Annotated in this window: 76 protein-coding genes and 1 tRNA gene (2 of these 77 only partly in view); 14 read left to right on the top strand and 63 right to left on the bottom strand. The window is 34.1% G+C overall.

What is annotated here, in order from left to right; translation table 11 throughout:
* The 3 genes in view from EYD46_RS01365 to EYD46_RS01355 are tightly spaced (at most 9 nt apart) and all read right to left on the bottom strand, a layout consistent with a single transcriptional unit that may run on beyond the window.
* Positions 1-235: the 5' end (the start) of an ABC transporter ATP-binding protein gene (locus EYD46_RS01365; RefSeq protein WP_109403607.1), read on the bottom strand. 440 nt of this gene lie to the left of the window's left edge; the window shows 235 of its 675 coding nt (coding positions 1-235); it begins with the start codon at positions 233-235; its stop codon lies beyond the left edge, outside the window.
* Between the two features lie 5 nt (positions 236-240).
* Positions 241-1,491: an efflux RND transporter periplasmic adaptor subunit gene (locus EYD46_RS01360; RefSeq protein ID WP_130935258.1), complete on the bottom strand. Its 1,251-nt coding sequence runs from the start codon at positions 1,489-1,491 to the stop codon at positions 241-243.
* Between the two features lie 9 nt (positions 1,492-1,500).
* A complete protein-coding gene (locus EYD46_RS01355; protein ID WP_130935257.1) occupies positions 1,501-2,832 on the bottom strand; it encodes a TolC family protein in 1,332 nt (443 codons plus the stop codon).
* A 185-nt stretch (positions 2,833-3,017) separates the two neighbouring features.
* Here EYD46_RS01355 and EYD46_RS01350 point away from each other — a divergent pair, with 185 nt between their 5' ends.
* A complete protein-coding gene (locus tag EYD46_RS01350; RefSeq protein WP_229731250.1) occupies positions 3,018-4,385 on the top strand; it encodes a sigma-54-dependent transcriptional regulator in 1,368 nt (455 codons plus the stop codon).
* Between the two features lie 9 nt (positions 4,386-4,394).
* Positions 4,395-5,744: a sensor histidine kinase gene (locus tag EYD46_RS01345; protein WP_130935256.1), complete on the top strand. Its 1,350-nt coding sequence runs from the start codon at positions 4,395-4,397 to the stop codon at positions 5,742-5,744.
* Positions 5,745-5,754: 10 nt separating this feature from the next.
* Here the strand turns inward: EYD46_RS01345 and EYD46_RS01340 are convergent, their stop codons facing one another.
* From EYD46_RS01340 to EYD46_RS01235, 23 genes are all read right to left on the bottom strand, one after another.
* Positions 5,755-6,858, bottom strand: a complete 1,104-nt coding sequence (locus EYD46_RS01340) for a 6-bladed beta-propeller (protein ID WP_229731249.1) — start codon at positions 6,856-6,858, stop codon at positions 5,755-5,757.
* A 14-nt stretch (positions 6,859-6,872) separates the two neighbouring features.
* Positions 6,873-8,336 carry a DUF1501 domain-containing protein gene (locus EYD46_RS01335; protein WP_130935255.1) on the bottom strand — a complete coding sequence of 488 codons (1,464 nt, stop codon included), beginning with the start codon at positions 8,334-8,336 and terminating at the stop codon, positions 6,873-6,875.
* A 10-nt stretch (positions 8,337-8,346) separates the two neighbouring features.
* Positions 8,347-11,181: a DUF1549 domain-containing protein gene (locus tag EYD46_RS01330; RefSeq protein WP_130935254.1), complete on the bottom strand. Its 2,835-nt coding sequence runs from the start codon at positions 11,179-11,181 to the stop codon at positions 8,347-8,349.
* A gap of 78 nt (positions 11,182-11,259) precedes the next feature.
* Positions 11,260-12,312, bottom strand: a complete 1,053-nt coding sequence (gene rhaT / locus EYD46_RS01325; protein ID WP_130935253.1) for an L-rhamnose/proton symporter RhaT — start codon at positions 12,310-12,312, stop codon at positions 11,260-11,262.
* A 101-nt stretch (positions 12,313-12,413) separates the two neighbouring features.
* Positions 12,414-15,170, bottom strand: coding sequence for a family 78 glycoside hydrolase catalytic domain (locus tag EYD46_RS01320; RefSeq protein WP_130935252.1), 2,757 nt, complete (start codon positions 15,168-15,170; stop codon positions 12,414-12,416).
* Between the two features lie 87 nt (positions 15,171-15,257).
* Entirely contained in the window at positions 15,258-16,643 is a 1,386-nt protein-coding gene (locus EYD46_RS01315) for a sulfatase (RefSeq protein ID WP_130935251.1), read from the bottom strand.
* A gap of 55 nt (positions 16,644-16,698) precedes the next feature.
* Positions 16,699-20,211 carry a glycosyl hydrolase gene (locus EYD46_RS01310; RefSeq protein WP_130935250.1) on the bottom strand — a complete coding sequence of 1,171 codons (3,513 nt, stop codon included), beginning with the start codon at positions 20,209-20,211 and terminating at the stop codon, positions 16,699-16,701.
* Between the two features lie 19 nt (positions 20,212-20,230).
* Positions 20,231-21,658, bottom strand: coding sequence for an arylsulfatase (locus tag EYD46_RS01305; RefSeq protein ID WP_206662880.1), 1,428 nt, complete (start codon positions 21,656-21,658; stop codon positions 20,231-20,233).
* A gap of 196 nt (positions 21,659-21,854) precedes the next feature.
* Positions 21,855-22,925, bottom strand: coding sequence for an FG-GAP repeat domain-containing protein (locus tag EYD46_RS01300; protein WP_130935249.1), 1,071 nt, complete (start codon positions 22,923-22,925; stop codon positions 21,855-21,857).
* A 16-nt stretch (positions 22,926-22,941) separates the two neighbouring features.
* Positions 22,942-25,776 (bottom strand): glycoside hydrolase family 2 protein, encoded by a 2,835-nt coding sequence (locus EYD46_RS01295; RefSeq protein WP_130935248.1) that lies wholly within the window; start codon positions 25,774-25,776, stop codon positions 22,942-22,944.
* Positions 25,777-25,866: 90 nt separating this feature from the next.
* Entirely contained in the window at positions 25,867-27,279 is a 1,413-nt protein-coding gene (locus EYD46_RS01290; protein WP_130935247.1) for an L-fucose/L-arabinose isomerase family protein, read from the bottom strand.
* 303 nt (positions 27,280-27,582) lie between these two features.
* A complete protein-coding gene (locus EYD46_RS01285) occupies positions 27,583-28,434 on the bottom strand; it encodes a hypothetical protein (RefSeq protein ID WP_130935246.1) in 852 nt (283 codons plus the stop codon).
* 23 nt (positions 28,435-28,457) lie between these two features.
* Positions 28,458-29,699: a hypothetical protein gene (locus EYD46_RS01280; protein ID WP_130935245.1), complete on the bottom strand. Its 1,242-nt coding sequence runs from the start codon at positions 29,697-29,699 to the stop codon at positions 28,458-28,460.
* Positions 29,700-29,809: 110 nt separating this feature from the next.
* Positions 29,810-31,048 carry a mandelate racemase/muconate lactonizing enzyme family protein gene (locus EYD46_RS01275; protein WP_165454314.1) on the bottom strand — a complete coding sequence of 413 codons (1,239 nt, stop codon included), beginning with the start codon at positions 31,046-31,048 and terminating at the stop codon, positions 29,810-29,812.
* 1 nt (position 31,049) lies between these two features.
* Entirely contained in the window at positions 31,050-32,489 is a 1,440-nt protein-coding gene (locus EYD46_RS01270; protein ID WP_165454313.1) for a sulfatase family protein, read from the bottom strand.
* Positions 32,490-32,558: 69 nt separating this feature from the next.
* Positions 32,559-32,699 (bottom strand): hypothetical protein, encoded by a 141-nt coding sequence (locus EYD46_RS17655; RefSeq protein WP_165454312.1) that lies wholly within the window; start codon positions 32,697-32,699, stop codon positions 32,559-32,561.
* 71 nt (positions 32,700-32,770) lie between these two features.
* A complete protein-coding gene (locus tag EYD46_RS01265; RefSeq protein WP_130935242.1) occupies positions 32,771-35,536 on the bottom strand; it encodes a glycoside hydrolase family 78 protein in 2,766 nt (921 codons plus the stop codon).
* Positions 35,537-35,564: 28 nt separating this feature from the next.
* Complete coding sequence (locus EYD46_RS01260) at positions 35,565-38,801, bottom strand: glycosyl hydrolase (RefSeq protein WP_130935241.1); 3,237 nt, start codon at positions 38,799-38,801, stop codon at positions 35,565-35,567.
* A 15-nt stretch (positions 38,802-38,816) separates the two neighbouring features.
* Entirely contained in the window at positions 38,817-41,177 is a 2,361-nt protein-coding gene (locus EYD46_RS01255) for an alpha-L-rhamnosidase-related protein (RefSeq protein ID WP_130935240.1), read from the bottom strand.
* 26 nt (positions 41,178-41,203) lie between these two features.
* The gene (locus EYD46_RS01250) at positions 41,204-43,579 is read right to left on the bottom strand and encodes an alpha-L-rhamnosidase-related protein (RefSeq protein WP_130935239.1); all 2,376 of its coding nucleotides are present in this window, start codon (positions 43,577-43,579) and stop codon (positions 41,204-41,206) included.
* A 14-nt stretch (positions 43,580-43,593) separates the two neighbouring features.
* Positions 43,594-46,881 (bottom strand): family 78 glycoside hydrolase catalytic domain, encoded by a 3,288-nt coding sequence (locus tag EYD46_RS01245; protein ID WP_130935238.1) that lies wholly within the window; start codon positions 46,879-46,881, stop codon positions 43,594-43,596.
* A gap of 1 nt (position 46,882) precedes the next feature.
* Complete coding sequence (locus tag EYD46_RS01240; RefSeq protein WP_130935237.1) at positions 46,883-49,351, bottom strand: family 78 glycoside hydrolase catalytic domain; 2,469 nt, start codon at positions 49,349-49,351, stop codon at positions 46,883-46,885.
* 27 nt (positions 49,352-49,378) lie between these two features.
* A complete protein-coding gene (locus EYD46_RS01235) occupies positions 49,379-52,648 on the bottom strand; it encodes a family 78 glycoside hydrolase catalytic domain (protein WP_130935236.1) in 3,270 nt (1,089 codons plus the stop codon).
* Positions 52,649-52,835: 187 nt separating this feature from the next.
* Here EYD46_RS01235 and EYD46_RS01230 point away from each other — a divergent pair, with 187 nt between their 5' ends.
* Complete coding sequence (locus EYD46_RS01230; RefSeq protein WP_130935235.1) at positions 52,836-53,717, top strand: AraC family transcriptional regulator; 882 nt, start codon at positions 52,836-52,838, stop codon at positions 53,715-53,717.
* On the opposite strand, the gene EYD46_RS01225 is transcribed toward EYD46_RS01230, so the two are convergent.
* From EYD46_RS01225 to EYD46_RS01180, 10 genes are all read right to left on the bottom strand, one after another.
* Positions 53,714-55,630: a hypothetical protein gene (locus EYD46_RS01225; RefSeq protein WP_130935234.1), complete on the bottom strand. Its 1,917-nt coding sequence runs from the start codon at positions 55,628-55,630 to the stop codon at positions 53,714-53,716. The two genes, EYD46_RS01230 and EYD46_RS01225, sit on opposite strands and share 4 nt — an antisense overlap.
* Before the next feature lie 128 nt (positions 55,631-55,758).
* Positions 55,759-58,224: a T9SS type A sorting domain-containing protein gene (locus EYD46_RS17650; protein WP_165454311.1), complete on the bottom strand. Its 2,466-nt coding sequence runs from the start codon at positions 58,222-58,224 to the stop codon at positions 55,759-55,761.
* Positions 58,225-58,451: 227 nt separating this feature from the next.
* Positions 58,452-60,461: a T9SS type A sorting domain-containing protein gene (locus tag EYD46_RS01215; RefSeq protein ID WP_130935233.1), complete on the bottom strand. Its 2,010-nt coding sequence runs from the start codon at positions 60,459-60,461 to the stop codon at positions 58,452-58,454.
* A 160-nt stretch (positions 60,462-60,621) separates the two neighbouring features.
* Positions 60,622-62,184: a T9SS type A sorting domain-containing protein gene (locus tag EYD46_RS01210; protein ID WP_130935232.1), complete on the bottom strand. Its 1,563-nt coding sequence runs from the start codon at positions 62,182-62,184 to the stop codon at positions 60,622-60,624.
* Between the two features lie 161 nt (positions 62,185-62,345).
* Positions 62,346-65,816 (bottom strand): glycosyl hydrolase, encoded by a 3,471-nt coding sequence (locus EYD46_RS01205; protein ID WP_130935231.1) that lies wholly within the window; start codon positions 65,814-65,816, stop codon positions 62,346-62,348.
* 182 nt (positions 65,817-65,998) lie between these two features.
* Positions 65,999-67,189, bottom strand: coding sequence for a hypothetical protein (locus tag EYD46_RS01200; RefSeq protein WP_130935230.1), 1,191 nt, complete (start codon positions 67,187-67,189; stop codon positions 65,999-66,001).
* Positions 67,190-67,265: 76 nt separating this feature from the next.
* On the bottom strand, positions 67,266-68,039 hold the full coding sequence (locus EYD46_RS01195; protein WP_130935229.1) for an outer membrane lipoprotein-sorting protein: 774 nt from the start codon (positions 68,037-68,039) through the stop codon (positions 67,266-67,268).
* Between the two features lie 43 nt (positions 68,040-68,082).
* The gene (locus EYD46_RS01190) at positions 68,083-68,676 is read right to left on the bottom strand and encodes a hypothetical protein (RefSeq protein WP_130935228.1); all 594 of its coding nucleotides are present in this window, start codon (positions 68,674-68,676) and stop codon (positions 68,083-68,085) included.
* A 15-nt stretch (positions 68,677-68,691) separates the two neighbouring features.
* Positions 68,692-71,046, bottom strand: a complete 2,355-nt coding sequence (locus tag EYD46_RS01185) for an efflux RND transporter permease subunit (RefSeq protein ID WP_130935227.1) — start codon at positions 71,044-71,046, stop codon at positions 68,692-68,694.
* A gap of 25 nt (positions 71,047-71,071) precedes the next feature.
* Positions 71,072-71,854 (bottom strand): SDR family NAD(P)-dependent oxidoreductase, encoded by a 783-nt coding sequence (locus EYD46_RS01180; RefSeq protein WP_130935226.1) that lies wholly within the window; start codon positions 71,852-71,854, stop codon positions 71,072-71,074.
* Between the two features lie 285 nt (positions 71,855-72,139).
* On the opposite strand from EYD46_RS01180, the gene EYD46_RS01175 reads away from it, so the two are divergent.
* A complete protein-coding gene (locus tag EYD46_RS01175) occupies positions 72,140-72,565 on the top strand; it encodes a winged helix-turn-helix transcriptional regulator (protein WP_130935225.1) in 426 nt (141 codons plus the stop codon).
* Positions 72,566-72,649: 84 nt separating this feature from the next.
* Here the strand turns inward: EYD46_RS01175 and EYD46_RS01170 are convergent, their stop codons facing one another.
* Positions 72,650-73,603: an AraC family transcriptional regulator ligand-binding domain-containing protein gene (locus EYD46_RS01170; protein ID WP_130935224.1), complete on the bottom strand. Its 954-nt coding sequence runs from the start codon at positions 73,601-73,603 to the stop codon at positions 72,650-72,652.
* Between the two features lie 86 nt (positions 73,604-73,689).
* On the opposite strand from EYD46_RS01170, the gene EYD46_RS01165 reads away from it, so the two are divergent.
* The 3 genes from EYD46_RS01165 (at position 73,690) to EYD46_RS01155 (ending at position 75,851) form a co-directional block, all read left to right on the top strand.
* A complete protein-coding gene (locus EYD46_RS01165) occupies positions 73,690-74,517 on the top strand; it encodes a type II toxin-antitoxin system RatA family toxin (protein WP_130935223.1) in 828 nt (275 codons plus the stop codon).
* 106 nt (positions 74,518-74,623) lie between these two features.
* Entirely contained in the window at positions 74,624-75,196 is a 573-nt protein-coding gene (locus EYD46_RS01160; RefSeq protein ID WP_130935222.1) for a hypothetical protein, read from the top strand.
* A 64-nt stretch (positions 75,197-75,260) separates the two neighbouring features.
* Entirely contained in the window at positions 75,261-75,851 is a 591-nt protein-coding gene (locus EYD46_RS01155; protein WP_130935221.1) for a hypothetical protein, read from the top strand.
* Between the two features lie 255 nt (positions 75,852-76,106).
* On the opposite strand, the gene EYD46_RS01150 is transcribed toward EYD46_RS01155, so the two are convergent.
* Together EYD46_RS01150 and trxB are read right to left on the bottom strand one after the other, a co-directional pair.
* Positions 76,107-76,181: transfer RNA gene (locus EYD46_RS01150), tRNA-Pro, on the bottom strand.
* Between the two features lie 267 nt (positions 76,182-76,448).
* The gene (gene trxB, locus EYD46_RS01145) at positions 76,449-77,429 is read right to left on the bottom strand and encodes a thioredoxin-disulfide reductase (protein ID WP_130935220.1); all 981 of its coding nucleotides are present in this window, start codon (positions 77,427-77,429) and stop codon (positions 76,449-76,451) included.
* Between the two features lie 202 nt (positions 77,430-77,631).
* On the opposite strand from trxB, the gene EYD46_RS01140 reads away from it, so the two are divergent.
* The 3 genes from EYD46_RS01140 to EYD46_RS01130 all read left to right on the top strand — a co-directional run bounded on the left by EYD46_RS01140 (position 77,632) and on the right by EYD46_RS01130 (position 80,697).
* Positions 77,632-78,894: a putative DNA modification/repair radical SAM protein gene (locus tag EYD46_RS01140; RefSeq protein ID WP_130935219.1), complete on the top strand. Its 1,263-nt coding sequence runs from the start codon at positions 77,632-77,634 to the stop codon at positions 78,892-78,894.
* Positions 78,894-79,652 carry a TIGR03915 family putative DNA repair protein gene (locus EYD46_RS01135; RefSeq protein WP_130935218.1) on the top strand — a complete coding sequence of 253 codons (759 nt, stop codon included), beginning with the start codon at positions 78,894-78,896 and terminating at the stop codon, positions 79,650-79,652. Before EYD46_RS01140 ends, EYD46_RS01135 begins: the two co-directional genes overlap by 1 nt.
* 82 nt (positions 79,653-79,734) lie before the next feature.
* Positions 79,735-80,697 carry a D-2-hydroxyacid dehydrogenase gene (locus EYD46_RS01130; protein WP_130935217.1) on the top strand — a complete coding sequence of 321 codons (963 nt, stop codon included), beginning with the start codon at positions 79,735-79,737 and terminating at the stop codon, positions 80,695-80,697.
* A 135-nt stretch (positions 80,698-80,832) separates the two neighbouring features.
* Here the strand turns inward: EYD46_RS01130 and EYD46_RS01125 are convergent, their stop codons facing one another.
* From EYD46_RS01125 to EYD46_RS01100, 6 genes are all read right to left on the bottom strand, one after another.
* Entirely contained in the window at positions 80,833-82,095 is a 1,263-nt protein-coding gene (locus EYD46_RS01125; protein ID WP_130935216.1) for an alginate export family protein, read from the bottom strand.
* Positions 82,096-82,241: 146 nt separating this feature from the next.
* Entirely contained in the window at positions 82,242-83,066 is an 825-nt protein-coding gene (locus tag EYD46_RS01120; protein ID WP_130935215.1) for an ABC transporter ATP-binding protein, read from the bottom strand.
* A 9-nt stretch (positions 83,067-83,075) separates the two neighbouring features.
* The gene (locus tag EYD46_RS01115) at positions 83,076-83,924 is read right to left on the bottom strand and encodes an ABC transporter ATP-binding protein (RefSeq protein WP_130935214.1); all 849 of its coding nucleotides are present in this window, start codon (positions 83,922-83,924) and stop codon (positions 83,076-83,078) included.
* A 74-nt stretch (positions 83,925-83,998) separates the two neighbouring features.
* Positions 83,999-85,102 carry an ABC transporter permease gene (locus EYD46_RS01110; RefSeq protein WP_174719877.1) on the bottom strand — a complete coding sequence of 368 codons (1,104 nt, stop codon included), beginning with the start codon at positions 85,100-85,102 and terminating at the stop codon, positions 83,999-84,001.
* 109 nt (positions 85,103-85,211) lie between these two features.
* Entirely contained in the window at positions 85,212-86,600 is a 1,389-nt protein-coding gene (locus EYD46_RS01105; protein ID WP_130935213.1) for a CmpA/NrtA family ABC transporter substrate-binding protein, read from the bottom strand.
* A 525-nt stretch (positions 86,601-87,125) separates the two neighbouring features.
* Entirely contained in the window at positions 87,126-88,433 is a 1,308-nt protein-coding gene (locus tag EYD46_RS01100; protein WP_130935212.1) for a tyrosine-type recombinase/integrase, read from the bottom strand.
* Between the two features lie 540 nt (positions 88,434-88,973).
* Between EYD46_RS01100 and EYD46_RS01095 the strand changes: the two genes are divergently transcribed.
* The 4 genes from EYD46_RS01095 (at position 88,974) to EYD46_RS01080 (ending at position 94,713) form a co-directional block, all read left to right on the top strand.
* Entirely contained in the window at positions 88,974-89,237 is a 264-nt protein-coding gene (locus tag EYD46_RS01095; RefSeq protein ID WP_130935211.1) for a hypothetical protein, read from the top strand.
* A gap of 46 nt (positions 89,238-89,283) precedes the next feature.
* A complete protein-coding gene (gene rhuM, locus EYD46_RS01090) occupies positions 89,284-90,300 on the top strand; it encodes a RhuM family protein (RefSeq protein ID WP_229731248.1) in 1,017 nt (338 codons plus the stop codon).
* Between the two features lie 337 nt (positions 90,301-90,637).
* Positions 90,638-91,642: a PorP/SprF family type IX secretion system membrane protein gene (locus EYD46_RS01085; protein WP_165454310.1), complete on the top strand. Its 1,005-nt coding sequence runs from the start codon at positions 90,638-90,640 to the stop codon at positions 91,640-91,642.
* Positions 91,639-94,713, top strand: a complete 3,075-nt coding sequence (locus EYD46_RS01080) for a gliding motility-associated C-terminal domain-containing protein (protein ID WP_130935209.1) — start codon at positions 91,639-91,641, stop codon at positions 94,711-94,713. Before EYD46_RS01085 ends, EYD46_RS01080 begins: the two co-directional genes overlap by 4 nt.
* 98 nt (positions 94,714-94,811) lie before the next feature.
* Here EYD46_RS01080 and EYD46_RS01075 read toward each other — a convergent pair whose 3' ends face one another.
* From EYD46_RS01075 to EYD46_RS00990, 18 genes are all read right to left on the bottom strand, one after another.
* Entirely contained in the window at positions 94,812-95,519 is a 708-nt protein-coding gene (locus EYD46_RS01075) for a cytochrome c3 family protein (RefSeq protein WP_130935208.1), read from the bottom strand.
* A gap of 8 nt (positions 95,520-95,527) precedes the next feature.
* Positions 95,528-96,556: a ferredoxin--NADP reductase gene (locus tag EYD46_RS01070; protein WP_130935207.1), complete on the bottom strand. Its 1,029-nt coding sequence runs from the start codon at positions 96,554-96,556 to the stop codon at positions 95,528-95,530.
* Between the two features lie 7 nt (positions 96,557-96,563).
* Positions 96,564-97,046 carry a hypothetical protein gene (locus EYD46_RS01065; protein WP_130935206.1) on the bottom strand — a complete coding sequence of 161 codons (483 nt, stop codon included), beginning with the start codon at positions 97,044-97,046 and terminating at the stop codon, positions 96,564-96,566.
* Positions 97,047-97,135: 89 nt separating this feature from the next.
* Positions 97,136-97,948 carry a c-type heme family protein gene (locus tag EYD46_RS01060; RefSeq protein ID WP_130935205.1) on the bottom strand — a complete coding sequence of 271 codons (813 nt, stop codon included), beginning with the start codon at positions 97,946-97,948 and terminating at the stop codon, positions 97,136-97,138.
* Positions 97,949-97,967: 19 nt separating this feature from the next.
* Complete coding sequence (locus EYD46_RS01055) at positions 97,968-98,381, bottom strand: globin family protein (protein WP_130935204.1); 414 nt, start codon at positions 98,379-98,381, stop codon at positions 97,968-97,970.
* A gap of 189 nt (positions 98,382-98,570) precedes the next feature.
* Positions 98,571-99,236 (bottom strand): Crp/Fnr family transcriptional regulator, encoded by a 666-nt coding sequence (locus tag EYD46_RS01050; protein ID WP_229731247.1) that lies wholly within the window; start codon positions 99,234-99,236, stop codon positions 98,571-98,573.
* Positions 99,237-99,333: 97 nt separating this feature from the next.
* Positions 99,334-100,773: a rubredoxin gene (locus EYD46_RS01045; protein ID WP_165454309.1), complete on the bottom strand. Its 1,440-nt coding sequence runs from the start codon at positions 100,771-100,773 to the stop codon at positions 99,334-99,336.
* A complete protein-coding gene (locus tag EYD46_RS01040; RefSeq protein ID WP_130935202.1) occupies positions 100,773-104,294 on the bottom strand; it encodes a nitrate reductase in 3,522 nt (1,173 codons plus the stop codon). The genes EYD46_RS01045 and EYD46_RS01040 overlap by 1 nt, the downstream gene beginning before the upstream one ends.
* A 556-nt stretch (positions 104,295-104,850) precedes the next feature.
* A complete protein-coding gene (locus tag EYD46_RS01035) occupies positions 104,851-105,516 on the bottom strand; it encodes a response regulator transcription factor (protein WP_130935201.1) in 666 nt (221 codons plus the stop codon).
* Between the two features lie 42 nt (positions 105,517-105,558).
* Entirely contained in the window at positions 105,559-105,948 is a 390-nt protein-coding gene (locus tag EYD46_RS01030) for a RidA family protein (RefSeq protein WP_130935200.1), read from the bottom strand.
* A 57-nt stretch (positions 105,949-106,005) separates the two neighbouring features.
* On the bottom strand, positions 106,006-107,820 hold the full coding sequence (locus EYD46_RS01025) for a sensor histidine kinase (protein ID WP_130935199.1): 1,815 nt from the start codon (positions 107,818-107,820) through the stop codon (positions 106,006-106,008).
* Between the two features lie 12 nt (positions 107,821-107,832).
* On the bottom strand, positions 107,833-108,417 hold the full coding sequence (locus tag EYD46_RS01020) for a DUF4202 domain-containing protein (RefSeq protein WP_130935198.1): 585 nt from the start codon (positions 108,415-108,417) through the stop codon (positions 107,833-107,835).
* 289 nt (positions 108,418-108,706) lie between these two features.
* A complete protein-coding gene (nirD, locus tag EYD46_RS01015) occupies positions 108,707-109,084 on the bottom strand; it encodes a nitrite reductase small subunit NirD (RefSeq protein ID WP_130935197.1) in 378 nt (125 codons plus the stop codon).
* 246 nt (positions 109,085-109,330) lie between these two features.
* Positions 109,331-111,847 (bottom strand): nitrite reductase large subunit NirB, encoded by a 2,517-nt coding sequence (nirB, locus tag EYD46_RS01010; RefSeq protein WP_130935196.1) that lies wholly within the window; start codon positions 111,845-111,847, stop codon positions 109,331-109,333.
* Between the two features lie 338 nt (positions 111,848-112,185).
* Complete coding sequence (locus tag EYD46_RS01005; RefSeq protein ID WP_130935195.1) at positions 112,186-113,037, bottom strand: T9SS type A sorting domain-containing protein; 852 nt, start codon at positions 113,035-113,037, stop codon at positions 112,186-112,188.
* 272 nt (positions 113,038-113,309) lie between these two features.
* Positions 113,310-114,185 (bottom strand): glycoside hydrolase family 16 protein, encoded by an 876-nt coding sequence (locus EYD46_RS01000; RefSeq protein ID WP_130935194.1) that lies wholly within the window; start codon positions 114,183-114,185, stop codon positions 113,310-113,312.
* Between the two features lie 23 nt (positions 114,186-114,208).
* Positions 114,209-114,913: a fibronectin type III domain-containing protein gene (locus EYD46_RS00995; RefSeq protein WP_130935193.1), complete on the bottom strand. Its 705-nt coding sequence runs from the start codon at positions 114,911-114,913 to the stop codon at positions 114,209-114,211.
* Positions 114,914-114,923: 10 nt separating this feature from the next.
* Positions 114,924-115,343: the 3' end of a T9SS type A sorting domain-containing protein gene (locus EYD46_RS00990; protein ID WP_130935192.1), read on the bottom strand. 2,673 nt of this gene lie beyond the right edge of the window; 420 of the gene's 3,093 nt are visible here — the last part of the coding sequence; the start codon falls outside the window, past its right edge; its stop codon occupies positions 114,924-114,926.

Raw genomic sequence — 115,343 nt, 5'->3', positions numbered from 1 at the left:
TAGTTAACTCCTTTTCTTTTAAGTTACCTATTTCTTTTCCATGAAACATATAACTACCATCGGATGGAATATCAATAAGTCCAAGTATATTTAAAAGGGTAGATTTTCCACAACCAGAAGGTCCCATTATGGCAATAAATTCTCCGTCTTTTACATGTAGATTTATATCGTTTAATGCCTTAGTTTGTATATCTTCTGTAATAAATATTTTAGTTAGGTTTTTTGTCTGTATCATGGTTATTAATTTAAAATAAGTTTATCGCTGTTTTCAAAATTTTTATAGCTAGATGTTATTACACGTTCGTTAGGTTGTAGGCCTTCAAGAATTTCATAATATTGAGGGTTTTGTTTGCCTATTTTTATTTGGCGTTTAGTTGCAAAATTACCAGAAGCATCTACAACGTAAATCCAATTTCCGCCAGTAGTATTAGAGAATGCTCCTCTGCTAACAAGTATCGCATTTGTAGGTGTCCCCAATTCTAATTTTATAAAATAACTTTGCCCTGTTCTAATATTGTTTGGTTTTTCGTTTATAAAACTTAGGTCTATTTGAAATTCTCCATCTCTTACCTCCGGATATATTTTTTTAGTTTTTAAGGCATAGGTTTCTCCATCGCGTTCTAAAGATGCAGAAACATGTCTCGTAACTCTATCAATATAATGCTCATCTATATTAGACTGTACTTTAAAATTGGTTAACACGTGTATCTGCCCTATACGTTGTCCTTGGGAAATGCTTTGCCCAATTTCGGCATCTAGCATTCCTAATTGGCCATCTATAGTTGCTCTAACATTTAAGTGTTCAATTCTTTCATAAACCATGGCTAAGGTTTTTTTCATTCGTATTAAATCGTTGTCCAATTCTTTTATACCTGTAGCACTTAATAACGAATCTTGCTTTGCTTTAAACTTGATAACATCATACTGTTTAGATGCCAATTCTTTTTCTTCTTTGGCTCTTATATAATTTTCTTTAGCTATTAATTCTTCTTCAAATAACGATTTGTTTTGCTCAAAAGACCTGTTTGCTTTTATAACTCTGTATTCTGCTTCAAGTAAACTTTTTTGATTAAAAACACGTTGCGACTCAAAATTTATTTTTGTTTCTCTTAAATTGTTTTGTTTAATAGCTAGGTTGTTTTCGCTTGCTAAAATTTGCTCATATAACTGCCTGTTTTCTAGCTTTAATATAATATCTCCTTTTTTTACAATACTGCCTTCTTCTATATATTTTTCAACAATTCTTCCGTTTTCATAGGCATCAAGATATACTGTAGTAATGGGTTTTACAACGCCATTAATTGTAATGTAATCATTAAAATTAGAGCGCTTAACCTCTGTTATCGTAACTTCATTTTTTTTAACTTCTGATGATGTACTAGGTGTGCCTAAACTATTGTATAGAAATATAACGATTAAAATAATTACAAGTAATCCTATGCCAATATGTTTGGGTTGTAGTGTTCTTTTCTTCTCTATTTTAGTATCCATTCTTTGTTATTATTTAAAAGGAAAAACAGCAATACCGCAATAAAAATCTATTGCCTTTTTTTGATATTGTAATTGTAAATTAATTCTGGTTCTTTCAATTTTAGCTTGTGCTAAATTATTTTTGGCAACCTCTAATTCGTAAATCGTAGCCAGCCCTTTGTTAAACTTTTTTTGAGCAAAATTAAAAGCGAGTTCTTTAGATTTTAGGTTAGACTCATTCTCCTCTTTTTCCGCTAAAAGCGCAGTGTTTTTTTGAATTGTTTTTTGTATTTCTTTATAAAGTTCTTGCTTCTTTTGCTCCAGAATATTCTTTTCTTTTAAGATATTTATTTTAGCAATTTTTACATTAGAATGTTTTGACCATTTATTGGTAATCGGAATTCTTAAAGACAAACCAATGGATTTGGCTGCATTATTAGACAACTGGTCTAAAAAAGGAGTTATCAATCCATTTTCATCAATACTCGTTTCAAAATAACCTGTTCTATACGCAGCATTTAATGCTAATGATGGATAAAAATCACTCCTTCTAATAGCCAAGTTTTTTTCTGAAGCATTTACCTGTAATTCTTGTTGTTTAATAGACGGAAGAAATGCAATTGCTTTAGAAAAAACAGTTTCTAGTGTTAAACTATCAAGAGATTTTAATGCAACTAAATCGGGTTTTAGCTTTATACTCGTACCATTAAAATTCATGATTTGAATAAGATTTAAAGTCGCTTCATTTAAGGCATTTTGGGCTTGAGCTATTTCTAATTTATTAGTACCTAATTCAGATTCAATATCGTATAAATTAGATTTCGCTAGCAGTCCTAGTTCTATTTTTGAAGTTACCAACTCGTAGTTTAAATGAGTGATTTCTAATTTTTCTTTTGTGATTTGCAATAAATCTTCTCTAAATTTTACAAGATAGAAAGCGTTCATCACATCAAAAGAAAGGTTGTATTTTGCTTGCAAAACAGCTTCTAAGCTTGCATGATATAGTAGCTTTTTTTGCGACCTTTGGTGCCACTTTTTAAAATTATTAAACAGATTTAAAGACGATGTTACTCCGTAGGTGTTTGATGATGTTGCAGTATTGATAACGTTGTTATTATTTGGGTCTACATACCTACCAAATCGTCTGTTTAAATTTGATACAGCATTAAAATCTGGCAAAAAATCTCGTTTAGATTGTTGAAACGATTCCTTATCAATCTCCGAATTGTAAATTTTTGTTTTTTGGTCTAAGTTATTTTCACAAGCATAAACAATGCATTCCTCTAAAGTCCATAATTTTTGTGCATTACCATTTAAAGAAAAGGCAATGTAGGTTACAAAAATTAGGAAAGTGTTTTTCATTTTTTATTGTTTTGTATTTTATATAACGATATGCGTGCCAAAAAAACAATACACTACAATTCAACAGGTTACAAACGTCATCAATATCTAATCATCCTTTTTATGTAAAATATTTTTATACAAAGTGTAAAAATATTTTACACTTTGTAGTTGAGTATTGTTCTTATTTGTAGCTTTGGATTATTATGTTGCAATCTGGAAAAATACTTATCGTAGACGACAATAAAGGGGTGCTAAGCGCCTTAGAATTGTTGTTGCAAGATGTTTACAAAACTGTAACTACGCTTCAAAACCCAAACGGAATATCTTCGGTTACCGATTTAAAAAGCTACGATGTTATTCTTTTGGATATGAATTTTTCATCCAGAATAAATACAGGAAATGAAGGTTTTTATTGGCTAAGAAAGTTAAAAGAAATAGTCCCAGATGCTTCTGTAATAATGATGACTGCTTTTGGCGATGTAGAATTAGCTGTAAATACCTTAAAAGAAGGCGCTATAGATTTTGTATTAAAACCATGGGATAACGAAAAGATTTTAGCCACCATTCATGCAGCTTTTCAATTAGGAAAATCTAAGAAAGAAGTAAATTTACTAAAACAAAGCGAAAAAAAATTAAAGCACCTTATCAACGAAACAGAGCAGCAAATTATTGGAACTTCTTCAGCAATAAATGCAGTTTTAAAAATTACTGAAAAAGTTGCAAAAACCTCTGCAAATGTTTTAATAACTGGCGAAAATGGTACTGGTAAAGAGTTAATTGCGCGAGCCATTCACAACCAATCTGCACAGCATCAAGAAATTTTAGTAAATGTAGATGTAAGTGCCATACCCGAAAGCCTTTTTGAAAGTGAACTTTTTGGACATGTAAAAGGCGCCTTTACCGATGCTAAAAATGATAGAGCAGGTAAGTTTGAGGTTGCACATAATGGTACGCTTTTTTTAGATGAAATAGGCAATTTGCCATTACAGTTACAGTCTAAATTATTAAAAGTGATTCAACAAAAAGAAATCGTTCGTATTGGGTCTAACAAAGTTATTCCTGTAAATGTTAGATTGGTTTGCGCTACCAATTGTGATTTGAATAAAATGGTTGATGAAGGACTTTTTAGAGAAGATTTGTTGTACCGAATAAATACCATACATATTGAAGTACCTTCACTTAGAGAACGTAGCAATGATATTATAGAATTGGCAGAATTTTTCTTAAATAAATATGCAAATAAATATGATAAAAAAGGATTAAAATTGAGTAGTGCCATCAAGAAAAAACTACTTAAATATACTTGGCCCGGAAATATTAGAGAGCTACAGCATACTATGGAACGCTGTGTTATTTTAAGTGAAAATAATCTATTAACGGTAAATGATTTTATGTTTAATCAGCGGCAAACAAAAGCATTAAACACGGCAGATATAACCATTGACGAAATGGAAAAAAACATGATTATTACTGCGCTAAAAAAACACGATGGTAATTATAGTACTGCTGCCAAACAGTTAGGCATCACGCGTCAAACCTTATACAATAAAACAAAGCGTTATAAAATTTAATATTCTAAAATGCTATCTAAAAATTTATATCTAAAAATAATTTTAAGAGTACTATTGCTAGTATTGGTATGTGCTAGCGTAGTGTATTTTATTTTAAATGATATAAAAGGCGTTGCTGTATTATTAGGAGTTGTATTAATTTTACAAATAATTTCACTTGTCAATTTTCTAAACAGCACCAACCGTAAGCTCATGTTTTTTTTTAATGCTATAGAAAACTCAGATTCTACTATTAGCTTTTCAGAAAACACAAATAACTCGGTAACAAATCAATTAAATGCGCATTTAAATAAGGTTAATAGAATTATTCAAGATGAGAAATTGCATACCCAAGCCCAAGAACAATACTACCAAACTTTATTAGCATATACCAATGTTGGCTTATTATCTATTAATGCCAAAGGGCATATTTTGTTTGCCAACGAAAGTGCAAAAAAATTGTTGAATTGCGATGTGCTTACACATATTCAACAGCTTAAAAAAATAGATAACAGCGTCTACAATTTAGTTAGTAAACTACAACCTTTTAAGCAACAGGTAATTTCTATAACGAACGAACGTGCAACAGTTGAATTAAAAATTGAGTCTAAACCTATAGAAGTTAACAACGTGTCTCTTTTATTAGTTAGTATTCAAAATATTTATAGCGAATTAGACACCAAACAAGTCGATTCTTGGATGGGATTAATAAAGGTAATGAGCCATGAAATTATGAATGCTTTGGCACCAATAACTTCTATTTCAGATAGTTTATCTAAGGTCATTAAAACTGATAATGGTAAAATTCAATTGGACCAATTAAAAGAAAGTGATTTAGAAAAAATAAAAAAAGGATTGGCCGTAATACAAGAACAAAGTTTAGGTTTAACCGATTTTGTAACAGGATATCGTTCTTTAACAAAAATTCCTAAACCCGATAAAACACTTATAAAAATGTCTGCATTATTTGAAAAAATAATCACGTTAGTAAGTAACGAAAAGGCACATAAAAACATATCTCTCGAAACTCAAATTACACCAACTAATTTAGAGCTTTTCGCAGACGAAAATCAGATAATGCAGGTCTTAGTCAACTTGATTAAGAATTCGATAGATGCTTTAATTCATCATGCTAACGGAATAATTAAACTACAAGCTATAAAAGCAACTTCTGGAAATATAGAAATACAAGTTATAGATAATGGAACTGGAATATCAGAAAACAATCTTAAGCAAATTTTTATTCCGTTTTTTACAACCAAAGAAAAAGGTACAGGTATTGGTTTAAGTCTTTCTAAACATATTATGCAGCTTCATCAAGGGCATTTAATGGTAAAATCTACACCTGATGTAGAAACTGTTTTTACATTGCTGTTTTAAAACAAGCCTTTTAGACTCTTTCAAGTTTAATAGGATACGCTTTATTTGCGTTCCATTGACACACGTATAAATTTTCATCATCATCAACACACACATCGTGGCAATGACGAAAAATAGGTTGCTCTTGTTCCATGCGTTGCAATTTTCCTTTTTTATATTTTGGTTTTGTACCACCAGGGTTGGAAACTACTTTACCTTTATCATCCAAAATAGTAACGAAACCAGAACCTGGGCTTGTTTTTGTAGGGTGTGTTTCCATACGCCTTGAAGCATCATAGTCAATTTCTGAAGACCAACATACTCCTGAATATAAATTATCATTATGAATAACAGGACGACAAACAAATGCTCCCGGTAAGTTTATTTGCTCTATATACACGCCATCTAATGTAAAACGCTTAAAACAATTACTAGCTCTAGAGGTTATTAGCAATGTAGGCTCTCCTTTTCCTCTGTAATCTATACAAATGCCATGAGCTGTTTGAAATTGGTTTTGCCCTGTCCCATTTCCTTCTCCAATTTTTCTAATAAACTCTCCGTCTTTTGTAAATTGAAGTATGTATTGCGACCCATAACCATCGGCTATGTAAATATCTCCATTAGGTCCAATGGCACTTTCGGTAGGTTTAAATTTATCCTTTTTATCGTAAGCTCCATATAGAGATGGGTGCCCTATAATCATTAATTCTTTTCCATCTGTTGTGGTTTTAATAAGTTCACCACCTTTTGTATCTGCTATAAATAAAAAATCATCAGAGCCATCATTCCATAAAGATAATCCATGACCTCCTTTGTAACGCACTCCCCAAGCATCTAACAATTTACCAGATTTATCATAGATTAAAACATTATTATGTGTTTCGTCACCCACCATTATAAGTCTGCCTTTAGAATCCATTACCATTTCATGACAATTCTTTACAGGGGTAATATCCCTATCTAAATCTCCCCAAGATTTATGCACTTTATACTTAAAATCGCCATGACCAATAATATCGTCATACATCTCCGGTTTAGATTTTAATATGTTAAAATGAGGCACAACAGCCAAACCTAAACTTGCTTTTGCTGTTGTATTTATAAACGTTCTACGATTCATATTAGACTTTGTCATAACGGAATTAAATTTTAAGCGATGTTTTCTTTTGATGATTTCATAGGATTCCCAAATAAATCTAATATTGGTTTCCCTTTACCATCTGGCGTTGTATAAAATGGTCTACCTTCTATTTCATAATGGGTTTCTGGATGAATACCTAAAGCATGATAAACAGATTGATGTACTTCGTCTATTACTACTGGGTTCTCTATTGATGAACAAGGTCTTTCGTCTGCAGTTTTACCATAAACTAATCCTTTTTTTACACCACCGCCCCACATTAAAATAGAACTACCGTCTGTGAAATGACGATGCATTCCATAGTGTTTTTCGTGTTCTATAATATCTGGTTGATTCACTTGGTCTTTTACTTTTTTACCTGGTCTCCCTTCCATAATAGCATCTCGACTAAACTCACTTGCTAAAATTATTAATGTTCTATCTAAATGTCCTGTTTCATCTAAATCCTTAACAAGTTGAGCTATAGGTCTATCAATAAGCGCTTTCATTTTTTTAAGTCTCGTATGTCCATTTTCATGCGTATCCCAACCCAAAAACGGTTCGTATTCTGTTGACACACTAATAAATCGACCTCCATTCATGGCTAGTCGTTTTGCCAACAAACAACCTAAACCAAAACGTCCTGTATTATAAGTATCATAAACTTCTTTTGGTTCTTCTGATAAATCAAAAACTTTGGCTTCTGGCGAATTCAATAAGCGATACGACTGTTCCATAGAACGCATTAAAGACTCACGCTGATAATCACTACCCTGCTCCATGACCTCGCTTTTATTGGCAAGTTCTTTATACAATTTATAACGTGCTTCAAAACGTTTAAGCGACATACCCTTTGGTGGACGTACACTTTCCAAACCACTTGAAGGGTCTGGAATTAAAAATGGACCATATTCTGTACCTAAAAATCCTGCGGAATGAAATGCCTTGAGCTCTTCAGATTCCCCCATTGTAAAACGTTGCCCCATAGCAATAAAAGGAGGAATAACAGGATTCGCAGGCCCTAACTCCTTGGCTATCCACGACCCTATATGAGGCGCTTGTACAGACTGTGGTGGTTCATAACAAGTATGCCAATGATATTGATGACGTGTATGCAAAATATGTCCTAAATCTGCAGATTTATATGAACGGATTATAGCTCCTTTATCCATTACACTTCCAATACCTTCTAATCCTTCAGAAAAATATAAATCATCAACTATAGTGGGTTTCTTAGGAAAAGTACTTAACACTCGCTTGCTTTCCACGCCTTTTTCAAAAGGTACATAAGCTTTAGGGTCAAATGTCTCGGTATGTGCCATGCCTCCTGCCATCCAAAGTAAAATAACGGTATCTGCTGTAGATGCCATTTTTTGTACTTCTGGCGAACAGGAACTTAAAAAACTAAAACCTGGAATGGTAGTTGCTGCCGCCGACAAACTGGCAGCTCCCATTTTTTTTAAAAAGTCTCTACGTGATCTATTTATATCCATGTCTTATTTTTTAATTTATAAACTGAAACTCTGGCGACATTAGAATTGCCCAAAATACGTCTTGTAATTGTTGCTGTTTGGGAGTTTCTCCCAAAACATTTAGCATAATCTTCTTTTCTTCTTCCATAGGGTTCCTACTTAATGCTTTTTGGTACAAATTTTCAACCATCATATTGCTGTCCTCTCCATATTTCTTTAACCAAGATTGTGCGCCTTCTTCTAAAATACTATTAAAAAATTCGCCATTTGTAAGTTCTAAAGCTTGTAATAACGTAGCTTGATCTTCTCTTGATGTCGTAACAATTTCTCTACTAGGTCTGCCTAAAGCTTTCATAAACGGATGCTGTTTTACCAAACTAGCTCGCGCAAATTTTTCGTTATGTGGTTTAAATGTAAAATCTAGTAACTGCCCCCAGTTTTTAAAATTTCTTGTACTATAATCTCTAACCTTAAGCCAGGAACTATCGTTATAATTTAAAGCAGTCCAATCTCCTTTTGGTAATTCACGAGAACTTACCCATGACTTATCTGATTTTAAAATGGTACTTTTTCCTGATTCATATTCTAATTTTAGTGCAAATAGTATCCCTGCAGGATTTGCAATAGTCCCTTCATTTTTACCAATAATAGCTATGGTGTTTTTAACTTTATTCAAATCATTAGTAATGTCTATTTTGTCTACTACTTTCGAATTATTATTCTCTAATATTTTTTTCCCATTAAGATAAAGTACATAAGAATTATCAACTGAAATTAAAATTTTGGCTTTTTTAACGGACTCTCTTAATACTTGAAACGATTTTCTAAAGTACCTTTTACCTGGTTCTGGTAAAACAACTCTTCCCAAATCCTCTTCTAAATGCCATATACGTATGGCTTTAATATCATCTCCATTGGGGTTAAATGCTACCTGAGGATATAAAGGCGCAATAATCTGACTTACAGCGTCAGAAAATTGCTCTGCACTCAAGCGCCTTGTTACTGGTCCTTTAAATACATATTTAGTCTTTAAGTCCTCAGCCTTTTTATAGTTTACCATTGGTAATTGGTAAACCCTAGATGTCATAATTTGTTTAATTAGATGTTTTAAATCTGAGCCTGAATCAATAAAATCTGCAGATAACCAATCCAATACATCGGCATCCCAAGGTACGTTATCCATTTCATCTAAAGGCTCGACAATACCACGTCCCATTAATCGATCCCAAAACCTATTCGCAATGGTTCGGTAGAGTCTCCCATTATCTCTCTGCACCATCACCTCTGATAGTTTTAACAATCTATCCTTAACGGTTTCTCCTTCAACATTCCCTAATTCTGGATATAAAAAATTAGCCTTCGCCATTTTTCCTATGGGTTTATCACAGCGATTCAATTCCAATATGGAATCAGAAAAAATAGTTGCAAAGCCATAGGCTTGATCTAAAGTTAAATTACTGATAAAACTGTTATGACACGACGCACATTTCACGTTAACACCCATTAAAGATTGCCCAATATTTTGTGCTGCTTGCATTTCTGTTCTCTGACTAGCATTAACAACACCACGCCATTTTACACCTTGTATAAAACCTTCTGAACCTTTTACAGGATTTACCAACTCAGTTACTATTTGGTCGTAAGATTTATTTTTTATTAGCGAATTATATAGCCAATCTGTAATCTGTTTTTTTCCTCCTACGCTGTAATAATCATTTCGTAACAAATCATTCCAAAAACTTAACCAATGTTGTGTGTAATTTTGATTATCATTTAGTAAAGCATCAACTAACGCTTCTCTTTTATTTGGATTATTATCATTTACAAAATCTTTAACTACACTTGGTTCTGGTAATAATCCAACTGCATCCAAGTAGGCACGTCTTATAAAAGCTCTATCGTCAATTACTTCTTGCCAATCAAGATTATTTTTATCAAAATAAATAGCTATTAATTTATCTATAGGATGTGTAATATCTTCAACCTTTGGTAACTCTGGCTTCAACAGGGACAATTTTGCTTCTGGAAACACCTTAACTGCTTTGTCTGACCAATGTGCGCCTTCTGTTATCCAAAGTTTTACCAATGCTATTTCATCTGCAGTTAACAATTTCCCTTTCGTTGGCATTACCTTTTTATTATCTGATGGAAGAATAATGCGCTTGTAAATTTCACTTTCTTCTGGATTACCTGGTACAATTGCTAATCCACTTTTACCTCCTTTAAAAACACCTTGTTTAGTTTCAAGCACTAACTCGCCTTTTTGTTTATTTTCACTATGACATTGGTAACATTTATGAGCAAAAAGACCCCTTACCTCTAGGTTTAATTTATCTTTTTGTAATCCTGATAAAGAATCTGCTCCTTTAAGTTCAGATAGTAGTGCTCCTGATTCTTTATTACTATATCCCTCTTTACTACCCGGAAAAACGGCTGTTAAATAATCTTCGCCATGAGTTAGGTTGGCACCTAAATGTCCTGCTATGGTAAGTAAAACTACTGTAGCAAAGAGCATAAACCTATATGCTTTTAAATTTACAATGGTTTTTTTTAGACTATTTTTTAAAATTATGGCTGTAACTATAGCTAATACTGATGTTGCTATACCCGTGTACTGATGATTATCTACTAAATCGCCAGTATACGCTTCTTGAGTTTTTAAGAACCAACCAAAGAGTGCTGAAAATACTGCAAATCCTGCACCTATATAAATCATCCAATTAATACCTTCTCTAAGTCCTTTTCGTTTACCTCCTATAGTTAATATCTCTAGTAGTAATGCAACTACCAAAAGACCTATTGGAAAGTGTACCAATAGTGGATGTAAGCGTCCTAAAAATTGTAGTACCCAATTTGAAGTATCCATAAACAATTTAAATAAAAATTATTTTTAAAATTAATTTTTATTTTGCTTTATATTATCCTGTAGTATCAGGTTTAACTTCTATACAGAATTTCCTATTCCCACCAAAACAACAGATAATATAATCACTATAATTCCTGATGTTATTGTCCATTTGGTTTTTTTAGCAACACCATGCCACTCCCTGCGATATACACCCCAAAGGTTTGCGGTTAAAATAATGGTAGACATATGTAAAATCCAAGAACTGGCACCATTACCTAATTTGCTTTCGCCCATACCGTAAAAGAAAAACTGCAAAAACCAAACGGTACCTGCCAAAGTAGAAAACAGTACGTTTTTAGAAATAGGTGTTTGCTTATTTGTAAAGTCTTTATACGCCTTATTTTTTAAACTCAAATAGGTGGTCCAGACAAAATTGGTAGCTAAACCTCCCCATAGAATGACAACAAACGTCACATTATTCGCAAATAAATGATCATAACCTGCGGCCACAGCAGCATCAGCCAACGGCTTTCCTGCTTCAATACCAAAACTAAAAAAGGAACTTAAAATACCTGAAAGTACTGCAACAATTAACCCTTTTACTAGATTGAATTCTGCAACACTTTTCTTTTTTTCTTCTTCTGAAAGTTCGCCCTCTTTTAACATTCCTGCTTTTCCGCAAATTGCAATACCTATTAAACATACCAAAACACCTAACAGAACAACGCGACCACCTGTTGAACTTATCATGTCTGTAAAAGATGTTTTCCCTTCTTGGGGACTAAAATTGTAATAAATAGAAGGCACAATAGCCCCGAATGCAGCACAAAACCCTAAGACTACAGAGTTTCCTAAGGACATACCTAAATATCGAACACCCAATCCATAGGATAAACCACCAACACCCCAAAGTAAACCCATTAAAAAGGTAAATCCTAAAATAGTACTAGAACTTCCTGCAATAATTTCTACAAACCCCGGAACGGTTAAATATGCTGCAATTGGAGGCACAATTAACCAAGACATAACGCCACCTACCATCCAATAGGTTTCCCAAGACCAGCCTTTTACTTTATTGTATGGCATGTAAAAACTTCCTGCGGCTACGCCTCCCAATGAATGAAATATGATTCCTAATAGTGCTTGCATAATGTTTTAGTTTTTTGTGTAATATTTAATTATTTTCTTGATTGTATTTTGGCACTTAAGCTTAACACGTTTTTATGATTTGCAAAGCCCCTAGTTATTACCTAAATCTTTACCTTAAAATTGAATTTTCCTGAGGGTAGGGTTACATTTTTATGAGGTAAAACCACAGTAGCTGAGCAATTTACTGGAATAAACCCAGAATACTCATAAGTGTTCTTATCTAGTTTCTTCCACGCCGCTTTTATCTCTCCATGAATAGAGTTGTAACTTGCTTTGGCAAAATTCATAGTTTTAATAAAATTAGGTTTTAAAACGATATTTTGATAACCTGGTTTGGATTCATCAACGTTAATACCCACTAAATGGCGATAAAAGAAATTATCTACCGCTCCCATAAAATGATGGATATTAGAAGCAGTAAATTTATAGCCCTCTGGCAATGTTGTTGCTCCATTCTTAATCATCCAACCAAAAGAAGGCCATTCTTCGTTAATTACCACTTTATGCATAAGGTCTGCATAACCATTTTTAGGCAAATACTCGTAGGCAGAATGTACTGTAAACACGCCTCCCCATAGGTGGTAATTTTTATCTTTAACAATATTATCTACCACTTTTTTTTCGAGTTGAGCTCTGTATTTATCTGGAACAATACCGTAATTGAGTGCTAAAATATTAACCACAGGTAAAAATTCATTAAATGGTTTTAAACCTACATACTCTAATTTCTTGTCGTCAAATGCATATTTTTGTATGCCTTTATACATCCGTTCAACTTGTACATTTAACCTTTTTTCATCTTTGTTTTTTCCTAATTTTTTAGCGATGTGTGACAAACGTTTAAGAGCTAAATAAAAATTCATTGAAGCAATGACCTCATTCCCTCCAGGTTTACCACCGCCTTTATACGTTGCATCATAGGGTGTTACCCAGTCGTTAAAACGCTCTTTAAACATGCCGTCTTTTTCTGCAATGTTGTTGTATTCCCAAGAACGTTTTACCCAAAGCATCATGTTTTTCCAATAGTTTTCAAACAACCTTATATCTCCATAATATTGATACATATACCAAGGGATATGAACACCAGCAGACGACCATAATGTGGATTTTCCTGAGCCGTATTTATTCGCTGGAGCAATGGCAGGTATGCCTCCTAATTTATCTTGTGTATCAAAAATATCTCTTGTAAACTTAGTCATTAAAGCAGCCAAATCATAATTCGCCATACCAAACTCCATTCCTGTAACAGCATCGCCTAACCAACCATTTTTCTCACGATGTGGACAATCAGTAGGAATGCTATGTAAATTGAATATTAGTGATTTACGACAAATATCATGAACTGCATTTACTGTCTCATCCGATGATTCAAAGTGACCTACTCGTGGCACATCAGAATGTACATACTTTACCTCAACATCGTCTAGACTAAACTTGAGCTTTCTAAAACTTTTTATCTTAATATAACGGAACCCTTTGTATGAGAAACGACTTTCAGCATACTCTACACCATCACCTTTACAAACATAGGCCATTTGCTGAAGCCCTCCGGGTTGACTCACTGTAATAGGGTCTTTGCTTTCACCAAAATAAATAATTACACGTTGTCCTTTTGTAGCATTTTTTATTCGTAATCGTACCCAACCAGACATATTGGTACCTACATCAAACCATTGTCCTCTACTCGAATTTTTTGTAGCTACTGGATGAAACGTTTTGGTCACACGAATGGGCTCACACATTTGTGACACAAGTTCTCCTCCTGGATGGGGTGCTGGTTTTACGTTATCCCAAGTGGCATCGTCTAACGCTGCATCACTCCAACCTTCAATTTCTTTTGTAGCATCATAAATTTCGCCCATATGTGGTCCATCATACACCACCGGCCCGCCTGTAACTTTCCAACTTAAATCGCTCACAATTTCTTTTGTAGTGCCATCTTCATATTCTACCTTTATGCGACATATTAATTTTGGCTGACCAATCCATCCATTTTTTTTATAAAACCCCCAGTGATCGTAAGCCATCATACCGTAAAAACCACGGCCTAACATTACTCCTGCTGCGTTAGTGCCATTTTTTACTTCATTGGTAATATCGTGTGTGGCATATAAAATGGTTTTTCTATAGTCTGTCCAACCAGGATCTAAAACGGAATTCCCTATCTTTTTCCCATTGATGTATAGCTCGTAATACCCAATGCCACTTATGTATGCTTTGGCTCGTTTTATCCTTTTTTGCACATTAAAACTTTTTCTTAAAAGTGGTGCTGGATCGTGTTTTTTGTCATCAAAAAAATGATACCGTTCAAACATGTTTAAATGTGCACCAAAATAACTTGGCAATTGAAATTCTGTTGCTCCAGACTCCACCTTTTTTTTACGCCACCATTCTGCTTCCCATTCTTCTTGATTTCTCCAAGCAATCCATTGTGCGCCTTTCCAATCGTCTATCGAAAATATACCCGTTGAAAATGTTGATGTTTTACTCCAACTTGAGATGTTATTTTTATCCCAAACCCTTACTTTCCAGTAATACTGAGTTGTTGATTCTAAAGGCTTTCCCTCATATACTATTTGTGTGGTTTCGGCACTTCTTACCTTTTTGGAATTGTAAACGTCCCCAATATTTTTTTCGATATTTTCTTTTGAAGTAGATACAATCAGTTGGTAACTTTTTTGATACTGCCCAGCTTCCTCCGATTGTAATTTCCAGAAAAAACGTGGTTTTTTAACATCTACGCCTTCTGGATTTTCTCTGTACTCTAATTTTAAATCGTAAGGCACTACCTGCGAAAACAGCGCATAAGGAACTATTGATATGAAAAAAAAGAGTAAAGATATATTTAGATGTTTCAAAATTGTGTTGTTATTAATTTGAATGAAATGCTGGTTTTCCAATAAATGGTTTAAGCTTAAATATTCACTCTAAAAAGGGTCTTTATATTACTCTTTATATTCAGGATTTAACTCCGTTGGAATTGGCGCATTGGTATTTTTCCACCAAGCCTTTAAAAGTGTTAATAATTCATCTGCTCTTTCAGGGTTTACTTTTGCTAGATTATTGCGTTCTCCAATATCTTCGGATAAATTATATAACTCTACGCCATTATCTTCAAAGTAATAATGCAATTTCCAATTGCCTTTACGTATAACAGAACCTGGTCTTGTACGAAATAAAGGATCTCTATTTTCATTATCATTTACATTGTAAGCTTGTAAATAAATTGGGAAATGCCAATATAAAGGACGTTCAAAAACTTCTACTTCTTTTTCTAAAACAGGTGTCAAATTATTTCCATCTAACCGAAGTGTATTCGCACTTATTCCAGCATATTGTAGTACTGTTGGGAAAATATCTAAATTCGTTATAGGAACTTCACTCTTTGTATTTGGTTGAATCTTACCATTTAATACAAAGAAAAAAGGCTCTCTAATGCCGCCTTCATAATAGCTTCCTTTTCCTGCTCTTAATGGTTTTTGTTTCGTAATTCCATACAAACCGCCATTATCTGATGTGAAAACAATTAGTGTATTCTTAAAAAGATTTTTGTCTTTTAATTTATTGATAAGTAACCCTATATTTCTATCCAAATTATCTACCATAGAAGCATACTCAGCATTACCTTGACCTTTCCATGGTGATTTTTTTTCATATTTAGGCACAATACTATCTACTGCCATTATAGGTACATGAACTGCATAAGGCGAATAGTTCAAACAAAATGGTTTTTGAACTGTATCTATAAACTTTAAAGCATTTTCCATAACCAAGTCAGTCAAATATTGGCTATTGCCTTTTTCTATTTTTACATTTTTATACGGTGGATAATAACTTCTAGGTAACCCATTGTGTCCCCCTCCAATATTCACATCAAAACCATACTCCAAAGGGTTATCACTTAAATGCCACTTTCCCGCATGGCAGGTTAGGTATCCGTTTTCATGCAAAACCTTTGGTAAAATGAGGTGTTTTGGGGATAAGGTATGGGTGTTTTTTATGGGAATTATTTTTCTGTCTTCAGATTTACCTCGTGTTGAAGGGCTAACAGTGTAAACGCCGTGTCGTGGTGTCCACTGCCCCGTCATTAAACTGGCTCTACTAGGGGCGCAGTTAGAGGCCGATGCATAGCCGTTTGTAAATACCATTCCTAAACTGGAGAGGTGATCTATATTAGGGGTTTCATAGTATTTGCTTCCCATAAAACCAACATCTTTCCAGCCCATGTCATCCACATTTATAATGATGATATTAGGTCGGGGTGGTGTATCTTGTTTGCTTTTACAAGCTGCACACAGTAGTAACATTAAGCATAAAGCTATTATTCTCATTGTTTTTTAATTTTGTGAGCTAATTTAAAATTTAAATAAACTTTGTTTTAATTTTCTATAATTTCTTTACTCTATAAACATTAATTTTAACAGGACCTATTAAACCAGATGGTAAAAGTTCTGAGTTTTTATTATAATGTTTAAATGCCGCTAAAGTAACACGTTCTGTTGGTCTATTAGTACTGTTTAAAAGCCACTTGGGCCATTCTTTTATATGTGGCCCTCTTCGTTTGTAATCTAGCTCCAACTGTTCGTCGCCAATTAATCGGTTTGGCCAAAGGTTTGTAATTTTTACTTCAAGTGCGTTGGTGCCTTTTACCACAGCGTCATCAATATTAATGCTGTACGGGGCTTTCCATAATACTCCAAGGTTTTTTCCATTAAGGATGACTTCTGCAATTACCTTTACATTGCCTAAATCTAATTGTAAAGCGTTGCTAGGCTTAAGTAGCTCTGCGCTTATATTGAATTCTTTTTTATAGCTTGCTGTACCTGAAAAATAGCGAATTTCCTTTTCTGTAGCATCTGCCCATGACATGAGTTGCTGAAATGTGGTCTGTAAAGTATCTTTGTTTATTAATGGAAAACTCACGTTCCACGCATTAGAAAGCGCAATAGGTTTAGGTATTGCTTTTACTGTTAAGGTTTTGGTTTTTCCCTTAGAAGTACTATAAGTAATTTCACCAGTATATGGAGTGACCCAAGCCACCGTATTATTAGTGTTAATTAATTTAGACTTAGGACTTTCCTGTGTTAACTTTAGAGTGCTTCCTTCGGCAACTAAAGCTGTTTTCTTTTCATTACTAATGGTATAACTAACACGTAACGCATTTTTAGTGTTATTGTTTTTATTTAGTAAGCCATCGTTTACAGAAATTTCATAGGTACCAGAATCTACGATTGCTTTTATTTTTTCTGTAACATCGTAAATAGGTTTATTTGGCGGGATGCTGTGTGTTCCTCTCGCAAATTTCCCAAAAACAGCTTTTAAAATCACTAATTGTCCTTTGTTAGCCGCATCTATCTCTAGCCATTCTTTTTCCATGGCATTTTTTTCGTGAAGCACTTCTCCAACTTTATATTGAATACGCAACTCTTTTTTATAGCCAGGGGCTGGATCGCCAGAACAAAGACTGCGAGTCGCCTGCACAGACAATTTGTTATTAGCAACGTTTTTAGCTACTTTTTCTGTTACGTCAACCAAACCATCAGGTAAAAATGTTCCGTATTCTGCTTTTATTATTTGTAATTCTGAAGGCAAAATGGGTTCGGGTTTTTGAGTTGTGATAGTGGCTCTTACGATATGCCTTTTAGTAGTTACAGGAGTTTTAAAAACAACAAATACAGCGCCTTGAGATTCAAAAGGAATTGCTACTGTTGTGGTGCCATCTCCATTGTTTCGCCATACCGAAGCATTAGTAATTTCTCCTGTTTCTGCATTCCAAAGTTCTGGTTGTTTTCCTGTTACTCGAAAACGACAGGCCAATTCTCGACTTTCTTTTTTGGCATTTACTATAAAATAAATATCGCTGTTTTCGGTTTTTCTGTGAATAAAATCGATAGCGGCATTGGTTTCGTTTTCAATTGAAAAATCGGGAAGCCATGTTCCTTTTTTTAAAATATCTAAAATAGAAGTGTCTTTTATACGGCCTGTATCCCATAAACTGTTAGCCAACTCGGTAACCTTAGCATCACAAATAGGATATTTTTCGAGGCTTGGCGATTTTTTGGGTTTTGGCCCACTAATTTGTGCCCCTAAGCGGGCTAGTTCTTCAATCTTGGTAAGTGTTTTTGGGGTCATCCATTCGATTGAAGGCAATACCAAAGCCTTGTATGTTTCTCCAACTGTAGTGTAAATAAGGCCATCTTTTACCGTTAATGATTGTATTTTGTTCGATCCAATAACATCATAATCATAGCCTAATGCTTTTAATTCTGGCATTAAAAGCGCATCATTTGGAGATGCCTCTCCTGTAAACACTAAAACATCGGCTACCGAGGTGCCTTGTTGTAATAAAAACTGACCTCTACTAATATAATCTACAAAAGGTTTGCTTTGGTTCCACCATGTATTTAAACGGTTAAAATCTGTTCCAAAAACCTGTAGTGTTAACCCTGGTCCTACATTCCAAGGTTGGTGTACATAGCAGTGAAAAACAAAGCGATTGATACCTTGCGCCCAAGCTAAATCTCCCATAGCTTTTAGTGTGCCTGGGTGCTGATTCCAGCCGCCCATACCTGTAAAAGATTCTGCTTCGGCAATTGGGCTTCCATTTAATTTGGCAATGGAAGCGACAAATTTAGGCGAGTCAAAAAAGGCCAAACTACCACTCCAAAATTCAGACATTACCACATCGGCAGTTGCTCCTACCTGCATGCTATCAAACGGGCCCCAATAGGGTTCTGTAGAAAATTGCATTCCGCTTTTACGACAAAGCGCTCCAAAATGCCCATAGTAATTCTTAGCAATTAAATCTCCAACGGTGCGTCTAAAATCCCAGAGAAACCGTTCTGTTTCTTCGCCACTTTCTACGTAATACCCCGCTAAGGCAGGCAAATAGGCTTTACAGTTGTAAGCGCGGAGGTTTTCGAATGCTTCAGCAAAGTTAGGGGTCCAATTTGTGGTGCCTACTTCGTAGCTATCTATATGGCATCTTGTTACGGCTGTACCAATTAGTGTATCCAATTTTTTAATAATGGGTTGGATACCGCCTTCCCAAAAAACATCAACAGCCTTTTTGCTCATTTTATCACATTCTAAACCGCCCCCACCATCACTAGGAAAACGATTTTTTTCGCCCGTAGGTGTGTGTCCAATTCGCAAAATAACCCATTCGCCTTTAGGGGCTTCCCATTTTAAAACCCCATCTTTGGTAAGTTTTGATGTCAAATCAATAATTTCTGATGTTTTAACTACAGCTAGATTAGAAATTTTCTTGCTATCTGGACTTAAGTGATTTCTAACTTTATGCGAAAGCATTTTTGTGTCTAAATCATTGATGCGTTGATCGCTTTTAGGTTTTGGAAAAGCAAGAATGGCGATGTCCTTATAATAATTTAAATGTGTTTTAGGCTGGGGCAGTTTAGTATTAAATGTGTTATTCCCACTATGAATTGTTTCAGAAAAAACCAGTTCTTGCATGGCATTTTCTGGTGTAATTGATGGGCCACCTGTCGACGACCAACCTGCGCCATTATGAAAACTCAACTCGAGTTCTAGTCGTTTGGCCTCCAAGGCTGCAAAATGAAATAAATCTAGCCAAGCGGTACTTAAATAATCGGCAAAACCTTTTGGATTTCCTAAGTTGACATTAAAAATTAACGCGCCTTGAATGCCTACGTTTTTCATGGCTTCCAAATCGGCTGTTATGCCTTCTTTTGTAACGTTCCCATTTATCCAAAACCACATTGCTCGGGGTTTCGCAGATGCTGGCGGATTTTTGAAGTTTTGTTGAAGAAACAGATTTTCTGTGTTAGCTGAACTTGAATTTGCCAAACATGATGTAAAAAACATCATCACTACAAAGTAAATACTCATCACTATTAAAATAAAATATTTAGTTCTCATAAAAAACTTTAAATAGTAATTATTTCTGTCTCTTTCTTACCAAAGGAAACTCTGGATGTTCTGTTCTAGAATTGTTTATAAAATACAGAAGCTCCTTCGCCTTTTCTGGATATTGTTCTGCTATATTTTTTTGCTCTCCAATATCATTACTTAAATCATATAACTCTAAAGGTTTTTTATCGAATTTAACTGCTTTCCAATTGTTTTGTCTAACTGCTTGAATTGGCCCTTGTCTTTCATTAAATTCCCAATACAAATAATTGTGTTTTTGTTGTTCAGCGTTATTTCCTAAAAGTGTTGGCAAATAGGAAATACCATCGATTTCATTTGTGGGTTTTATACCTGCCAATTCACATACTGTGGGTAAGAAATCCCAAAACGCAGAAATATGATTTGTGGTTGAACCTGCTTTAATTTGATTAGGCCAATAAACTACAAATGGAGTGCGGATACCGCCTTCGTATAAATCACGCTTATGCCCTTTAAAATGACCATTACTATTGAAAAATTCATTTTTTAAATCGTCATATTCATGTCCATTATCACTAGTAAAAACGATTAAAGTATTATCGGCTACACCTAGTGTTTCTAATTGTTTTACAAGGTTTCCAATATCTCTATCCATTGTAGAAACCATAGCAGCATAAGTAATATGTCCATCTTCATCGTGACGATAATGCCCTGGAGTCATTTTTCGTTTTGGCCAACCTAAGTTCTTGTATTGTTCTTTTTCTTTTTCAAGAATGGTTAATTCGAAATGAGGAATGGTATACGTTAAATATAAAAAGAAAGGTGCTTCATGGTTTTTATTGATAAACTCTGTAGCCTTTTCTGTAATTTTATAGTGAATATGTTGTCCTTCTTTTGTTTGAGGATTATTACCATCTAAGGTAATTCTCTTCTCGTTTTCAAAAATACTTTCAGGATAATAATGATGTGCTGGCGAATGCTGATTGAATCCGTAGAAATAATCAAAACCTTGTTTATTTGGTCTACCATCGGTTAAGTTTTCAGCTAATCCCCATTTCCCTACAATCCCTGTCGTATAACCTGCTCGTTTTAATTCTTCTGCAACAGTAATGTCTTTGGCATTTATATCTACAGGTGTTCCACTTGCTGTCCACCTAGGATTTCCTCTTACAGTACTATGCCCTGTGTGTTTACCTGTCATCAATACCGCACGTGATGGCCCACATACTGTAGAACCTGTGTAGTGATTGGTAAAAATCATTCCGTTTTCTGCTAGTTTGTCAATGTTTGGGGTTTTGATTTTATCCTGACCGTTAAAGCCCACATCTCCATAACCTAAATCGTCAGCTAGGATAAAAATGATATTTGGTTTTGTAACTGCTTCTTCCTCAGTATTACTTTTTTTGACTTTACAGCTTACTACGAATGAAACAAAAGTCATTAGAAGAATTAAATAAGCTATCTTAATTATTTTCATTCTAGGTTTTCTTTTAAAACTGCCTGATAACATTTTACCTCTGTGAAAGTTGATTTTCATACCATATAACACCCAATCCTTTGCTATTAGTTCCATAATTCTCTTCGCAGGTAAGTATATCTAAATCGCCATCTCCATCTATATCTATCAATTCAAGTCTGTCATATTTAATTCCTTTAGGGCCACTAACTTTATGTCATTCCCATTTGACATCTGTTGGTAGATTTTTATAAGACAACCAATATATGCCTTCAAGATTCCCTTCCGCTTTTTCAAAAGAATGAACCAAATCTGATTTTCCATCTCCGTTAACATCTCCAGCAACAACAGATTTTGGTTTGCTTGTATATTTTGGAATATCTATAGGGTAACTTTTCCAACTTAAATCACTTTTATCTAAACGTTTGATAAACCATATTTTTCTCTTATTAGCTTCTGTAACAATAACATCTTCTAAACCATCGCCATCAAGGTCTGCCAAATCTAAAAACATAACCTCTAGTCCTTGATTTTCAATATTATGATTTTTCCATTCTTTTTTTTGTTTTCTAATTGTCTCTGGATTTTCTAGCCAACGTACACCACTTAATGCGCCTTTTCTGTCTGATATAAGAATATCTAAATCGCCATCATTGTCCATATCACTCATCATAATAGACATTAGCCACGAAACAGCAGATATAGAATGCCATTTCCATTTGTTTAAACATCTAGCATCTTTTGGTATTTCGAACCACCCAATTTGAGCATTTTCATGCTTACCTCCTGCTATAATATCTAAACCATTTTTACCATCTATCTGTGCAGGATAGGCATACATCCATTGCATCAACCCATCAGAAGTTGGAATAGACTGAGTTTTCCATTTTGTTTTATCTAGATAGTCTTTGGATTTTACTGGAGCCCAATTCACATAGATTTTTTTATGCTTCCACTCGGTACTACTTATCACATCTACTGCTCCATCGTCATCTAAATCAGCAAAGACGGCATCTTCTACATAAGGCGTTTTACCAACGATTACTGACGGCCATTTTTCTTGTACTAATTTAAAACCCGGATGCAAATAAACTTTTGTATAACCACTTTCCTCCCAACCTGTGGTAATATCCATTAACCCATCATTATTTACATCAGCAAGACGCACACCATCTGCCCCATTATAGGAGCTATCCACAACATGTCTGTTCCAAACTTTATCTTGACCATTAGCTTTATCTAAAATAAAAACAAGAAACACAAATACACTTAATAATATTTTTATCATTCCATTTCACTTAGCACTATTCCAATTCTACATCTACTCTTTTTGCTTTTATATCTGATTTATTCCAATTAATAAACATTGACACTGAACCCGTTATTTGATTTTCTATTTGTACTGGTTGCGCATCTGGCCCAAAAACTTTTGCATTTTTCCACTTGGAGCCTACAGCTGAAATGACGTCAAAAAAGTAAAAGCCTTCTTGTTTTGGATAATACCATGATGCAAATTTCGGATTATAACCATTAACTGGATTTAGTACACCTAATGTAACATCTGTACTATTTTTAAAACCAACATTAACATGGTCTTTTAAATAAAATACAGCCCAATCCCAAGGAGCAAAACAACCTTCAAACTCAGGTCCATTGTATACCTGTCCTGGTACGTTTATTTTTTTGTCTGAAGCATACACATCTAAAATACCTCCTTCTGGTCTATTTTGCCAAATTCGCCATGGGCCTTCCCCTTTCCATCTTTTTCTATATACATCATTTGCATCTACTTTAATACCAATACCTGCGTAATGGTATTTACTTGATTTTGGTGTATAGGCATAGTCTAATATTATTTCTCCATTCGGTTTTAAAGTCCATTTTAAAAAGTCAAAACCTTTGGTATTTCTAGCTTCAATGATAAATGTACTATCTTGCTTTGCAATTTTAGCTTTTGAAGTACTTGTTGTTTCATTTGTTATGGCTTTGTCATCTGACTGTAAAACTAGAAAAGGGAAATCACTTAAACTTGTTTTCTTACGTCCTTCTGAAATCGATTTTAATATGCCATTACTTTTATCAAATTGAAAGATTGTGTTACCTCTATAAAAAGTAAAAGCATCGTTTTTATCTTGCTGAAATACCTCTTTTGAAGATGCTCTAAAGGTATTTTTCACTTCTGTTATTGGCATACGCTTATCATACACCAATCTCCCATGGTTATCAATTACTTCTATAATTAATGCATCATTTTTTATATAAGATTTTGGTAAAATAATGGTTAATTCACTTTTTGCTCCAGGGGCAATATTTTTTACTGAAACATTTCCAGAAGACACTACTCTGTGACCGTTTGAAGAAGCATCTGGATTTGCAAAATTTACGAGTTTCCAAACAATTTTACATTGATTCAAGTTTGTAAAAATAAACTTGTTATGCACATTGAGCTTACCATCAAAATTAGCATCTATTTTGTTGTTTGAAATTACTACTGGCGACCAAATTTCACGAATAGCATCTGAACTCCCTTTCTTTTCGCCATGTGGTCCAACAACACCATCAGCGGCCTTATTATATTGATTGTCTACAGTATACCCCATATCGGTTCGCATTAAACCCTCATCAAACAAAGCCCAAATAGTCATACCTCCCGCCACTTTAGACTTTTCAAACATATCCCAATAGGTTTTTAAATTTGCACCGCCACCGCCATCATAAAGTGCATGTAGAATTTCATTAGGTAAATAAACGTGGTTTTCTTCAAATAAATTTTTCTTGACCGCAGCATAATCTGGATAGTAGGTTGTATTTACGATATCCCAATTAGGATTGTAATTGGCAAAAATATCATTAGACTTGGCTTCGTTTTTTAAAGGTCTTCTATTTTGAATGTCCCATTTTGCAAATTCGATATCAAACTCTGGCGTATGTGCTAAATGATTACCATTTCCCCATAATATTATTGAGGGATGATTCACATCTCTTACCACTAATTCTTTCAAAATTTTTGGACCAACTTCTTTGTCCAAAGGTTTCCACCAGCCGGATAATTCACTTAAAACCAAAAAACCATAAGTATCACATAAATCATAAAAATGAGAATCTGCAGGATAACAAGAGGAGCGTACAAAGTTAAAATTCATGTCCTTCATTAGGTTTAAGTTATCTTCCATATCTTTTTTTGAAAGCGCTCTACCTGTTTCCGGTCTAAAACTATGCATACTGGCACCCTTTAATAAAATTCGTTCCCCATTTAAATAAAAGCCATCGTGGTCGCGTACCTCAAAAGTTCTGAACCCAAATTTTTGTTTGTAAGTGTGCTCAACATTTTTTTTATCTTTTAATCGTACCTCAACACTGTAAAGGTTTGGAAATTCGTGAGACCACAGCGCAACATCGTTAAAGTGAGCTTTTAAAATTGTGCAAGCTCCTGTAGATTTTGTTTTAAGTGGTTTTCCTATTTTCTTAAAATTTGAATCATATAACTGTGCTTCAATAATTTTCGATTCTAACAAACCATTAGTAAATACTTTCATTGTAAAATCTCCTGTCATTTGAGCATCAATAGCTACACGCTCTATATATTGGCTAGGCACTTCTTCTATAAACACTGGACGATAAATTCCACTAAACATCCAATAATCAGCAAAGCGTTCTGCATTTACAATAGAAGTGTTTGAGGATGAATTATCAACTTCTACTTCAAGTATATTTTTACCTTTTGTAAGTGCTTTGGTAATTTCAAACTTAAATTCTGTGTGACCTCCTTGATGTACTCCTATTTCAACATCGTTTAAAAAGACTTTTGTATCTGTCATAGCTCCCTGAAAAGTAAGAATATATCTTTTTCCTGAAAGCTTGTTATATTCGAATTCGTGCTTATAACTGGCTATACTCGAACTTCTATTCTCCATTTTATCCATACCATACATATAGTATCCAAAACCTTCTGTCTCCCAATTGGATGGTACAGGAATTTTAGTCCAAAAACCGCTATTACGTCCATTATTTATTTTGAAATCCCAACGCACAGCCGATGCAGCGTCTTCTCCGGAAAGGTATGTTCTTTGTTGTGCATTTACATTTGAATAGTACGTTAATAAGATAAATAATAATACAATTCTTTTTAGGCTACTCATTATCACGAGAATTTTAAATTTTACTTATCAAAATTAAGACTAAATTTTGCTTAAATCATCCTGACGTATCATGATTAAAACTACCATTAATTAACAGATACGTACAACTCTAAGATTTAATAAATTCCCTAATTTTTCAATTTTATTAGCAATATGACCTATGCCGATAGCACAATGATGGGAAGGTCCTTGTTTAGACCACTCGTTCATAAAAGCTTTTGAGCCAATTGAAAAACGATAACGGCTATTCGTGTTACCAATATGTAGCACAGGTCCTTCTACAGATGCGCCTTCTGCAACTAATAAAAACACATCGTCTTTACCTTCTACTACTGATAACAAAGTAACAGGACCATGTTTTACCGTCATTTGAATAGATAATCCTTTTCCAGGTTTCCCATGATATACAGGTAGTGGCACCAATTGCACATTTCCTTCCGCAATAGCAAAATGGGCTGGTCCATCATGCCCCAACATTACGATATCATCATTGAAATCCATCGCATAGAATTCTGAAAACGACCCACCAACCCCAAAAGCATCCATAATCTTCATGGCTTGGGCATTCTTTACTTCATATTCGCCTGCTACAGGTACATTTTTCCCTGTTAACAACGTGTTTCCTGCAATTACAGAGGTAACGATATTTTCATATTCGTTTGCCGTTTCGCCTTCATAATAATATGCCAAAGACCCTAAATCGTGATTATCAACTAATTTATCTAGGGCTATTGATGTTTTTGCAGCACGCACTAACTCTTCATCTTCACATGCAGTAATGACTTCAAAAGTAGTTTTGAACTCTTCAATTTTATTATCTATTTCTATTGAAGTTACTGCGTCTCGATACTTTTTCACTTCACACATTTCAACAATTTCTATGTGTGTGCCAAATGCTGACGATTGCTTGGTTAAATCAGAATATACATCTAACATGCCTGCATAATAATGTCCTAAAACTCCTAGTCTATTATTTCGCATTACGGCTGCTACTTTTGCAGCGTCAATCCAATCTTGAATTTCTGTCCAAACAGATGCTTCATCAAGATAACCTGTAACGAATTCATAATCTATTCCAGAGCGATTAAATACATTGGCCAATTCTGGTACAGAGCAAGCTTGACAATGTGTCAACCATTCTCCTGTCATTTTACCACGATCGCCTAAGGCATTAAAACTTTCGTAATCTATGGCTGCAACGGGTTGTATATTTAAAATAACCACAGGACATTTTACTTTTTGCACAACAGGCAATACTGTAGAGGATAAAGCGTAAGTAGACACATATAAAAATAAGATCTCTACATCTTCTGTTTTTAATACATCTGCTTTTTCTCGAGCAACCACGGGAGAATCTACCAAGCCCACATTTATTACTTCTGCTCCAAAACTTTCCATTTTGCTAGCAATTTGTTGTTGATAACCTTCTAATCGTTCTAATAAGCCTTCAAACTGCGGCCAATAGGTATCTAAACCAATACCAAATAATCCTACTTTTACCATTCTTACATTTAATTTATTTTAGTTTAAACATCAACGAAGCTTATAACACATCTTTGAAGAAACTGATTTTTGTAACAGTTAATTTCTAATCGTAAAAAGCATTTTTTGATGTAGTTTTATACACTTGTCATTTGTTTTTTCTAATCATCCTAAACAACAGCTAAAGCCTATGTTACAAACAAATAGAAATGTAAAATACGATGATAGCATTCAAAACAGCAATTGCTGTTTTGATATATTTATTACACAAAATGATATCAAATTACTTGTTTTTCAAATAATGCAATAGCTGTATTTAGTTGATTATTTGGAATTTTTTGAGATATAATCCAATAGTAAATCTTTTACTTGATAAACTGCAGGTTGAATTTCTCCATCATTAACATTAGCACCAGTTATCCAGTAGTATATCATTCCTGCATCAGAACAATCCCATTTGCCTTTTTGAAACTTTACAACATTATCAACCTCAGCTATCTTACCCATTAACCAAACCCAATTTAAACGACTATCTGGATGATTTTTAGCCCAGTCCCATTGTTCTTCATCAACTTTAAGTAAAATGTTTTGATCCGGAATACGAACTTCTTCTATATTAAATTCTAATATTTCTTCCCAAGTATAAAACTCTCCTGTTTGATCGTTTGCTGGATGATGTGTAATAACTTTTACAAACTTATGCTTAGATTTTAAAGAAACATCTAAAGCCATACCTATTAAATCTGGCTCGCCTGCTTCTACTATCCATAGCGGATTTTCTTTTGTTGAAGCATTAATAGCTTTTGCTAAATCTTCTATAGCCTTATCTAAGTTCCATTTTACATCAATAAACGTTAAATGTTCAAAACCACCCCAACGCCTTGCTGTACCATCACAAGTAGTTTGCATTAATGCATGACGCTCTTTCTCAGCTTCTTTAGATATTCTATCTGAAGGGGATATATCACAACTATGAGAATAATGTACCAATCTATCCGCCAAACCAGCAGCACGAATCAATGCAAGGGAAACTGCTGTTCCTCCTAAATCATCAGGGTCAGGAGAATTACCGTCTGCTACTATGGCAATACGACCAGCCGGTGGATTTACTTGTTGTGAAAAAACGGTAGATGTAATTGAGAAAACCGTTAGTATTATAAAAAGTTTTTTAGTCATTTTAGTTCTGTTTTAATTTAGTTTTAGTCTTGAGTGTAGCTAGATGGCGCATTTATTATTTTTTTCCCTTTACCTGCTGGAGCAAATACTATACCTGCCCATCTTCCTCTAGTATACTCTTTACCATCAGTACCTACTTGAGCCTTTACAGTAATTTTATCGCCTTTATTTAGCTTTACTTTTTTCCATATTTTGGTGTACTCTCTCCCTTCTTCAAACATGTGTTCTGATTTTGGTGGTTGAAAAGTTCCTAGTTCATTTCCGTTTATAAATATTTTAAACGTAGAACTTCCGTCATTCTCTCCTACACCAACGAATACAAGATCATAAATAGCACTTTTAAATTTAAATGCTGTACTTGCAATAGCATCTTTATGTGTTTTAGGGTTTATTGCCATCCAATTTTTACCATTCGAATAGAAATTAGTTCCTATGGATGGAAATTGTTGAGCTGCAATCCATTTATTGTTAGTTAATGATTCTGCAATAGTTTTAAAGTAATTCTTCTTTATAATAGGAGCTGGTACACTTGGGTAAGGTTTAGGCAGGTTAACAGTAGATTCAACTTTTTTACCTTTTCCTTTTGGTTTATAAATTTTATCTTTTGTTAAAATAAACTTATCAAATTCAAAACCATCTTCACGCATACTAAATTGAACATCATGTACGCCAGCTTCTTTAATATCTAAATATATTTTATGTGGTATACCACAATGAATTTCTTTTGTACGTTGCTTGCTTGCCCAAGTCCATTGGGTTTTCCCTTCACACCATTGCATACGTTGCCCACTTTCTGGCCAATTACCATTTAACCCAACATGTATACCGTTGTCTTCTCCTCCAGTACTCATGGCACGAGCCCAAATATAGTAACGTCCTGGGTTATTAAATTTAACTTTGTAATGTACAATAGCTATAATACCAGGTACATCACTAAAATTCTCTCCTCTTACCAATTCATCATCATGAGTAACTCTAGTGTCTGGTAAAATTTCTATATAAGCATTATTGCTAGACCCATAAACGTGTAAGGTATCTGCATCTGGTCCTACTTTAGCTTCTTCAAATTTTGATGAACGATACCACCCTCTAACCTTAGCCTTAGTTTGTTTGTAAAAAAATTCTGCCTCCACAGACACAATACCCAACTTTTCTTCAAATATTACACTTTCACTAATAATAGGTTCCATCAATTTTTCAGACTGGGCCTTAGAAGTATAACATAAACTAGTTAGTATTAATATTAATATCAGTTTTGTTTTCATTAGTTCAAATTGTTTTAATTGTGATGGCAATTTATTCATTCTTTTAGTTTATTATTTTTTTACAGCCTGTAATACTCAAAAAGCAGTACTTTTTACATTTATCAAACTTATTAAGTTCTTGTAATATCTGTATAAGACGTTACAATATTTTTTAAACGGTCAGTATCTATTTCTAAACCAAAACCAGGTTTTGGAGTAAATGAATAATAACCATTAGCCTCTTTTTTAGTGGCCGAACTTTGCAAACACTCTAAGTAGATTTTAGAGTCTTCTTTTTTCTCTATAGCTTCTACCCAAGTTGCACCTACACCAATGGCTATTTGTTGCCATGCTGAACATGCTGGCCCTACTAAACTATCATCGCCTATCATTACTTTTGCACCTATCTCTTTTACTTTATGCGCCAATTTTGCAGTATGTGTTAAACTACCCATTGTAGAAGGATGTAAATTAAAAATACGTCCCATTCCTGTTTCCATAGTTTTTATACCTTTCCAAGCCGGACGCATGGGTGCATCCGGAATTAACGTTAAATCACCAACCATTTTTTGTAATGCTATCCATTGCTTTGTTTTTAAGTGTGCTGGATCTTCAATAGCATTTAGTCCATTAGCTTTAAAACGGTCTAGAATGGTTTTTAATTCGTTTAGTGATTTCCACTTTTTATAGCCTTTGTTAACATCAGAAATTACCACAGCTTCATCGCCCAAAACATCTCTTATAGTATGTAAAAGCTTCAAATCAACTTTTTCATTACCATACATTTTAAATTTCATGTGATGACCGAGGTTTTGTTCAATACTTTTTTCGGCTTCTTCGCGTACTTTTTTATCGTCTTTATCTAGAATACAGTAGAGACCTGGCACTGGTTTATTTCCTGATAAACCTAATAGATCTACAGCAGATTTATTCTGAAGTCGTCCCGACAAATCCAAAAGTCCCATATCTAGAGACTCTAGCATTTTTAAAGAGCGTTTTGACCCTAAAACTTGCTCAGATGCTAATCTTTTTTGCGCTTCTCCTAGGGTTAATCCTTTGAATTGCTTTAAATAATTAACCCAAGCCGTTGGTTTAAAGTCTGGGTTATTTTTTGAAGCTGGGGTTTCTGTCCACCCATAAAAATCTCCTGACGAAATCTTTATAAATAAATGTTGACGGTTATGCCATGTGCCCCATGAAAAATAGCGAGGTATATTGATATCGTATCGAAATATTTCGATTTTTGTAATTTTCTCATTTAAATATTCAGTACCATTTTTACCAGCACAAGCTGAAAATAATGGATATGTAGCACCAACTATACCTAGTGCTGACATGCTTTTTATAAAATCACGTCTGTTTGTTTTCATTTTACCAAGGATCATTCATAGAAGTTAATAACTCCATCAATTGGCTTTCCATTTGAGCATCTAAAGTAGCGTCTTCTCCCCAAATATTTTTCATTTGATAAGGATCTTTAGCATCGTAATAGAGGTAATGGAACTTTTCACCACTTTCATGCTTAACCACAGCATAGGTGTAATCTTTAGTTCTAAATCCTCGAGCATCTCCTTTGGAGGCAAAGCTTTTTCCTCCAAAGTATAATTGCTTTTCTGGACGATTTACAGGCTTATCAAAAAATAAATCTGCATAATTTTTACCATCAACCGCATCTGGTATTTTATCTTCCATCCCCATTAATCCTAATAAAGTAGGCATATAATCAGGCACACTTAATAAAATATCATCAGTTTTTGGTTTTACAGTTTTTGGATAATGCACTATTAAAGGAATTTTATAGGCTTCTTTAAACCATACATTTTTATGCATTAAGCCTTGACTTCCTAACATTTCGCCATGATCTGCAGAAAACACGATGATGGTATTGTCATATAATCCTTCTTCTTTTAGTTTTGAAATAACGCGTCCTATTTGGTCATCAACACCATTCACAGAGGCAAAATAATCTGTAGCTTGGTCTAAACGTTTTGCTACACCATGATCTCCTCTTTTTAAATCATAATTGTCATTAAATTGAACATTTGGTCGGTTTAGAACCTCTTTATAACTCATCCCTTCGTAACGTTTTTGGTAACGTTCTGGCACTTGTTTAAAAGGTGTATGTGGTGGATTTATAGACCAAAACAATGCAAAAGGTTCATTTGATTTTCTTTGCTTTTCATTATTATTTAGATAGTCAATAATAACATCTGCTTCATGCTCTGCCGACCATTTTTTTATATAAACTTTTTCGTCTTCTTTTGCATTGGTTGTCCAATAATAAGGTACGTTATGCCTATTGTGCGTTCCGTAAGCGTACCAAAATGAAAATCCGTGTCTTCTATCTGGTGGACACCATGTATCCCAAACTCGCTTTACATCTGGTGGTGTAGGTTCTGGACCATCTAAATGCCATTTCCCAACGTAACCTGCACTGTATCCATTATCAACCAAAACATCAGAAAAACAGATTTCATTTTTCTTTAAATAATTTCCTAATGCTGTTCTTTGGGAATTACAATTTTCTACAACACCTGTTGACAGTGAGTAACGCCCTGTCATTAACATGGCTCTGTATGGGCTACACAAAGGGTTGTTGGCTACGGCTTCACTAAAAAAAACACCTTCTTTTGCCAGTTGATTTAAGTTAGGTGTATGTACAGGATCTTCTTTTAAAAACCCTAGTGAGGCTTGACGGTACTGATCTGCAAAAATGAATAGTAAATTGGGTTTGCTTTTTACAGTTTCTTTCTCCTGTTTTTGTTGATTTTTACACGAATAAATACTACATAAAATCAGTGCAGAAATCATCCAGTTTCTCAGTAATTTTAGTCTTAGGTTCTTGTTTAATTTGAATATCTTCATCTAAATTTACTATTATTAATAATTTACTGACTCAATAATTACTGGTCCAATTAATCTAAAAACTTGTAGTTTTGATTTTGGTTTAATATCATCGACAACTAACCAAGGATATTTTTCTTCTTCTTCTTCTTCTGATCTTTGCTTGTCTTTTATCAACTGATTTCACCATAAATTAACCACTTCTATTTCCAATTTATTTTCTCCTTTCTTTTGCAATACATATTCGCTTAATAATTAGTTTCAAATGAATATATTCCTGGGTTTACCTGAAAAACAAAAGCTTTATTTGTTTTGCTTAGTAATTTTATATCTGAATTACTCTCAAATTCTACTCCGTTTACCTTAATGGTTTCTTGTGCATTTCCTGGCACAAAAACTTGAGCAGTTGTATTTGGAGGTACTATTATATCTAAATTAAATTGCTTATTGACTATTTTCCAACTTGAACTTACTTTGCCATAAGGCGAATTGTAAGTAGCTGACGCAGACGTTAAAGGACCACCCGGTATAGGAGCAATTTCAATTTCTTTGTAACCTACTTTAACAGGTTTAATACCCGCAATGCGTTCGTACATCCAACGACCAATAGCTCCGTAGGCATAATGGTTGAAAGAATTCATACCACCTTTGTTAAAACCATCTTTATGGGTATAACTATTCCAACGTTCCCACATAGTGGTTGCCCCTTGATTTATGGAGTAGAACCAAGATGGGTAGGTTTCTTTAAACAAAATTTCATACATCAAGTCGGTCTCGCCTATTTTATCAAGTACCAAAGGCAATAAAGGTGTACCTATAAAACCAGTACGCAAATGGTTATCGGTTAGTTTTATTTGTTCCAATAAATGAGGTACTGCTTTTTGCGCTAATTCATCATCCAACAAATCGAACGCTAAGGCTAATAAATAAGCGGTTTGAGTTTCAGGACCTTCAATAATGCGTCCTTGGGTATCGAAAAAACTATCTTGAAATACATCACGAATAGCATGGAATAAGAGCTCATATTCTTTGGCTTCAGACTCAAATCCTAACACTCTTGCTGCTTGAGCTGTTAGGTTAACAGAATGTGCATAGTGGGCAGTAATAATTAGCTTGTTGGAAGTGATACCAAATCGCTCATCTCTTTTGTGTGTTGAATAGGGTTGCAACCAATCGCCGTGGGTAAACATTTTAACAATATGATCTTTGGCATTTGACTGATAAAATCCTACCCATTTTTTCATACTTGCATAGTTTTCCTCCAAAACACCTACATCACCAGTACGTTGGTAAGTTTCCCAAGGGACAATAGTGATTACATCGCTCCAACCAGCTCCAGCTTTAAGCTTACCACCTAAAGAAGGCACCATTACAGGCACCGCCCCATCTTCATCTTGATCGTCGCGTACACTTTGCAACCAACTCATCCAAAAGGAATGCACATCTCCTAAGAAAAATGAGGTGGGTGCAATAACCTGAGCATCTCCTGTCCAGCCTGCTCTTTCATCGCGCTGCGGACAATCGGTTGGTATATCGAGTGTGTTGCCTCTTAAACCCCAAATAATATTACTTTGCAGTTGATTTAGTTTTTCGTGTGACGAGTTGAACTCAACATTCAAATTATAATTAGAATGTTGCACAACACCTGTTACCCACGATTTATCTAGTGTGGCATTTGCATCAAAACCACTTAACTCTACATATCTAAAACCGTGAAACGTAAATGTTGGTTGATACTCAATTTTCCCATCTTCTTTAGCGGTATAATAGTCAGTTGAAACTGCACCTCGGTAATTTTTAGTATACATACGCCCATCTTGCTGAAGCATTTCGGCAAAGCGTATTTTTAAAGTTCCATCTTTTTTCATTGGTACTTTAATACGCGGTACACCCACCATATTTTGCCCCATATCAAAAATTACCACACCTTTATCAATCTGTGTAATAGCAATTGGAGTTAACTCTTCTACAGACTTAACTGTATTGTGTCGCTTAGGTGTCAAACTAATTTGTGTATCTCTATCTTCAGCAACCACCTTTTGCCAATTTGTAGGATCAAATGATGTTAACGACCAAGATTTTTGTTCTTTCCGTTCATCATATTGCTCTCCATCATAAATTCCAGCATAAACAATTGGCCCCTCTTGGGTAGCTTTCCAACTTTCATCAGTAATAAAGGTTTTAACATCGCCATTGGTATATTTTACTTCAAGTTGACACATTACTTTGGGCGAAACTTTTGGATAGCCTCTAAGCATTAATCGACCAGCATACCAACCCTCTGCCAGAGCAATCCCAATGGCATTAGAACCATCTTGCAAATGGTCTGTTACATCATATGTTAAGGTTTCAATGCGCTTATTGTAGGGCGTCCAACCTGGAGCCATTACATCGTCGCCAACCTTTTTGCCATTGATTTCAGCTTCAAAAAGCCCCTTTGCCGTAATGTACAATCTAGCAGATTCAATTTTAGAGTCAAGAGTAAACTCATTCCGCAAATACTGGACTTTATAAGAGGTTTTATTCGTTTTTGGCGACTTTGCTTTATCAACTTTTGGCAAGCTAATCCATTTGGCTTGCCAATCGGAGTTATGGAGTAGTCCTAACTCAAAGTTGGCTACCTCACTCCAAGCAGAAGCCTTTTTATCTTGATCCCAAAACTTTAACTGCCAATACACTTTTTGTCGCGAAGAGAGTTTTTTTCCTTTGTATTTTACAAATAGAGTTTGCTCACTTTCCACTTTTTCGCTTTCCCATAAATCAGCATTATTTGGCAGTAGTTCAGGTTTAGAGGCCACTACAATGGAATAAGCTGTTTGCTTTTTGATGTTTTTATCTTGGGGTAGTTTCCAAGAAAAAGAAGGTGTAGCATCGTAAAAACCTATTGGATTTTTAAATTGCTCACTTACTACCAACTCATGTGGTGGAATAGTATTTTGAACTGAAGAACACGAAACCAAAAATAGTATTGCCAGTATGACTGTTGCCAATCTATTGCTAGTAATTATGAACATGTTATTTTATATTAGTGTGTATTATTTATTAATGTTTAGTAGTTTCAATACTTACTGGACCTAATAATCCTGAAGGCTGTAATTTTGATTTCGGTTTGATATCATCTATAACTAACCAAGTATATTTTTCATTTTCCGACCGTTGTTTGTCTTTTATCAATTGGTTTCGCCATAAATTAACCACTTCTATCTCCAATTGATTTTCTCCTTTTTTTAGTGCTTTTGAAATGTTTAAACGATAAGGTGCTATCCAAAGCCCTCCCAAATCTTTTCCATTTAGTTTTACCTTAGCCATCACAGAAAGCTTTCCTAAATTCAAATAAAATTCTTTATTTTTAGGGAGTTTATCTATTGTAAAAGTGGTTTTATACGTTGCTGTACCAGAATAATATTTAATTTGCTCGTTTTCTGATGTAGACCAATCCTCTAAAGTATTAAAAACGATAGGTTCTTTAGGACCGATTTCCTTATTTGAGAAATCTACTGTAAACGGATTTTTCAATTCGCTTACTGTTTCAAATGCAGGGAAATTTTCTAGACTCGTCGATTTTTCTAATAACTTATTGTCTTTAGTAAACACAATAAACCAACTCTGAGCCGCTTTTAATTGTAAAGGTATTTTTACTCCCGTTTTCGTGATTTCAAACTCTGGTAATGCTCTGATTTCTCCACTAACTGCATCCCAAAGTTGTGGTTTCAAATCTTTACGCACTCTAAAAACTGGAGATAATTCTATGGTTTCATCACTTTGATTTGTGATAAAATAAATATCCATTTCTGGCGTAGTTCTATGTATCCATAACACAGGTGCATCGTCAGAAACGTTCACATCTTCTGCTAATTTTAGCTTTTCAAAGACTTCAGATAATTCGTAACCGTCTAACACTTTACCTTTACCGAATGCTTTATCCATTTTACCTTGATTGTAGGTATCACTCCACATTTTGTTAGCAATGATTTTAACGATTTCGTCGCTTTCTGGATAATTTTGTAAACTCGGAGATTTTTCAGGTTTTTGTCCTAAAATGACTCCTCCTTGATGCACCAACTCTTCTATCTTTTTTAGCAATTCTGGTCGCATGGTGTTAAAAGGTGGCAATACCATTACTTTATAAGACATACCATCTGGCAATACAAAACGCCCATCTTTTACAGACAATTTGTTTAGAATTACTTCTGCATTGATATAGTCATACGAATAGCCTTTGGGAATTTCAGGAACACGACCGCCCGTCATTATTGGCGTGTCTTCTCCAATAAAATAGCACACATCTGCTACATATTTACCTTGTTGTAACAAATGTTGGCAACGTCTTAAATAATCAAAATAAGTATCGGCTTGTTTAAACCATGTGTTATGGCGATTGAATTCTGTACCAAACCAAGCATTCATTCCTGGTTTACGATTATCGTCTGGTTGTTGAATGTATAAATGTAACACAAAATGATTGACCCCTTCTGTTAACGACCAATCGCCTCGTTTTTTTAACATGGCTGGGTGCCTAAGGTACGTTTTTCGAGAAGATGTAAATGCTTCCGCAGAAGTGATAGGTTTTCCGTATGTGTGTGCTGTTGATGAAGAGGCTTTACATTCTATATTACCTAATGTCCCTTCGTTCCAAAATTCTCCAGCAATTAAATCAGATTGGCCACCATACATCATAAATTCACTTGGAAAACCCCAATGCCCATAATTTTCTAACCAAGTTTTTAAATTATGTTTGTTACTTGCTTTTTTAAGGCCTCCTACATATTCGTAGGCCACATCATCTGCAATGGAACGACGTAAATCCCATAGAAAACGTTCGGATAATTCCACACTTCCTACAATTCTACCAGAAAGCACTGGTAAAAAAGGCACAGGGTCGTATCCGTATTTTTCTTTAAACTTTATTTCATAACCATCTGTCCAGTTTTGAGAGCCTTGTTCGTAGCTATCTGCCACAACATATTTAAAAGCAGATTTACTTTCTTCGGGAATACGTTTTAAAAATTCACCTACAAAGTTATCAAAATGATATTGTGCCAAACCACTATTCATTTTATCGATTTCATAACCTACACCTTGAGGTGCAGCTGGCGCATTTTTTGTGCCTGTTGGGGTCATTCCCATTCGCATAATCGTCCAATTCCCCTCTGGTGCATCCCAATTAAGAACGTCATTTTCATCCAATTTGTCACTCAAATCGATAACCTCATCTGGGTTAACTGTAAAACTCTTGTCTTTCAGTGCTTCTTGTCTTCCAAAAATGTAGGTATCCCAATCTGGTTTTGGTGTAGAATGCATTTTACCCAATTGCTTCTCTATGTATTTATCTAAAACTGGTGCTTCAGAAATAGTAATTTCAGCAAAACCAAAACCCACATTTCTCTTTGTTCTAAAGTTGGTACATTTTAAAACAAACTGCTGTGCTTTTTTTTCTGGAAGTATGGTAGCAAAATCTCCGGTTTCAATAGAGGCTACATTAGGCGTTATTCGGAAACGGTCAAACTGAAATTCTTTGATAAGTTCTTCCTTACCATTCATAATCGCAAATAAATTCATATTACATTTAAAAGCTCTACTTGGAATAATAGTTATAGAACGTGCTGTAATAGGTTCTGCAAGGTCAAAACTGATTTCTAAAGTTTCTCTCTTTTTTGGTTCAAATCTGGTATCTGCTTCCTTAATACCATCAGACAAAACGCTTACATCAACATCGTTCCAGTTGGAAGTAATTTTTGTGGGAATAAATTGTGTACTTCGTTTTTCAAAATCTGAAGATTTGAACGCGAAGGTATGCGTATCTTGAAACTTTTCTTTTGGTTTTTCTAATGGTAAAGCTAATGTTTTACCACCTTCAACCTTGGTTTCACTAAAGGTTAAATAACGCATAGCTTTGGTATAATCTACCCAAGGACCACCACTTTGACTCCAACCAGGACAATTGAAAATACCAATATCTACACCAATACGTTTCCCTTCTACAACAGCATGTACCATGTGACTCCACCAATCTTCACTCAACATAGGCACTTTTCCATCTTTATGTGCTGGGTTAATATTACCAATTAAGGCCCCACCAATTCCTGCTTTTTTCATCGCCAATAAATCCTTGGTAATTCCATCTTTTGAGATATCATCGTTTATCCAGTACCAATAACACCAAACTGTATTATCTTCTGTTGGTTTTACGAAACCAGATTTTATGATTTCATAATTTTCAGAGTTACTACATCCAGTTAAAAACAGAAATAAACAAATAAGTGCTATTAATTTCTTCATAATTATGTTGTAAAATTATTTGTAAGAGACAGCCAAGTGCCATGTACCAGGTTTAATCTGAAAAACTAAAAACTCGTTATCTTCATTCTTAAAATCAAATCCTTCTAGTTGTTTTTTCAACTTATTTTTTCTCCAAACATTTTTACCATTTATCAAAATTTTTGCAATTTCTTTCTCTTCTTTAGGAATGTAAACTGTAGCCGTAGTTTTTGCTGGTGAAATTAATTCTAATTGATAGTTGTCTGCTGTCTTATTTACTTCTACAGTAATGTTTCCTTTTACAGAAGGTACAATTTGTTTTACAGAAGTCATATGCGCCAAGTTTGGTTTTACTTCATATGAAGACCAAGCGACATCTATAGCCTTTATACCTGCAATGTATCTTGAAAGGACATAATTTGGTGCATTCCAAGCGTGATTGTATGTCCCTCTTAATTTAGGAAGGTATTTTTCATAAAGCGTAGTTAGCCATTTACGATCTACTTGTTGTTGATAACGCTGTTTCATTCGCGTTAAACCTTTATCATACTGACCTGTAATCATAATTGCTTCTTCTGCCATCCATTCCATATGTGGACTTGACTTTTTTACAGGAACTAAAACACTATCCACTAAAGTATTATAATGTTCTTCTTTAGCTAATCCACTAATAATAGCTAAGGCACTTACGCGTTCTTCAATCTTTTTCTTTTTAGAACCATAACGATTCCCTTGCCAATATTCCTTTTCAAAATTAGCTTTCATGCTCGTAATACGTTTATCATACCAAGCAATATCTTTATTTTCCCCTAATGCTATTGCCATTTTTTTAGCCGATTGTAATGCCATGTAATACAACACTACATTTGTGGCTACTGGGTCTGTATCTATCCCCCAATCTACCCAGTTTGCATAGCCTTTTCTATGTTTGGGCAAACCATTAGCTTGCATACTCCACAACTTTAAATAATTGAAAACGGCTGGATATGCATTTTCAAGCGTGGCTTTATCTCCTGTGTTGTAATAGTATTGCCAAATCCCTTGATCTATGTATTGTAAACTTTGCCCTGTTAGTTCACTACTTTTTCCACGATACGCACCAAAACCAGGTGCTAACCCTTGAATGGTATCTCCTGCTCTGTAAGCAATGGTGTTATCAATTCCTTTTTTTAGTAATAAACGCCCTGGTTCATCCAAAGTGTAAAAAACAGCCCCTGTTTGGTCTGCAACATCACCAATCCATAAACCACGTTCTCTATCTGGACAGTCCATATAATTATTTCTAGCGCAAACATATAAAGTGTTTCGAGCCATCCACCATAAGCGTGTAAAATAAGAATCACTCGTTTCAAATGTTCCTGTCATTTCGCCAACACCTGTCCATCTGTATTTTAGTTCTAATACTTCTACTCCTGCAGGAATTGTATATTCTACATAATGTCCATTTATCCATGAATAACTTTCAAATTCCTGTACACCATCTTTAGTTATGTAAGTTCCCTTTAACATATTAAATGGATTATCCATATCAGCAACAATGGTATTACCAGCCTTACTATTCACTTTTAAATACGGTGTGATTTGCTGATTGAAAGGCAATTTAGCACGAATTACCAATAAAGAATCTGTTGTATTGGTAAAAGGTAGTTGAATCTTCTCTTTGCTAGATTTTAATGTAAGAGATATATAGTTTGCAAGACCTCTATCATTCCATTGAGGAATCGCTCTTTTTACTAAGTTCCCCCATGGATTACTATTTGCAACACCTTTTTCAATTGGTTTGTCCCAATTGCTATCATCAAACGCATTAGTATACCAAGCTTTATTAGACCAATCTCCCATGGCTTTTCTGGCATCAAACTTTACGTTATAGGCATTTACTCTATTTGCACTCTTGCCTCCTCCTCCACTTTTGGAGTCGTAAGCTTCATGAACTTTCATTTTCCAATCTACATTAGAAACTAACTGCTGTTTTCCTAAGTTAGCATGAAATAAAAATCCTCCTTTTCCACTATCATCATGTACTTTTCGGGTTCTACCCCAATACCAAACCAAAATGGCAATTGTGTTTTGTCCTTCTTTTAAATACGACTTTAAATCTACCTCATCATAATAGTTTGTGTTTGGTGCAGCTCCTCTAGCCAATCCACCTTCAAACAATATCATTTCGCCATTAATCCAAAGCCAGTATTTTGTATCTACAGCAATATTTGCCAAAGCTTGCTCTGGTATTTCATTAAGATTGAATGATTTTCGAAATGCTACCCAAGTATTTGCAGGCCCATCTTCTTCTTGCCAAATCCATTTTGCGTTATCCCAACTAGGCGAATTTGCAATTGCTGAAATTGAAGTTAATAAAGCAAATAAAAATGTGATTTTTTTAAATTTTAAAGTCATATTCTGTACTTATTCTTTTCAAAAAACTATTTATATGTTGCTCTTATAAGCCAATTTTGCGATTTTAATCTAAACTTTAAAAATTTATCATCCTCAGACACCCCAATATTTATCGCCTTGTTTGCTTTCCCTTTTTCCCAAAACACAATACCATTTAACTCTACTTTACTAATTTCTTTTCCTGTCTTTGGTATACCAACAATTACCGTAGTTTTCCAAACATCAGGAGATTTTAAATTTAAAGTATATGTGCTCTCAGTCTTTTTCATATCAATTTTTATTTCACCCATTACTGTTGGAATAACTTTTTTCAACTGCTTAAAATGTACCAAACTTGGTAGTATTTGATATTCGCTCCAAGCTACTTTAGTTGGTTCAACTCCAGCGATGTATTTCGATAAAATCTTATTGGAGCCATTCCACGCGTGATTGTAACTTCCTCCTCTTGGGAACATCTCGTATAACGTTGACATTGATTTTTTATCAACCTGACTTTGATACATTTCTTTCATTCGTTGTAAAGATGCTTTTGGTCTATCAGCAATACACATAGCCTCTTCTGCCAACCACTCAAAATGCGGACTAGAAAAACGATTTGGAATCAACACATTATCTACTATTTGATTGTAATAATCTGGATTAGCAATTCCTGAAACGATAGCAATTGCATTTGCTCTATCATCTTTTAAGAGTGTTTCATTTGAACTATAAAAACCATCTTTCCAGTATGCTTTTTCAAAAGCTGGTTTCATAGTTTTCATTCGTTCCGCGTACCATTTAGCGTGGGTATCTTCTCCTAAAACTTCTGCCATTTCTTTAGCTTTACTTAAAGCCAAATAGTAAAATGCCATTTGAATCGGTTCTTTATCCGCTGTTTTTTTAACACCCCAATCTACCCAATCCCAAGAATCTGGACTTTGACGTATTCTGTATTTTGGCAATCCATTTTCTTGCATTTGGAAAAGCACCAAATAATCGTAAACAAATGGATATACCTTTTGTAAAGTTTCTTTATCTCCGGTGTTTAAATAATAAGGCCAAATTCCTTGTGCTATGAATTGTAAACTTTGCGCTACTAACTCTCGAACTCTTAACGGACCTAATGCCCCAATTACACCATCTTGACTAAACGACATGGTTTGTAATATCGCTTTTTTAAGTAATTGACGTCCAGCATCATCCATAGCGTAAAACAAGTATCCTACCTGATCAGCTACGTCACCAATCCATAAAGCACGTTCTCTATCGGGACAATCCATAAAATTATCGCGAGCACAAACAAATAAAGTGTTGTTACCCATCCACCACAAACGGTTGTAAAATGGATCGTCAACTTCAAACTTACCAACCATTTCACCTACACTCATCCACCTGTATTTTAAAGCTTTTACTTTTACACCTTCTGGAATAGTATAGCGTATTTCATTTCCGTTCATCCAAGAAAAACTCTCAAATTTTTGAGTCCCTGCTTTGGTAATATAAGTTGTCGTAATTTTATTCAATCGATTGTCTGTGGTAACAAAAATTGTATCGTCTGCTTTGGCTTCAACTTCTAAATACGGAGTAATTTGTTTGTTGAAAGGTAATTTACATTTAATGGTTTTTCCTTTGCTTACAAATGGAAATTGTAAATCGTCGTGGTTTTTATAATTTTCTAAACCGTGATTAATTAACTGAGGAACAATATTAGGTTCTAAATTATACCAAGGAGCAACTCCTGCATTTCCTTTTTCTGTTGCAAACTGCCAGTTGCTATCATCAAATTTAGAAGTGTACCAAGCGTTTTCAGACCAATCGTTCATCGCTTTTTGTGCATTAAAATGAACTGGATATTGCACTAATGCTTTGCTTGCTGGTGGAATTTTATTGTTGTAAGCCGGATGTTGAATCGCTCTCCAAGATCCATCAGAAACCAACTTTTGACTTCCGATTTGTGCTGAAAATAATAAACCTCCTTTTCCACTATCTATGTGTGTTCCTTTATGGGTTTCACGACCCCAATACCAAACTAAAACAGCAATGGTATTTTTTCCTTTTTTTAAATAGGGCTGAATATTTAAGGTTTCATACCAAGAATTGGCAGGTGTTATTTTTTGCTTACGATTCCAATCACCAGCTTGGCTTGGCCCTCTAGATAAACCGCCTTCAAAAATTACCAGCTCGTCATTTATCCATAACCAAAATTTACTATCTACAGAAATGTAAGCTTCAACTTCTTCTGGTATTTCATTGAGTTCTATTGTTTTTCTAAAACTCATCCAAGTATTGGAGGGGCTATCTTCTTGTTGCCAAATCCATTGTGCTTTTTCCCAATTGGGTGGTTTGGTTGCAAAAGTTATTGAAGTTGTTAAAAAAATAATTAGCAAAAAAAAGCGTTCTCTTTTTCTATGGTTGTTGTTCATTTTTGAGTTAGTTATTATAAGGTGGTGGTGTTAAAAATTTTAATTTCTTTAATAGATGGCGCTTGTTTTGCTTCTTCAATAAACAATCTACATTTTGTAGATTGAATTGCACCAAATTGGTGTACTTTATTAGCTCCACAACTCGTTGCTTTTACAATATCCTTCCAATCTCCATTTTCGAAGTATTGCAACTTATATGATGTGATGTTATTTTTATATTCGTCAATAATAATTTGGTTGAATGTTTGTGGCTTTACCCATTCCACTTCTAGATATTGATTTTTAGTTTCAGTTGCTAACCATCGAGTTTTATCATCTTCATCATTTGTTCTAAACGCTTCAAAAACAGGTAATTTTTCATTTTTAATAAACATCGATGAGGCATTAATTCTTCCTAATTTTGCTAAGTTTTCTTTGCTACCTAACGGCTCTGGAAATTGTGTTACAGGCAAATTGTCTATCTTAAAATCATACACTCCAGAAGTAACATTATAAATGATATAATTACCTACTGCTTTACTTTTTTCAGTTCCTAAAAAAGAAATGTTTTCGGCGTCTTCGGCAAGTACACCACTTTCTTGAACCCTATCTTTTGTAATTGCAGGAAGATATACTTTTGCTTTAGTATTTATTGGAATTTCAACATGAAACGTTGCGCCTTTGCCTCCTTTTTTCCAATTTACAACTACGTTTCCATACATGGATTCATAGGTTGTATTAGCAAAAGTTAAATCTCCAACTGGTGCTGGTTTTATTAGTATATTTTGCATACCCAATTCCTCTGGATTTGGACGAATACCTCCAAAACCTTTTACAAAATAGCCTCCTATTCCAGTATAACAGGTGTGTATTTGACTATTTCCTATAGCAGACCAACGTTCTGGCCAAACCGTTTTGCCTTGTTCTAAAAAGTAACCATAACTAGGGTGGTGCTTGTCTCTTAGCAATTCATAAACTAAATCCATACGTTCTCCAAACTCTGTAAAATAGCGTGTATATAAAGCTTGTCCAGAGCTTCCTGTATCGTAATACGGAAATTTATATAAAACATCATCTACCAAATTGGCTTCCACTTTTTCTTTTTCAGATGCTGGTGTTACACCAGATAATAATGCAAAAGCTTGATCTACTTGATATCCTTTTATGTATTTACCTGTTTCTGGATTATATGATAATTTATGAGTAGCTTCTCTTTGTATTTTTAATCGTTCTTTATAGATTTTAGCATCTTCAGTTTTCCCTAAAACCTTAGCAATATTCATGGCATTATCTAACATAAATGCATACAAACAATTATTAAAATGAACCGATTCTGGAGAGTTACTACTCGTCCAGAAGTTACCACGAGGTGTACACCAGTCTCCTAAACCAGGAAATTGTCTCAAACCTTGCTCTCCCGCTTTTATAGCTCCACCAGTTTCATAATTTGAATTTTCATATAGCCAAGCCATCCACTTCTGCATCGACTCGTAATTTTCTTCCAATACTTTTTTATCGCCTAACATTATGTAAGTTTCCCAAACCGTTAAAGGATTATTGGCTTTCCACATTAAAAAAGGACGGTCTTCTTCATTTATTACTGCACGAATTTTTCCATCAGAAGATTGCGCATCTCTAGTAAACTGTAAATATTGGTCCATGTAGGCACCACTTTCAAAGTTAGGAAGTGCATCTCCATACATTGCAGCTACAGTAACTTCTCCCCAACCTCTACGCTCACGATGTGGACAATCTACCAAAATACCATCCATCGTATTCGCTAAATACGTATTTAAATTGACTTGGTAAATTTGGTTGAGGTGCTCACTCGAAGACTCAAATTTGCTGATTTGCTTACGGTTATTTGTAATCACATATCCTTTTACATCATATAGCTTAGGTTGATATTTTAAACCATACACAGTTATCCATCTTCCTCCAGCAACATTAAATCGATTTTGGAACTTTCCTTTTCCAGATTTTCCGTAGATGTATTTGCTCTTTTGATTCCAACTAGATGTTTGTCCTAGTTGGTCGCTTATCTCAAATATAACTTCATTGCCTTCAATACCATAATCTAGTTCTATTTCAAAGAATCCTGTGTAATTTTCTCCCATATCTATCACACAGCTACCATCTTTCTTATATGTAATTCTTTTTGGTTTAATCTCTTTAAATTTTACTTGAGGCTCTACCATTTGCGCACTTAATTTTGCAGTAATAGGACCATACAATGCACGTACTTCTTTATTTTTTCTACTATTTAAAGCAAAACTGATGTTATTCCCTTCAGGAATTTTTGCATTTAATTCTTCGTGATTATACACTGCAGCATTTGCCCAAGAGCTATCATCATAATCTGAGGCACTCCAATTATCTTCTCGTTTGCTATCGTCAATAGTTTCTCCACCAAAACGTAAAATATCCCAATCGCCATAATACTCAGAGTAACTTTTTTTGGTTTTCCAGGTAGTGTCTGTTTTTAGAGTTATTTGCTCTCCACCAGCTACAATTTCTGCTTGTGCTTTGAACACAAATGGAATTAAACGATACTCACGAATACGTTTCCAACGCGACCATCCTGCAGCATGCCAAATGGCAATCACATTGTCACCTTTTTTTAATTTATCTGAAATATCATAGGTTAAATACGGAATACGTTTTTTCATGTAAGAAGACACTGGATTCATAACATTTTCTGTTACTTTCTCTCCATTAACATACAACTCGTGATAGCCAAATGAGCCAACAAACACAAATGCAGATTCTGCTTTCTCTTTTAATTCGAAATTCTTTCTATACCAATTATGATCCGTTTTTTTTTGATCTGATTTTAAAATCCAGTCCCCTTTCCAATCAGATTGTTGTAATAATCCCATTGAAAACCTAGCTGGTTTGCTCCACTTTGAAGTGGCACCATCCTTATCCCAAATTTTTACTTTCCAAAAATATTGTTTTGCAGATACTAAATCAGCGCCTCTGTATGTAACATTTACTGATTGATTTGAATCTATTTTCCCCGAATTCCAAATATCTCCATTATCACTTTTTAAATTTTCTAAACTACTGGCTACTAAAATCTGATAAGCTGTTTGTTTTTGTCCTCTTACTGGAGTCGACTGAGTTAATTTCCAACTTAATCTTGGTGCTGTATTGTCTATCCCTAAAGGATTTATTCGGTATTCACAACGTAAATCTATAACATCTACAAGAGATGGTTTACAGGATAATAGTGAAATACATAGTATAAAAGAGAAGAAAAATTTACTAGTAAGTTTTTCACTCTTCTTAAAAAAAGACACCTCGTTTTTGTTCACTCTCATATTACTTAATACTAATTATATATTCGCCCGAATCTAGTTCGAACGTATTACTTTTAACTCGTTTATTATTTACTTTGATTTGCTTTGATATATACATTGGCAATTGAACCAAAGCAGTAGAATTTTTAGGAACTGTTACAGACCAAGTAATTACTTTTGTATTCCTTTTCCAATAGCTTTTAATTTCTCCTTGAGGCGATTCATAATCAACTTCGCACCATTGTAGACCTTCTAAAAAAGTAGGTTTCAAATAGAATTTTTTAAATCCTGGATGATTCTCATCTGGACGAATTCCACCTAAACTTTCATGAAAACTAGCAGCAAAACCACTATTCATAGGGTGATTAAATGAATTTCTATGATAACGTTTTGTTTTATCCCAATTGGCGATATGTTCTGGCCAGGTTGTTAAACCATGAGTTTCTGTTACAAAGCCTAAACTGGGAAAATCAGTACGATCCCATAAGTGTTTTGTAACATCACTATGACCGAAATCATTTAAAACTGTATACAATGGTCTGTGTCCGAAAATACCTGTAGTATAATAGCCTTTATTCTTCTTCATGATGAGTTGCGCTAAATTATCAGCAACCAATTGCGCTTTCTGCTCAGAAACTAATCCAGAATATAAAGCAAATGAATTTCCTGTTTGAGAACCATAAGAATTGGTTTCTTTATTAAAAAACTTAGCATTGAAAGCATTTTTTACAAACGTTGCTTTTTGTTCGTATGTTTTAGCAAGTGTTTCCTTATCTAAAATAATTGCCATTTTTCTCATAGCAACTAAATTTTGATAATATAATGCGGTAGAGGATAAAGCCGGTGGTGTATCCATATTAGGATTTCCTCCTGGTGGACACCAATCTCCAAATCCACCATTTATTATTCCATCTTCTTGCACCTTTTCATCCAAATACCCCATCCAACCTTGCATCATAATCCAAGAATCTTCAACTATTTTTTTATCTCCAAAGTACACATAAGAAAACCACGGAATCATGACTGTAGCTGCTCCCCAATCTGGCCTTGCCTGTAAACACAGACGTTTCCCAACAGAAATATTAGCAGGTGCTCTTTCATCATAAGGAAAAGGGTCTTTAAAATGTGCTTTAGATTTTCCGATTACAGTTTTAATATCATTTGTTGTTTTTTGCCATAAACCCTGTAAATCAAAATTATAACTAGCCGCTTCAGCTACTACATAAGCATCTCCCATCCATGCACAACGTTCACGATGCGGACAATCACTTAATAATCCTTGCAGATTGTCTTCAATAGTCAACATAGAAACGTCATAAAAGGTATTTATTTGCTCGTTAGAACATCTAAAACTTCCTATACGTTCTACATCTGTACGAACTAACCAACCCGTAAACTGGTCTAAACTTGGTTTTTTGGTTAAACCTTCTATTTGAGCATAACGAAACCCATGATAAGTAAAACGAGGTTCCCAAGTTTCAGCTCCATTTCCTTTACAAATGTAAATATCTGTTTGCGTGTTACCCACAACATGAATTCCTGTAGAGGCTGGATCGATATTTTTCTTGTCGGGCATTAGATGTTCTGCAAAATGCATTTTTACTTCAGTTCCTTCTTGTTCTTCAATATTAATTTCTAGCCAACCTGTCATATTTTGCCCCAAGTCAATAATCCAACCTTTTTCAGCTGGTAAAACAGCAACTGGATTTACTTTTCTAACTTTTCTCATCGGCTCCAACTCGTGCTCTATCAAATTAGTTGTTGGTGCTTTCATCAGTTCTGCTTCATACCAAGAAGCATCATTACACCCATAATTAGACCAGTCTTTTATTTCCTTTCTAGCATCATACGTTTCTCCATGATATACATTATCAAATAGTATTGGACTAGCATGTGCTTTCCAACTTTGATCAGTTACAATTTGCTTTTTTGTTCCATCTGTATAGGTTATATCAAGTACAGCAATTGCACGTGGTTTTCCATAAGCAAGCCCTGGCCAAAATGCTATATTCTGTCCGTAAAAACCATTGCCCAACATAATTCCTAATCCGTTATTTTTTTTAAGAAATGATGTAACATTATGGCGAACAAAAAAAGCACGTTCATCATAAGAAGTTTGTGCAGGGTCAAGTACTCTGTCTCCAACTTTATTTCCATTAAGATATAATTCATAAAGACCTAAGCCACAAATCGCAATTTGTGCAGACTCAATTTCTTTAGTTACAGAAAATGATTTTCTTAATAATACTGATGGATGTGCTTTACGACGAACCGCTTTTAAATCTTTTTCGGTTGGTTTCCAAGTATTGATATCCATTGGAGGTTGATTTCTAATAAAATCTCTCGTTGACCATTTTTCTAAACGATCGTCTTTGGTATACCCAATCCATTTTGCTTGCTCCCAACTAATACTATTATTTTGGAACTGACCGAAAGCACTTAAACTCGGCATTATAAAAATTAATAGAATTAAAAGAGTTTTAAATTTCATAAGTAGTTTATGTGTTCTTTTTTTAATCTACTTCTTATAGATTTGGAATTCAGAAATCATTGGTTTTCTCTTTGCTTCTGATATTAGCAACCTACATTTTGATGTGGTAATTGCTTTAAAATTATGGCTTTTATTGGCTCCACAAGAAGTTCCACTTAAAATATTTTTCCATTTACCATTCTCTAGAAATTGAAGTGTATAGTTTGATATATTATCGCCATTTTCTTTAAGCACTATTGTATTAAATGTCTGTGGTTTAAACCATTCTATTTCTATCCATTCATTTAATGATCCTTTGGCTTTCCAAAACGTTTCGTAGTTTTCGTCGTTTGCACGAAACGCCTCAAAAACTGGTAGTTTTTCTGATTGAATGGTCATTGATGAAGCATTCATACGTCCTATTAATGCTAAGTTATCTGGCTGCTCTATTGGATCTGGATAGCTTACTTCTGGTAATTCTGAAACTTTAAAATTGTAGATACCTGAACCTACTTCATAAATGATATAATTGCCAACTGTATCATTTTTTTCGGTACCAATGTATGTGATCTCGTTTGATTGATCTGCTACACTGTCGCTTTCAAAAACAACCTCTTTTTTAGTGGCAGGTACATATACTTTTGCCGATGTATTTACTGGAACTTCAATGTGAAACGTAGCTTCTTGGTTATTTATTTTCCAATTAGAAACAATAGTTCCATACATAGATTCATGGGTTGCATTAGCAAAAGTTAAATCGCCAACAGGAACTGGTTTAACAATAAAATGTTGCATTCCTGGATGTAATTTATCTGGACGAATTCCAGCAAAACCTTTGATAAAATAACCTCCAATTCCAGTATAACACGTATGGATTTGACTATTCCCAATGGCAGACCATCGTTCTGGCCAAACGGTTTTCCCTTGCTCTAAAAAGTAACCATAACTTGGATGTCGTTTGTCTTTTAATAGCTCGTAAATTAAATCCATACGCTCTCCATGTTCTATAAAATATCGAGTGTACAAAGCTTGTCCTGAACTACCTGTGTCATAATAGGGAAATTTGTACAATACCTGATCTACTAAATTATTGTACACCTTTTCTTGTTCAGATTTTGGGGTAACTCCAGAAAGTAATGCAAAAGCTTGATTTACCTGATGCCCAAGACCATATTTTCCTGTCTTAGCATCGTACAATTTTTTATGGGTTGCTTTGCGTTGTACTTCTAAACGTTTTGCATAGATTTTGGCATCTTCTTCTTTTCTTAAGGTTTTAGCTATTTTTAAGGCAGACTCTAACATAAATGCGTAAACACAATTGTTAAAATGTGCTGATTCTGGAGAGTTACTAGAACTCCAAAAATTACCTCTTGGGGTACACCAATCTCCTAAACCTGGAAATTCTAATGTACCACGTGTTCCTATTTTTAATCCCTCACTAGTATCATAATCTGAGTGTTCGTATAACCAATGCATCCATTTTTGTAGAGTTGGATAGTGATTCTCTAAAAGTTTTTTATCGCCCAGCATTCTATAGGTTTCCCAAATGGTAATTGGGCTATTTGCCATCCACATTAAAAATTCAAAATCGTCGCCATTGATTACCGCTCTCATTTTACCATCATCGGCTTGCGCATCTTGCATAAATTGTGCGTATTGCATCATGTACGCTCCACTCTCAAAGTTTGGTAATGCATCGCCATACATAGCTGCAACTGTTACTTCTCCCCAACCACGGCGTTCACGATGCGGACAGTCTACCAAAATACCATCAATAGTATTTGCTATGTAAGTATTTAAATTTACCTGATAAATTTGATTTAGTAATTTACTAGAACTTTTAAATTGACTGATTTGCTTTCGATTATTAGTAATTACATAGCCTTTGATATCTTTTAATTCTGGTTTATAATCAATACCGTAAACCGTAACCCAACGTCCACCAGCCAAATTAAAACGGTTGGTAAAATGGCCGGTACCTGTTTCATCAAATATATATTTACTTCTTTGCTCCCAAGATGTGGCTACTTCTTTATGATCTGCTACTTCAAAAGTAACCGTATCTCCTTCTTTTCCATTAAATAGGTTCATTTCAAAATAGCCTGTATAATTTTCGCCCATATCAATGACATAGTTGCCTTCTTCATTTTTTGCAACACCAACAGGGTTTACTTGTTTATACCTTACCTGCGGTTCTACCATTTGCGCACTTAAGGTTGCGGTAATTTTGCTAGTTGGCGGATTGGCATCGGTACTTGGAACCACAACTGCCCCTTTAGGGCCAAGGTTGATATCCGCAATCCCCACTTCTTTGGCTTTACTATTGTCAAAAACCGTTGCATTAACCCAATTAGAATCATCATAATCGGCGGTATTCCAATTATCTTCACGCAAGCGTTCATCAATAATTTCGCCTCCAAAATCTAAAATATCCCAAGGTCCACTGTATGAACTGTAACTTTTTTTACATTTCCAAGATGTATCAGTTGTTAATGTAACAGCACCTGATTCTGTGCTGATTTCGGCCTGAGCCTTAAGAACAAATGGTGCATCATAATAAGTCTTTATTCTACCCCATCTAGTCCATCCAGCTGCGTGCCATATTGCAATAACATTATCGCCTTCTTGCAAATAAGAATTGATATCATAAGTCAAATAAGGAAGTCTTTTTTTAAGTGAAGAATTCACAGGATTCATGACCTCATCTCCAACTTTTTTACCATTAATATACACTTCATGATAACCAAAAGAAGCCACATGAACGAACGCCGACTGTGGTACTTCATTTAAGGAGAAATTCTTTCTATACCAGTTATGGTCTTTTTTGTTTTGATCTTTTTTGTATATCCATTCGCCTTTCCAATCAGATTGCTCAAGTAATCCCATAGAAAAGTTTGCGATCTCACTCCATTGAGAACTTTTATTGGAAACATCCCAAACTTTTACTTTCCAGAAATACTGTTTTGAAGAATTTAAATCTACTCCATCATAAACCACATTTACAGACTGACTTGAAGTAACTTTTCCTGTGTTCCAAATATCTCCTATATTCTCTTCAAGATTTTTTATACTGCTAGCAACAAGTAATTGATAAGCAGTTTGTTTTTGACCTCGTATATGAGATTCATCAAGTATTTTCCAACTAAGTCTGGGTACTGTATTATCTATTCCTAAAGGATTGGAACGATACTCCGTTCTTAGTGCTTCTATTTTTATATCTGATGAAGAATCACATCCAGAAAATGCACATAGAAAAAATAAAATAATAAAAGAAGTTGTTAGTTTAGACCAACTTTTTCGAAATGATTGAGTTTTCATATTTTTAAGGGTAAACAAACATCTTATTTTTAAAGCTTCGTAAATATATTTTTAATCTTATAATTTACTATCCTGTTAAATACTGGTAAAATGCTTATTTTCTAATTAATTGTTATTGATTGTAAATTTCTTGGATAAGAATGATATTTTCAATTGACATTTTGATATATTAGTTATACAAAATGACATGAATAATTCTTATAAAAAATATCTAATCACTACTAATAAAGATAAGTCTTGGGGTTTTTTTATCAATAATTTAGGACGAAATGTTATTAAAAAGCACACATTATACCCTTCCAAAGATCATCCTGATCAATATTTTTTCACGTGGGATAGAGGACGTGTCCTTAATGAATTTCATATCGTATTAATTACTAAAGGAGAGGGTGTTTTTGAAAGTAACTCAACTGGAAAATTAAAGGTTACTGATGGTGATGTTTTCTTATTATTTCCTGAAGTTTGGCACAGGTATAGGCCTAATAAAACTAGTGGTTGGACAGAACGCTGGGTTGGTTTTTCTGGAGAAATAGCCAATCAGTTTTTAACTAATGGATTTTTTAATGCAGATGCTCCTATTATTTCTAAATGTAACAAACCTTCTGTTTTAAATTACTTTAATACCCTTTTTAAATTATTTGATGAAGAATCTTATGGTTATCAGAGGTTAGCCTCTGGAGTTTGTCTTCAATTAATGGCAGAATTACATAATATTAAAAGTGCAGGGAGCAATATAGATCAGTTAAACTCTATGGTTTCTTTAGCAAAAAGCGTCATGTATAAAAACATAAATAACACCATCAATTTAAAAGAAATCGCTACACATTTGGGAGTTAGTTATTCTAAATTTAGAATAGATTTTAAAAAACAAACTGGTATTGCTCCTTTGCAATATTATCTATTACTTAAAATTGAAAAGTCTAAAGAATTATTACTAAATACGAATAAGTCTCAAAAGGAGATTGCTTTTGAATTGGGTTTTGAATCTGACGTTTATTTCAACAGATTATTTAAACGAAAAACAGGTCTGGCTCCAGGAAAGTTTAGAAACTCTACACCCAATTTTTAACTAACTTGAATTGTTATCTCTAATCTTTCTATATCGTCTTTAAAAAACACTTCTAAAGGCAAAGCTTCTACTCCAGGAACCATGTTAAATGTTCTTTTTCCTTCTATCTCCTTGGTTTTAATAGGCGCATTGGCTTTAATAGTAACCAATCCTTCTGGTTTTTGTATTGTAATTTCATTTTTATTTACAATAGTGACCTTTTCACTATTTGGAGAAACAATAGGTAACACAAAAGATGTTGGTGTGGTAATCTTTTGAGATGTTTTTACAAAAATTGCGGTTTCGTTTGTATTGTACTCATAAGTAATATCAAATTTAGAAGCTGTTCCTTCAATTTCTTTTCTATTAACATTTTTTAGTGCAACATCTGCTACTAATTTAATAGTCCCATTTTCATCTTTAGAACTAACTGTAGCTGGTAAATCATACAAATTAGTATACCAAATCTCATCTTTATAGCTTTCTATACGTGGTGTTAAACAAATATCTTTACCAGGTTGTACTTGTTGATTGTTTTTTTCAACCATTTCATATTTTGCCATACTAGCAGCACAGATTAAACCAACTTTATTGTGGTATAAAACACCTAAAGCACCACCTGATGCTTGACGATAATCATTCTTATAATGATATTCAGCATCGTAAGCACTTACAGTTCCTCTCCAATCTCCTCTAGAAAATAGGTACACATCTAAATCTTTAAAATGCTTTACACCATCTGCTGTTGCTCTTGGTAATGCTGCATTTTTGTTTATTTCAGGTAAATGTTCCCAATGATCTAAAAGTGCTGTTAGTGGTTTTGCGTGTGTAAATGTATGATGAATACAAGGCAATACTCCTGCTGAAACATAATGAGGACCTCCATGAATTAAGCCATCTGAAGTACAGCTTTTTAAAAGTTCGGTATTTTTTACAGCTGCTGTACCAAATGCAGGATTTATGTGTGACATCATTCCAAAAGCCAATTGGCTTCCATCGCAAGTTCTACTACCCCAATAGGTCCATTTGTACATTCTGTTACCCCAACTATTGTCCCAACCTCCATCTGGCATCATAAATTCTAAATGACTATTTAACGATTTGGTTAAAATTTGAAGTAATTCTTCATCTTTGTGCTTTATGGCATACATGACCAAACTATTTAAAGTTTCTTCTACATTATAGCCTAAATCTACACCATGCAATCCTTTTTCACTTAGTTTACTTGAACTCTTTTTACATTCGCCAAACAATAAACCTTCATTTTTAGTGAAATAGGATTTTACTTCTGAAGCCAAAGTTTTACTTTTCGTCTTAAAATCATCCCTATTTAAAACGTCTCCAATTAAATCTAAACCATAAACAGCTGTTCCTGGGTAATTGATGTTGGTAAAATCGATAGTAAACGTATCATAAATGTATTGTCCTGCTGCTTCAAGACGCTTAGTCCAGGCTAAACGAGTAACTTCATCTAACACATGAGCATGATAATGCAACCCTTCAGCTAAAGCAATAGCTCCAAAAACAGTAATACCCTTCCAAGATTTTGGGTTTTTTATAACTGTCCATGAACCATCTTCTTGAGACACATTGTTTTCTGCCCATGTCATGACCAACTTAGCACCTTCAACATATTTTTCATCTCCTGTTTTATCTGCCATGTACAAAAACGGATATACGGCATCCATACAGCGTCCATGTATGTGCTCACAAGAGGGGCAATCTAACGATCCGTGTAATTCTAAGTTTGAGGGGTTGATAATTTGTTGTTTTAACATGGCATCACTCCAGTCTTTTAACAAATCGGTAATTAAACTTTTAAATTCTAAAGAATGTTCTGGGTGGCTTTTGCAGGCATTCAATAATCCTGCCATTGGCAATGATAAACCTACACCTGCTAATGTTGATAACTGAAGGAAGTTACGTCTTTTCATTTAGTAAATATTTAAACAGGTTGAATTTAAAAAGATAACTTTTATAAGCCATCCTGTTTTGTCCTGTTAAAATTAAAAAGCCAGAAACAAATTTGCTCTGGCTTTTACTTTCAATACTTTGAATATTTTTATTTAATAATTAGCTTTGTATGATAAGCTTTATTATCATCTGCAATAGCTTTCACTAAGTAAATACCTGTTTTAAAATTAGCACTTTCAACCTCCAAATCACTTCCGTTTGATTCATTTTGATAAATACGTTCTCCTAAAATGCTATAAATTTCTACACCCTTAATATTGTTTATATTTTTAAATGCAATTGTAAACCTGTCATTAGCTGGATTAGGATATATTTTTATTGAAGATGAATTTAATTTATTATCGTGTATACTTAGAGCCTGACTTGTAGATATAGCTTGCCACTTACTTCTATCATCTGTATTTGCAGAATGTGTCATTGTATTATTAGAGGCATGATATAGATATCTGTCACTAGTTCTTGTCGCAAAACTAAAACTACCATCGTTGTTTGCAATTACTCTCCAAATTTTATCCACATTAGTATTTGGTGATCCAAAATTAGTACTTACTAACCCTGGGCTAGAAGCGCCACCTGTGAATCTAATAGTTCCTCTAACTTCACTATCTATATTATAATAATCAAACCCTGGAACTTCTGCTTTAACTAGCTGCCACTCTTTGTCTGAACCCTCACCAGAATCACTAGTTATTATAGAAGACCCTGAAGATGTTAAATATTTACCTGTAGCCACATTTTTTAATCTGTAAATATCTCCTGATAAATCATTAGCATTTCGTCTAAAAACGTCTATACTAATTTCTTGAGATGATACTGTTGCATTGTTTTCATCATAAGCAATTGCTTTTATAGCATATGTTCCTTCTGTATCTGGCGTATAATTTACAATATATGGACTTGTAGTATCTTCTTCAAAAACCTGGTTGTTAATAATAAATTCTACTTTAGAAATACTTCCGTTATCATTAAAGGCTTCAGCTGAAATTTCTAATGGTTTATTTGCTTCATAACTCTCATTATTTATGGGAGAAATTAGAGATACTTGAAATGGACTATCATCTATACCCAAGTCTATAATGTGTAAATATAAAGGTCTTTGATCTCCTGTAGATTGTTCCATCATATAATAATAGAGCTTACCATTACTTACATATGCTCTACCATGACTAAATTGTTTACCTGAAGTTGCTTCATAAACTTTCCTAAAATTATTAGTACCTCCCAAAGATTGTTCTATATAAATTCTACCTGAATTTAACCTAATCATATAAATATTGTTTCCAGAGGTAAATAAACGATTCCCTCCTATAAAATCGGTAGAAGTAGTAAATTCTGTATCTCCAGCCTTTTTATAAGTATGTACATTTTTAGTAACATTATTTTCATCATCTCTTACTCTACCTATTAGATGTACATCTCCTCTTTCTGTAATTGTCCAGTCAAAACTACCAACCATATAAACTTGATTTCTTTGGGTAGTTGTTACTAAATCTCCAGGTTCATATACTAAAATTTTATCTGCATCACGAAGTGGTGTTGTAAAGCTTTCTCCTTTATAATTTTTCCATCCAGTTTCTCCACTTTGGTCATCAGAATATGCAAAGTAAAACCCATTTTGATACAAGTATCTATCATTGGTGTTTTGTGACCTTTTCTGAAAACCAATAGCTATTTTCCCTCCAACAAATTGCAATCTACCATACATTCCCCAGTTATATGGTTCACCAAAGTTTTTTGCATTTTTATCTGCAAATTTTATAAAACTTGACCAAGTTGATGTATTCGCATCATATTTAGCAAAATGATAACCTCCATTAGGACTTGATCCTTTTCTCATAGAAAAAAACAAATCTCCTTGAGTATTTAAAAAAAACTGAGGATATGTAAATTCTGAAAAAGCGTTATAATCTATAGCTCCATTTAAACTTAGATGTGTGTAATCTCCTGCACCACTATCTTCTACAAATTGGTCTAATGTAAACTCTTCGTCAGGTACATCTGCTGCATTTTTTTTAGAATAAGAATATCTAAAATAGTCATTTGCTAAACTACCATTTGTTGGTCTTGTTCTTGTGTATGCGTGCATGTCAAAAAGCAAATGTATGGTACCGTCTAAAGGGCTAACACCTATACCAATTGTATTATGAGATTCTCCTATATACCATACATTTCTAAATCCTGTATGCTTATGAGGAAACTCGATTGTTTTTTGAGTTTCTGTTTCTGTATTATAACGTGTCAACATCATATTACGATTTTCTTTACCACCTTTGTACCAAGTCATAAACACATAATGCTTGTAAGTGAATATACAATCGCCATGAGCCGATATTTGAGGTCCAAATGCATAATCATATCCTGTGCTCGAGTTTGGTGCAGTATCTGAAGAGACTTTATTACCATCAAAATGTAAGGCGATATCTGTGATTTTAACTTCTTTTTCAAATGTAACTTGCGCAGCAGCCTTTAGAGGAAGTAAAATAGCACCAAGATATAGTACTAAAACAAATATATAGTCCTTAATTAAGGTTTGTATTAACTGAAGTGGTTTCATAACAATGTCTTTTCTATTAGCTTTTTTATGATTAAAATCATTTAAAATTCAAACATATATTAGAAAAAAGCATCCCGAAGTGTCCTGATTTTAAGACAAACGGGATATTAACTCGGTGAAGCACCAATATTAGAAAAAATAAAATTGTAAGATTACCTAATTATATCATGATTCTGTAAATACTTTTTGAGAATAAGAAGTTAAACTTCTTATTCTCAAAAAGCTCTTTATTTAATAACTAGCTTAGTATGGAATACTTTATTATCTGTTGTATATGCTTTTACCAGATAAACACCCGTATTAAAAGCTGTGTTTTCAACCTCTAAGTTATTTCCATTAAATTTACTTTGATATACACGTTTTCCAAGAATATTATAAATCTCTAAGCCATCAACATTGTTAATGTTTTTTAATGCAATTGTAAACCTTTCTTTTGCTGGATTAGGATATATATTCATTGAAGGAGTTTTTAGTTCTGCTTCAGAAACACTTAAAGTTTGACTAGTTGAAATAGCTTCCCATACACTTCTAGTATCTGATTCTGGAACTATACTATGTGTAACAGTTCCATCTACCTCTTGATACAAATATCTGCCAGCAGTTCTAGATTCGAATCTGTAGGTATCGTCGACATCATTATATTCTATCGTCCAAGTTTTATCTGTATCACTTGATGGTGCTGCTGCTCCTGTACTAACAACACGATACGCACCTCCAGAAAAGCCAGCACCCGGTGCACGTAATATACCAACAGTTTCACTATCAATATTATAATACGCACCACTCTCAACGAAAGTCCAATGTGTGTTTTGAGCTTCACCTGAATTGGTCATGATAACTGGTTCAGCACTTGAACCTACAGCTGTTAGAAATTGCCCTGTGGCAACATTTCTTAATCTAAAAACGTCATCAGGAGGCGGTGTACCAGAATTATCTACAACTTCCTCTCTTTGATAGGTAGTATTTGCCCATCTTATTTGAGCGCGACCTCCTCTTACTCTGTATACTCCGTATCTTATACCTGATTCTGTACCTCTCTCTGGATCTGGAATATTAAAATTAAAAGCGTCTCCACCTATTATTGCATCGCAATAATGAATTTTCTTTGTAGCATCACTTGGATCCACCCTAAAACCAACTTCTAGTTCAAAATCAATTTCCGCATTTTTGTCTACTCTCTTTAGAAAAACAACTTCCCGACCACTACCTGATCCGCCACGTTCCAAGATACGCTCGGCATAAATATCAAATGCTACTTGCTTGTCTGCATTTATTCCTGTGCCATAAACAGGATGTGCTCTATATAAACAAATGGCAGGATCTGGTGGACCACCGCCTCCTGTATGTTTACCTTTGGCTTGCGCAATGTATGTTCCATCTTGACTAAAACTACCAGCATCGCCTACCTCTAAAATCCTAAATGTTCCCGTGAATCTTGCATAACTTCCAACACCTGTTTCTCCAGACCTAGTTAAAGAACGTTCTATTCTAGGCTGTAAGGTGTTTGGTGCATCCCAATGGTTGGAGCCAGCAGTAATATTATAAACACCCCAATCTTTCCCATTAACATTACTTTCTGAGTAATCGGAGTAACAACTTCTATCATCCGCAGTCCCCACGTTAACAGACCCTGGTATATCTACATTTCTGGTACTATTGTTTTCGAACTCACCAGAAGCTGGGCAATTTAAATCTGTGCTCGTATCTTCATCTGGAGCTATCACTACAGGGATTTCCACGAAAGGAATAAGCTCCCAATTACTTCTATCATCTGTTGCTGCAACTGAAACATGAGTTACCGTTCCATTAGCATCATGATACATAAATCTACCACTATTTCCCGATTGAAATCTATAGGTATCGTCCGTTGTATTATGTTGTATCGTCCACACTTTATCAGCATCAGCCGCTGGAGAAGCTTTAGTTGTACTAACAACTACAAAAGGGCCTCCTGGACCTCCAGAACCTGGTGCACGTAATATTCCTAAGATTTCACTATCAATGTTATAAAATGCTCCACTTTGTACAAACCTAAAATGAGTACTCGGATCTGCTTCCCCTAGATTTGTCATGGTTACTGCTGTTGCACTTGAACCTGAATCGGTTAAGAATAACCCTGTTTCTACATTTTTCAGTCTGAAGATATCATCAGAAGGTGGTGCGTCTTGAGCGGTTACAAAAAGCGAACATAACGTAAAAAAGAAAAACAATATTGATTTTAAAGTAATTTTTTCCATAGTTATTTTAGTATTTATTATACTGATATTAAAATAAATAACACGTAAAACTATTGACTGCAGATTAAAAAGGTATCCTGACCTGTCCTGCTCATTGACAACTGGACTTATAACTCAAAGAAAAAATCAATTTAACAGACAACTATATCAGATGGCTAAACTATTGTATAATCAATTTAGAATAGAATACTTTATTGTCTACTGAAAAAGCTTTAACCAAATAAACGCCTGTTTCAAATCTGGAGTTCTCAACTTCTAAAACATTACTATTTGGTAAGTTTTGATACACTCGTTTTCCTAAAATATTATAAATATCGACACGCTTCATAATATTAATATTTTTAGAGATTATAGTAAATCTATCTTGTGCTGGGTTAGGATATATTTTTATTGAAGCGAATTGTCTTTCTTGATTAGAAACACTCAATGACTCATTTTTTAAATTAGCTTTCCATTTACTTCTACTATCAGTTTCTGAAGCAAAAGAATGGGTTACATACCCAATTGTATCATGGTATAAGAATCTACCGCTACCAGATTCAAACCTAAATGTATCATCTGAGTCGTTGTAATGAATTATCCAAATTTTATCACTTGTACTTTCTGGGGAAGGTCTTTCAGTACTTAAAATAACATAAGGACCTCCTGGACCTCCAGAACCCGGTGCACGCAGTATCCCCAAGGTTTCACTATCAATATTAAAAAATGCACCACTGTTAACAAAAGTCCAATGTGTGTTTTGCGCTTCATCAGAGTTACTCATAGTAACTGGAGTAGCTGGCAATCCTGCATCGGTTAAAAATTGACCAGTAGCAACATTTTCTAAACTATAAACCCCTTCTGTTAAATCTGGATCATCATTTTCTATAGGTTCTCCTTCCACTTCCTCCATCTCGTAAGTTGTATTTGCCCACCTGATTTGAGCTCTACCGCCTTTAACCCTATAGGCACCGTATCTAATGCCTGACTGCAAACCCCTTTCTGGCTCTGGAATGTTCCAATTAAAAACTTGCCCGCCGATAACGGCATCAGCATAATGTATTTTTTTTGAAGGATTGTTTGGGTCTGCCCTAAAACCTACCTCCAATTCAACATCAGTGGGTACATCTCTGGGGATATTGGTTAAATAAGTATATTCTCTAAACCCTTCTCGGTTAACAATTTGCTCTCTATAAATATCGAAAGACACTTGTACATTACTGTTAACTCCTGTACCATATATTGGTAACGCCAAATATAAACAAATAGCAGGATCGGGTGATCCTCCGCCTCCTGTATGCTTCCCTTTGGCTTGCATGAAATAACTACCATCTTGACTTAAAAAACCTCCAGCATCTCCTACTTCAAGGATTCTAACAGTTCCTGTAAATCTTGCATAACTCCCTACGCCTGTTGTTTGAGATCTAGGTAATGAGCGCTCTATTCTAGGTTGCAAAGATTCTGGAAAATGGTTTGAACCATATGTTATGTTATATATCCCCCAAGTATTATCATAAACATTACTTTCTGAGTAATCTGCATAACAACTTCTATCATCAATAGTACCTACATTAACAGGGTTTGGTAAATCTGATGAGGTTCTAGTTTCATTTCTAAATTCATTAGATGCTGGACAGCTGAGATCTGAACTCGTATCTTCATCAGGGGCTGTTTGTGCTGTAAGACAAAGTGAAGAGATTGTAAAACCACAAAACAATAAAAATCTAAAAGTACTTTTTTTCATAGCTGCCTAAGTATGCTGTTCAAAAACAGTGAGTATTGTAAAATTCATACAAACCTATTAAAATAGTAGACTTAGCTTTAATATTTTAGTTTAATGAGCCAATATTTCGCTAAAAAACAAAACTTTAACAAATCTTACTTAAAACAACCATAAATGAATGATTAATACGTTATTTGCCTCAAAACCACAGGTCCAATTAATCCAGAAGCCTCTAGTTCAGTTTCATTTCTCTTAGGCGGATTGGTCGTCCAAGTTTTCTTTTGATCTTTTGATCTGGAGTTATCGTAAATAAGCTGATTTCTCCAGGTATTAGTTACTTTAACATTAACAGTATTTTCACCTTTCATAGCATATTCACTAATATCAAATTCAAAAGGCGGCGCCCATTTTACACCTACTTTTTTACCATTGCACCATAACTCTGCTATATTGGCAACCTTGCCTAAATCTATAACTGTTTGTTGTCCAATTTCATCTAAATTTATCGTTTTTGAATAAGTCACTGTGCCCGAATAATGTTTTACAGCCTCATTTTCAAGTGCAGTTAAAGATTTTAATTCAGAGACTTCTAAAATATTTGGAGTGTCCCAACCTCCTTCAAAAGATAGTTTCCAATTATTTTGAAGCAGTATTTCTTCAACAGAAATTTCTTTTCTTGCTTCTTTTTCATTTTGATGAAATACATACTTGCCAGGCATAGTCGCCATAAATTCGTCATCTTTCCAAGATAAGTGAGGAACAACTTCCTGCTCTTGAATTTTAGACCAACCCGTTTCAGTATTTAAAATAACTTTACTATTGTGAGTTACTTTTGAAGCCAAAGGTTTTTTATCATTTTTTGAAAACACTACGATAGCACTTCCATTTGATGATAATGGTAAGGCTACATTTGTTCTATTTTCTAAAGTTTTCCAAATTTTAGCATCTTGTTGTTCTCCCGTAAATGCATCCCAAATTTGAGGAGAAAGGTCATTTACTCTAAAACTCAACGCTAAATTTACAGGTTTATCTTCTTTTGAAGCTACAAAATAAATATGAGCATCATCTATTTCCCGATGTATCCAATTGATATCTATACCTTGAGGCACAATCACATCTGGAGCAATACTTTCTTCTTTTAGAGCTGCCTCCAGAGTTTTACCCCAATACACCTTTCCTTTACCTACTTGTTTCACACCACTTTTAGAGGTTCCCCATAGTTTATCAGAAATAGACTTAAGTTCTTTCAAATCATCTTCATCATCCATCAAACTAGGAGATTCCATAGGTTTGTTACCTAAAATTACTGCACCACCTTCAACCAAAGTTTCTAATTTCTTTAGCGTAGATAACAACATTTTCTCAGAATCTCTAAGCATAATAACTTTATAATCTCCTGCGCCCTGCACATGTATATTACCATCTCTTATACTTAGTTTATCCTGTAAAATTTCTGCATTTAAATAATCAAAACGGTAACCTTTTGGAAATTTATCTAAATCGAATGGCGGACGTTCATAATGATCGCCATAATACCAAAGTACATCAGCAACATATTCTCCTTGTTGTAATACATATTGGTTTCTACTTAAGTAATCTGTCCAATCTTTCATATAAGGCCACCAAGTTTGTTGTCTTACTAATGGAAACCCAATATGTCCACCAAAACTAGAACCCGGATAGACATCAGTTTGTGGTGTATGCGAAAACGTATGGAACACCAAATGATTAACTCCTTTGGTAAAATTATAATCGATTAAATATTTTACACTAAACGGATGTTCATTCCATTTAACACCAACTTGTGTACATGCTTCTGCTGCTAAAACTGGTTTATCATATAAATGAGCAGCAGATGCAGCATTGTAAATAGGCTTAGCATATTCATTTTGTACTGATGGTGCTCTTGGATACCAAAACTCAGTCATGGGCACATCACTAACGCCATAATATCGCATTGGGTCTACTGGTAATACTTCGCCTCCAGCACCTTCGGTATATACCTCAGCACCCATATTGTGAGCTACAGTGGCAAAATGTTTAAAGAAATTATCTATAAACACCTCATCCATAGTATGACGTAGGTCTCTTAAAAATTTGGTAGTTGTTTTTGCATCATCTACAATGTATCCCATTGTAGCAGGCAAATATGTTTTCATGCTGTAACCTCTTCGTGTTTCAAATTCAGCAAACATATCTTCAGAATTCATGGTCCAAGTTGGTACATGACTTTCCCAACTATCAATTAATAAACCATGAAGTTTTCCATCGCCAATTGGACCACCATCTTTTATTAAATTACCAATCATACCATTACGCAAATGGTTTTCTATAGCTAATTTATCTAGTTTACTAGATTCCCAACCAGTTGCTTCAGGAACTGCTGGTTTATTGGTTAATCGCATGTTTATGTGTCCAAAACGTACCACTGTCCAATCTCCCTCAGGAACTTCCCAAGTTAATTTACCTTCAGCTGTCATTTTATCTGTGATGTTGATTATGGTATTGGATTTAATGATGGTATTTTCAGCATAATCATATTGTACATCTTTTTCAAGACGCCTTAACACTTTTGCTGCTTTGGCTTCGTGGTTGTGTAATTTTGGTTTTGAACTTAATCGAATAAATTCAGGGGCTATTTTATGCTTTCCTTCAAATGTAAATACAAACTCATTGGATGTAGTTTCAGGAATTGCTAGTGTTAGGTGTTTTCGTCTATCATTCCAATTGGCATCTGGTAAATTTATGGTTGCTATTTCAGTCAATTTATTACCAATTCGAGCTTTCACCTTAAGATCCACATCTATCACTGGGTATTCCGTACCCATAATAATGTGTCTCAATTGTGGAAATTTAATAGTTCTTAATGTAACTGGGGTATCAAAAATTGTTTTTACCCAAGTATCTTGATTACTTATTTTTGAAATACCTTTAGCTCTATATTCATTTAATGGTTTATCTAATCGCGTTGATTTGCGTGTAACTATAATTTTTGAATTAGGATTAAAAATATCCTTCCAAGGCACTATTGTATTATTAGTCTGAATTTTTGATGGATTTAAAGGCGTCAAATCATCGCCTTCTGGTGTTGGAAATGCTAATACTTGAATATCTTTATAGTCATAATCTGATGTATGGTACAAAGCATCTATTTGTAAAACGTCTTCAAATTTTTGATTGCCAGAAATATGATATGTAGTCTCAACAACTTCTCGTTGTGCTTCTTCTGCTGGCACCCAGGGCCCTCCCGTCATAGACCAACCAGGGCAGTTTTGCATTGTAAATTTTAAACCTAATCGTTGGCATTCATCTGCAGCATGTCTTATCATATCTTCCCACTCTGGAGATAAAATTTTTATAGGTTTTACATTAGGGTAAAGTTTTCCTGCTTTGTTAAATAAATGAATTCCTTGTAAACCCGCTGCTTTAATAGCTTCTAAATCTAAGGTTAAACCTTCTTTACTTATATTGTTCCCATTAAGATGAAACCAAGTTTCTGGACGATACTTTTTTTCTGGAGATCTAAATCCAACGGATAAATCTTCAAGGCTAATAGAAGGAGTTATTGTAGCTGCCTCTTGGCTTGAGGAATCACAACCAAAAAATACAATATTTAAAAACAAGTATAGAATTAAGAAAAAGGAAAGTCTCATAGTAAAGTCTGTGTATCAAATAATAAGCACAACAAAATTATCTATAATTTACAAAAAACCATCCTGTATAAGCCTGTATGCTTTAACTGTGAAGTACTAAAGTTTATCTGATTAAGTCTATTTTTAAAAAGTGCAAACTTTAATAAGTTGCTAAAAGTAAAACTGTAAGTATTGTTTGAAATTTAAAAATACTTAAGGATGCTCACCCTAAGAAAACTATCTTCATGAAAATTAGAGAGTATAAACTCTTTATTATCTATATTACTAAAAAGGCGACCTTCAATCTCTAGTTTCCAGCTTTCCCCTAATCGTCTAGATGCCTCTAAACTAAAAATTTTACTACTCTTCTCAAGATCTGCAATACCTCCAATTAATATTTCAGTACTCTGTACATCGTTAAATGCAATTCTACTCCCAAAGAAAACATCATTTTGTAGCCCTGTTAGTGCCAACTTACCTCTATCGTCATAGAGGTATTCTAATAGAGCACCTACATCAAAACCTTTACTTTTTATGTTGCTAAAGGTATATTCTACACCTCCTACAAGAGCAAAAAAATCTTGGACATTACTTGTTCTATATATAGATTCTAACTTCCATAAAAAGGCATTGTTGGTAACTTGAACATCCAATCCTGTTTGGTTGATTATGGGGTAAAATGCTTCAATGTTAAAATTGGAGTTTTGAATAAATAATGGTTCTCTGCCTGTTCCATAAAAATGAGATAGACCAATATCAACGCTGCCTACAAAATGTTTCCATCTTACTGCAAAATCTTGGTGTAACTCTTCAGCACTACTTTCATAATTTAAATCGTCTTGATCTATGACTATTGGAAAGCGTAATCTTCCTTTTGTTCCAGGAAAAGTGCGTTTTCTATGATAGGGTAAATAAAAGAAATCAAATATTCCAATCTTTTTAGTAGATAAAGAAAATTGAACCATTGGCTGCCCTAGCTTTTTTTCGCCATCAAAACTTTCAACAGCATCAGTCTGGTTAATAATATCTACTAAATGATTACTTTCCGTAACCCCCCAATACACTTTTTTAAATCCTAAACTGATTTCCCAGTTCTTCTTCGATTTTTGGTAGTAGAACTCTCTAATATCCCAGTGTGTTCTTTCTTCATCAACATCCAAACGAAAAAAACCCTTAAAGTTTAGTACGTCATATCCCTTATTCCAACTTAAAGAATATTCAGGAGAAACCGCTACAGATGGAAAGTGAGTTTTTTGCCCCTGAAAAGCTACTTCATCAGGAAAGTATCTATACTCGACTTCCAATTCGAGTTCAAAATCGTCCTCAATTTTTTCTTCTTGACCAAAAATTAATGCAGTAGTAAGAATGAACAACAGATTTACTAGTAATTTCATAAAAACTTTATAATTAAAAAAGGAATCGGTTACACAAATATGTTTACCAATTCCTTATCGTCAATTAAAAAACTAATCAACCACCTATTCGTTTAAGGGCATTTTCTGTAAAATCTTCATCAGCCAATTCTATACCAAAATTGTAATCGGAAAAGAGCAAGGTTGTCTCTTTTCCATTTTGATGATTTGTCATTACCATAGTACTAGATCTCCAATGCTTATTTTTATATTGCTTATAATCTTTATGTATGAGCGTTTTTAGTAGTTCATTTTTACGATCATAGAATTCAATTTTTTCTACGCGATATCCTTTGTTTTTATTATAAGAGACCAATCTTCGTGCATATCCAGATTTTGGATCTACAGGGTCTTGTTCTACAACCAACAAACCATCTTCTTCTTCTACAAATCTATAGGTGTACTTTTCAACTTCATCGGAAGACAAATCCTCGAAGGCAAATTCACTTCCCATGAAAGGTCCCGACTTGTTACTGGAGGAAATTCGTTTTACCCTTTTTATAGATGGCAGATACAACCACTGGTCGTCGCTTCCTTCTTTATGGGTAAATGTTAATGTTGCAGTTCCCTTAACATCTCTTGGGGTATTGAAGGCCACCAATGATTTGTCGCCATCTTTAATTTGTTCCAAAATCTTATTGGTAATTTCACGTTCACTAACCTGACCGTTCTTGTTTTTAAGAATCATTTTTAGATTCACTTCTAAGCTTCCAAAACCTTCATCAGCTTTACTAGCTGCCTTTGCAATTTCTAATCCTCTTTGTTCTGGACTCTGAGCCATCACTATTGATATACTACTAACTAGTAATACGAAAACAATTAATTTTTTCATTATTATTTTTTATTCAAATTCAACATGTAATTATTCTTTTATTTTACCATTCAGGGGCTAATTGCTTTTGCAATTTCCCATAATAAGCTCCTTTGATTGTTACCCCATTTTCTGAAGTAAAACTGTAGGTTATACTAAACTCTCCATTGTCTACGTTAATCGTCATTTCGCCATCTGTAATATTTAAATCCTCATCTGTTTGGGAGTAACATTGATTATCCAATTGAAAACCATAGAAAACCTTAGAAGGAGAATATACTCCAGCATCATCTTTTATACCTGTACTATCCCTTTCAAGAGTATACTTATATAAACCAGGAGCAATCTCATCATCTAAAATCGATTTGAGTTTGATAGTAATTCCTTGAGTCATGTTTTCGACCCAAGGACACGGAATTCCTTCTTCTGGATTTGTAATCGGAACAAATTTCCCATCTATAAAATGGAGTAAAAAGTTATCTTTCTTACCTTCAATTTCATACTTTGTATAATACCCATTAGGTGTTAAATATGTTTTGCCGTTATTGATTTTAAATTCTGAAACTAGATTATTTGTTTGAGAACTATCATCATCAGAATTACATCCAATCAAAACAATGATGCATAGAAATAGATAAATTTTGAGTGCGTTTTTCATAAGCGTTTTTTTGAATTAATTTTTTGCGTTTACTAATTCTTTGTCACTACTTACTAAAATCAATAGTGATGGTAGTAGAATAAAATCGACTAATAATGCTGCAGGAATAATAAAAGTGGTTATGGTTGCCATATAACTGGTCATAGCAAAGGAAGACTGTGCTAAAATCAAAAATCCAGATAACAGCACCACCGTTGTAATTATAAGGGCTTTCCCTACAGTTTCAAAGGCATATTTAACAGCTTCGGAAGCAGTATATCCCAATTCCCTTCTCGCTCTTAAAAACTTAGAAACAAAGTGTACCGTATCATCTACAATTACGCCAAGGGTCATTCCAAATACAACTACCATACCTGTATTAACTTCTCCTAGATATAATGCCCATATCCCAAAGCCTATTGCCACTGGAGCAATATTTGGTATAATACTTAATAGTCCAATTTTGAAATGCCTAAGGGCTAACATTAGAATCAATGAAATGAGAACCATAGCAATAATGTTACCACTCATCATACTATCCGCCTGTCTCACACCAAGTTTAGAAAACATTAAAGTACTACTGGTTCCCAAGGCTTTCATTTCTTCTGACGCATTATCCTTTAACCATTTTTCTCCACGTTCTGAGAGAGCAATCAATTCTGAACTTCTTAGGTTTCTTGTAGTAACTGTAAAACGGGTTTCCGATTTATCCACATTCACTTGATTGTTCAAATCCAAACCAAAGGGCAATGACATTTCATAAAGTAATAGATATTGGGCAGCTTCTTGTCTGGAATCAGGCAATCTATAGTAAGCTTCTTTATCGCCGTGCATAGATTTATTAATGCGTCTAGCTACTTCTGTAAAGGAATTTACGTGTACAACTTTAGGTTGTTTTTCAAACCACTTTTCAAACTCTTCCAGTTTTTTAAGATACTTGGGGTTATTGATGCCGCCACTTTCCCCTGCACCAATGGAATACTCGATGTTGTAAATCCCTGTAATATTATCACTGATGTAATCACTATGAATTCTAAAATCCACGGTTTCATCGAAATACTTAATGAATTCGTCATCAAAGAAATTCCTAAAGGATAATACAGATAGGATTCCGATAACTACTAAAGAAATACCAGCCAATTTTTTTGGGTTTGCAGAAACATATTCCCCGAAACGATACAGCCAATCTTTCTTTAGATATTTAGCCGTATTACTTTGTGGTTCTCGCTGCTTAATTGGCATAATGGCAATAAAGGCAGGCAAGAATGTTAAGGAGAATACCAGTGCAGCCAAAATTCCAACGGAAACGATATTGCCCAAATCAGCAAATGGTGGTACATCCCCAAAGTTCATAGATAGAAAGCCTATAATGGTTGTGATACTTGTAATGAAAACTGGCATAAAATTCAATCGTAAACTTTCAATGATGGCCATATTTTTGGGCATTGCCTTTTTGCGAATATTGTGCAAAAAAGTTACCAGTATATGAATACTATCAGCTACTGCCAATGTTAGTACTATAGTTGGAAATGATGCCGAGGATGGTGTAAGCTTAATTCCTGTAATTCCCAGAAAACCAATGGAAACTGCAATCGAAAAGATTATAGTCAATAGCGTTACTATAGTACTAAAGAAATTACGTGTGAGAATGATTATCATGAGAATGACAATCACAAACATTATCATAGTGTACATCATGTCTTTTTGGGCGGTAGAGAACATGGCATCCTGTAGCATAACAATCCCTGAAAGATGTACATCAAACTGAGGATTTTTCTGCTTGAATTCTTCAATCATATTTCGCACAAAGGCAACGGTCTTAGAGTTTTCATCATCGTTCAACCCTGGAAAGGTTACATTTACGTTTATTGCTGTTATAGAACCATCTTTGTTAATCAACCTATTGACCAACAATGGTTCTTTCAAGGCAATCTCTCGTATCCGTTTGATATCCTCTTCCGATTTTAAACTTGTCTCATAAGATAAATCCTCAACATACAAATCATCATTATCTGCTCTGGTATGTTGAAAGTTTGTAATAGCATCCACACGACTTGAAAATGGTGTATTCCAAGCTTCAGCTGCCAACTCTTCAATAGCCATTAAGTTTTTCTTTGTAAAAATGTCTCCGTTTTTTGCTGTTAATACTATAAAAGCATTATCATCTTTAGTGTACTTTTCCTGAAGACCATCAAAGGCTAAAAGTTCAGGATTATCATCACTAAAATACGTGTGATAATCTCCATCAAATTCCATTTTACCTTGTGAAGCTATGCCAATAACTAGTAAAACACTTGCAAATAAGACAGCCCATTTGTATTTAATGATAAACTCGGCCCAGCTGATGGCAAATATGTTGAGTTTTTCTTCTGTTTTTTTTAAGGTACTCATATAATGTTGTTTGTTGGTTTTGTATTTATTCTAGGATATGTCCGCCTGAATGATTTAGTATAGTTCCTGTCATATATCCTGCAAGGTCTGATGCAGCAAGAACAATAACTTCCGCTGTTTCCTCTGTGGATGGTAGACGTTTTAGCGCCGTTTTTTGCTGTTCTATAAAGCTCTGCATCTCATCCCTCCTCATTCCCATATTTTTACCCATAGTTGTAAAAGTGTAATCAATAGTTGGAGAATCGGGCATTGCTTCAGAACGAACACCAATTACGCGTATACCATCAGCACCCCATTCTGTTGCAAGACTTTTTACCAAACCTTCGGTGGCAGCATGCGAAGCCGTAAGGGCAGCACTCCATGGAGAACCAACTTTTGCTAATGTTGAAGTGATAAAAATGATGACACCATTTTTTTGTTTTGACATAATTGGGAATGCTGCTTTTGCTGTTACAAATTGATTTGCTGTTGTGGTTTTTAATGGAATTAGAAATTGTTCAAGAGAAACATCCAACGCAGGCTTTCCATGGTTGTATAGTGCAGGATTTGATGCGCTAAGGTTAATAACGATATCTACTGCTACATTCTCACGATTAAACCACGAAAAATAACCGTTAACTTCTTCTTCATTTAAGGTATCCACCTTTCTTATTTCTCCTAAATCAGAAGATTCAATGCCTTCAACATTGATATCTGATAAATATATGTTTGCGCCGCTTTCCTTAAAAGCTCTAGCAACTTGTCTCCCCAAGGCTCCTTTAGCTCCAAAGATGAGCGCATTCTTATTTTCTAATAATTGATTTTTCATTTCTTATTCTTTGTTTTAATTATACTTCTATGGCTTCATAGCCAAATATTTTTATTAATAACCCCAACTATCCTGTAGCCTAATATTTCTTATCGATTAAAAAATTGTGCTACAGCTAACTATAAAAATCATATTGCTCCAATAAGCGCGCAATTGGTAAGTCTGTTACCATACTTTTAATTCTTGATTATTATCGTATATTTGACTGGTTGCAAAAAACAACTAGACAAATATATGTAAAACTAATTGTATTTTACAACTGGTTTTATAATAAAATTAGTTTATATGAAAAATTGTAAGTCGTATTGCCCTATTAATCAAGCTTTAGAGGTGTTTGGAGATAAGTGGACATTATTAGTAATTAGGGATATTATGTTTGATGGAAAACGATATTTTAGGGAAATGTTAGGTTCCGAAGAAAAAATAGCTAGTAATATTTTAACTGACAGACTGAATAAGTTAGAGGAATTTGGAATCTTAATTAAAACTAAAGATCCAAATCATAAGCAAAAAAACATTTATAGCTTAACAGAAAAAGGTATCGATTTAATGCCAGTTATGATTGGAGTGGCAAATTGGAGTACAAAACATAGAGAGGTATCTGAGAAAGATAAAATTCATGTTAACGAGTTAGTTGCTGGAGGACAAAAATTACAGGATAAAATGCAAGATGCTTTAAAAAAGGAATTAAAACTAGTCTCTAAAAAGTAAAGTTTATAATATTCAATAATCTCATAGTTTAGAAGTACCGAGAAAGAACAATAGTTTTAATACTATTTTTAATACCAAAAACATTTAGTTACTCCATGATTTAACGGCATGTAAATAAGCACTAGATTCTGAATACCCTAAAATGTGTGCCACATCTTTAGTTTTTAGATGTTTTTCATTAATTAAATAATTTGAAAGCTCTTCTTTTATTGTATTTACTATATCTCTAAATGAAGTACCTTCTAGTGTTAATTTACGTTGTATAGTTCTTTTACTGTATGGAAACTGCTTTTGTACTTGCTCAAAATTCGGGATTTCAGGAGCACACATATGTAATGTCATACTCCTTATTTGTGAAGAAAAAAGTTCGTTATCTTCTTTATTCGCATTAAGCATTGCTAAAAATTTTGGTAACAAAAGTTCTATTTCCTTAACCCTATTGTTGTTTATTTCCTTTTTAACAACTTCAATAGGAAGTATTAACTGGTAATTAGTATTAAAGGCAATTTCCGTTTTTAATAAATTTAAATAAGGCTGAGAATCTGTAAAAGGTAATTTTACAGATGGTTCAAACCCTGTAGGCAACATCAATTTTAGTTCTCTGTAAACAATACTTAAAACCATATCTAAAAGATTCCTTTTTATATCAAAATCAGATACTGAGCTATTTAGCTGTAAAATAAAATGTTCTGAATCCTGCTCAATAGAAGCAGAAACTAAAGGAAACTTATTATCCAAAAAGTTTTGAAGAATGTAAACTCCTTGTATAATACTAGAGGTACTCAATGATATTTCAAGAACAAGACCTAAAGCTCCCATATTAAGATAGCATCCAAAATTTAGACCACAATACTCATTATCAGCTGCCTTGATAATCTTATTGAAAATAACCATATACTCTTGGCCACTAATCATCTCCCTAGGGTCTTTAAGATTAATAATAGGATCTACTAAAATACCTTTTAAAGCATTTACATCGAGATTTTGATGAGTTGCATATTCTAATAAACTATCTAAATAAGGCGCAAAAATTTTCATAGCACTAATATAAAAAATTGGCGCAAAGTATCAATAAAGATCATTTGGATACAGATAATTTAGCGTCAAAAAACAAATAATAAATTATGAATACACTTCAAAAATACTTAACTGCAAATGCTGCATTTTCATCATTAAATGGGTTACTTGCAATAGCCTTTAAGCAAAAACTCGAAACCATATTTGATGTAGAGCCTAGTAACTTTTTTATGGTACTTGGAGTTCTACTACTATACTTTGCCATAACACTTACAGTTGAGATTAAAAAACAGAGAGCATTGGCAGTATTATGGATTATAATTCAAGATATGCTATGGGTAATTGGTAGTGTTATTTTACTAGTATGGAATCCTTTTGATATATCCACAACTGGCAATTTAATTATAGGTATAGTTGCATTTATTGTTCTTCAACTAGGTATTGGTCAAGCTAAGGGGCTTGCAAGAATTGATGAAGGAAGTAAAAAAGGGTTAAAACAATTTCGTTTTAAACGAAAAGTTAAAGGTAGTAAGGCAAAAGTATGGCAAATCATATCTGATGTTGCTAATTATCATGAAGTAGCTCCTAATATCGATGAATCTGCTATTATTTCTGGAGAAAAAAAGGGCTTGGTGCGGTCTTGTACTCATGGTAATGATAGTTGGACAGAGACTTGCTCTCTTTGGGAAGAAGAAAAGCAATACGCATTTGTGGTAAATACTAATGCTCCTGATTATCCATATCCGCTTAAAAGCTTAAAAGGTACTTGGATAGTCAATGAAATTTCTAATAACAGAAATGAAATCATAATGATTTTTGATTTTGAATACAGGAAACCCATACAGAATATACTTGTTCATCCACTTATGAAATATAAGTTTACTAAAGTCTGCAAAAAGCTTCTAGACAATTGGCAAAATATGATTGAAAATTGATATTAAATAAACAATATGATAATGAATAATAATATCCATTCTTAAACCAGTTTAAGTTTTTTAATGCGAAAACCAAATAGTTTTATCTCCCCTTAAATTTTAAAACATGAAACATAAAATAATAATAAACCTATTTCTATTAATAATTGTATTATCTGGATGCCATTCAGACGAGAATACTGCGCCTTTAATGAATTTAACAAATGAATTTGTAATCAATAATGAAAGAACTTACCCAACCCCAAACGGATATTTTGAAGAATATATATCTGAAGGGAAAGTTATTTGGTTCGCTCTAAAGTTGATTAATGGTAGATTTCTTTCAACGTCTAACTCAGAAGCACTTCCTTGTCCTTATGTTGAAAATCTCAATCACGGTATTTCTATTGGGTTACGTTTAGATCACGATAAAAGACTAGAAACTGGAACTTATAATTATACCATTTCTGAAAATAACTTGGGTATAATAGACAATTCAGAAATTTTTTATGGTTTCAACTTTTTAGACGATTGCTTTGGAACTAGTGAAACTATCTTGAAGATAGTAAGCGGTACTTTAATTGTTCAGAAAGAAGCGCAAAATTATAACATCTTATATACGCTTACATCAGAAAGCGGCGACATTATTAAGGGTCATTTCTCTGGAAATTTAATACCGAGAATTATCCCAGAATGGTAGCACTCTTCATATGCATAAAAGCTTAACAATTTTCAACACAAATATTTATTTAAATGCATTCATCATGAAAAAAACATTCATCATCTTAATTCTACTAGGGCATGCTTTAACAACAACAGCCCAAGACACACAAAAAAATAATTTACAAAACTCAAGCATAGAACAATCGATATTTGGAATCCAAACTGGATTTGCTGGATTCTGGTTGCACAACGAATTGAGATTATCTAATCAAATAGCTTTAAGAACCGAGTTAGGTTTAGATGCTTATGATAATGATGATTTTTATCCTGATACTGGATTTTTATTGGCAACAGTGCTAACAGTTGAACCACGTTGGTACTATAATTTAAATAAACGAAAAAGTCAGTCAAAATCAATTACCGGAAATAGTGGTAATTTCTTTTCCTTAAAAAGTAGTTTACGCCTTGAGGATTTGTTGATAGAATTTGGAGATGATGAAGACGTGAAAATGGTAAACAATTTTTCTATAATACCAACATGGGGAATAAGAAGAATTTTAGGAAAACACTTTAACTATGAAGCTGGAGCTGGAATTGGTTATATTCATTTTTTTGCTAAAGATGCAGGCTTTTCAAAAGATAAAGGAGAAGTTGCCATAAACCTTCATCTACGTATTGGTTATTGGTTTTAAAAAATTTTTAGTTTAAACTTCAGTAAAAAACAAAGACCTTGTAAATTATTATATGATTTACAAGGCTTGATTTTAGAGATATTAACTTTGTCGGGATGACAGATTTTGATAATCCTTTTACATCGCCTATGTTGCAAATAGATGCCAAATGTTTGCACATTTGAGCCATTTCTATTTTGACTCTTCCCACAAGTAAAACTTGGTCTCAATTCAAAATAAAAACGCCTGACTTCTAAAAAGTCAGGCATCTATTTGTCGGGATGACAGGATTTGAACCTGCGACCACACGGCCCCCAGCCGTGTACGCTAACCGGACTGCGCCACATCCCGATCTTAAAAAACAGTTTTCAAAGAAAACATATTTTTAAATAATTACAAACTTGTATGCTGTTTAAATTGCAAATAATTAAACAGAGAATTTTAGCTTGCAATGACTTTGGCAAATAGACCTGCGTTAGGGATAGAACGGCATGTTTGAAATCCCCGACGAAGGAGGGATTGAGTAGTGAAAGCCCGACCACGCCATAGCGTGGTAACGCCCAAAAACAAAAAAGCCAAAGCTAATACACTTTGGCTTTCATAATACTATTTAATTTCCTAATTATAAGTTGACGTAGACACTTCGAACGTGGCGTCTTTGGCTGCTAAATAGCGCTCTGCATCTAAAGCCGCCATACAGCCAGTTCCGGCAGCGGTTACTGCTTGTCTATACACGTGGTCTGCAGCATCTCCTGACACAAAAACACCTTCTACGTTAGTTTTAGAAGACCCTGGCACATTTATGATGTAACCTGTTTCATCTAAATCTAAATATCCTTTAAATATATCTGTATTAGGCTTATGACCAATTGCCACAAAAAATCCTGTAGCTGGAATATCGTGCTTTTCATTCGTTTTATTGTTAAATACACGAACACCATTTACCACTTGCCCATCTCCTAAAACCTCATCGGTTTCAGTATTGAATAAAATCTCAATATTCTCTGTGTTTCTAACTCTAGCTTCCATGATTTTAGAGGCTCTAAACTCATCTCGTCTTACCAACATGGTTACTTTTTTACAAAGCTTAGATAAATAATGTGCTTCCTCACAAGCAGAATCTCCTGCCCCAACAATTACCACTTCTTGATTTCTGTAGAAGAAGCCATCACAAACTGCACACGCAGAAACACCACCACCTAATTTTAAATATTTCTGTTCAGAATCTAGACCTAAATATTTTGCAGATGCACCTGTTGAAATAATAATAGTATCTGCATGTATTTCTTTTTCATCATTTACCCACACTTTGTGAACATCTCCAGAAAAATCAACCTTGGTAATCCAACCATTACGTACATCAGTCTCAAAACGTTCAGCCTGAGCTTGTAACTGCATCATCATTTCTGGTCCTGTTACGCCTTCTGGATAGCCAGGGAAATTTTCAACATCATTGGTTGTTGTTAATTGCCCACCAGGTTGCGATCCTTGGTATAACACTGGATTCATATTTGCTCTTGCTGCATAAATTGCTGCTGTATAGCCAGCTGGCCCAGAGCCAATTATTAAACATTTTAATTTTTCTATATCTTCTGCCATGATCTTATCATTTAATAGAACAAAAGTAGAATTTTTGATGTAAACCTTACACATAAGTTATTAACACTGTTTATAAATCAATAAACTGTTTCTATAACAAAAAATCTCATCTATTTTAACACTACGCAACCTTAAAAATTTCTATATTTGAGTATTCGGGTTTTCCAAATCTACATTCAATCTTTTTTAATTAGTCCATCTTATGTCTTTCGATCGTATTCGAGAAAAGCTTAATATACTTGCTGATGCTGCAAAATATGATGTATCCTGTGCTTCTAGTGGCAGCAACAGAAAAAACACAAACAAAGGTTTAGGCAATGCTACAGGTATGGGTATTTGCCATACGTACACCAAAGATGGCCGCTGTGTATCACTCTTAAAAATCCTATTGACCAATCACTGTATTTTTGATTGCGCCTATTGCGTTACAAGAAAGAGTAACGATATAAAACGTGCAGCTTTTAAAGTACAAGAAGTGGTGGATTTAACCATTAACTTTTATAGAAGAAATTATATTGAAGGGCTTTTTTTAAGCTCTGGTATTTTTAAGAATGCTGATTATACCATGGAACGCTTGGTGGCAGTTGCAAAAAAATTGCGTTTGGAAGAAAACTTTAATGGCTATATTCATTTAAAATCTATTCCTGGTGCTTCAGATGAATTAATGCGAGAAGCTGGACTTTATGCAGATAGATTAAGCGTAAATATTGAAATCCCAACAAAAGAAGGCCTAAAACAATTAGCCCCAGATAAAAATCACGAAGATTTTATTAAACCTATGAAAAAGGTTAAAAATGAAATTATTCAATATAAATCTGAAAAGAAAATTATTAAAAGCACACCCAAATATGCACCAGCAGGACAAAGCACCCAAATGATAATAGGGGCTAGTGGCGAGACTGATATGCAAATTATGTACACCTCTAATTATTTGTATAATAAATTTGATTTAAAACGTGTGTATTACTCTGGGTACATCCCAATAAGTTACGACAAACGCTTACCTATGATAGGTACTGAAGTTCCTGTTTTACGTGAAAACAGATTATACCAAACCGATTGGTTATTGCGATTTTATGGCTTTGATGTGCGAGAAATTCTTAATCCAGAATATCCAGATTTAGATCTAGATATAGACCCTAAATTATCATGGGCTTTACGAAACCTACACCAATTTCCTGTTGATATTAACAAAGCTGATAAAATGATGCTAGCTAGAGTGCCTGGACTTGGCATGGTATCAGTTCATAAAATTTTAAGTGCAAGACGTTTCAGGAATTTAAATTGGGAACATTTAAAAACTATAGGTGTAAAACTAAATAGAGCTAAATATTTTATTACCTGCAATTCTAGATATTTTGAAACTAGAGATTATTCAGCTTCTAAACTCAAAGAAATATTAATACATAATTCTACAGGTAAGCATAAAAAAGCATTTACTGGTCAATTAGCATTATTTACCTAATGCAGCATACCACGGTTACATATGATGGTTCTTTTGATGGTTTTTTAACTACCGTTTTCGAAATTTATGAGCGTCGCTTATCACATGTTATCATTAAAAGCGAACTTCAATTTGAAAGTGAACTATTTGGTATACACGAACATATTATTACAGATGATAATAAATCTAAACGTGTTTTCGATGGATTGAAAAAACGCATCGGCGCCAAGGGCTGTAGTATCTTGTATTATTCATTTTTAAGTGAATTAATCGGTATTGAAAATACGATGTTAAGTGTTATAGCATACACCTTTAAAAGCCAAAAAAATATCATTTCAGACTACAGTAATCCAGATGTACTCCAATTATCTAAAGTTGTAAAAAAGGTAGGCAGAGAAAAACACAGAATGGAAGCCTTTGTTAGGTTTCAACAAACAAAGGACAATATTTATTTTGCTAATATAGAACCTGATTTTAATGTATTACCCCTAATAAAAAGCCATTTTACAAAACGATATGCAGATCAAAAATGGATTATTTATGATTTAAAACGCAAATATGGTTTGTTTTATAATCTAGAAAGCACAGAGATAATTACTATTGATTTCAATTTAAACCACTCAAAAAAAGATTGGTTTACTAACGATGAAAGAACATACGAAACGCTCTGGAAAGATTATTTTGAAAGTACTAATATTGAAGAACGCATAAATACAAAACTACATGTAAGGCATGTACCAAAACGGTATTGGAAATATTTAAGCGAAAAACAACCTTAAATATGTTTTATCATAATTTGAATACTATTTATATACAAGTATCAACTACTATAGATTATATTTATCATTTATTTTTAAAAATATGAAGATAGTAGTACTTGATGGTTACACCCTTAACCCTGGCGATTTAAATTGGGATGGCATTTCAAAATTTGGAGATTTAAAAGTTTATGATAGAACTCCTTACAATGATGAAGCCATCATAGAAAACATAGGAAATGCAGATATCGTTTTTACCAACAAAACACCTATTAACAAGTATGTGTTATCAAAAGCAGCGTCACTAAAATACATTGGTGTATTAGCTACTGGCTATAACGTGGTAGATACAGAAACTGCAAAACAACAAAACATTGTTGTTACTAATGTACCTGATTATAGTTCTGTTGCTGTAGCGCAATTTACCATAGCTTTAATTTTAGAACTATGTCATCATATAGGTGCACACAATGCTGCCGTACAAAAAGGAGATTGGATAAAAAGCAAAGATTTTTCCTTTTGGAATTACCCTTTGATAGAACTAGCAGGAAAAACACTGGGGCTTATTGGTTTTGGAAAAATAGGTAGAGCTACCGCTAAAATAGCCAAAGCTTTTGGTATGAAAATTTTAGTACATAACAGAACGGTTTATCCAGAATTTGAAAACGATAATTTAAAATTTGTAACATTAGATGAGTTATTAAGCAATTCAGATGTAATAAGCTTACACAGTCCCTTAACTAAGGACACCAATGGTATTATTAATAAAAACACCATTAGTAAAATGAAGTCTAGTGCGTTTTTAATTAATACCGCTCGTGGCCCATTAGTAAATGAAAACGATTTGGTTGAAGCTTTAAATAGTGAAAAACTTGCTGGTGCAGCACTAGATGTTATTTCTGAAGAACCTATGAAAGCTGACAATCCGCTACTGAATGCAAAAAACTGTATAATCACACCACACATCGCTTGGGCTCCAAAAGAGGCACGCCAACGTTTAATGCAGACAACTATTGATAATTTAAAGTGCTTTCTAGAAGGACGTCCTGTAAATGTGGTAAACTAAAACTTAAAATTTTATAGATTTTAAATCCCTTAAAATTTTATTTATAAAATAATAAATCCCGCTTAAAGCGGGATTTAAAAAATTAGAATATTAACTAATTAACACTACCTACTACAATATAGGCAAAAAATATTTTTATTTAGCTGTGTTTAAAAACTTAGGCTTTATAATTAACATAGCCCAAGCCCAGTTTTGTGTAGACTTTACACCAGGTAAATCTGCTACTTCACTTGGCTCAAAGAAGTGAGAGTAACCACCAACTAACTTAAATTCTTTAAACTTCTTAGCTATTACTAAATCTATCTCAGAACCTAAGTCTTTTCCAGTACCATTAATATCTTCAACTTCTGTAAAATAGTGTCCTGTTAAAGTAACTGCTAAACCAGAGATTTTAGTAGCAAGAGATACTTGTAAATCATTTAAACCACCAGCATTGGCGTGATTACCTACATAAAACCTATCAATTAAACCATTAAATGCATGGTTTGTACCGTATAGAGGGAAGAATGCTGCAGAATCATCTGTTCTTCCAGAAATGGTTTCGTAACCAGCTCCTATCGTTAATTTATCTGAAGCTTTATACTTTGCTAAAACACTAGCTAAGAGTGCTCCTTTAACATCTGTACCGCCTACTCTTTCTCCTTCTTGTAAATATAAATTCACAGCGAAAGATAATGGTCCCGTTTTATAATCTAAATGCGCTCCTGTAGTAAGCAATGTTGCCTTTCTATCTGTTGTAGGAGCTGTAGTTGGATCGTTATCGCCTCCATTTTGGAAAGTATTCACTAAAGCTAAGAAAGAAAAGTTTAATTTTTCTCCTTTAGTATTTAATCTTGTAAACACCATATCCCTATAAGAGAACAAATTAGCTGTAAAATAAATTTCATCTACAGTAGTGTTCAAAGCCCCACCAATGTCTAAGCTAAATTTATTTTTCTTGTATTTGTAAACCGCAGCATCATGCGTACGTGCTTGTTGCGCCCATCCTAATCCACCAAGAATTCTTTGGTCGTCATAAGATAATGGCTGACGTCCTAATTTTAAACTTGAAAACTCTCCAAGTTTCAAATCGGCCCAAGCCTCTTGTACTCTAAAGTTTCCGTTTCCAGCTGTTGCTATTTGTGGTCTATCACCAAAAGCAAATACTTCTTGAAAGTTTATAAAAACTTTATAGGTTTCTGCAGTATATGCAGCTTTTAATGCCGCTCTAACTGTGGTTCTTATAAAACCTTCATCAGAATCTAAAGCGGTTTGTGCAGGAAATGTACCTCCTGTAAAGTTACCACCGTTACCAAAGTATTCACTACGTGGTCTAAATTCCCCTTCTAGTGTAAACTGTGCTTGTGCAAATTGAACTATCAATGCCATCAAGCCTATTAAAACATATTGCTTTCTCATTTTTACTTGTTTTTAAGTTTAATTTTTGTTCGAGTTTTTAATTAATTGTTTTGATTTTAGGTTGTTCTTACCCTAGGTTCATGAAATGTATTAAGTTTCATAAACATTTTTTAATAATTATTTGCTTAGTGTGGTTTACTTTATTTTTAGTGCTCTAAAAAGTCTATTAAGTGTTTTCTGTATTTATAATAATCGTCGTGTTCCAACACGGCTTTACGCGTTCTAGGTCTTTCAAAATCTATATCCAGAACATCTCCAATTTTTGCACGTGGTCCGCTAGTCATCATTACCACACGATCTGCCAAAAATATCGCTTCGTCCACATCGTGAGTAATCATTACCGCTGTAATTTTTTCTTTATTCCAAATCTCTATCAAAATATCTTGTAATTCGCCACGTGTTAAAGAGTCTAACATTCCAAAAGGCTCATCCAACAATAATACTTTTGGTTTTATAGCAAATGCACGCGCAATACCTACACGCTGCTGCATCCCTTGTGATAAGTCTGAAGCGCGTTTATTAAACGCATCTTCTAAACCTACCTTTTGTAAATAATATTTTGCAATATCGTTACGTTGATTTTTGGTTGCATGTGGAAATACTTGGTTTACACCCAGCAATACATTTTGTAAAGCAGTCATCCAAGGCATCAAACTTGGTGCTTGAAAAATCACGCCTCTATCTGGACCAGGTCCTTTAATGTGCTTTCCTAATACTGAGATGTTTCCTCCAGAAATTGGATTTAACCCTGCAATCATAGATAACATGGTAGTTTTACCACATCCAGAATGACCAATAATAGTAACAAATTCTTCTTTTTTAATTTGAAGGTTCAAATGCTCTAACACCACATAATCGCCTTTTGGTGTTGGGTAAACCTTCTTTAAATCATTTAAATCTAGCATCACTTCATTAGAAGGAAAAATGCCATTATGCGCTGTTTTAGCTGTGTCTGTAATAATAGTACTCATAACTGATGCTTATCTAAATTGGTTAACAAAATCCTTTGGTGCTAAATCTGGTAAAACATATTCTTCTGAAACTTGAGATTTACGCTCTTCCCCTATATCCATTAAATACTCAATAATGGCATTTCTTGTTTTTTTGTAATTAGGGTTATCGTTCATTTCTGTTTTATCACGTGGTCGTTCAATATCAATCTTAAACTCAGGCCCTAAAGTAGCATTTGGCCCTGGACGTAGTGGAATAATACGATCTGCCATATAAATCCCTTCATCCACATCATTAGTAATTAATAATGCTGTACGCTTATCCTTGCCCCAAATATTTAAAATTTGATCTTGAAGTGTACCTCTAGTTAAAGCGTCCAAAGCCCCTAAAGGCTCATCCATAATAATCATATCTGGTTTCATAGATAGTGCTCTAGCTACTGCCACACGTTGGCGCATCCCACCAGACAATTCTTTAGGTAATTTGTTAATAGCTGGCGTCAAACCTACCATATCAATATAGTGTGCTGCTTTACGTTTGTAAACCGCTTTTTCTCGCTTTGGGAACGCCTCTTTAACAGCCATTAGTACATTTTGCTCTACAGTTAACCAAGGTAGTAATGAGTAATTCTGGAAAATAACACCACGTTCATGGCTTGTACCCTCAACAGGTTTTCCCTTAAACAATACCTCGCCTTTAGTAGGCTCAAGTAGTCCGTTTATTAAATTTACCAACGTTGTTTTTCCACTTCCAGTAAATCCTACAATCGCTACAAACTCGCCTTCCTCTATCGATAAATTAATATCAGATAGTACCTCGGTGGCGTTCTCGTCATTCCCGTAGGTTTTATATATATTTTTTAATTCTAAGTATGCCATTTCTTTATTGTTTAAGTGTTTATTTGTTGATGCGTTTAATCGATTCCACGATTAAACATTTAAACAATTCAACATTATATAGCATCCGTTTTTTCAAAAGACACCGCATTTTGAATAGCTAACATCAGGCGATCTAATAAGAAACCTATGATACCAATAACAAACATGGCAACTATAATTTTTGCATTAGAATCGTTTGCACCATTTTGGAATTCTTCCCAAACAAACAATCCTAAACCAGGACTCTGTGCTAATAGTTCAATAGCAATTAAAACCATCCACGCTACAGATAATGTAATTTTTAAACCTGTAAAGATTAAAGGTAAAGATGATGGCAACACCACTTTAAATACCTTTTGGAAATTCCCCAATTTTAAAACCTTAGCAACGTTAATGTAATCTTTATCTACTGATGACACACCCATTGATGTGTTCACCAATGTAGCCCACATAGAACATAAACCAACCGCTATAAACGAAATAGTAAACGAGCTATCTTCACTAGAATCTATCAATAATGTTTTTACAATCATAAACACTAACAAGTACCATACTACTGGTGATACAGGTTTAAAAATTTGAATAAACCAGTTAAACGCACTTTTTAACGTTGGGCTTAATCCTATAAAAATACCAAGAGGCACAGCAATTAATAAGGCTAAAAAGAATCCAGCAAAAACCGTTTTTAAGCTTGTAAAAATTTGATCAACGAATGAAGGGCGACCTGTATAAACAATAGGTGCTTTACCTTCGGCAACTCGTTTTTCATTTAAGGCTGCTGTTTTTTCTTTAAAAGCAGCTTTATCAGCACTAATTAAGGCGTGGTCGTTAAGTAAAGATTGAAACGATGCCCAAACTTGCGAAGGCGAAGGCAATGTATTTGGCTGGCAGCTAATATCGCCACTAGCAATACAAGCAGCCATTTCATCTGCTGCAGCTTGCCCTTGTTCATTTAATGCTTTTTCTATTCTAAATTCAGCTTCAATATTATAAAGCGACTTAGCTCCTGTATACCATAACCCTAAAAACAAGAGTACTGAGGCTATAGAAATAGCTGCCTTTTTAAGAACAACTTTAGGGTTCATTTGCTTTAATTTCTTAACCCACCCGTTAAACAGAAAGCCAAAAAAATTAAACCTTACTATTCTATCAACTATATTTAAACTAATGCTTTTCATTGCCATTTTGTTTAGTGTTATTTTTTTGTCATTCTGAACTAGTTTCAGTATCTCAACTTCTATTAGATTCTAAAACTAGTTCTGAAATGACAGATATTACCTGTATTTATTATTTTACAGCTGTATCTTTATTACCAATTTTAAAGCTGTTGATGTATCCAATAGGATCTTTAGCATCATACGATGTACCGTCTATAAAGTCTGTAGTAGCTGGTTTGTACCCATCAGTTGTTGGAATATCACTTGCAGGAATATTACCTTCTTCAACTAAAAGTTTAGCAGCTTTTGTCCAGATATCAGGTCTGTAAATATCTTTTATTGTTGATGCATACCAATCTGCTGGCTTCGCTTCAGGAATTTGTCCCCAACGTCTCATTTGCGTTAAAAACCAGATACCATCAGAGTAGAATGGATATGTTGCATTGTACTTGTAGAATACGTTAAAATCTGGCATCTCACGCTTATCGCCTTTTTCAAATTCAAATGTACCCGTCATAGAGTTTGCTAATACTGCCTCATCAGCACCAACGTATTGGCTCATAGATAATATTTTCACAGCTTCTGCTCTGTTTCCTGGCTCGTCTAGCCACTTACCTGCTCTAATTAATGCTTTAGTTACAGCAATGGCAGTGTTAGGGTTTTCGTCCACAAATTTCTTTGTCATTACAAATACTTTTTCTGGATTGTTTTTCCAAATATCATAGTTAGTAGTAACTGGCACACCAATACCTTTAAATACAGCTTGCTGATTCCATGGCTCTCCTACACAGTACCCGTAAATAGTACCAGCTTCAAGCGTTGCAGGCATTTGTGGCGGAGGTGTAACAGATAGTAAAACCTCTGCATCAATTTGTCCTTGTACGTTATCAGCAGTATACATACCTGGGTGGATGCCCGCTGCTGCTAACCAATATCTTATTTCGTAGTTGTGTGTAGATACAGGGAATACCATACCCATTTTAAATGCCTTACCACTATTCTTGTAATCTGTAATTACTGGCTTAAGTGCATCTGCTTTTATAGGGTGTACTGGCTTACCATCTGCACCTTTAGGTACGTTTGGCTTCATTTTACTCCACACATCATTAGATACAGTAATACCATTACCATTTAAATCCATAGAAAATGGTGTTACCAATTCTGCTTGACGACCAAATCCTGCACCTGCAGCAATTGGCTGACCCGCTAACATGTGAGATCCGTCTAACTGACCATCAATTACACGGTCTAATACGTTTTTCCAGTTAGATTGTGCTTCAACAGAAACAAATAAGCCTTCATCTTCAAAAAAGCCTTTTTCTTTAGCAATAGCTAAAGGTGCCATATCTGTTAATTTGATAAAACCAAACGTTAACTGTGGTTTTTCAATATCTAATGTTTTTGTTGTCGATGCTGTTGCTTCCGCTACAACAGTTTCTTTTTTCTTTTCGCCACCACAAGCAAATAATAATACTGCTACTGGTAAAATCCAAAATGAGCGTTTTAATAGAGATTTCATGTTTCGTGTTTTTAATTAACTAAGTATAAATACTTATTTTTTTGACAAATATATAAGTAGCCTTAATTTTTGCTCATGATGTTACCCATATATAAACCTCTTTTTGTGTCATAAAAAAACCTGCTACAACACAGGTTTTCATATTAATCATTTAAAAAACAATTATTTAAACATTAAAAAAACACATATACATCTACTTAAATCGCTACGTATAAACAGGTGTTTGTTAATAACATTTTACGTATGTTTTACTTAAATAAGGAAAGTTTAAACAGAAAATTAGAGGATTTGAGGAGAAAACTACGTAGTTATATGGTGTTTGATTGGTTTTTAGGGTGAACGTAGTATTTGAGTGTTTGAGTTTAGTGGAGTGATGAATGCTTTGTTTGGAGAGTTAGTCCTGTCGGCTATGTATAAATTTTGTTGTGCGATTTAATCTTTAAATTTAGCAAATAATCGCCAAATAGAAAATCCGAGAGGGTTTTCGCAAGTTGACAAAAAATTAGCAATAAAATTTATTCTTTATTAGGCAACGTTTTTTTTGTAAACTATATTCAAGACTTGTTCAACAAATGATTTTGCTCTTTGAACTCCTATTGTTAAGTTTGATGGATGTCCACATTTATTTCTCAAACCTAAACAATTATTTATTAATTCATTTTTTTCAAACTTACTAAATACTCCCATTTTTTCTGCTAAATGTATTGTTGTTTTGTCTTTAATATATTCAAAACTATTAATGTTTTTAACGTTTTTTGCTCTAGAGTCAATTCTGTTCAATTCTTCATTTATGTTTTTTATAGTATCGATGTCTAATATTTGTTTTCTAATACTCTTTATAGCAGATGACCAAATAAAAATAACTCCAGCTCTTAAACTTCCATTTCTAAAACAATCTATTCCTTCCATCAAATAATCTATTTCGTCTAAGTCTTTCAATTTGAATACTAAAGATTCTAAATCATCAAAACTTTCAGTTTTTTCAGTTGTAGTAATTAATTTATCATAAGGCGTAAAATTAATTGTTTGTTCTTCGTGAATTAATTTTGAATACTGAATATGAGATTTGAATTCCTTGATTTTTAAATTTTCTAATATTATTATTAAAGGAATTCCTAGTTGATTTAGATGTTTAATATAAGAATATTTAAATGCTCTAGTTGTAAAAGCAGGATTTAACTCCATTTCTTTTAACGAAGCTTTCAGTACTTTAGTTAGACTTGTGTAAGAATATTTTTTAGACTTGTCATTTTGCCCATATATAAAATACAACTCTGGTTTGAATTTTTTGTAATAGTCTGATAATAATGGAATCACTCTTTTTGATAAATATGCCCTTCTCTTTTCATTTCCTTTGCTATCGTGCAAAATTATGTACGGATTTTCAGCTTTAGAAATAATGTCTTTAACTTTAATTTCTAATAATTCATTAGCTTCTAAACCACAAGAATACATCAAAAGAAAAATAATTTTATGTTTTAAATTTTCTTTTCGGTTTATTAATTCTAAAACATCTGATTGCTCGAAAAAATCAGCAGATCTTTCAGCAGTATCAGGAAATTTAAATTTATAAATTCCATGCTTTTTGTTATGCATTTGGTCGAAAAATATTTTACATACAAAAACCAAGGTTCTTAAAGTTGTATGTGATTTTTTCTGATTTATTAATGACCTTGCGTAACTTGTTACTTGTTGATTAGTAATTTCTGTTGGATTATGTGCTGAATAAAAATCAAAAAGTCTAAACAAGGTATTTGAATAACCTCTAATTGTAGATTCAGCATATTTTCGTCGTCTGAATTCTTTAATGACTTTTTCTCTTATTTCCTTCATTTTTGTTGTTCAGCCAAATGTTGTCTTACGATTAGATATGGTTCCATTTTAATAAACCCTATCGCTCAATAAGCGAAGTTCGAGTTTTTATATCAGAAAATCAATACGTACTTGCACGTAGTTTTCAACAAAGTTGTTCTTAATAGAAATAAGTGAGGGAATAAAAAAACCATTCGGTATTTTATGAATGAGATGGCTTCGTTACACTCGCAATGGCGTGTCATTTAAAGAGTGTGAGTTTCCCCTCTAACAAGCCTGTACTGAGCTTTCCGAAGTAAAGGGTCCCGATAGCTATCGGGTAAGGGGTGTGTAAAAACAACATCTACATTAATTTTCCCTGACCCACCTAACGGCAGGCAGGCTTCCTTACTTGTTAGGAAGGATACTGTTGCTCTAAACATTTTGTAAAAAACAAACTCTTAATACATAATTATAACATAATAGGTAAACTCAACTAACAATTATTTATATTTTAGACCTTTAGTATCTTACATAAAATTAATTGTAGTTTTTGCTTAAACACTTTTCTGATTCCTCAAAATGAATAAAGGAGAAATAATATTATACAATGATAAACCCAATGTAGAAATACGATTGGAAAACAATACCATTTGGCTAAACCAAAAACAAATGGCTGAACTTTTTGATAAGGATAGTGACACTATTGGACTGCATTTAAAAAATATTTACACAACTAAAGAGCTAGATAAAAAAGCAACTACCGAGAAATACTCGGTAGTTCAACAAGAAGGCAGCAGACAGGTAAAACGTAAAATTTTGCTTTATAATTTAGACGCTAAATAACTTTTTTAAATCTAATATTTAAGCTATAATTCAATCGTTGTAAAACATGCTACAACTTAGAAAACAAATGAACAAAGACAATCAAATAGAAATATATCAAGCCAAAGATGGTAGTACCCAAATTTCAGTACAATTTGAAAAAGACACGGTATGGCTTACACAAGCGCAAATGGCTGAACTTTTTAATAAAGGACGAAGCACTGTTACTGAACATATAAAAAACATATTTTCGGAGGGAGAACTTGAAGAGGAACTGGTATGTCGGGATTTCCGACACACCACTCAACATGGTGCTATTAAAGGAAAAACCCAAACTCAAAAAATAAAATACTACAACTTAGATGTAGTTATATCTGTAGGCTATCGTGTAAAGTCTCATCAAGGCACACAATTTAGAATATGGGCAACCAAAACCTTAAAAGATCACCTTGTTAAAGGTTACACTATTAACGAAAAGCGTTTGGCGCAAAAAGAGCAAGAGGTGCAACACCTTAAAAATGGCATTCAGATTCTTTCCAGAACTATTGAACACGCTATGGATGAGCATGCAGCCGACAAAGATTGGCTTAATGCGTTTGCTAAAGGCTTGAGTTTACTGGATGATTATGACCATGAGCAACTAGACGCAAAAGGCTTAACAGAAAAAGCTGCCAATTACCCTAGTTTGGAGGACTACCAAAGTGTTATAAAACAAATGCTAACGGAATTTGACTCTGATGTTTTTGGAAAGGAAAAGGATAAAAGTTTTGAGAGTGCGGTGGCACAAATTGCTAAGGGTTTTGATGACAAAGATTTCTATCCGACGCTTGAGGAAAAAGCAACAATGCTCTTGTACTTAATTGTAAAAAACCATGCTTTTGTGGATGGTAATAAGCGTATTGCGGCGGCTTGTTTTCTTAAGTTTTTGCAACATAACAACATGCTTTTTGATGATGCGCAAAACCCTATTATCAGTAATAATACTTTAGCTAGTTTAACTTTATTTATAGCCTCTAGCAAACCTGAAGAAATGGAAACGGTAAAGCGTTTGGTGGTTAGTGTGCTGAATAGGAATAGAATTTAAGAAGATATATAGATGTTTGAGATTGCCACGTCGTACCTCCTCGCAATGACGCAGGCAAGTAGGCTCCGCGTTAGGGATTGAACGGCATGTTGAAGCTCCCGACCTTGGGAGGAGCGACTAGTGAAAGCCTGCCTGCCGGCAGGCAGGCCCGACCCCTGGCGGATAGCGCCCAAAATATTAAAAAAGATAGTGTGATTTTACTTCTAATCGTCTTTCAAAAAACACGATGAAATACATGTTTTTAACGTTTTTTTGCATTTTTTATTCCAAAAAACATCCAGACGCAAAAAAATGAGCGTACATAACATTACCTAATCTCATTTAGCACTAACCTATTTTGAAAACCTACTGTTTTAAAGTACCCAAGTGGCGTTGTATAACACCGACTAAATTTATTGCTCCTTTTACATTTCTTTGTACTGCTTTACTGGTTAACACAGTTATACATGCGCAGCAAAATCCACAGTTTTCACAGTATTTACAAAATCCCTTTGTTTTAAATCCTGCCATGGCTGGTGTTGAGGATTATGTTGATGTAAACGTAGCATACCGCAACCAATGGACGGGTATTGATGGCGCGCCTAGAACAACCACGTTTAGTATAAACAGCGCTTTATACCCTGCTAGAGCTGGCTATTTACCCGATGATGGTGCAACCCACCAAGGATTAGGTGCTTTTTTATATACCGATGATGTTGGACCTATTAAACAAAGTGGTTTTTACGGCAGCTATGCCTACCATTTAAAGGTTACAAACGATTGGTTTTTGTCTGTAGGTACGTTTATAGGGGCTACACAATTTAAATTTGATGATAGTGATGTGGTTTTAATTGACAACCCTAATGATGCGCTTGTACAAAACGTTTCTAATTTAAATTTTGATATGAGCTTGGGGTTGTATGCCTACTCTAAATATTTATTTTTTGGTATGGCGGCTAATCAAATTTTTAATAATGATATTCAGTTTGCTGATACTAATACGGGTGGTGCGTTACTACCAAACTACAATATGCTTTTGGGAAGTAGAATTGCTGTAAATGAAGTGACGGAGTTTGTACCTTTTACACTACTTAAAACTGTAAAAAACGCGCCTTTGCGCTGGGATATTGGTGCAAAACTGGTATACGATAATAAATTTTGGGGTGGTTTGGCTTACCGTAATGAAGATGCTATTGCGGGCTTTTTTGGTTTACGCCTTACAGAAAATCTATTACTTAGTTATTCTTATGATTGGGTTACTACCCAATTTAGCGGACAACAAACTGGAACTCATGAAATTGTTATTGGCTACCGATTTAATGTTAGAAAACAAAATTGTGCTTGCCCTAAATACTCGTTATGATGTTACAAAAACTAAAAATACTTATGATTTGTGTGGTGTGCGTTTTAGCAACCTCTGCCACCTTTGCGCAAACTGAAAACTTGAATTTTGAGTTTGGTAATTTTGATAACTGGATTTTAGATACTGGTGTAAGACCCAACACCATGGGAATTGACTGGAATCCAAGACCTGCTGCTGATCTTGATGTACAGATAGATTTAACGAGTCCTGCGAGTCCATTATTTGATGCAAACGGACTTAACTGTTTGCCTACTGCACTTAATATTCCTTCGGTTTTTCCTGGAGGTCAGTTTTCTGCACGTCTAGGTAATATTGAAGGTGGAAGACGCACTGCAAGAATAAGCAGGACGTTTACGGTTACTGCTGATGAAACTTTTTTGCAATACAGTTATGCTATAGTTCTGGACGACCCGAGCCATACCCAAGAAGAACAGCCCAAATTTGTAGTAAACATTAAGGATGCTACTGATAGCATTGTAACTTGTGGACAGTTTGAGGCTTTTGCTGGCCCAAATGCTGCTGATAAAGGCTTTACCAGATGTGAGGGTTCTAACTATCAAATTTTACCTTGGACCACTGCGGGAGCAGATTTAACACCGTTTATTGGACAACAAATTACCATAGAATTTTTGTCTTTAGACTGCACAAGAGGTGCACACGGTGCTTATGCTTATGTTGAAGCTACACTACAACCTTTAGAAATTCAAGTTGAAAATTTTTGTACTAGTGGAGATACCATAACCTTAACTGCCCCTTTAGGGTTTACTGAATATTTGTGGTCTAACGGAGAAACAACAAGAAGTATTACCATAACTAATGCGCAGTTTGGAGATGTATATAGTGTTGATCTTATTTCGAATACGGGTTGCAATAGTTCTGCATCCATTACTTTAGAACCAGTTGATGCTGCAACTATTGATGCTATACCTGATCAGGAAATTTGTTTGGGTGGTAATGCTTTTGTTCAACCTACCGGAGAAAATATTGGCGATTTTAGATATGTAATTCCTGATTCCGCAAACCCTGGCGAGTTTATTGATGTTGTACCTCCTGGAATTTCTGCAGTGTTAAGCCCTACCGTTGATACAACATATACTGTAATTGCTAGAGATGAAAATGGTTGTGATGGACCATCTACTACGTTTACAATTACCGTTTTACAATCTAACGAACCACCTTTCCCTACTGCAGATTTTGAAATAGAACCTGTAATAACTGCAGACGATAATCCTTGTAATACCATACAATTGGTAAATTTATCGGGATATTGTAGAGGTGGGCTCTCGTATCTCTGGGATTTTGGAGATGGCACTACTAGTACAGAAACGGATCCGCTACATACATTTCCGTTGACTACTGATGATGAAACTTATATTATTTCGTTAACCGTTACCGCTGCAGATGGCTTATCCGATTCTAAATCCTTAGAATACACGACTTCTTCTATCACAGCGCAGTTTAGTACATTACCGCCAGATTGTGAAACTGTAACGCTTATAAACAACAGCCGTATTTGTGGTGCTTCCATAGCCGATTTTCCTTCTTTTGTGTATACTTGGGATTTTGGAGACGGCAGTCCTAATACAATTACAGATAACTCTGAAGTTAACGTTACACATAATTACACAGTTTCTGGCATGTACACCATTACACTTAGTATATCTAATACTGATAACCCTAGTTTAAGCGTACCTGTATACACCGATACTGTAGATATTACCGTAGAAACTAACGTGGATTTTAACCTAACCATAGATTGTTTTGATGTTACTTTTGAAGATATTTCAACACTTTGCGACCCCATAGTAAGTATAGCTTGGGATTTTGGGGATGGTAGCCCAATAAGTAGCGAAGCAATGCCAACCCATACTTATACTACTATTGGACCACATAGTGTTACGCTTACTATAAATGATGGTACCCAAGATTTTTCTCAAACTCTTGATGTTTTTCTCAGCCCAAGTACTACGCTACCTGATTTTGAATTTGAAATAAACTGTGATGTTGTAACCTTTACAGACCTTACTAATAGTTGTAGCAACCTGAGCTACCAATGGGACTTTGGAGATGGCGCTCCTTTAAATACCTCGCAAAACCCAAGTCATACTTACGCGCCTGATACTACATACGATGTAACGCTTACAGTAAATGACGGCTCTGAAGATTTTAGTATTACAAAGTCTGTGGCTTTAGTGAGTCCGTTTATTTATGAAACACCTCAGGATTTAATTGGCTGCGCCAGTCCCGATATGCCAGGTGTTACTACTTTTGATCTAGCTGCGCAACAGGATTTCATTTTACAAAATGTAGCTCCCAATACTCCAGAATTTCCTGTAGTGAGTTTTCATAATAGTACTACTGAAGCTGAAATGAATACTGATGCTTTACCCTTGGAATTTATGAATGCTTCAAACCCGCAAACGCTTCATGTAAGAGTAGAAGATAATGATGGGTGTACACGCTTTTTTTCGTTTTCACTAAGCGTATTTGATACACCAATAGTAAATGTTGTAGACGATATCTTTCTTTGTTATTTAAAAGAAAATACTGTTGGATATGATTTGTCTCAGTTAAATGCTCGTGTTTTTGAAGGTATAGAACAATCTAACATTAACCTAAGTTATCATCTTTTTGAAAATGATGCTTTATTAGACGAAAATGATGTTACACAAATAAATCTTAATGCAGGTGTAGATACCACAATTTATGTACGTGCGGAAAATGCTATGGCTAACGTATGTTTTTCTATCAGTACATTCTTGATTAGAATGGATAATGAAAACACTGATGTAGAAGACCGTTGTATGCCATTTTTTGCCAATACTATGACACCTAATGGAGATGGTGCCAATGATACCTTTTTTATTAAAAACATAGAAACGTTTCCTAATAATAAACTTACTATTTACAATCGTTGGGGAAACATTGTTTATGAAGCTTCAGGGTATAATAACTCTTGGGATGGTACTTATAAAGGCGAACCATTACCTGTTGGTAATTACTACTATTACATGGAATTAAATGATAACGACAATAGGTCTCATTCTGGATATATTACGATTTTGAGGTAACTTATTTCCTTTACTATTGATTTAATGACTTTGTAGACAAACATACAAGATTACCACAAGTGTTTTTTAGGAAAGACAATACTTAGACATCTACATTATTATTTATCTAAAGTTTCTAACCAAGCCTCTTGGGAAAGCGCTATATACTTTTTATCTGTACCATAAGGGTCTTTTCCTCCATCAAAATAAGCCTCTATAACCTTCATTGGAATGGTATCTTTTAATTTTTCTGGTACATTGTATTTATGGTTACCATGAAAATCATGACATTGTATACAGGTAAACCATTCTTCTTTTGCTATTAAAGCTTCATGAGATACATCTAAAGGATCGTTCTCTACTACTAAATCTTGATGACAGTTCATGCAATAATTAATATTTGCTACAGAAACGCGCTCTTCCTCATGTTCCGTATGACATGTAATACAGGTAGTAGCATCTATATGTTTAATAGCATCTTTAAATCTGGGCTCTGAAAATCGATAGGTTGGATGCCTATCGTTAGGGCGATCGTGACACTGTAGGCAGTTATCTACTGTTACATCTTGTGTACCAAAATCTACACCTTCTTTTCGAGCACCAAAAGCGTGTGATATGTTTGACTGAACTTGCTGCATCAAATTACCTTTGGCATCGGCATGGCACGCAAAACAATTTAATGACTCATGCCCCGTATTCATAGGGCCTATTGATACATATTCTTCTGTAGCATCTAATGTAAAGATATAGAACAAAGAAACTCCTAGCACTAAACCTATAATGCCTCCTATAACTTGTCTTTTTCGTAACGGACTTACTTTAAACATACTTTAAACTATATTTCTATTACTACTTTTTCACTTAAAGGATAGGTTACACAGGTTAGGATACTACCACGTTCTACCTCATCATCTGGTAATATATGCCCGTCAGTCATTTGCACCTCGCCTTCTACACATTTGCCTTTACAGGTGGAACACATTCCCGATCTACAGGAATATGGGATAACAATATTGTGTGACATAGCTTGGTTTAATATCGATTTATCTCCCCTTACCTTAAAATTGTATTCTTCGCCATTATGCTTTAACGTTACATCACTTAACAAGTTTTTACCTGTAACTTTTACTGTGGGACTTTTAAAAACTTCTATCTTTATTTTATCTCTAGTTATTCCATTTTCTGCTAATATCTCTTTGATTTTCTCCATGTATCCGAATGGTCCACATATCATATATTCATGATCTTGATATCTGATATTATGCTTCATCATGATACGATCTATTAAAAGTTGTGTTGCCAATCCTGGATTATAATTACCTTGATATGTTTTGTTTGCTGAAATAATGTGTTCTATCTTAAATGCATCTGGATATTCTGCTGATAGTGTTTTTATTTCTTCATGGAATATAATTGACTCCATAGTTTGGTTGGCATAAATTAGAAGCACTTTTGATTGTGGTTCTTCTGTTAACACTGATTTAGCTATAGAAAACATTGGTGTTACACCACTACCTCCTGCAAATAGCACATACTGCTTTTGATTTTCTTTTTTAGGTTCTACACAAAATGTACCAGCAGGATCGTCTACTTGAAGCTTATCTCCTACTTTTAAATGATCGTGCACATAATTAGACACCAAACCTTTTTCTACACGCTTTATTGTAATCTTAAGGTCTTTATCTGTATAGGGATTACTACTAAAAGAATATGCTCGTTTTTGAACAACACCATCTATAGGTACACTTATGGTTAGAAATTGCCCTGGTTTATACTTAAACTTTTTAAAAAGGTTACCATTTTTAAGGCAGATACTCATAGCATCATTGGTTTCCTTAATTATATCTTTTACCAATAGCTTCATATCTTTTTTATTTATAATAAAACACCATAGTGATGTGAAATAGCATCATAATTGAAACAACTAAAGACAATGTTACATGAGTAATCATCCATCCTTTAAACAAAGCATCACTATTGTTTTTTAACACATCTAAATTAAAGTATCCTAATATTGTATTGGAAAAGAAGATATATGATAACAATAGTAAATATCCATACCCCAAACTCATACTATGTATATAAAAAAATATAGGACTTAATGCTCCCACCCATTTATGAATGGATTGCATCTTCATAGCATGTTTTTTCCATTTTTTAACAGTTCTTGTTAAAGACAGCACCCACTGAAATAAAATGAAAATTGCCAAAAATAATCCAGACCAGCGTTTATACATTTCGTCTTGCTGTAACAAAAACAACCAACTCCATTCTAGTTTTAAAATATACTGAATAAAGAAAGCTAAAAGCAGCACCAAGCCTACAATAGTGGATTTATTTTTATTTAAAACCATAGAAAAAGGGATAATTAAAAAGAATTGCAATCTGCCCAAAAACATAAACAAATAATGGGCAAGATTGCAATCTTTAACACTAAACAAAGTTATTTTGCAGCTACTAAATGTTTCATAGTTTCATAAGAGGATAGTTTGTGTACACTGTCTAAAAACACTTCTGGTGTTGGAAGGTAGTTACCCTCTGCTGGCCATTTATCTCCTATTTCTGGTTTGTCACTTTCTTTAAAAGCTTCTATTTCATCTAAGTATTCCATGTAAATATCTACAGTACCTTTAGCATAAGAATTTAAAACCGCTACTGTTTCCTTATAGGTTAATGAGTCTTTGGGATATTGCCATGTGGTAGCACCCATAACATCTCCTAACTTCCAATCGGATTTTGAGGTTTGTGGATGATCGTTATGGCATGACACACAAGCCCCTGCACTAGCTAAATCTGCAAACATAGCGGTATGCAGCTTTTGCTCTTCATCGTAAAAAAATTGAGGTTTTTGGTCTTGTTTTATCTCTGTAAATAATTCTGCTTGTTTACCTTCAAATTTATTGGCTGCATTAACTGGAAAATCAGATCCTAAGTATAAACCTAACGGTACTGGACCTTTTCTAATACTGGTTGCCACGCCTCTTAAAAACAGTGCTGGTAAAGGGCCTGCTTCTACGTCGTCTTTTCTCCAATCTTCATCAAATTTCATACCTTGCTTTTTTCCTTTACCCACAATGGCTTTAGTGTATAATGTTCTGGTAACATCATTTTCTTTAGCCACCATTTCTAAAACTTCTTCTACAGCAAATACTTTTTCTTCTCCAGATGCTGCAGCTTTTTCTTCTGGAACACCACCACAAGAAGATAATAGTACTAGTAAAACCAAAGTCAATAATTGTTTCTTTATAGATTTCATAAATTAAAGTTTTAAGTTGTTAGTATGCAGCTTCTATCATAACATTAGACATCACACCATAAACATCTGTCCAAGCTGTTTTTACCTCTGGTGTAAATTCATCACCTAATCCTGCTTCTAAAGTTCCCAATAAAGCAGCCCCTACAGTATGGTAATGAGACGCTTCTACGTTATAGTCAACATGTCGTTTTCCTAAATTCTGTAAAACTGGCACTAACGCATCTAGATTATTTAATCCGGCTACTGCTGCGGCTAGCATACTCATTAATTTATTGCCTTGGGTTTTCATTGCATCGTCACTACTAGGAAATAAAGGCTTAAGTTTAGGATCTAGTTCAAACAGTTTGGCATAAAATATTTCAGCTGCTTGAGGAGCGATAGGTTTTACTTTTTCAAAAGATTCTTGTACTAATGTTACTGTTTTTGCTTCCATGATTATATGTGTTAGTCTGTTTACTTAAAAAGTAAGTATTAATACTTACTGAAAACAAAAATAGAACCTATAATTCTAACTAATCATGAAATAAAACAGTAGAGAATGGTCTTTTTATCCAGCTAAAAAGCTGACAAAACGCAGAAAAATCATTAATTTATATAAAACACTTACAAAAACTAAGTATAATTAAGTATCTAAGAAATAGTTATGGTCGCTTATTTCTTTTTTTAGTGATTGAATATTTGATATTCGAATTTTCTTTCCTTGAGCAGAAATTAGTTTTTCCTTTTTTAAAGCTGAAAATACACGAATAACTTGTTCTTCAGTTGTTCCCGAATAATCTGCATATTCCTTACGACTTAAGGGCAAGTTTAAGAATCCATTAAGCTCTCCAAACTTTCTATGGATATATAATAACGAATCGATAACACGCTCACGAACCGTCATTTGTGAAATAGACTTTACCTTGTTTTCACTTCGGTTAAGCTCGTTTGCATAAAACAACATCATATCATAAGTAAACTTAGGATTATCTAAGAGAATTTTTTGTAGATGTTCTTTAGAAAAATAGTGCAGTGTAGTTTCTTGCAATGCTATAGCCCCAATAGAATAGTATTCTTGTGTACCAAAACCTCGATGACCGATAATTTCGCATGGTTTAGCAAAGCGAACGATTTGCTCTCTCCCATTAATACCCGTTCTAAATACTTTTACAGTACCTGATTTTATAAAGAAAAGTCCATTTACTGGAGCCCCCTCCATAATAAACTGTTGTCCTTTTTTACATTTTAACAGGGTACTTTTTTGTGATAAATTAGGATTGAACAGCACTTCGTGATGGTTATGTACCAAACAATTTGTTTTGCTACAAACATTGCAAAAACCTTCTGTTATATGTTCTATTTTACCACTAATCAAAGTACTACGAATTGGTTTAACATTATTTAATTTAAGGATTATTTACAAGTTGAAACGTTTTCTTTACAAAACTTTGCTTTGAAGCTTCACAAAGTGAACATTCATAAGTATCTGGCAATTCATCAAATGGTGTATTGGGTGGTATATTTTGCGTAACATCTCCATAAGCCTCACTATACACTGTTAAACATTCTGAACATTGGTATACTTCTTCTTCTCTACTTATCTTTTGTGTTTGAGGTAATAGCTCTTCTTCTTTTTCATCTCCTAAACGCTCAAAATATAATTTACTTAATTCCATAAGTAAGCCTGGCAATTCTACTTTATCTACATCTTGAACATGCACAATATATTTGCGAGTATTTGGGTCGAAATTTTTTGCATATAATAAATTATACGTATCCCTTATTTTAAAATCACTTTTAACTTCTGGTTGCCTATTCTTTTCGACTACAATTGATGTAAAATTATATGTATCACTATCGTAACTAGTAATACCAAAAGTAAGTCCGTAAGTACTAATATCATTTTGGTCAAAATTTGTTACTAAGTACTTTTTTAGATTAAGCGCTTCTTTGTCGTTTACGGGAAGATGCCAGTTCATTTCCAACATGGAATGACGCACATTAATTCCAAATTTACCTAAGAATTTTTCCCATTTTAATTTTGAATGTAACGGAATCCCTTTAACAATAAACGACTTCCATGGCGTAATAGATATTTTTCCTATTTTGTTTTCTGAACATAAATCGCACATAGCCTTTAAAAAGGGCAAATCATAACGGTTGTTTCTCCAATATAATCCTAACCAATACCTATCTGGCCCGATACGATTCATACCTTCATAGTATGGAAAAGGGTAAAAAGGCACTTCTAAGGGTTTATCTACTGTACGATTATTTGTTTCAATAGCATCATTAACCAAATCAAAAACCATATCTATGGTTTCGGGTTCCTCAATTAAAATATTCTCTATGGCGAGTTCGACTTTATCCATATCCCAACTATAAATTAAAGCGGGATACATTTTGGTATTTTCCCAACCTGGTAATCGCAAGTATAAATACCAGTAATCTTCATGCTCTGAAGCTATAAAATTCACGTTACCTGTAAACAAAGGTACTAAGCGCTGTTTAGGATCTATTACATTAATCCTAAGTTTTGGGTTGTGTTTAAACTGCTCTAAAACATACAGATACCTATCACTGGTTAACCAAGAGGTACTTGGTAAAATTTCAGAGGATACATAAGATGACGCTATATTTTCTACACCGTCTCTCTTAGGTTTTACAAATTGTATTTTATCAAATTGACTAAACTTACTTTCATCGATTTCCTCTGGAAAAATAATGTCTTGTCGTGATCCAAAAGATATAGCATCTAATCCTAAACCTTCAGCAGCTTCACAAATATATTTTAATTCTCCTGGTGATAATACACCGCCGTTAATCATTAATCTGTATGGCTCCATTATGCTAATACTTTTGAATTTTGAAGTATTTCTCTAACTTCTGTTTTACAACTTCCACAACCTATACCTGCGCCTGTTTTGTTACATAATTCTGTAAAATCTGTACATCCTTGCGAGATAGTTTCTTCGATATTTCCTTGCCCTACTTGGCTACATGAACACACTAGCTTTCCTATAATTGGTGCATCATTAGAAGACCCTCTAAGCAACGTGTTTCGCTTATCGGCCATTTCAATTTTACTTTCAATCATCGTCTTAAATTCGGCAAATTCATTTTTATCACCCATTAAGACTGCACCAACCAAAAGATCATCTTTTACAATACACTTTTTATAATAACGCTTTTTAATATCTGTAAAAATGATTTCTTCATAGCTATCATCACGCTCTGGCACACTAATATCTCCAATACTACACAAATTCAAATCGTTAAATTTTAAGATATTCATCAATACTGAACCGTTATATGAGCTACTCACATCTCCTGCAATAAAATTAGCTAAAATATTAGCCTGCTCTTCTGCCGCAGATGTAATTCCAAACAGTTGATTATTAAATTCTGCTATCTCTCCAATGGCAAAAATATCTGGATGTGAGGATTGTAAATGTTGATTAACCTTAACACCTCTACTACAGGCAATACCATTTGCTCTAGCAATATCCACATTAGGAATGGTACCTATAGCATACACAATAGCATTAGCTGTTATGCTTTTACCACTTTTTAAAGTGATGTTTAATTCTCCTGTATCTTCATCATCAAACACCGTACTTACTTCATTATCAAAATAAATTTGAATGCCTCGCTCTTGAACATCTAAGGCTAATAATTTACTAGATACTTTATCTAACTGACGTTCCATTAAACGCGATGCCCGTTGTATAATGGTAATTTTAGCATTCTTGTGTTTCATTGCTGCAGCTAACTCTAAACCAAGTAAACCACCACCAACTATCACTACATGTTGTTCTTCAGGAGGAAGCCCCGTTGCGTCTAAGTGCTTCTTAAATTTATCAGCATCAATTTTATTTCGCATCGTAAAACGTCCAGGCAAATCTATTTGCACATCTTTTGGTACAAAGGCTCGACTTCCTGTAGCTAAAATTAATTTATCAAAAGTATGTGCTAATCCATTGCTATCCGAAACTACTTTGTTGTCTTTATCTATCTTTGATATTGTAGTTTCTGGATGTAGATGTACATTAAGCTTATCTAACTCTGTTTTCTTGATTTTTAAAAGCTGTTCCCATGATAATTCTTCTGTTACATACTCAGGTAACAGTACCCTATTGTAAAATAGGTTGGGTTCTTTAGAAAACACATGGATTTCATCTGTTTCATTTTGCTCTCTATAATTCTGAACAAAGCGAAATGCCGCCGCACCAGCACCAGCAATTATGATTTTTTCTGCTTGTTTTTTATATTTTGAAACAATTACTCGCGTAAACTTAAAATCTGGCTCCTTTGATGTTGGATCTACGTGTGTATTTGTTAAATTGTTGGTTCTATTTAAATTACTTTGTAATTGTTTTCCCCAGTGCATTGGCAAAAACACAACGCCCTTTTTAATATTTTCTGTGACGCTTGCTCGCACTCTAACTTCCCCATTCTCACTCTTTATTTCAGTAATATCTCCATCTTCTATTTTGTATAAATAGGCATCAACCGGATGAATTTCTAAAACAGGTGTAGGATAATGTGTTTTTAAACGCGACACTTTACCCGTTTTGGTCATGGTGTGCCATTGGTCTCGTATACGTCCTGTGGTTAAAATTAGTGGATAAGTATCATTTGGTAATACTGATGTATTAACAATTGATGTTGGCATATTGAATTTAGCCTTTTGTGATGGTGTATAAAACTTTTTATCTTCAAATAATCTAGACGTTCCTTGATGTCTATGCTCAGGCACGGGCCATTGAAATGTACCTTCATTCTTAAGCCTGTCATAGTTTAAGTAAGACACATCAATATTAGTCCCTTTGGTCATAGAGGCATACTCATCATAAATCTCACTAGCACTATTAAAATTGAATCCTCTAAAGCCCATACGCTGTGCAAAATCACAAAAGATTTCAACATCAGGCCTTGCTTCTCCTGGGGCTTCAATTTCTTTTGGTAAGTATGAAATTCTTCTTTCAGAATTTGTCATCGTACCTTCTTTCTCTAACCATGCAGCAGCTGGAAGTACCAAATCTCCAAAAGCTACGGTGTCTGATTTATGAGATATATCTTGAACCACAACAAACTTTGCATTTTTCATGGCTTTTTCAACACGATTTAAATTTGGTAAGCTCACCAACGGATTTGTACAAGCAATCCAAACAGCTTTCATTTTGCCACTTTCTAAAGCATCAAACATTTCGGTAGCTGTTAATCCGGGTTTAGGGTTAATTTGATCTACACCCCAAAACTGAGCTACTTCTCGCCTATGCTCTTCATTCATTAAATCTTTATGAACCGCCAAAAGGTTTGCCATTCCTCCGACTTCACGTCCACCCATGGCATTAGGCTGCCCCGTTAATGAAAATGGACCCGCCCCTGGTTTTCCAACTTGCCCAGTAATTAAAGATAAGTTTAGTAATGATACATTCTTATCTGTCCCTACCACACTTTGATTTAAGCCCATGGCCCACATACTTATAAAGCCTTTTGAAAGTCCGATAATATCAGCAGCTTTACGTATATCCTTTTCTGGCACACCACATAACTTCGACGCCTGTTTTAATGATGTTTTAAAGATTAACTCTTTATAATCTTGAAATCCTTCTGTATGATTCTTAATAAAGTCTTCATCAATTAAACCACGCTTATATAAACATCTTCCAATAGCATTGTAAAGTACTACATCGGTTCCTGGTAATAGTTGCAAATGTAAGTCTGCAAAATTTGCTGTATCCGTTTTTCTTGGATCAACAACTATAAGTTTTACATCAGGATTTTCCTCTTTATGCTTTTCTAATCGTCTAAATAAAATAGGATGACACCAAGCTGGGTTTGCTCCTGTAATCAAAAACGTATCTGCCAATTCAATATCAGCATAGGAAATAGGTACACTATCTTCTCCAAACGTTTTTTTATAACCAACCACAGCTGAACTCATACATAAACGTGAGTTCGTATCTATGTTATTTGTACCTAAAAACCCTTTGGTTAGTTTATTAGCTATATAGTATTCTTCTGTTAAACTTTGTCCAGAAACATAAAACCCAACACTATCTGGACCGTGTTTTTTAATTATCGATTTAAAAACGCTAGCAGCTCTATCTAAAGCATCATCCCAACTTACGCGTTCTCTAGGATGAGATCTACTCCAGCGCATTTCTGGATATAAAATCCTATCAGAAGTATCGTTAGCAACATAATGCAAATTCATGCCTTTGGAACATAACATGCCTTTGTTTACGGGATGATCCTTATCGCCTTCAACGAATACTTGATTATTGGCATCTTTCTTAACAATGATTCCACAGCCAACTCCACAATAAGAACAGGTAGTTTTTACTTCGCTTTTTATCATTTCAAACCAACATTTTATACTAATTACTATAATTTATTTTTCGAAAGCAAGCACTAACTTTATTATTCTGAATACTTCAAAAAATGTCTTTTAAATTTAATTTTTGGTAAAATTTATATTTAAAATAATAGTTCTATGCAACAGAAATAAAACAAGACCGCATTTACAAATCTAAGTATTAATACTTAATTTTAATGCTAATTTTTAAGTATCTCGTAATTTATATGAAGTTGATAATTTGAGTGGATTGATTTTATGGATTTAGTAAAATCAAAAGAAAAAGGGGTAGCTATTTTAATAAAATACTCAATCGAATAATAAAAAAATGCTAAAATAAATAACATTACAAGTAGAGCTAAACCATTAATTAAAAACATTCTAAAATACAATGCTTCTATTATTAAAATCTATTGGCTCATTTTTTTTAATCTTATAAACCGCAAACCAACCAAAGTATGGTAATTAGTAAAAAGAATATCCCAAAATATTTAGGATTTTCTTCAATAAAGTTTATCAAATAATCTTCATGTTATTTGAATAACTAATTATTTTCAGACTACACTAATCCAAATTCCTTAGCCTTATCTGTTAATTCTTTTAAATTAGACACCTCTAACTTTTTCATCAAGTTAAAACGGTGTACTTCGGCAGTACGCTTACTTATTTTAAGTTCTTCGGCGATATCTTTATTATTTTTTAATTCTAGCACTAAACTTAAAATTTGTTTTTCACGTTTGGTAAGATTAAATGGGTCCGCTTTGGGGACAGACTTTGGCTCTACTGCTACGTTAGTATTACCATTCACGAAATTATTCATAATAATTGCCGAAATATCTCCTGTAAAATACTTGCCTCCAGATGCAACTTTATTTAGTGCTTTTATAAATTCCTCTTTACTAGCCCCTTTTAACAAATAACCGTCTGCACCTGCTTGTATAGCTTGTACTACGTATTCCTCAGAGTCATGCATGGAGAGCACCAATGTTTTAACATCAGAGTCAGATTCATTAATTGCTCCAACTACCTCTATACCTGTCATTTCTGGCATTCTAATATCAACTATAAGTACATGGGGTTTGTTTTTGCTAATAACCTCTAAAGCCTCTTTACCATTTGAAGCTTCGTCAATAACTTCAATTCCAGTTTGATCTTCAAGTAAAGCTCTAATACCATCCCTTACTAGAATATGATCGTCAGCCAGTACTACGTTGATTTTATCCATAAATTAAAAAATATGAGTACAAAAGTAAGAAATTAAGTAAAACTACGTATTTGATTTTTTTAAAGCCGTAACCTGAATTTCAATTTTCATGTTTTCATCAGCTAAACCAGCAGCAAACATAGTGGCTGCTGGTTTAATATTACCTAAGTACTTCTGAAGTACAGGCCAGCAGTTTTCAAAATCCAGAGCATTTGGTAAAATGTATGTAATTCTAACTATATCTGACAAATTAGATTCTGCCTGCTCCAGTGTGCTTTTAATATTGATGAAGCATTGTTCTGTTTGTTCTACAATATTATCGCTTATCGTCATAGTTTCATAATTGTAGCCAGTTGTTCCCGATACAAACACCCAATCTCCTTGCACTACAGCTCTTGAATATCCTATTTTCTCTTCAAATGTTGAACCTGTACTTATTAATTTTCTTTTCATTTATAATTTAAAAATTTGAGATGCTAAAACATACTCAGAATTATAATCAGTGTTATTTTATTTTAATGGAATATTTAAAGTAACTCGTGTACCTTTACTAGCTTCAGAAGTTAAAAATAATCGACCATCAATATACTTTATACGCTCTTGCATAAAAGTCATTCCCATACCGCCATCTCCAGTTTTTACTTTTTTAACTGTATTAGGATTAAAGCCCTTACCATTATCATCTATTACAACACTTAACATGTTTTTACTGTGAGATAAAGACACTATGATATGAGTAGACTCGGCATATTTTATAGCGTTATTAATTGCTTCTTGTGCTATTCTATATATATTAATTTCTGAAAGCGAATCTAATCTTTGATTGAAATCGGTCTTATTGAAGAGCACAATTTCTTTCCCTGTTAAGCGTCCTAATTCATGTGTTAATTTGGTTAAAGCAGGCACAATTCCATGGTCTGTTAATTCTGGTGGTGTTAAATTGAAAGTTGCTGTTCTTACGCCTTTAATAATATTAGCCGTCAACTCTTTTAAATGTTCAATTTTAACGGTAGCTTTTTCTACATCTTTAGGATCAATACTCTCTAGGTTGTATTTTAAACCCGTTAACATTTGTCCTATACCATCATGCACATCTTTAGCAATACGATTTTGCTCCTTTTCCTGATTTTCAATAATCTTACTGGAAATGATTTTTTGCTGATTCATTTTTTCCTCAAAACTTTTTTCAGTAAGTCTATCTATCTCTAATTGTGCCACCTTACGTTCTGTGATTTCAGAGGCAATTATTAACAATTCAGATTTCTCTTCTATGGGACTATATGGAATAATAGCCATTTCTAACCACACATCTCTTCCATCTTTACATGTTGCTTTAACTTCTCCTTGCCATCCTGTTTTTTTATGTTTTGTAATAATATCTTCAATAATTTCTTGTTCGGTATCAACAGAGGATAATACATTCCAAAACAAAGCATTGTCATTAAATTTTGTAAACTTAAATAGCCTTGAGAATTTGTTCCCCATGTGAACCAAATTCCCACTTGGCAAAATACGTGCAAATAGTAAAGTATCATCCATCACACGACTTAAAGCACTTAGCTCTTGTATATATTTCTCTTTAGCTTTACTTAATTCATCAGCATCAAAAGCCATTTTCTTAGCACGTTTTTCTGCAAACAATAATTCAGCTAATGTGTAGCGTACTGATTTAGCTGCTGGCCAAAAAATAAATAAAAACTCTCCTAGAAGAATTAATAAGGTTAAAATAGTTAACCATGTTTCCAACTGCCGCAACCATGCTACTTTTTCTTCTGCTTCATTATCATATTGATTTACTATAGCATCCATCTGACCCAAAAAATCAGCTTCATAAGCTTTTACTTTTTCAATGTCTTCAGCATAAGAAGTGTATGTTAAAGTAGGTGTGCTTTCTATTTTTTTAATGATAGATTTTGAAGCAGCAGCTATCGTATCAAAAACCGGATTTAAAACTTTGAATTTCTTAGTTACCTCAACACTATTTTTCTTGGGTAAACTTAGACTATCATTACCATTTTGCAATGCATGATGAGAAAATTCCCAAAGCTTCAAAGTAGCCTTTAAATCTTCTTTAATTAACAACTTGTCTTTTAAACTGGAAGTCGTAGAGAATGAAAGTACATCTTTTGCCAACTTTTGACTCAGCATACGCTGTCGTCCTGCAATGTTTATAACCCTAGAATCACTTTCCTGACCACTTAAATGGGTACGAATTAAAATTTGACTTATAATAACAGAAAGTGCTATGGTACTAAACCCAATGATGTACAAACGACGCAGCTTATCAAAAGTCCGTTGGTCTAATGAATTGCCGTTTTGTGCCATATTAAAAAAAGTTTATGCTATAGCTTGTTTTATCAAGCCCAAAGATTTTTCCGAAAAATTAAGTTTTAAAGCTTCTTGTTGCCCTTCTTCAGACATTTTAACCCATGTTTTTTGGAGGATGTCTATTACTTTCTCATCAGGATGTTTTTCAGCAAATTCTTCAAAATAGTAATCCAAAAACACCAAACAGATAGTGTCTTCTAAAGCTTGAGACTCTTCATTTTTCTTGATGAGTTTCTTTAGTATTATTTTTCGAATTCTATCATCAAATTGCTCATCATACCCTACTTGTTTTAATATATCTGACGTTAAATCAGCATGCATCTTTTTAAGTGTTTCACGCCATTTTAAATAACCAACTCTGTCCATTGGGTATTCATCACGTGCAATTTTCCACCTGCAAATATGTTGGGCACGAGCTGCAATTTGTAATGCTTTAGACGCATCTGGTTTAAATTGCAATAACTTTCGTGTCATTCTTTGAGAATACAAGAGCTCCTTAGGGTATTCAATACCAGCAACTTGATACGTGTTTACATCTTCAGAATTCGCTTTATCAATAAGTGCAATGGCTGTTTCAAAACGTGTTGGTTTCATATAGTTATGTGAATTTTAACGCTATGTAGCCAATATACAGAATTACTTTTTTAATTGTAACGAGATTATTAGAATTTTAAAATACTAACCAAAATTTAGTCTCATTTTAAATTAAAATTTAAAACCAAAGACTTTGCGGTAGTAACTCAGAGTATAAAATTTGTCTAAGTAATTTAATAACCTTTATTCTTATAACTCTTGCAATACCGCAATCTTTGGTTTATATACATTCTATATGCTAGATAAAAAACAATCTGGTTAGTAGTTATTAAAGTTAGTTACCCAAATTTTATTCATTAAAGCCCACATAAACAAACCCATTTTCAACCTTAACAGGATATGTAGCTATAGCTTCTAAATCGCCATTTAAATTCTCTCCATTCTCTAATGAAAATGTTTTTTTATGTAGCGGACAAGCCACTTTCGGTATGCCTTTATCATCACCAATCATACCACGACTTATCACCATCTCCATCTTATGCGGACACAAATTTTGGCAAGCATACCAGTTACCAGTTCTTGCAAAATTAAACACCGCAATCTGCTTAGTTTTGTACTTTACACAAGCACCTCCATCCTCAGGAAAATCTGTAGTCAACCCCACTTTAAACCAGGTATTCGTTTCCTTTTCTGTAACCGATACGTACTGTTCCAATATATGTTCCATCTATAAAATATATTATTTTAAATCTAAATTTTTATTAGGGCGTTCCCCTCCTAAAGTCGGGTCAGGCTTTTCGTTACAAGTCCTCGCACCTCCTTCGTCGGGCTGTGGGCTTTTCTCTGCAATCCCTAACGCAGGAGTACTTGCCAATTACTTCATAAATCTCTTATTCTCTAATACTTGTAAAAGCCTCTTTTACCTTTTTTTATCGTTTTAACAAACCTGCCCATTCAACGAATAAACGCATTCCTAAGCCCATTGCTTTGGCATTTTCTGATCTCGCATTGGCACAAAAACCAAATTATCGTCTTCTTCTTCGCTATTAACAAAATGATTGAAACGCTTCATCATTTCAGGATCATTAACCGCTTGTGTCCACTCACATTCAAACCTATTTACTAAGGTCTGCATTTCGGTTTCTAAATCTTCTGCTATACCCAGTTTATCATCAATAATTACTTCTTTCAAATAATCTAAACCACCCTCTAACCGCTCTTGCCATGCAGCAGTACGTTGTAAAGGTTTGGCTGTACGCATATAAAACATTAAGTAACGATCTAGGTATTTAATAACAGTTTCGTTATCTATTTGTTCAGCAAATAATTCTGCATGACGTGGGTTTGCACCACCGTTTCCTCCAACATATAAATTCCACCCACCTTCAACAGCAATTAAACCAAAATCCTTTCCTCTGGCTTCCGCACATTCACGAATACATCCAGACACACCACCTTTTATTTTATGTGGTGCACGAATACCACGATAGCGGTTTTCTAGTTCTATACCAAAACTCACACTTTCGTCCATACCGTAACGACACCATGTAGACCCTACACAAGTTTTTACTGTTCTCAACGACTTCCCATAAGCATGTCCACTCTCAAAACCATGACTAATCAATTCTTTCCAAATTAATGGCAATTGATTTAAAGTAGCACCGAATAAATCGATACGAACACCTCCTGTAATTTTGGTATATAAATCGTATTTCTTTGCAATCTCTCCAAGCGCAATAAGTTTATCTGGTGTTATCTCTCCACCAGGAACCCTTGGCACCACAGAGTATGTTCCGTTACGCTGAATATTAGCTAAAAATCTATCATTTGAATCTTGAATTGCATACTCTTTATTAGCCGTATCTGCATGAATAGTCGCCATCAATGACGCTACTAATGGTTTACATAATTCACAACCGTGACCACCATTTCCATGATTATCTAATACTTCATTAAACTTCGTATAACCTTTTACTTGAATTATTTTATATAAATCCTGCCTGTTAAGATCAAAATGCTCGCAAACAGAATCTTTAACTTCTATACCTAAAGATTTAAGAGTAGCATTGGTTAAATCTGCCACCATAGGCTTACAACCACCACAACCTGTACCTGCTTTTGTACAACTAACTACACCTGCTAAATCCGTAGCTTCTTCATTTTCAATAACCCCACAAATTTGTCCTTTAGTAACACTTTCACAAGAACAAATCTGTGCTTCATCTGGTAAATCCATAACATCCCCAAGTAAAGCACCACCTTCACTTGCTGGCAATATTAACTGCGCAGGATCTTCAGGAATAGCCATTCCATTTAAATATACTTGATGCAGCATACTGTAATCTGCAGCGTCTCCAACTAAAATACCTCCTAAGAGTTTCTTCCCGTCATGGCTTACATTAATACGTTTATATAAATATTGTGTTTTATTCTCAAAAATTATAGAATGCCCCTTTGAAGCTGGCATAAACGGTTCTCCAAAACTAGCTACGTCAACGCCTATCAATTTAAGCTTGGTAGACATATCTATGTCTTCTGGCATTTTAGAATCTGCATTACCAATAATCTGTTGTACAGCAATGTCAGCCATGTCGTAACCTGGAGCTACCAAACCATAAATCATTTGGTTGTATAGTGCTATTTCTCCAATAGCATAGATACTCTCGTCAGAAGTCTTCATAGTATTATCTACTACAACACCACCACGAACTCCAACATCTAACCCGCATGCTCTAGCTAGTTCGTCTCTAGGTCTTATTCCTGCAGAAACAATCAGCATATCTACATCTAAAGTATCATCCTCTCCAAACTCCATTCCCGTGATAGCACCATTACCTAAAATTTGATTAGTTGCTTTACTTAAATGAATATTTAATCCAATAGATTCTAACTTTAATTGTAATACCTGAGAGCTTCTTGAGTCTAGTTGTCTTGGCATTAGCTTAGGCGCAAACTCAACAATGTGAGGTTCTAGCCCCATATCCATAACAGCTTTACCAGCCTCTAAACCTAACAAACCACCTCCTAAAACAGCTGCTTTTGCATTTGGCTTATCAGCTTTTAATTTCGCTGCATAATCCAACATACCTTCTAAATCTTCGATAGTTCTATAAACAAAAACGCCCTCTTTCTCTACACCCTTAATTGGCGGAACAAAAGGAGAAGAGCCTGTTGCTAAAACTAAGTAATCATAAGAAAATTCACGGTCTTTAGCTGTAGTTATTGTTTTTGAAGCTCTATTGATATCTGCTACGCGCTCTCCTGTAATCAAATCAATTTTATTGTCGGCATACCAACTAGCTGGTGCCATTTCCAAAGCCTTAGCATCTTGATTTTCGAAAAACTCACTTAAGTGTACCCTATCATAAGCTGGCCTTGGTTCTTCTCCAAAAACAGTTATTTTGAAGTTTCCACTTTCTTCTTGAGCTACAAATTTTTCACAAAATTTATAACCTACCATACCATTTCCAACTACAATAACACTTTTCATAATTACGTATTTTACAACAAAACTAAGTATAAATACGTATTTTTTTATCTAAAAAACTAATAAATTTACGTAGACGAATAATTATTGAAGATTTCTCAAATAGATGCATCAATAATTATTTAATAAGAAAATTATAGGTTTAGTTTTTATAGAAATCTAAAAAGCCTTTGGATTATATAATCCAAAGGCTAAGGTTTTGTATGTTACTAGAAAATCCTAATCAATCTCTTTTGCCATTACCCTACCCAAAGAATCATGGCTTTTTCCTTGATTATTCACTTCTATATTATTGTGAAATACAAAACTTCTTCTTTAATTAAAATAACTTTAAAATTAAATTATTGCTTCACTAGTTTTTTGCTTATTGTTGCACCTCTATCGTCAAGAATTTTAACGATATACAAACCAGACGATAAGCTACTTATATCATATTCATTAGCATTTGTTTTAGATATATTTTTTACTTTACTTCCTAACATATCGTAAAGAGCTACATTTGTAATATTTATATTGTTTCTAGTTTGAATTCTGAAATTAGATTTAGAAGCATTTTGAAATATAGAAATATTTTTTTCTAAATTGAACTGATCATTGCTCAACAAAGGGTTAGAATCTAAGATTTGAATTTGATCAATATAACCAGCTATCGTACCTGCTGTATCTAGAATTTGACCTGCGGGATCATTCTCAAAGCCCATATCTGGATGAATTGATAACCTAAATAACGTACCGTTTGTAAAAGAAGTTGCATCTTGATTATCTCTAATTTCCCAAACTATTTCCTGCCATTGATTAGGCGTAGTGTAAGTATTTAAAGGCCTAACTATTGATGCCCCACCTCCATTTGAATTATCATCAGGTGCATCAAAACGAATTCCTAAATCTGGTTGTGCCGGGTAATGTACCATCATACTTACATATTTAGTTTCTGAGTCAGAAATAGCTAAATCTGGCGCAACGTTAACTCCTCCTATAACCCACCATTGACCTGCTGTACGCTTTATTTCCATACAATTTGCTGTAGTATTTATACCCGAAGGATTAGGGTTAGCAACTACAGCAGTAGTTATTCCTCCTGCATTAGAAACTAATCCACCTGCACCGGATTCAAAGTCATCTACCATGGTTTGCGCAAAACCATAAAAAGCAAATAAAGAAAAGAGTAAACTTAATAATGTAATTTTTTTCATAATGTTATTATATTTAGCTTGTTAATTATCTTCTAAAATTAGACAAACTCAATGGTGTTTAAATGGATAATAATTATGAAAACCTAGACAATATTACTCTTTTAAAACAAAAAGACGATTAATCCCACACCAGCATAACACCTTATATAACAATACTATATAGCATATACTTTTAAAAAATACATTCTTAAATATGTAAAAAGCTATCTAAAACAACTAGATAGCTTTTTTTATAAATAATGATCTCAAAATTGTTTCATAAAAACAACTATTTATTTCATACGCCAAACTCTAATATAATCTACTTTAGCTTCTGTAAAATCTCCAATATTTCTTGAAGTAAAATTAGCGGTTCCCCCAAAGCTCGCTCCTGTTGATAACCACAAAAATTCTTCAACTTGAGGCACCCATATCCCTTGATATCGAGTTTTAAACTCGCCATCATAATAAACTTCAAGCATATCTTCATTCCACAACAACCCATAAGTATGAAAACCAGAATGTATCCCTGGTGTTTCATATCGTCTGGTATTAGCTTTATGAGAAGCACCATACCCATCAATATGAACTACACTCTTAGTGAAATCTCCAGTCCAAGCAGATTCAAAAACATCTATTTCTGCACCATCATTACCAGTTCCATCAATATTCCCCATATTATCTCCTTGTAACCAAAGTGCTGTATGTGTACCAAACATAGTTTCTGCAATATCTATTTTAGCTTCGATATAACCATATTTAAATTCAAATAAATTATTAGTATAAACACCTCCGCAATTCATTGCATCACTACCTACTTTCTCACTTTTAAGCACCAAATTACCACCTTTATAACTTACATTTTCTGGTTTCCAAAACCATTGGTTTACACCTATGCCTGGTCTTGGATTTCTACTTCTTGCTGAGTTATTCTTAGTCCATTTTGTTGGCTCAAATTTATCGAAGTTATCTTCAAACATTAATGTCCATCCACTAGTATTTATAGAATTTAAAAGAGGATTTACCTTTATAGTAGTTTCATCATCGTCATCATTAAACTGCTCATCATCTGGGGAAGTTTTATCGCCTTCTGAACAAGCACTATAAAAAAGCATGGAGAAACACAGAAAGCTCAAACACAGTTTTCTAATAATGTTATTAGTTTTCATGGTAAAAATTATGCCTTAAATTATTAGAGTTTGAAATACCATACTGGACCTGTAACCGAAGCTCCTTTATCGTCAATAACCACTACTTTCCAATAATATGTTGTATCAGCAGTATCCAAATTAACATCAAACGTATTATTCTGAGTATTTTCAGATACTAAACTTAATGCATCTTTGTCATTTCCAAAATATACATCAAAAGTTATTGGATCGTTATCTACATCTGCTCCTGTCCATTCAAGAATAGTTATAGATGTACCATTTTCTAATATTTGACCTAAGAAAGGGGCTACTAAACTTGGAGCAAAGGGTAAATGATTACTATTTGGCACTTCTTCTGTATAAAACTGCGATGTTGGAGAGTAATCACTCTCAACACTTCTAGTACTTCTTGCTTTAACACGCCAATAATAAGCTAAACCCTTTTCTAAAGTTATAATTTTAGACAAATCTGTAAGTACCTCATCTACTACTTTATTTGTAAACTGATTATCCTTTGCAATTTCTAAAATGTATATAACAGAGCTACCATCTTCATTAATAGAGGCTTGCCATTCAAAATTTAATGTATTTGTAGTACACAACTGATTTTGAGCCGGAAAAACTAACGCTGGTGCTGTAGGTTTAGAATCTGATGTTTGATTTCCTCCATCTGAATCATCTCCTCCCGATGAACAGGAGGTAACTATAAATGTTATTAGTGCTAATTTGTATATAAAATTTTTCATAATTTTCTTTTTACTGCTTAACAATTTTTAAGGTTTGAGGCTTTTCAGAATCTACTAATCTGATAAAATAAATACCAGAAGGATACGCTTGCATATCTATATTTACCTTACCTCCAACTAGTGGATATTGCTTTTTAGCTATTAAACCTGAGGTAATGGAGTATAGCTCTAAATTCACATTTGTTTTTGAAATTTCAGGAATACGCAACTCAAATTTATCTATTACTGGATTAGGAAAGGCTTCTAACACAATACCTCCATCCATAACCTTTGTTAATTTACCTTCGCATGTCGCCTTGGCTTCAACACTAATAATATCTCCTTTACTTACATTAATATTAAAAGATCTATTATGTGTTTCTAGAACTTGTTTATCATTTACAAATATTCTATACGGTGCTGTACCTGTTTCAATTTCAACAGCTACTAC

Source organism: Hyunsoonleella pacifica, from assembly GCF_004310335.1.
Lineage (GTDB): Bacteria > Bacteroidota > Bacteroidia > Flavobacteriales > Flavobacteriaceae > Jejuia > Jejuia pacifica.
The sequence above is the reverse complement of the archived record's forward strand: the minus strand, read 5'-3'. Positions and strand labels throughout refer to the sequence as shown.

What these genes read in the sequence shown, in the direction of transcription:
- EYD46_RS01360 (WP_130935258.1), bottom strand. Translation starts at nt 1,491, where the DNA reads ATGGATACTAAAATAGAGAAGAAAAGAACACTACAACCCAAACATATT.
- EYD46_RS01355 (WP_130935257.1), bottom strand. Translation starts at nt 2,832, where the DNA reads ATGAAAAACACTTTCCTAATTTTTGTAACCTACATTGCCTTTTCTTTA.
- EYD46_RS01350 (WP_229731250.1), top strand. Translation starts at nt 3,018, where the DNA reads ATGTTGCAATCTGGAAAAATACTTATCGTAGACGACAATAAAGGGGTG.
- EYD46_RS01345 (WP_130935256.1), top strand. Translation starts at nt 4,395, where the DNA reads ATGCTATCTAAAAATTTATATCTAAAAATAATTTTAAGAGTACTATTG.
- EYD46_RS01340 (WP_229731249.1), bottom strand. Translation starts at nt 6,858, where the DNA reads ATGACAAAGTCTAATATGAATCGTAGAACGTTTATAAATACAACAGCA.
- EYD46_RS01335 (WP_130935255.1), bottom strand. Translation starts at nt 8,336, where the DNA reads ATGGATATAAATAGATCACGTAGAGACTTTTTAAAAAAAATGGGAGCT.
- EYD46_RS01330 (WP_130935254.1), bottom strand. Translation starts at nt 11,181, where the DNA reads ATGGATACTTCAAATTGGGTACTACAATTTTTAGGACGCTTACATCCA.
- rhaT (WP_130935253.1), bottom strand. Translation starts at nt 12,312, where the DNA reads ATGCAAGCACTATTAGGAATCATATTTCATTCATTGGGAGGCGTAGCC.
- EYD46_RS01315 (WP_130935251.1), bottom strand. Translation starts at nt 16,643, where the DNA reads ATGAGAATAATAGCTTTATGCTTAATGTTACTACTGTGTGCAGCTTGT.
- EYD46_RS01310 (WP_130935250.1), bottom strand. Translation starts at nt 20,211, where the DNA reads ATGAGAACTAAATATTTTATTTTAATAGTGATGAGTATTTACTTTGTA.
- EYD46_RS01305 (WP_206662880.1), bottom strand. Translation starts at nt 21,658, where the DNA reads ATGAAAATAATTAAGATAGCTTATTTAATTCTTCTAATGACTTTTGTT.
- EYD46_RS01300 (WP_130935249.1), bottom strand. Translation starts at nt 22,925, where the DNA reads ATGATAAAAATATTATTAAGTGTATTTGTGTTTCTTGTTTTTATTTTA.
- EYD46_RS01295 (WP_130935248.1), bottom strand. Translation starts at nt 25,776, where the DNA reads ATGAGTAGCCTAAAAAGAATTGTATTATTATTTATCTTATTAACGTAC.
- EYD46_RS01290 (WP_130935247.1), bottom strand. Translation starts at nt 27,279, where the DNA reads ATGGTAAAAGTAGGATTATTTGGTATTGGTTTAGATACCTATTGGCCG.
- EYD46_RS01285 (WP_130935246.1), bottom strand. Translation starts at nt 28,434, where the DNA reads ATGACTAAAAAACTTTTTATAATACTAACGGTTTTCTCAATTACATCT.
- EYD46_RS01280 (WP_130935245.1), bottom strand. Translation starts at nt 29,699, where the DNA reads ATGAAAACAAAACTGATATTAATATTAATACTAACTAGTTTATGTTAT.
- EYD46_RS01275 (WP_165454314.1), bottom strand. Translation starts at nt 31,048, where the DNA reads ATGAAAACAAACAGACGTGATTTTATAAAAAGCATGTCAGCACTAGGT.
- EYD46_RS01270 (WP_165454313.1), bottom strand. Translation starts at nt 32,489, where the DNA reads ATGATTTCTGCACTGATTTTATGTAGTATTTATTCGTGTAAAAATCAA.
- EYD46_RS01265 (WP_130935242.1), bottom strand. Translation starts at nt 35,536, where the DNA reads ATGTTCATAATTACTAGCAATAGATTGGCAACAGTCATACTGGCAATA.
- EYD46_RS01260 (WP_130935241.1), bottom strand. Translation starts at nt 38,801, where the DNA reads ATGAAGAAATTAATAGCACTTATTTGTTTATTTCTGTTTTTAACTGGA.
- EYD46_RS01255 (WP_130935240.1), bottom strand. Translation starts at nt 41,177, where the DNA reads ATGACTTTAAAATTTAAAAAAATCACATTTTTATTTGCTTTATTAACT.
- EYD46_RS01250 (WP_130935239.1), bottom strand. Translation starts at nt 43,579, where the DNA reads ATGAACAACAACCATAGAAAAAGAGAACGCTTTTTTTTGCTAATTATT.
- EYD46_RS01245 (WP_130935238.1), bottom strand. Translation starts at nt 46,881, where the DNA reads ATGAGAGTGAACAAAAACGAGGTGTCTTTTTTTAAGAAGAGTGAAAAA.
- EYD46_RS01240 (WP_130935237.1), bottom strand. Translation starts at nt 49,351, where the DNA reads ATGAAATTTAAAACTCTTTTAATTCTATTAATTTTTATAATGCCGAGT.
- EYD46_RS01235 (WP_130935236.1), bottom strand. Translation starts at nt 52,648, where the DNA reads ATGAAAACTCAATCATTTCGAAAAAGTTGGTCTAAACTAACAACTTCT.
- EYD46_RS01230 (WP_130935235.1), top strand. Translation starts at nt 52,836, where the DNA reads ATGAATAATTCTTATAAAAAATATCTAATCACTACTAATAAAGATAAG.
- EYD46_RS01225 (WP_130935234.1), bottom strand. Translation starts at nt 55,630, where the DNA reads ATGAAAAGACGTAACTTCCTTCAGTTATCAACATTAGCAGGTGTAGGT.
- EYD46_RS17650 (WP_165454311.1), bottom strand. Translation starts at nt 58,224, where the DNA reads ATGAAACCACTTCAGTTAATACAAACCTTAATTAAGGACTATATATTT.
- EYD46_RS01215 (WP_130935233.1), bottom strand. Translation starts at nt 60,461, where the DNA reads ATGGAAAAAATTACTTTAAAATCAATATTGTTTTTCTTTTTTACGTTA.
- EYD46_RS01210 (WP_130935232.1), bottom strand. Translation starts at nt 62,184, where the DNA reads ATGAAAAAAAGTACTTTTAGATTTTTATTGTTTTGTGGTTTTACAATC.
- EYD46_RS01205 (WP_130935231.1), bottom strand. Translation starts at nt 65,816, where the DNA reads ATGAGACTTTCCTTTTTCTTAATTCTATACTTGTTTTTAAATATTGTA.
- EYD46_RS01200 (WP_130935230.1), bottom strand. Translation starts at nt 67,189, where the DNA reads ATGAAATTACTAGTAAATCTGTTGTTCATTCTTACTACTGCATTAATT.
- EYD46_RS01195 (WP_130935229.1), bottom strand. Translation starts at nt 68,039, where the DNA reads ATGAAAAAATTAATTGTTTTCGTATTACTAGTTAGTAGTATATCAATA.
- EYD46_RS01190 (WP_130935228.1), bottom strand. Translation starts at nt 68,676, where the DNA reads ATGAAAAACGCACTCAAAATTTATCTATTTCTATGCATCATTGTTTTG.
- EYD46_RS01185 (WP_130935227.1), bottom strand. Translation starts at nt 71,046, where the DNA reads ATGAGTACCTTAAAAAAAACAGAAGAAAAACTCAACATATTTGCCATC.
- EYD46_RS01180 (WP_130935226.1), bottom strand. Translation starts at nt 71,854, where the DNA reads ATGAAAAATCAATTATTAGAAAATAAGAATGCGCTCATCTTTGGAGCT.
- EYD46_RS01175 (WP_130935225.1), top strand. Translation starts at nt 72,140, where the DNA reads ATGAAAAATTGTAAGTCGTATTGCCCTATTAATCAAGCTTTAGAGGTG.
- EYD46_RS01170 (WP_130935224.1), bottom strand. Translation starts at nt 73,603, where the DNA reads ATGAAAATTTTTGCGCCTTATTTAGATAGTTTATTAGAATATGCAACT.
- EYD46_RS01165 (WP_130935223.1), top strand. Translation starts at nt 73,690, where the DNA reads ATGAATACACTTCAAAAATACTTAACTGCAAATGCTGCATTTTCATCA.
- EYD46_RS01160 (WP_130935222.1), top strand. Translation starts at nt 74,624, where the DNA reads ATGAAACATAAAATAATAATAAACCTATTTCTATTAATAATTGTATTA.
- EYD46_RS01155 (WP_130935221.1), top strand. Translation starts at nt 75,261, where the DNA reads ATGAAAAAAACATTCATCATCTTAATTCTACTAGGGCATGCTTTAACA.
- trxB (WP_130935220.1), bottom strand. Translation starts at nt 77,429, where the DNA reads ATGGCAGAAGATATAGAAAAATTAAAATGTTTAATAATTGGCTCTGGG.
- EYD46_RS01140 (WP_130935219.1), top strand. Translation starts at nt 77,632, where the DNA reads ATGTCTTTCGATCGTATTCGAGAAAAGCTTAATATACTTGCTGATGCT.
- EYD46_RS01135 (WP_130935218.1), top strand. Translation starts at nt 78,894, where the DNA reads ATGCAGCATACCACGGTTACATATGATGGTTCTTTTGATGGTTTTTTA.
- EYD46_RS01130 (WP_130935217.1), top strand. Translation starts at nt 79,735, where the DNA reads ATGAAGATAGTAGTACTTGATGGTTACACCCTTAACCCTGGCGATTTA.
- EYD46_RS01125 (WP_130935216.1), bottom strand. Translation starts at nt 82,095, where the DNA reads ATGAGAAAGCAATATGTTTTAATAGGCTTGATGGCATTGATAGTTCAA.
- EYD46_RS01120 (WP_130935215.1), bottom strand. Translation starts at nt 83,066, where the DNA reads ATGAGTACTATTATTACAGACACAGCTAAAACAGCGCATAATGGCATT.
- EYD46_RS01115 (WP_130935214.1), bottom strand. Translation starts at nt 83,924, where the DNA reads ATGGCATACTTAGAATTAAAAAATATATATAAAACCTACGGGAATGAC.
- EYD46_RS01110 (WP_174719877.1), bottom strand. Translation starts at nt 85,102, where the DNA reads ATGAAAAGCATTAGTTTAAATATAGTTGATAGAATAGTAAGGTTTAAT.
- EYD46_RS01105 (WP_130935213.1), bottom strand. Translation starts at nt 86,600, where the DNA reads ATGAAATCTCTATTAAAACGCTCATTTTGGATTTTACCAGTAGCAGTA.
- EYD46_RS01100 (WP_130935212.1), bottom strand. Translation starts at nt 88,433, where the DNA reads ATGAAGGAAATAAGAGAAAAAGTCATTAAAGAATTCAGACGACGAAAA.
- EYD46_RS01095 (WP_130935211.1), top strand. Translation starts at nt 88,974, where the DNA reads ATGAATAAAGGAGAAATAATATTATACAATGATAAACCCAATGTAGAA.
- rhuM (WP_229731248.1), top strand. Translation starts at nt 89,284, where the DNA reads ATGCTACAACTTAGAAAACAAATGAACAAAGACAATCAAATAGAAATA.
- EYD46_RS01080 (WP_130935209.1), top strand. Translation starts at nt 91,639, where the DNA reads ATGATGTTACAAAAACTAAAAATACTTATGATTTGTGTGGTGTGCGTT.
- EYD46_RS01075 (WP_130935208.1), bottom strand. Translation starts at nt 95,519, where the DNA reads ATGTTTAAAGTAAGTCCGTTACGAAAAAGACAAGTTATAGGAGGCATT.
- EYD46_RS01070 (WP_130935207.1), bottom strand. Translation starts at nt 96,556, where the DNA reads ATGAAGCTATTGGTAAAAGATATAATTAAGGAAACCAATGATGCTATG.
- EYD46_RS01065 (WP_130935206.1), bottom strand. Translation starts at nt 97,046, where the DNA reads ATGGTTTTAAATAAAAATAAATCCACTATTGTAGGCTTGGTGCTGCTT.
- EYD46_RS01060 (WP_130935205.1), bottom strand. Translation starts at nt 97,948, where the DNA reads ATGAAATCTATAAAGAAACAATTATTGACTTTGGTTTTACTAGTACTA.
- EYD46_RS01055 (WP_130935204.1), bottom strand. Translation starts at nt 98,381, where the DNA reads ATGGAAGCAAAAACAGTAACATTAGTACAAGAATCTTTTGAAAAAGTA.
- EYD46_RS01045 (WP_165454309.1), bottom strand. Translation starts at nt 100,773, where the DNA reads ATGGAGCCATACAGATTAATGATTAACGGCGGTGTATTATCACCAGGA.
- EYD46_RS01040 (WP_130935202.1), bottom strand. Translation starts at nt 104,294, where the DNA reads ATGATAAAAAGCGAAGTAAAAACTACCTGTTCTTATTGTGGAGTTGGC.
- EYD46_RS01035 (WP_130935201.1), bottom strand. Translation starts at nt 105,516, where the DNA reads ATGGATAAAATCAACGTAGTACTGGCTGACGATCATATTCTAGTAAGG.
- EYD46_RS01030 (WP_130935200.1), bottom strand. Translation starts at nt 105,948, where the DNA reads ATGAAAAGAAAATTAATAAGTACAGGTTCAACATTTGAAGAGAAAATA.
- EYD46_RS01025 (WP_130935199.1), bottom strand. Translation starts at nt 107,820, where the DNA reads ATGGCACAAAACGGCAATTCATTAGACCAACGGACTTTTGATAAGCTG.
- EYD46_RS01020 (WP_130935198.1), bottom strand. Translation starts at nt 108,417, where the DNA reads ATGAAACCAACACGTTTTGAAACAGCCATTGCACTTATTGATAAAGCG.
- nirD (WP_130935197.1), bottom strand. Translation starts at nt 109,084, where the DNA reads ATGGAACATATATTGGAACAGTACGTATCGGTTACAGAAAAGGAAACG.
- nirB (WP_130935196.1), bottom strand. Translation starts at nt 111,847, where the DNA reads ATGAAAAGTGTTATTGTAGTTGGAAATGGTATGGTAGGTTATAAATTT.
- EYD46_RS01005 (WP_130935195.1), bottom strand. Translation starts at nt 113,037, where the DNA reads ATGAAAAAAATTACATTATTAAGTTTACTCTTTTCTTTATTTGCTTTT.
- EYD46_RS01000 (WP_130935194.1), bottom strand. Translation starts at nt 114,185, where the DNA reads ATGAAAACTAATAACATTATTAGAAAACTGTGTTTGAGCTTTCTGTGT.
- EYD46_RS00995 (WP_130935193.1), bottom strand. Translation starts at nt 114,913, where the DNA reads ATGAAAAATTTTATATACAAATTAGCACTAATAACATTTATAGTTACC.